The following is a 111732-nucleotide window of genomic DNA, read 5'->3' as shown; positions in this document are numbered from 1 at the left end:
GCGCGGGCCGCGGCCAGGGCGAAGTTGCCGCCGGAGCCGATGGCGATGATGCCACGCTCGGGTTCCACCACGTCGCCGTTGCCGGTGATGATCAGTGAGGCATCCTTGTTGGCGACGGCCAGCAGCGCCTCCAGGCGGCGCAGGGCGCGGTCGGTGCGCCAGTCCTTGGCCAGCTCCACGGCGGCCTTGACCAGATTGCCCTGGTGCTTCTCGAGTTGCGCCTCGAAGCGCTCGAAGAGGGTGAAGGCGTCGGCGGTACCGCCGGCGAAGCCCGCCAGCACCTCGCCGCGGTAGAGGCGTCGTACCTTGCTGGCATTGCCCTTCATCACGGTGTTGCCCAGCGATACCTGGCCGTCGCCGGCCAGTGCGACCTGGTCACCGCGGCGCACGGAAACGATCGTGGTCATGGAGGGGACTCCTTGGGGGAGCGGGTGGCTCCCGATGACTTTCGGCGCTGCGGGGGTGGCCCGGGCGCCGTGACTGAGCTCTCAGGGGAAGTGCGGGCAGAGCGTCCGGAATTCAACCGCCGGGCGACGACGTCGGGCCGGCCGGCTAATTCTGCAGCCTGATGAGGAGCGGCTCTATCCCCTGGGTGATCATCAGGTCCTGGGCGCGATTGAGCTCGCGGCTGTCATCGAAGGGGCCGACCTGCACCCGGTGCCAGGTCTCGCCACCCGAGGCCTGTACCTGGCTGACCTGGGCCACCAGGCTGAGGTTGCGCAGGCGCTGCTGCAGCTGCTGGGCATCGCCGGACTCGCGGAAGGAGGCGGCCTGGAGCATGTAGCGGTTGCCGTTGGCCGGGCGTAGCGCCGGCGCCTCGGGCGCGGTGTCCTGAGGTCGCAGGTTGGCGGCGATCACCCGGGCGATGGGATCGTCATCGAGCGCGACCGCCGCCTCGGCCTCGGCCTCGGTCTCGGCCACTTCGGGGGGCGGCGCCGGTGGCCGGGCGGTGGAGGCGGGCACTTCGCTGCGCGGCGCGACCACCTCGGACTCGGGCAGCAGGGTGTAGAACTCGAAGGTCGGCATGCGCGGCTCCTCCGGCGCGGGGCTGGCCGGGGGGCGTTGCGCGGCCTCGTCGCCGGACGAGGGCGTGCGGGGCATCACCGTGGCCAGCGGGGAGTCGCTCCCCTCCTGCCACGGCGCGGCACCGTGCTGGTGCTGGGAGAGCAGGAAGCCGGCCACGAGGCCGGCGAGGCCCCACAGCCAGCCCGGCACGCCGCGGCTGGTCCGCGGGGCGGCGCGGCGCTTGCTGGTAGTGGCACCGCGCTTCTTGGTGGCGGGACGACGGGCCATGGCTTACATCTCCTCGGGAGCACCGACACCCATCAGGTCGAGGCCGTTGCGCAGCACCTGGCGGGTCGCCAGGCCCAGCGCCAGGCGGGCGTTGCGCAGGGCGTCGTCCTCGACCATCACCTTCACGGCGTTGTAGCAGGTGTGGAACTCGGCGGCGAGGTCGAGCAGGTACTGGGCGATCTGCTGAGGCTCGCGAGACGCGGTGGCGTGCTCGACCACCTCAGGGTAGCGGGAAAGACGGTTCAGCAGGGCCTTTTCCTGATCCTCGGCGAGCAGCGTGAGGCTGTCCAGGGCCAGGTCGATGTCGAAGGCCATGTCGGCGGCCTCGGCGCGGCGCAGCATGCTGCAGACCCGGGCGTGGGCGTACTGGACATAGTAGACCGGGTTGTCGTTGGACTGGGAGCGGGCCAGGTCGATGTCGAAGGTGAGCTGGGAGTCGGCCCGGCGGGCGGCCAGGAAGAAGCGGGTCGCGTCGCGGCCGACCTCGTCGATCAGGTCGCGCACCGTGACATAGCTGCCGGCGCGCTTGGAGAGCTTCACCTCGACTCCCGAGCGGGTGACCATCACCATCTGGTGCAGCACGTAGTCGGGCCAGCCCCGGGGGATGCCGGCCTCCAGGGCCTGCAGGCCGGCGCGCACCCGGGTCACGGTGGAGTGGTGGTCGGCGCCCTGCTCGTTGATCACGGTGGTGAAACCGCGCTGCCACTTGTCGAGGTGGTAGGCGACGTCGGGCAGGAAGTAGGTGTAGCTGCCGTCCGTCTTGCGCATCACCCGGTCCTTGTCGTCGCCGAAATCGGTGGTACGCAGCCACAGGGCGCCGTCCTGCTCATAGGTGTGGCCGCCGGCGATCAGCCGCTCGACGGCCTCCTCGACCTTGCCGTCCTGGTAGAGCGAGGACTCGAGGAAGTAGACGTCGAACTCGACGCCGAAGGCGCGCAGGTCGAGATCCTGCTCGCGGCGCAGGTAGGCCACGGCGAAGTCACGGATGGCGTCGAGGTCATCGGGGTCGCCCTTGGCGGTAACGTGGCGGTCGTCGGCGTGGACCGTCTCGCCGGCCAGGTAGGCGTTGGCCACGTCGATGATGTAGCCGCCGCGGTAACCGTCGGCGGGCCAGCCGTCGTCGTCGGGGTCGATGCCCTTGACCCTGGCCTGCACCGAGAGTGCCAGGTTGCTGATCTGGGCACCGGCATCGTTGTAATAGAACTCGCGGGTCACGTCATGGCCGGTGGCCTCGAGCAGCCGGCAGATGCAGTCGCCGATGGCCGCGCCGCGGCCGTGGCCGACGTGCAGCGGGCCGGTGGGGTTGGCGGAGACGAACTCCACCTGCACCTTGCGGCCCTGGCCGGAGAGGCTGCGCCCGAAGGCGTCCCCCGCCTCGAGCACCTGGCGAACCACCTGGGCGGCAGCATCGGTGGTGGCGAAGAAGTTGACGAAGCCCGGGCCGGCGATCTCCACCTTGCTCACGGCGTCGCTCTCGGGCAAGGCGCCGACCAGCGCCTCGGCGAGCTCACGGGGCTTCTTGCCGGCGGGCTTGGCCAGCATCAGCGCCAGGTTGGTGGCGTAGTCGCCGTGGGCCTTGTCGCGGGTGGGATCGACCTTGATGGTCGGCGAGAGCTCGGCGGGCAGCACGCCCCGCTGCTTGAGAGTATCGAGGGCGCCCTCGAGCAGGGTGATGATGGTGTCTTTCATGAAGCGTCGGATGTCCTGTGGCGCCGGCCGGTGCGAGGTAAAGGGCGATGACGAGGCGCTCGCGGTGGGCTCGGGCGTGGAAATACGGTGCCCGTGGGCGGGCATGGGTGGCCATTATCGGCAATTGTGGCGTGGCTTTAAACCCCAGCCCGGCTTCGGGCTTCGAGTGTAGACTGATCGCTCGTGGCTCGTGGCTCGTGGCTCGTGGCTCGTGGCTCGTGGCTCGTGGCTCGTGGCTCGTGGCTCGTGGCTCGTGGCTCGTGGCTCGTGGCTCGTGGCTCGTGGCTAGGCCAGCGTCTGCGGATCGATATCCAGCGACCAGCGTACCCGGCGAGCCTCGGGCGAGGCCTCGAGCCAGGCGATCAGCCAGGCACCGGCCTCGTGCAGGGCGCTGCGACGCGAGCCGGCGAGCATCAGCTGCAGGTGGTAGCGGTTCTGGCGGCGCTCCATGGGCGCCGGCACCGGGCCGAGGCAGTCCACCTCGAGGCCGCGTTCGTGGATCCGGCCGCGCAGGGCCTCGGCGGCCTGGGCACCGAGGGCGTTCACCGCCGCTTCCCCGGGGCTCTCCAGGCGCAGCAGGGCCAGGAAGCGGAAGGGCGGCAGGCCGGCGGCCCGGCGCTCCGCCAGCAACTGGTCGGCCAGGGCGGCGTAGCCCCGTTCGGCCAGCAGCTTCAGGTGCGGGTCGTCGTGGTGGAGGGTCTGCACCAGCACCCGGCCGGGGTGGGCGGCGCGTCCGGCGCGCCCGGCCACCTGGACCAGTAGCTGGGCGCTCTGCTCCAGGGCGCGGAAGTCGCTGGCGTAGAGGCCGGCGTCGGCGTTGACCACCACCACCAGGGTCACGTGGGGCAGGTGGTGGCCCTTGGCCAGCATCTGGGTGCCGACCAGCAGGCAGGGGCCGCCGCGGCGCACCCCGGCGAGCACGCGCTCGAAGGCGTCGCGGCGTCGGGTGCTGTCGCGGTCGATGCGGTGCACCGGCACCTCCGGGAACAGCGCCGCCAGGGTCTCCTCGGTGCGCTCGGTGCCGCTGCCCAGGGGGCGCAGGTCGACACTGCCACAGCTCGGGCAGGCGTCGGGCAGGGCGCGGCGGCGGTCGCAGTGGTGGCAGGCGAGCAACGCCGGCTGGCGGTGCAGGGTCATGCGGGCGTCGCAGTGGTCGCATTCGGCGAGCCAGCCGCAGGCGTGGCAGGCGAGCGTCGGCGCGAAGCCGCGGCGGTTGATGAATACCAGCACCTGGTGGCCGGCGGCGAGCGTCTCGCGGATGGCGTCGATCGCCGGGGGGATCAGCCCGCCCTGCCGGGGGCGGCCGCGCAGGTCGATCAACTCGAGGCGGGCCGGGGCGTGGCGGCTGGCGCGGCGGGTCAGCGTCAGGTGCCGCCAGTCGCCGCCGCGAGCCCGCGCCAGGCTCTCCAGCGACGGGGTGGCACTGCCCAGCACCACGGGGATGCCGTGGTGATGGGCCCGGGCCACGGCGAGATCGCGAGCGTGGTAGCGCAGGCCGTCCTGCTGCTTGAAGGAGCCGTCGTGCTCCTCATCGACGATGATCGCCCCGGGCCGGGCCAGCGGCGTGAACACCGCCGACCGGGTGCCGATGACGATGGGGGCGCGGCCGCTGGCGGCGGCCTCCCAGGCGTCGAGGCGCTCGTTGTCGGAGAGTCCCGAGTGCAGCGCCACCACCGGTACCCGGAAGCGCTGACGAAATCGAGCCAGGGTCTGGGGGGTGAGGCCGATCTCGGGGACCAGCACCAGGGCCTGACGGCCGCGGCCCACCACCGCCTCGATCAGCTGCAGGTAGACCTCGGTCTTGCCGCTGCCGGTGACCCCCTCGAGCAGGCAGGGGTGATAGGCGTCGAGGCGCTCGTGGAGCACGGCGAGTGCCGCGGCCTGCTCGCCGTTGAGCGGCAGGGACGGCTCGGCGAGCAGGTGGTCTCCTCCGGCCTTCCAGCCCGCGGTGAGTGGCTCCTCGTGCCGGCTGACCAGGCCCTTGTCGGCCAGGGCGCGGAGCTGCTCGCGGGTGAACGACTGGGCGAGAATCGCCTGGGCGCCGAGGCCGTGGGGGTGCTGGCGCAGCATCGCCAGCAGCTCGGCCTGGCGTGGTGCGCGGGCGAGCCCCGGCGGAGCGGGTACCAGGCCGGCGGGGGTGAGCTGCCAGCGTTCGCGGGTCCGGGCCTCCAGGGGGCGGCCCTGGCGAAGCAGCACCGGCAGGGCCTGGTGCAGGGTATCGCCCAGGGCATGCTGGTAGTAGCGGGCGGTGAAACGGCACAGCCACAGCCAGTCGGCGGGCAGGGGAACCGGGTCGAGGCAGGCCTCGACAGGCTTCAGTCGGGACGGAGCCAGTTCGCTCTCGTCGCGACACTCGACCACCACGCCCACCACTTGGCGGCGCCCGAAGGGAACCCGCACGCGCAGCCCCGGCTGCCAGCCGCCGGCCGGGGCCTCGCGGCAGGGACGATAGTCGAACAGGCGGCGGAGTGGCGAGGGAATGGCGATGCCCAGCACGCGGGGCGTGTCCGGGTGAGGAGAATTGGACAATTGGCCTCCGGCCTTGGCTCTGCTAGAATGCCCGGCCGCCATGCACGGGTGTGCGTGGCGGCAAAACCGGTTCGTACGTCGACAGAAACCCGTATGCGGTGCCTGGCAGCGGATCAGGTGGCGGCATACAGCTTCATGAGGCTCAAGATGAAACAAGGTATCCACCCGGATTACAAGACGGTCACCGCGACCTGTTCCTGCGGCGCCACCTTCGAGGTCGGCTCCACCGTGGGTCACGACCTGTCACTGGATGTCTGCTCGCAGTGCCACCCCTTCTATACTGGCAAGCAGAAGCAGGCGACCACCGGCGGGCGTGTCGAGCGCTTCAACAAGCGTTTCGGTGCCGCCATCAAGCGGGGCTGATCGCCGCCCCGTGACGTCGTCGGCCCCCGAGGGCGACCGTCGAAGAGACCCGCCCCGGTGGCGGGTCTTTTTGTGTCCGCGCATGTCGGCGCCTCGCACGTATCGATAAGCGATGCTTTATGGCTGGCCGCATCAGATATAAGTTTCAACAAATGACGGCGAACGGTGTCAAACGAGCGACCAAAAGGTGGGAAAATCCCCTCGGTTGAGGTGTGGAAGATTTTTCTATATTCTGGCGGCCCCTTACGTTACCTGACCGGATCGAGAGCATGACAGACGCAAGAAAGGCGGCGCTGGATTACCACGCGAAACCCATTCCCGGAAAGCTGTCGGTAGAGCTGACCAAGCCCACCGCCACGGCCCGGGATCTGTCCCTGGCCTACAGCCCGGGCGTCGCCGAGCCTGTCCGCGAGATCGCTCGCGATCCGGAGAATGCCTACCTCTACACCGGCAAGGGGAACCTGGTGGCGGTGATTTCCGACGGCAGCGCCATCCTCGGCCTGGGCAACCTGGGTCCGCTGGCGAGCAAGCCGGTGATGGAGGGCAAGGGGGTGCTGTTCAAGCGTTTTGCCGGCATCAACTCGGTGGACGTCGAGGTCAACGCCGAGAGCCCCCAGGCGTTCATCGACACCGTGGCGCGTATCGCTGATACCTGGGGCGGCATCAATCTCGAGGACATCAAGGCGCCGGAGTGCTTCGAGATCGAGCAGGCGCTGATCGAGCAGTGCAACATTCCGGTTTTTCACGACGACCAGCACGGGACCGCCATCGTCACCGCGGCCGGCATGCTCAATGCCCTGGACATCGCCGGCAAGTCGCTGGACGAGGCACGCATCGTCTGCCTGGGTGCCGGTGCGGCGGCGATCGCCTGCATGAAGCTGCTGGTCTCCTGCGGGGCTCACCCCGAGAACATCGTGATGCTCGACCGCAAGGGCGTGATCCATACCGGTCGTGAGGACCTCAACCAGTACAAGGCGATGTTTGCCGTCGACACCGACAAGCGCACCCTGGATGATGCCATCGACGGTGCCGATGTCTTCGTCGGTCTGTCCGGCCCGGGGCTGATGACCGCTGAACATATCCGCAAGATGGCCCCGACTCCGGTGGTCTTCGCCTGCACCAACCCGGATCCCGAGATCGATCCCGAACTGGCCCGCGAGACGCGTCCCGACGTGATCATGGCCACTGGTCGCTCCGACTATCCCAATCAGGTCAACAATGTGTTGGGCTTCCCCTTCATCTTCCGTGGTGCCCTGGACGTGCGGGCGACCCGTATCAACGAGGAGATGAAGGTGGCCGCGGTGCATGCGCTCAAGGACCTGGCCCGTGAGCCGGTGCCCCAGGCGGTGCTCGAGGCGTACGAGAAGGAGAGCATGAGCTTCGGCCCCGACTACATCATCCCCACGCCCGTGGACGTGCGGCTGCTCGAGCGCATCTCGTCGGCGGTGGCCCAGGCGGCGGTGGACTCCGGCGTGGCGCGCAAGCCCTATCCCTCCCACTACCCGCTGGCCACCGTGGATGACGTCTACGGCGACTGATCGATCGCTGCTCGCGGCTTCGCCCCAGATCGACGCCGGCCCATCATCGGGCCGGCGTCGTCGTGTCTGGCCACCGGGGATGCCGGCAGCTACGGGAGCGGGCTACCAGCTGTAGAGCAGCGAGGCGCTGGTGGTGTGGTCGGTGCGGGCCATGGCGACCTCGGGTGGCTGTGAGTTGTGCTTGATCTCGTGGGAGAGCTTCAACGCCAGGCGCGAGTTGAGACGGGCCGTGAGCGACGACAGCGAGCGGGAGGTGGTGTTGTCGTCGGTGGCCTCCACCGAGAGCTCCTGTGTCAGGGCCGAGGTATCGGAGAGGTCGTACTCGTAGGCCAGGGCGCTGTAGGCCACCGCCAGGGTCTCGTTCTCCTCCTCCCGGATGCGGTCGTGGCGAACGCCGGGGCCGGCTTCCAGCGAGAGCAGCTGGCGCTCGGTCTCGAACACATCGCGGCCATAGCCGGCGATGGTGGTGAACTGCTGGTCATAGCCGCTGAAACGGTCCTTCTCCCAGCGGGCAAAGCCGAACAGGTAGTGAGAGCCGTCGAGGTCGTAGCGCTCACGCCCGGCGAGCAGGTATTGCTCGGCGCTGGTGTCGCCGTCGCGGGCGACGTTGCGTGCCTCGCCGCGCAGGGTGTGGGTCCATCTGCCGTTGAGCCAGGTCAGGCGCCCCTTGCCGATCAGGGTCTGGCTATCGGTGTTGCCGGAGAGCCGGGTGTAGCCTAGCTCGGCTTCGCCGCTGAAGGTCTTGGCATCCTCGTCGGGAGGCGGCGGGGCATAGAAGGGGCTGGCCTGTACATTGCCGGCGGCTGCCAGCAGGCCGCACAATGCCCACCAGGACGCCCTGGAGCGGCTTGTCGCGGAACGTGGCATGGGTATCTCCACGGGTTGCCGGTTGTCGGGGGCCGCCGAAGGCGGCGCTCGCGGTTGGCAGATGGGACGGGCGGCATCCCTGCCGCCGGAAGAGCTTGCTCAGAAGATGGCCTCATAGGCCCCGGTTCCCTGCGATCCGCTGCGCTGTTCCACCTCGCGGTCGACGCGGCGTGACTGGTAGTCGGGCATGAAGTCGGGGTGGAAGATCTCCCTGATCCCGCCGGTTTCACCGTCGTGCAGGAGCCGGCCGGACTGGGGGTCCACGCGAGCGGTCACGAGCTCGGCGGGGGGTTCCGGGAATGCCTCGGGGCGTCCGTCGAGGGCGTCGCGCATGAAGTCGATCCAGATCGGCAGGGCGGCGTTGCCGCCGTATTCGGCGATGGTCTCGTTGTCGTCCTTGCCCACCCAGACGGTGGCCACCAGGTCGCTGTTATAGCCGGCGAACCAGGCGTCCCGATAGCCGTTGGTGGTGCCGGTCTTGCCGACCAGATCGTCGCGCCCCAGCTCCAGGGCGGCGCGGCCGGTGCCGCTCTCGATCACGTCGCGCAACATGTCGCGCAGGATGTACACGGCGGTGGGGTCGGCCACGCGGGGCGCCACCGGGTGGCGGCGGCCGTCGATCTCCACCTCGGTCTGGTCGTCGCGGCAGGCACGGCAGGCGACCGTCGGCAATGCCTCGTCGAGCACGTTGCTGTCGTCGCCGCGGGTGATGCGCTCGATGAACCAGGGGGAGACCTGGAAGCCGCCGTTGGCCAGCACCGCATAGGCGTTGGTCATCTCCAGTGGCGTCAGGTCGGCGCTGCCGAGCGCCAGCGACAGCCCGTTGGGCAGGCGCCCCTCGGCGAAGCCGAAGCCCTTGAGGAAGTCGAGGGTGGCTTCCATCCCCACCTGCTGCAATACGCGGATGGTGACCAGGTTGCGCGAGCGGGCCAAGGCCACCCGTAACCGGGTGGGGCCGAGGAAGTCCCGGCTCGAGTTGACCGGGCGCCACAGCTCGTTGCTGCCGTCTTCCAGCACCACCGGGGCGTCGTTGACGACGCTGGCGGCGGTCATCAGGCCGCTGTCCAGAGCGGCCAGGTAGACGAAGGGCTTGAAGATCGAGCCGGACTGGCGCTGTGCCTGGACCGCACGGTTGAACTTGCTGGCGCTGAAGCTGAAGCCGCCCTGGAGGGCGAGGATGGCGCCGGTGTCGGGTTCCATCACCACCAGCGAGCCCTCGGCATCGGGACGCTGGGAGAGGCGATGGCTGCCGTCCTCCCGGGCGAGGATGCGCACCAGGTCGCCGGGTTCGGCGATCTCGGCGGCGGACCCCGGTTCGGGGCCGCGACTCCGGGCGCTGAGATAGGGGCGCGCCCAGTTCAGCCCGTCCCAGCCGATGGTGTGCAGCTCGCCGCCGCGCGCCATGACCCGCATCTCGCGGCCTTCGCTCGACACCACGATGGCCGGCTGCAGCGGGCCGAAGCCGGGGGTGCGCTCGAGCACCTGCAGCCAGTTGCTGACGTCGCCGTCGATGCCCTCGACCTCGGTCTGGCTGCGCTCGGCGGCGCGGCGAGCGGTCTGCATCACCTCGGGGGACTCGGAGAGCTCCTCCTCGAGTCCCTGGCGTTCGGTGCGGTCCTGCGCCTCGACCAGGCTCGGCGGGATGTCGCGCTCCTCGGGGCCGCGCCAGCCGTGGCGGGTATCGTAGGCGATCAGGCCGTCGGCCAGGGCGCGACGGGCATAGGGCTGGAGCTCACTGTCGAGGGTGGTGTGGATGCGATACCCGCCGGTATAGGCCTCCTCGGCGCCGAAACGCTCGACGGCGAACTGGCGGGCCATCTCGGCCACGTAGTCGGCATCGACTTCGGGCCGGGTGATGTGGCGACGGGCGGTGATCGGCGCCTGTACCGCCTCGTCGTAGGCGGCCTGGTCGATATGGCCCAGCTCGCGCATGCGGAACAGGATCCAGTTGCGGCGGATCAGCGAGCGCTCGGGGTTGGCCAGCGGGTTGAAGGAGGAGGGCGCCTTGGGCAGGCCGGCGATCATCGCCTTCTCGGCCAGCGTCAGCTCGTCGAGGGGGCGGTTGTAGTAGGTCTCGGACGCCGCGGCGATGCCGTAGGCACGGTGACCGAGGAAGATCTTGTTGACGTAGAGCTCGAGGATCTCCTCCTTGGAGAGGATCTGCTCCATCTGCAGGGCCAGCAGGATCTCACGGATCTTGCGGGTGAAGGTGCGGTCCAGGGTCAACAGGTAGTTGCGCGCCACCTGCATGGTGATGGTGGAACCGCCGGACTGGATGTCACCGCCGCTGGAAACCAGTTCGAGGGCAGCCCGGGCCAGTCCGCGGGGGTCGACGCCGCGGTGCTCGAAGTAGGCCGAGTCCTCGGCCGCCAGCAGCGCCTGGACCATCTCCGGCGGGATTTCGCCGAACTCCACGGGCATGCGACGCTCGTCGCCGAACTCGCCGATCAGCTTGCCGTCGCGGGTGAAGATGCGCAGCGGGGTATGCAACTCGAAATCCTGCAATTGGCGGACATCGGGCAGGCCCGGGGCGAAATAGAGAGCGGCGCCCACCACGCCCAGGACCGTGGCGGCGGTGAGCGATACCAGCAACCACGCGGCCGAAAAGATCAGGGTTCTGAGAAACTTCATGAAATCGCGGTATCCGTGATGAGAACAGGGGCAGTCAGGCGGCGACAGGGAAGGTTGTCCTTTGCGCCGCCATTATAGGAAGCTGGGCGAGTCGCCACCAGCGTTGACGTTTGGCGACAGGGTTTGCCGTGTTTGATTTGGCAATATCATGTAACCTCTGATTACAGGGGGAGGTATGATTCCCGTGGCCCATTCCTCCTACCGGAGGGGTGAAACATCTTCATGAGCGGCAAGCCGCATGGATCAGCAGGGGCATGACCTAGATGCGACTCAGAGCATCCGGCAAGGGACTGATCGGTGTCGATATCACCTCGGCCACCGTCAAGCTCATCGAACTCAAGCGAACCGGCGCCCACTATCAGGTCGACAGCTACGCCGTTCGACCGCTGCGCGAGGGGGCGGTGGTCGAGCGACGGATCCGTGACATGGGTGAAGTGGTCGACGCCCTCGCGCGCGCGGTCCAGCAGGCTCGGCCGGCTTCCCGCCGGGCCGCGGTGGCGGTGCCGGCCAGTGCGGCGATCACCAAGACCCTTACCCTGCCCGCCTCGCTCAACGACGACGAGATCGAGGCGCGCATCCAACTCGACTCGGACAAGCACATCCCCTTTCCGTTCAGTGAGGTCGCCTTCGATTTTCAGCGCCTGGGCCTCAATGCCCGCTACGGCGACCAGCAGGATGTGCTGCTGGTCGCCTGCCGCCAGCAGGACGTCGGCCAGCTGACCGATGCCCTGCTGCAGGCAGGCCTGATCCCTGCGGCGGTGGACGTGGAGACCTTTGCCATGGAGCGGGCCTTCACCGAGCTCCGCCACCAGCTGCCGACCGTCGGTGGCGAGGAGGATTGCGTGGCTCTGGTGGACATCGGCGCCACCATGAATGCCTTTCACGTGCTGCGCGAAGGGCGCATCGTCTACAGTCGCGATACCGTCTTCGGCGGCCGCCAGCTCACCGAGGAGATCCGCAACCGCTACGGGTTGAGTCTGGAGGAGGCCGGTCTGGCCAAGAAACGCGGAGGATTGCCCGAGGATTACCAGCACAGCGTACTCGACCCCTTCCTCGACACTCTGGTGCAACAGGTCGGGCGCTCCCTGCAACTCTACTACACCGCCGGGCGCAAGCACGAGGTGCGGCGCATGGTGCTGGCCGGTGGCTCCTGCGTGATTCCCGGCCTGGCCGAGCGTCTGGGTCAGGAGAGCGGCATGGAGGTGGTGATCGCCAACCCCCTCCAACGCATGAAGGTCAACACCCGCATCGACGTGCAGACCCTGGCCGGTGATGCGCCGGCCATGCTCACGGCCTGCGGCCTGGCGATGAGGTCCCCTTCATGACCATCGAGATCAATCTACTGCCCTGGCGGGAAGAGGTTCGCGCTCGGCACAGCAAGCGTTTCTTCGTGGCGCTGGGGCTGATGGCGGTGCTGGGGCTTGGTGGGGGCTACGGGATGACCTGGTACTACGAGCAGCAGTTCGAGTCGCAGCAGCAGCGCAACGCCCATATCGAGGCCCAGAGCCGGCAGCTCGATACCGCCATCCGCGAGATCAGCGAGCTGGAGGCGATCCGCGAGCGCATGCTCGAACAGATCCAGGTCTTCACCGACCTGCAGATGGGGCGTACCCAGACCGTCCGTGTGTTTGGCGATCTCGCCACCAGCCTGGTCGATGGTGTGCACTACACCCAGTTCGTGCGCCAGCAGGAGAGCCTGCGCCTGGCGGGCCTGGCCGAGAACAATCGGCAGGTTTCCGACCAGCTGCGCGCCCTGGCGGCGGCCGATTCCTTTTCGGTGCCGGTGCTCTCCGAGGTGGAGGCCGAGGGGGGCGGGGAGCGTCGTCGCTTCAGCCTGAGCATGAATCAGCGCACGCCGGCCGACGATTCGGCCGCGAACGCACAGGAGGTGCCATGAACCTCAAGGGGGAGCTGCGCCGACTCCGCGAGCTGGATTGGCGCGAGTTGGACATCAAGGAGGCGGGTGGCTGGCCCTGGTCGCTGCAGTTGCTCTGTTGCCTGTTGGCCCTGGGGCTGACCTTCGCTGGCATGCACTGGTACCTGGCTGCCCCCAAGGCCGAGGAGCTGGACAGGGTGCGGACCGAGGAGGCGCGACTGCTGCGCGACTACCGCAGCAAGGCCGCCCAGGCGGCCAACCTGCCGCTGATGCGCGAGCAGATGGCGGTCCTCGAGGCGCAGATGGCGACGCTGCGCGAGATGCTGCCGTCCGGTGCCGAGATACCGTCACTGATCGACAGCATCAGCGAGGCGGCCATCGACAACCAGTTGGCCATCGACTTCGTCCGCCTGCGCAGCCCGGTGGCCCAGGAGTATTACACCGAACAGCCCTTCGATATCCAGGTCCAGGGCGATTACCATCGGGTGGCGGCCTTCCTGGCGGCTGTCGCCGGCCTGCCACGCATCGTCACCCAGCACGACTTCACCCTGGCGCCCGTCGAGGGAGGGAGCGGCCAGCGCCTGCGGCTGTCGATGCTGGCCCGGACCTACAGCTATCGGCCGAGCGAGGAGGAGGCGCCATGAGCGGAACACGCAAGGCGCTTGGCTCCGTGCTCGGGGGGCTGGTGCTGCTGGCCGGCTGTGCCGATCCCGAGCTGGGCGACCTCGATCGCGATCTCGCAGCGATTCGCAACGACCCCGGCCCGGTGACTCGGGTGGAGCTGCCCGAGATCCCCGAGTACGAGGCGGTGCCCTATGACGAGGCCGACCGGCGCAGCCCCTTCGTGGCCCGGCTGCCGGAGGCGGAGCAGCCGCCGCGCGGCTCCGCGGACCTGGCGCCGGACCTGGCGCGGCCCCGTGAGCCGCTGGAGGCCTTCGGCCTCGGCGAGCTCGACCTGGTGGGGACCCTGCAGGTGGGCGGGCAACCCTCGGCCCTGGTGCGCGCACCGGACGGCCAGGTGCATCGCCTGCGGGTCGGCAACCACCTGGGCAGCGATTTCGGCCGTATCATCAGCATCACGGACAGCTCGGTGCAGCTGGTCGAGGTGGTGCCCACGGGGCGCGGTGGCTGGATCGAACGCAGCACGCGACTGTCGCTGGATGACTGACGGCGCACGCAGAACCGATAACACGGGTGTCGCCGCGCAGGGGCGGGCGACACTGCAGCGGGGGAAGGGAACGATGACACAGATGATGCGCGGGCTCGCGACACTGATGCTGCTGGCGGTCTCCTCGGTGGCCCTGGCGGCCTCCACCCTGGATGAGTTGGACTTCCGGCAGGGCAGCGGCGGCGAGCTGGAGGTGGACCTGGGGTTCAGCGGGCCGGTGCCCGAGGTGCGGGGCTATCGGCTCGACGATCCCCCCCGGCTGACCATCGACCTGATGGATACCGCGAGCCGGCTCGACCAGCGTCGCTTCGACCTCGGCATCGGCGGGGTCGAGCAGGTCACCGCCCTGGAGGCCGGCTCCCGGACCCGGCTGGTCTTCGACCTGTCGGGCCCGCTGCCCTACAACACCACGCAGCAGGGCGACCGGCTGCGGCTCTCCATCGGGGGTGGGGTCGCCAGCCGGACCACCGAGGTCGCGCCGGCGGCGACGCCGAGCCGTGCGCCGGCCCCGGCCCCGGTCAGTGCCGGTGGCCCCACTGTCGAGAACATCGACTTCCGCCGTGGCGATGGCGGGGCCGGGCGGCTGATCGTCACCTTCGACCGGGCCGGCGTCGATGCCCGGGTGCGGGAGGCCGGCCGCAACCGCATCACCGCCGATCTGCGCGACGTCGCGCTGCCCGATTCGCTGAACCAGGTCTACGATGTCAGCGACTTCGGCACCCCGCTGCGGCGGATCACGCCCCGGGTCGGCCGCGACGGCGTGACCCTGGACATCGAGGGCAGCGGCGAATTCGCCATGCTCTCGACCCAGAGCGGTCGCCAACTGACCATCGAGGCCCAGCCCATCACCCAGGCGGAGCGCGAGCAGCGCGTCCGCGATCAGTTTGCCTACACCGGCGAGCGCATCACCCTGAATTTCCAGGACATCGAGGTGCGCTCGGTCCTGGCGATCATCGCCGACTTCACCGGCCTCAACCTGGTGGCCAGCGACAGCGTCACCGGGCGCGTGACCCTCAACCTCCAGGACGTGCCCTGGGACCAGGCGCTGGACCTGGTGCTCAAGAGCCACGGCCTGGCCAGCCGCCAGGAGGGTAACGTCATCGTGGTGGCGCCGGCGTCTGAGCTCGCCAACATCGAGCGCCAGGAAATCGAGGCGCGCAGCCAGATGGAGACCCTGGCGCCGTTGACCTCGGAGTATGTCCAGGTGCGCTATGCCAAGGCGGACGACCTGGCGCGGCTGCTGCGCGGCGCCGAAGGATTCGGCCTGCTCTCGGAGCGCGGCCGGGTGGCCGTGGACCAGCGCACCAACACCCTGCTGATCCAGGACACCGCCGAGCAGATCGACGAGATCCTGCGTACCCTCGACCAGCTCGACGTGGCGGTGCGCCAGGTGCAGATCGAGGCACGCATCGTCATCGCCCGCGACGGCGTCACCCAGGAGCTGGGGGTCAACTGGGGGCTGTCGCGGGAGGGGAGCCGCTTCCGTTTGGGGGGCGCGGCGCGTGGCGAGAATCCCCAGCAGATCTGGTTCGATCCGGTCGCGGACGAACTGGTCCGGCGGGAGCGGGGCGGCCTGGCGGTGGATCTCGGCGGTGACGGCCGCGACCCGCTCACCTCCTTCGCCTTCGGTTACCTGTCCGGCGATATCCTGCTCGACCTCGAGCTGCGCGCGCTGGAGAGCGAGAACAAGAGCCAGACCATCTCCCAGCCGCGCGTGATCACCGCCAACCAGCGTACCGCGGTGATCAAGCAGGGGCAGGAGATCCCCTATCAGGAGGCGACCTCGAGCGGGGCGACCAACGTGCAGTTCAAGGAGGCGGTGCTGTCGCTGGAGGTGACCCCGCAGATCACCCCGGACAATCGCATCATCATGGACCTGGTGATCAACAACGACACCATCGCCGACCAGGTGTTCGGCGGGGTGCCGGCCATCGACACCAACCAGATCGAGACCCAGGTGCTGGTGAACAACGGCGAGACCGTCGTGTTGGGTGGTATACTCACCACCGAAGAGTTGACCCGGCTGGCCAAGACCCCGTTCTTCGGCGACCTTCCGGTACTGGGGCGGCTTTTCCGGTTCAATGAGAGCAGTAACCAGAAAGTGGAGTTGTTGGTCTTCATCACTCCCAGAATCCTGGAGGACGGCCTGGCCATTCGCTGATGCTGGACTTACCCAACCTGATACTGATTGGCCCCATGGGGGCCGGCAAGAGCACCATTGGCCGCCTGCTGGCGGCCGAACTGTCACGCGAGTTCCTCGACAGCGACCACGAGATCCAGGCGCGCTGCGGTGCGGACATCCCCTGGATCTTCGATGTCGAGGGCGAGGCGGGGTTTCGCGATCGCGAAACCCAGATGATCGACGAGCTGACCCGCCTCGAGGGCGTGGTCATCGCGACCGGCGGCGGGGCGGTGCTGCGCGAGGAGAATCGCCGCGCCCTGCGTGAGCGCGGCACCGTGATCTACCTGTTCACCACCGTCGAGCAGCAGCTCAGGCGTACCGCCAAGGACCGCAACCGGCCGCTGCTGCAGCGCGGCGACCGCGAGGAGGTGCTGCGCGAGATGTTCGCCCTGCGCGATCCGCTCTACCGTGCCACAGCGGACATCATCGTGCGTACCGATCGCCGCGGCCCGCGGGCCGTGGTCAACGAGATCGTGCGGCGCGTCACGCGCCTGGTCGATCCCCTGCAATGCAAGGCCTGATCCCATGAGCGACTCCCAGGACGCCCCGCACACCCTCCAGGTCGCGCTGGGCGAGCGTAGCTACCCCATCCATATCGGCTCCGGCCTGCTCGGTGATCCCCGCTGGCTGGCCCCCTACCTGGCCGGGCGTCAGGTGATGATCGTCACCAACGAGACCGTCGCGCCACTCTATCTCGACCGCTGCCGCGCCGGCCTGCCGGAGGATCTCGAGGTGCGCGAGTTGGTGCTGCCCGACGGCGAGGCGACCAAGACCCTGGCCAGCGTCGAGCGGATCTGGGATGCGCTGCTCGCGGCCGGCTTCAACCGCCGCTGCACGCTCATCGCTCTGGGCGGCGGAGTGATCGGCGACATGGCCGGCTTCGCCGCGGCCTGCTATCAGCGCGGGGTGGCCTTCGTCCAGGTGCCGACCACCCTGCTGGCCCAGGTGGACTCCTCGGTGGGCGGCAAGACCGGGGTGAACCATCCGCGCGGCAAGAACATGGTCGGTGCCTTCTGGCAGCCCCGGGCGGTGCTGATCGACACCGACACCCTGGCCACCCTGCCGCCGCGGGAGCTCTCGGCCGGGCTCGCCGAGGTGATCAAGTACGGCCTGATCCGCGATGCCGATTTCCTGGCCTGGCTCGAGGCGGAGATGGGCGCGCTGCGCGGCCTCGAGGCCGCGGCCCTGGCCCGGGCCATCGAGCACAGCTGTGCGCTCAAGGCCGAGATCGTCGCCGAGGACGAGACCGAGCAGGGGGTGAGGGCGCTGCTCAATCTGGGGCATACCTTCGGTCACGCCATCGAGGCGTACCAGGGCTACGGTAACTGGTTGCACGGCGAGGCCGTGGGGGTCGGGATTCTGATGGCCGCCGAACTGTCACAGCGCCTGGGCTGGCTCACGGAGGCCGAAGTGGAGAGGACGCGGGCCCTTCTCGAGGCCGCGGCCCTGCCATTGGCCGCCCCCGCAGACATGGGCACCCACGACTTCCTCGACCTCATGCGCCTGGACAAGAAGAACCTCGACAGCCGGCTGCGGCTGATCCTGTTGCGTGCGCTGGGGGAGGCTTGCGTGCATGACGAGACGCCTCCCGAGACGCTGGAGGTGCTGCTCGAAGCGTTCCCGCGGCGCTGATCCCGGCGTGACCCTTGCGTTCGACTTTGCCGACGCCCGCCTCGTGCGGGCGTCGGCGTTTTCGATTTCCCGCCCCGTGGGCGTCGATGGGGGAGTCGGGTTGTCAATCCGTATGCCGTATGCCGGATCGGCATGAGGAGGGCGATGCTTTTTAGACCAAAGTCTATGCCCGATGACTGGGCGTTGAAAATTCGTTTTAGGGTTTTGCAAGTCGTTGACTTGTTGGGTTTTTTTGCCCTGGCTGGGACGCAAGTTCCGGATTTGCCGTCGTTTTTCAAGGGGCGGTAAGGGCGCAGTGATTGCGTGAAGGCGGTCAGGCTCGCTATCCTTGTTAGCCTTTTTGCCGCGCAGTCGATGCACTCGATGGCGACGAAAATAACAAGATAACCTGATAGATTACCATGTATCGGCTGTAAAAGAAATATCCTTTATCCGAGGCGCGCCCATGAACAGAGGTCTTCACCAGCCCGGCGAGTTCCGTGACAACTGCGGGTTCGGCCTGATCGCCCATATGGAAGGGCAGGCCAGCCACGATCTTCTCAAGACCGCCATCGAGTCGCTGACCTGCATGACCCATCGCGGCGGTATCGCCGCCGACGGCAAGACCGGCGACGGCTGTGGTCTGTTGCTGAAGATGCCGGATGCCTTCATGCGTGACATCGCCCGGGAGGCGCTGGGCGTCACGCTGGGCGATCGCTATGCCGTGGGCGCGGTCTTCCTGCCCGACGACGATGCCCGCGAGACCCGTGGACGCGAGACCCTGGAGGCCGAGCTCGAGGCCCGCGGCCTGAAGGTGCTGGGGTGGCGCGAGGTGCCGGTGGACCCGAGCGTCTGCGGCCCCATGGCCCTGGACTGCCTGCCGCGCATCCGTCAGCTGTTCGTCGAGCCCGCCGAAGGGGAGGGCAAGCGGTTCGATGTCGACCTGTTCATGGCCCGCCGCCGTGCCGAGCAGGCGCTGCGCGACGACGAGGACTTCTACGTCTGTTCGCTATCGCCGGAAGTGGTCTCCTACAAGGGCCTGGTGATGCCGGTCGACCTGCCGGCCTTCTACCGCGACCTGGGCGATGAGCGTCTGGAGACCGCCATCTGCGTCTTCCATCAGCGCTTCTCCACCAATACCGCGCCGCGCTGGCCGCTGGCGCAGCCGTTCCGCCTGCTGGCCCACAACGGTGAGATCAACACCATCGAGGCCAACCGCGGCTGGGCGAACTCGCGCAAGGAGAACTTCGTCAACGAACGGCTGCCCGACATCGCCGAGCTCGACGAGATCGTCAATACCACCGGGTCCGACTCCTCGAGCATGGACAACATGCTCGAGGTGCTGCTGACCGGCGGCATGGAGCTGCACCGTGCGGTGCGCATGATGGTGCCGCCGGCCTGGCAGAACGTCGAAATCATGGACGGCGACCTGCGCGCCTTCTACGAATACAACTCCATGCACATGGAGCCCTGGGATGGCCCGGCGGGCGTGGTGATGACCGACGGCCGCCAGGCGGTCTGCATGCTCGATCGCAACGGCCTGCGTCCGGCCCGCTGGGTGATCACCCGCAACGGCTACATCACCCTCGCCTCCGAGATCGGCACCTACGGCTACCAGCCCGAGGACGTGGTGGCCAAGGGCCGCGTCGGCCCGGGCCAGATACTGGCCGTGGACACCGAGACCGGCGAGGTGCTGCACACCGGCGACATCGACGAGCGCCTCAAGTCGGCCTACCCCTACAAGCGCTGGCTGAAGCAGGAGGCCAACTACCTGGAGTCGGCACTCACCGAGCTCGCCAGCTTCCAGAACATGGACGCCGACGAGCTGAGCGTGCACCAGAAGATGTTCCAGGTCAGCTTCGAGGAGCGCGACCAGTTGCTGCGCCCGCTGGCCGAGAGCGGCCAGGAGGCGGTCGGCTCCATGGGCGACGACACCCCCATGGCGGTGCTCTCCGGCAAGCAGCGCCTGCTCACCGACTACTTCCGCCAGAAGTTCGCCCAGGTCACCAACCCGGCCATCGACCCGCTGCGCGAAGCGATCGTGATGTCGCTGGAAACCTGCATCGGGGCCGAGCTCAACGTCTTCAAGGCGACTCCCGAGCACGCCCACCGCATCATCCTGACAACGCCGATCCTCTCGCCGCGCAAGTTCTCCGCGCTGGTCGACCAGGACGACCCGGCCTTCGCCAGTCATACCCTGTCGCTGGCCTACGAGCCCGAGCAGGTCGGCCTCAAGGGGGCGATTACTGAGCTCTGCCGCCAGGCCGAGGCCGCGGTGAGTGACGGCAAGGTGATCCTGGTACTGTCGGATGCCGACCTCGCGAAGGGACAGCTGCCGATCCATGCTGCCCTGGCCGTGGGCGCGGTGCACCACCACCTGGGCAAGCTGGCGCTGCGTCCGCGGGTCAACCTGGTGGTGGAGACCGGCTATGCCCGCGATGCCCACCAGATGGCGGTGCTGTTCGGCGTGGGCGCCACCGCGGTCTTCCCGTGGCTGGCCTACCAGGTCATGGCCGACATGCACCGGACCGGCGAACTGGTCGGCAACCCCGCCGACGCCCGCGAGAACTACCGCAAGGGGCTGCAGAAGGGGCTGTTCAAGATCCTCTCCAAGATGGGGATCTCGACGCTCGCCTCCTACCGTGGCTCCCAGCTGTTCGAGGCCGTGGGCCTCTCCTCCGAAGTGATGGAGCTCTGCTTCACCGGTATGGCCTCGCGCATCGAGGGCACCGGCTTCGCCGAGCTGCAGCTGCAGCAGGAGTGGCTCGCCCGCGACGCCTGGATTCCCCGCAAGGGCATCTCCCAGGGCGGTCTGGTCAAGTACGTCCACGGGCACGAGTACCATGCCTACAACCCGGACGTGATCAAGGCGCTGCAGGAGGCGGTGCAGGAGGGCAACTACGGCAAGTGGAAGAAATTCGCGGCGCTGGTCAACGAGCGCTCGCCGGCCACCATCCGTGACCTGCTCAGGCTGAAACCGGCCACCGAGGCGGTTGCGCTTTCGGAGGTCGAGTCGGTCGAGGAGCTGATCCCGCGCTTCGACAGCGCCGGCATGTCACTGGGCGCGCTGTCGCCGGAGGCCCACGAGGCCCTGGCCCAGGCCATGAACGAGGCCGGCGGTCGCTCCAACTCCGGCGAGGGCGGCGAGGATCCGGCGCGCTACGGCACCGTGCGCTCCTCCAAGATCAAGCAGATCGCCTCCGGGCGCTTCGGCGTCACCCCGGCCTACCTGGTCAACGCCGAGGTGCTGCAGATCAAGGTGGCCCAGGGCGCCAAGCCCGGCGAGGGCGGCCAGTTGCCCGGTGGCAAGGTCAACGAGCTGATCGCCCGGCTACGCTACTCGGTGCCCGGCGTGACCCTGATCTCGCCGCCGCCGCACCACGATATCTACTCCATCGAGGACCTGGCGCAACTGATCTTCGACCTCAAGCAGGTCAATCCGGACGCCCAGGTCTCGGTCAAGCTGGTCTCCGAGCCCGGCATCGGCACCATCGCCACCGGCGTGGCCAAGGCCTACGCCGACCTGATCACCGTCTCCGGCTATGACGGCGGTACCGCGGCGAGCCCGCTGACCTCGATCAAGCACGCCGGCTCGCCCTGGGAACTGGGCCTGCCCGAGGTCCACCAGGCGCTGCGCATCAACGGCCTGCGCGACAAGATCCGCCTGCAGACCGATGGCGGCCTGAAGACCGGCCTCGACGTGGTCAAGGCGGCGATCCTCGGCGCCGAGAGCTTCGGCTTCGGGACCGCACCGATGGTGGCGCTGGGCTGCAAGTACCTGCGCATCTGCCACCTCAACAACTGCGCCACCGGGGTGGCCACCCAGCACGACTACCTGCGCGACGAGCACTTCCGCGGCACCGTCGACATGGTCAAGCACTACTTCCGTTTCATCGCCGAGGAGGTGCGCGAACTGATGGCCATGCTGGGGGTGAGAAAGCTCACCGACCTGATCGGCCGCACCGACCTGTTCGAGGTGCTCGAGGGCGTCACGCCGTCGCAGCGCAACCTCGACCTGACGCCGTTGCTCGAGAACGACTTCGTGCCGGCGGATGCGCCGCAGTTCTGCCAGGTGAGTCGCAATGTGCCCCACGATCCGGGCGCCAAGAACCAGGAAGTGCTCGAGGCGCTGCGCGACGCCATCGAGGCGAAATCCGGCGGCGAGTTCGCGTTCGCCATCACCAACTGCGACCGCTCCGTCGCGGCGTTGGCCTCCGGCGCCATCGCCAAGCGCTACGGCGAGCAGGGGCTCGAGGACGCGCCGATCACCGTGCGCTTCAAGGGCGTGGCCGGGCAGAGCTTCGGCGTCTGGAACGCCCGCGGCCTGCACCTCTACCTGGAGGGCGACGCCAACGACTACGTCGGCAAGGGCATGAACGGCGGCAAGGTGGTGATCGTGCCGCCGGCGGGCAGCTCCTTCGAGAGTCACAAGACGGCGATCATCGGTAACACCTGCCTGTACGGTGCCACCGGCGGCAAGCTGTTCGCCGCCGGCACCGCGGGCGAGCGCTTCGGGGTGCGCAACTCCGGCGTCCATGCGGTGATCGAGGGCTCCGGCGACCACTGCTGCGAGTACATGACCGGCGGCCTGATCTGCGTGCTCGGCGAGACCGGGGTCAACTTCGGTGCCGGCATGACCGGTGGCTTCGCCTACGTGCTCGACGAAAACCGCACCTTCGTCGACAAGTACAACCATGAACTGGTGGAGATCCACCGAGTGAACACCGAGGCCATGGAGGCCTACCGGCGTCACCTGCGGGAGGTCATCGAGGAGTTCGTCGCCGAGACCGGCTCTGCCCGGGGCGCGGCGATCCTCGAGGACTTCAGCGACTTCATTCGCCACTTCTGGCTGGTGAAGCCCAAGGCAGCGAGCCTCAACGACCTGCTCGCCCAGTCCCGGCGTCAGCCGGAATGAATGAGTCGTTGGCGTTCCGAGTCAGCCCGCAGAGAGGAGCAGAGACCATGGCAAACCGTCTGAGCAACGATTTCCAGTTCATCGACGTGGGTCGCCAGGACCCGAAGAAGAAGGAGGCGCGCACCCGCTCGCGGGAGTTCGCCGAGATCTACGAGCCCTACAAGCCCCAGGAGGCGGCCAGTCAGGCGCATCGCTGCCTGCACTGCGGCAACCCCTACTGCGAGTGGAAGTGCCCGGTCCACAACTACATCCCCAACTGGCTGCAGCTGGTCAGTGAGGGCAACATCCTCGAGGCGGCGGAGCTGTCCCACAAGACCAATACCCTGCCCGAGGTGTGTGGCCGGGTCTGCCCCCAGGATCGCCTGTGCGAGGGCGACTGCACCCTCAACGACGGCTTCGGCGCGGTGACCATCGGCTCGGTGGAGAAGTACATCACCGATACCGCCTTCGCCATGGGCTGGCGCCCCGACATGTCCAAGGTGACCTGGACCGATCGCAAGGTGGCGGTGATCGGGGCCGGCCCGGCGGGGCTCGGCTGTGCCGACATCCTGGTGCGCAACGGCGTCAAGCCGGTGGTGTTCGACAAGTACCCGGAGATCGGCGGCCTGCTGACCTTCGGCATTCCCGAGTTCAAGCTCGAGAAGAACGTCATGGAGCGTCGCCGGGCGGTGTTCGAGGAGATGGGCGTGGAGTTCTGTCTCGGCGTCGAGATCGGCCGCGACATCGCCTTCGACACCCTGCTCGATGAGTACGACGCGGTCTTCCTCGGCATGGGCACCTACAAGTACATGGAGGGCGGCTTCCCGGGCGAGGACCTGCCCGGGGTGCACAAGGCGCTCGACTTCCTGATCGCCAACGTCAACCACTGCCTCGGCTTCGAGAAGGATCCCCGCGACTACATCTCCTTCAAGGGCCAGCGGGTGGTGGTGCTGGGTGGCGGCGATACCGCCATGGATTGCAACCGCACCTCGATCCGCCAGGGCGCGACGAGCGTGACCTGCGCCTATCGTCGCGACGAGGAGAACATGCCGGGCTCGCGGCGTGAGGTGGCCAACGCCCGCGAGGAGGGCGTCGAGTTCCTGTTCAACCGTCAGCCGGTGGCGGTGATGGGCGAGGGCAAGGTCGAGGGCGTCAAGGTGGTGCGCACCCGCCTCGGCGAGCCCGACGAGAACGGGCGCCAGCGCCCCGAGGTGGTGCCGGGCTCCGAGGAGGTCATTCCCGCCGACGCCGTGGTCATCGCCTTCGGCTTCCAGCCGAACCCGGCACCCTGGTTCGCGACCGTGGGCATCGAGCTCGACGAGCGCGGCCGGGTCAAGGCGCCGGAAGAGGGCGCCTACGCCTTCCAGACCACCAACGAGAAGATCTTCGCCGGTGGCGACATGGTGCGCGGCTCCGACCTGGTGGTCACCGCCATCTACGAGGGCCGCCAGGCTGGCGAGGGCATCCTCGACTACCTGGGCGTGTGACGATTGCGGCCCCGCTGCTGAGTGGTGAGCGGCGCCGGGGACGGGTCGGAGCGGAGGTCCTTTTCCAGGGATGGAAAAGGTAGCGCCCAGGGAGGGTTCACAGCGCCTCCGCGAAGACCTGTCGCCGGAACAGCCGCGGGTGGTGGCCTGGCCGAAATTGAGCCATTGGTCGTATTCTGCTAGTCTGTCGTCCCATCCTGGCGCGGCTTCCTGCCACGCCTCATGATCACGTTTCGACAGGTTCTCCATGACACGATATATCTTCGTGACCGGCGGCGTTGTGTCCTCACTCGGCAAGGGCATCGCGTCGGCCTCGCTGGCGGCGATTCTCGAGGCGCGCGGCCTCAAGGTCACCATGCTCAAGCTGGATCCGTACATCAACGTCGATCCCGGCACCATGAGCCCCTTCCAGCACGGCGAGGTGTTCGTCACCGAGGATGGCGCCGAGACCGACCTCGACCTCGGTCACTACGAGCGCTTCATCCGCACGAAGATGACCCAGGGCAACAACTTCACCACCGGGCGTGTCTACGAGCACGTGCTGCGTCGCGAGCGCCGCGGCGACTACCTGGGCGGCACCGTGCAGGTGATCCCGCACATCACCGACGAGATCAAGCGCCGTGTCTATGCTGGCGGCGAGGGCTTCGACGTGGCGCTGGTCGAGATCGGCGGCACGGTGGGAGACATCGAGTCGCTGCCCTTCCTCGAGTCGATCCGCCAGATCAGGAGCGAGCTGGGCGCGAGCCGGGCGATCTTCATGCACCTGACCCTGGTGCCTTATATCAAGACGGCGGGGGAGACCAAGACCAAGCCGACCCAGCACAGCGTCAAGGAGCTGCGCTCCATCGGTATCCAGCCCGACATCCTGATCTGCCGCAGCGAGGTCGAGCTCGAGGAAGCCGAGCGGCGCAAGATCGCGCTGTTCACCAACGTCGAGGAGCGTGCGGTCATCCCGCTGCAGGACGCCGACACCATCTACCGCATCCCGCTGATGCTCCACGAGTACGGCCTCGACGAGATCGTCTGCGACAAGCTGCGCCTCACCGCCGACGAGGCCGACCTCGGCGAGTGGGTGCACGTGCTCGACGCCAAGCTCAACCCGCTCAAGTCGATCAACATCGCCATGGTCGGCAAGTACATGGAGCTGCTCGACGCCTACAAGTCGCTCAACGAGGCGCTGATCCACGCCGGCATCCAGACCCGGGTGAAGGTCAACGTCGACTACATCGACTCCGAGGACATCGAGCGCCACGGCCCGGAACGACTCTCCGGCAAGGATGCCATCCTGGTACCAGGCGGGTTCGGTGAGCGCGGGGTGGAAGGCAAGATCGAGACGGCCCGCTATGCCCGCGAGAACGACATCCCCTATCTCGGCATCTGCCTCGGCATGCAGGTGGCGGTGATCGAATTCGCTCGCCACGTGGCCGGCTGGGAGGACGCCAACTCCACCGAGTTCACCCACGACACCCAGCACCCGGTAGTGGGCCTGATCACCGAGTGGATCAATGCCGAGGGCAAGATCGAACTGCGCGATGCGGCCTCCGACCTGGGTGGCACCATGCGTCTGGGTGGCCAGATCTGTCACCTCGAGCCCGGCACTCGGGCCCGCGAGGCCTATGGCGCCGACGAGATCGTCGAGCGTCATCGCCATCGCTTCGAGGTCAACAACCAGTTCGTCGAGGCGCTGGAGAAGGCCGGCCTGGTGGTCTCCGGCAGGAGCGTCGACAATTCCCTGGTGGAGATGATCGAGTTGCCGGATCACCCCTGGTTCGTGGCCTGCCAGTTCCACCCGGAGTTCACCTCCACGCCGCGTGACGGCCACCCGCTGTTCACCGGCTTCGTCAATGCGGCGCTGGAGCACAAGGCGGCGCGCACCCGCGCCCAGTCCTCGCACCAGGAGTGAGGCGAACCATGACCACATCCGAACGTCACATCGACTTTGCCGGCCTGAAGGCCGGCAATTCATTGCCGCTCATGCTGTTCGGCGGCATGAACGTGCTCGAGTCCCGGGAACTCGCCCTCGAGGTCGCCGAGGCCTATGTCGAGGCCACGGGCAGGCTCGACATGCCCTACGTGTTCAAGGCCAGCTTCGACAAGGCCAACCGCAGCTCCATCCACTCCTTCCGCGGTCCCGGCCTCGAGAAGGGGCTGGAGATCCTCGCCGAGGTGAAGGCGCACCTCAATGTGCCGATCCTCACCGATGTCCACGAGCCCTGGCAGGCCGCGCCCGTCGCCGAGGTCGCCGACATCATCCAGTTGCCGGCCTTCCTGGCCCGCCAGACCGACCTGGTGGTGGCGATGGCGAAGACCGGCGCGGTGATCAACATCAAGAAACCGCAGTTCCTCGCGCCCCACGAGATGCGTCACATCATCCGCAAGTGCGAGGAGGCCGGCAACGACCGCCTGATCCTCTGCGAGCGTGGCTCCTCCTTCGGCTACAACAACCTGGTGGTCGACATGCTCGGCTTCGGCGAGATGAAGCAGACCGGCTATCCGCTCTTCTTCGACGTGACCCACTCGCTGCAACGCCCCGGCGGGCGGGCCGACAGTGCCGACGGCCGCCGTGCCCAGGTCGCCGAGCTGGCACGGGCGGGGGTTGCCGTGGGCCTGGCCGGGCTCTTCCTGGAGGCCCACCCGGACCCCGACAACGCCAAGTGCGACGGCCCCTGTGCGCTGCCGCTGGACAGGCTCGCGCCCTTCCTGACCCAGCTCAAGGCCCTCGATGACCTGGTGAAGGGGTTCGCGCCGCTCGCGATAACCTGATTCTCCATCACGCTGACACGACAAAAGGAAAACTCCCATGACCAAGATCGTCGACATTCGCGCCCTCGAGGTGCTCGACTCCCGCGGCAACCCCACCGTGCAGGCGGAAGTTCGCCTGGAGAGCGGTGCCATGGGGGTGGCTTGCGCCCCGAGCGGCGCCTCCACCGGCTCCCGCGAGGCGCTGGAACTGCGCGACGGCGACAAGAGCCGCTATCTCGGCAAGGGCGTATTGAAGGCCGTCGAGGCGGTCAACGGCGCGATCCGCAGCCGACTGATCGGCATGGATGCCCGCGACCAGCGTGGTCTCGACAACGCCATGCTCGCCCTCGATGGCACCGACAACAAGGCCAAGCTGGGCGCCAACGCCATCCTGGCCGTGTCGCTGGCCGCCGCCAAGGCCGCCGCCAACGCCAAGGGCATGCCGCTCTACGCCCATATCGCCGAGCTCTACGGCCAACCGGGCCGCTACGGCATGCCGGTACCGATGATGAACATCCTCAATGGCGGCGAGCATGCCGACAACAACGTCGACATCCAGGAGTTCATGGTGCAGCCGGTGGGCGCACCGAACTTCCACGAGGCGCTGCGTATGGGCGCCGAGATCTTCCACGCCCTGAAGAAGGTGCTCGCTGCCCGCGGCCTGGCCACTGCGGTGGGCGACGAGGGTGGCTTCGCGCCGAACCTGGCCTCCAACGCCGAGGCGCTGGCGGTGATCAAGCAGGCGGTCGGCGATGCCGGCTATGAGCTCGACCGCGACGTCACCCTGGCGCTCGACTGCGCCTCCTCCGAGTTCTACCGGGATGGCCAGTACAATCTCTCCGGGGAGGGCAAGTCCTTCGACGCCGCCGGTTTCGTCGACTACCTGGCGGGCCTGTGCGACGACTACCCCATCGTCTCCATCGAGGACGGCATGGACGAGTCCGACTGGGACGGCTGGAAGGCGTTGACCGACAAGCTCGGCGACAAGGTGCAGCTGGTCGGTGACGACCTCTTCGTGACCAACACCAAGATCCTCAAGCGCGGCATCGACGAGCAGATCGGCAACTCCATCCTGATCAAGTTCAACCAGATCGGCTCGCTCTCCGAAACCCTGGAGGCGATCCGCATGGCCCAGGACGCCGGCTTCACCGCGGTGATCTCGCATCGCAGCGGCGAGACCGAGGACACCACCATCGCCGACCTGGCCGTGGGCACCTGCGCCGGCCAGATCAAGACCGGGTCGCTGTGCCGCTCCGATCGGGTCGCCAAGTACAACCGCCTGCTGGTGATCGAGCAGGAGCTGGGCGACCGGGTGAGCTATCCGGGCCGTGGCGCGATCAAGGGGCAGTAAGCGAACGCCGTTGCCTTTTGCGTGTTTTTTTGTAGGAAATTGCCTACATTAGGGCGAAGAAATTCGCTCATCGTGCATGATGAAGACCGACACTTTCGAGTGTCGGTTTTTTTATATCATTGATTTAAATGAGATATTTTCTTGGCCCTCGAGAGTGGCCCAGGCGGGCCCGGTCGCAAGGTGCGACTTGGGGGTGGTTGTGCTGCAGCGCAGGGCTGGCCACAATGGATCACGGGACAAGGGAGAACGGGAAGGTTCTCCCGGCAGGATGCAACGGGATGCAAGATGTGGTGCGCCTGGTGCGACAGGAAGCCGCTTCCGGGCAGGGAAGACGCCACAGGAGTCGGGCGGAGGGAACCGCCCAAGGATTGGCTGGGAGCGGGCGGCCTGCGGGCCGCCTTTTTGCCTGGTGTTCTCCTTCTTCGCTCAGGGCAGAAACGCCGCCGCCGAATGTCGTGAGACATTCGGCGGCGGCGTTTTCGTTCCCCGGGTCGGGCGTCAGCGTTCGAGCTGCTCCAGCTTGCCCGGCTTGCCGTCCCACTCCTCGGCATCGGGCAGCGGGTCCTTCTTCTCGGCGATGTTCGGCCACACCTCGGCCAGCTCGGCGTTGATCTCGATGAACGGCTCCTGTCCCTCGGGCAGTTCATCCTCCGAGAAGATCGCCTCCGCGGGGCATTCGGGTTCGCACAGGGCGCAGTCGATGCACTCGTCGGGGTGGATCACCAGGAAGTTGGGGCCTTCATAGAAGCAGTCCACCGGGCAGACCTCGACACAGTCGGTGTACTTGCACTTGATGCAGTTCTCGGTGACGACGAATGTCATGCCAGTCTCCCTCCCTCGGGCCGGGGTCGCCCGCGGCCGGTAATGAGTAACTCAGGAATGGTTATAAGAAAGGCGTTTCTTATAATCCTGATAATTTGATCGAGCCATTCTAGTCGTGGCGCGGGCTGTCCCGCAAGCGTGCCCCGCTGCCATTGTCGGTCATTCACACCGTCTCCTTCCAGCGATAGAGAAGCTCCAGCGCCTGCCGTGGCGTCAGGTCGTCCACGGCCAGCGAGCCGAGGTCCTCCACCAGCGGATGGGGAGTGCTGGCGAAGAGATCGGTCTGCTGCGGCACGGCCGGCCCGCCCGCCGGAGAGGCGAGCTGGCGGCTGCCCTGGTCGATCTCCTGCTGCTCCAGCTGGGCCAGTTTCTCGCGGGCCCGGGCGATCACCGCCGTGGGCACGCCGGCGAGCTGCGCCACCTGCAGTCCGTAGCTCTGGCTGGCGGGGCCCTCCTCGACCCGGTGCATGAAGACGATGCCATCCTTGTGCTCCGCCGCCGTCAGGTGGACGTTGGCCACGCCTCCGGCCTGGTCGGCCAGCGCCGTCATCTCGAAGTAGTGGGTGGCGAACAGGGTGAAGGCGCGGGTACGGGTCAGGTGCTCGGCGCTGGCCCAGGCCAGCGACAGGCCGTCGAAGGTGCTGGTGCCGCGGCCGATCTCATCCATCAGTACCAGGCTGTGGTCGGTGGCATTGTGCAGGATGCTGGCGGTCTCGGTCATCTCGACCATGAAGGTGGAGCGCCCGCCGGCGAGGTCGTCGGAGGAGCCGATACGGGTGAAGATGCGGTCCACCGGGCCGATCTCCGCCTCGTCCGCCGGCACGAAGCTGCCGGTGTGGGCGAGCAGCACGATCAGCGCCGCCTGGCGCATGTAGGTGGACTTGCCGCCCATGTTGGGGCCCGTAATGACGAGCATCCTTCGCTCATCATTCATGATCAGGTCGTTGGGCACGAAGGGCGTTTCGCTGACCTGCTCGACCACCGGATGGCGACCGCCGCGGATCATGATGCCGGGGAGGGCGGCCAGGCGGGGGCGCACGAAGTCCAGTGCCTGGGCGCGCTCGGCGAAGGCACACAGCACGTCCAGCGCCGCCAGCGCCCGGGCGGTGGCCTGCAGCGTGTCCAATTCGGCGTTGAGGGTGTCGAGCAGGCCGTCGTAGAGCAGCTTCTCCCGGGCCAGGGCGCGGGACTTGGCCGACAGCGCCCTGTCCTCGAACTCCTTGAGCTCGGGGATGATGAAGCGTTCGGCGTTCTTCAGGGTCTGGCGGCGAATGTAATCGGCCGGGGCGTCGCGTGCCTGGGCGCGGGGGATCTCGATGTAGTATCCATGGACCCGGTTGTAGCCGACCTTGAGCCCGGGCAGGCCGGTGCGCTCCCGCTCGCGGGTCTCGAGGCGCACCAGGTAGTCGCCGGCGTGCTCGGCGAGCCCGCGGTGCTCGTCGAGCTCGGCGTCGAAGCCCTCGGCGATCACCCCGCCGTCGCGGATCACCACCGGTGGGTTCTCGACCAGGGCGCGGGTCAGGATATCGGCGAGTTCGGGGTAGGGGCGGATGTGCCGGCGCAGCTCGTCGAGGGCCGAGCCCTCGCTGTAGCCGCCGAGGTCCCGCTCCAGCGCGGGCAGCGCCGCGAGGGCGTCGCGCAGCCGGGCGAGATCCCGCGGGCGGGCGCTGTAGAGCGCGATCCGGGCCAGGATGCGTTCCATGTCGCCGATCGCCCTGAGCGCCTCGCGCAGGGCCGCGTAGCCCTCGTCGTCGAGCAGCAGGGCCACCGCCGACTGCCGGGACGTGACCTGGTCCCGGTCGCGCAGCGGCCGGTTGAGCCAGCGCTTGAGCAGCCGCGAGCCCATCGCCGTGGCGGTGGTGTCGAGCACGCTGGCCAGGGTGTTGTCGGCGGTGCCACCGAGGTTGGTGTCGATCTCCAGGTTGCGGCGGCTGGCGGCGTCGATCACCACGGCGTCGTCGCGGCTCTCGACGCCGATGGCGGTGACATGGGGCAGGGCCGTGCGCTGGGTGTCCCGGGCATAGTCGACCAGCACCCCGGCGGCGGTGATGGCGGCCTCCAGGTGGGCGCAGCCGAAGCCGCGCAGGTCCTGGACGCCGAACTGGTCGCACAGGGTGCGCGTCGCGCCCTCCAGGTCGAACAGCCAGTCGCTCTGGCGGCGCAGGCCGCGACGCCCCTCCAGGGCGGTCGGCAGGGCCAGGCTCTCGGCCACCAGTAGCTCGGCGGGGTCGAGACGCTGCAATTCGGCCAGCATCTCGCTCTCGCCCTCGACCTCGAGCACGTTGAAGCGACCGCTGGAGAGTTCCAGCCAGGCCAGCCCCCAGCGCTCGCCGAGCGGGGCCACGGCGACCAGCAGGTTGTCGCGGCGGGCGTCGAGCAGCGCCTCGTCGTAGAGGGTGCCGGGGGTGACGATGCGCACCACCCGTCGTTCCACCGGCCCCTTGCTGGTGGCGGGGTCGCCGATCTGCTCGCAGATCGCCACCGACTCGCCGGCCTGGACCAGGCGGGCGAGATAGCCCTCGGCGCTGTGGTAGGGCACCCCGGCCATGGGGATCGGCTTGCCCGCCGACTGGCCCCGCTGGGTCAGGGTGATGTCGAGCAGCGCGGCGGCACGCCGGGCGTCGTCGAAGAACAGCTCGTAGAAGTCGCCCATGCGGTAGAAGAGCAGCACCTCGGGGTGCTCGCGCTTGATCTTGAGGTATTGGGCCATCATCGGGGTATGCTGGGCGCTGGCCTGGGACATGGGGTTCCTGTGAGTTTCCGTCGGGTTCCGTGGGGCCGCGGCGGTTCGGCGCACGTCGGCCTGCATGTCGCTGACAAAGGCCGTATTGTACGTAAAAATCCATGCAGATTCCTTCAGGAGCGATGCGATGTCCCCTGGTGCTTCTCACCTGGCCAATCTCGACCTGACGCTGCTCGCCGAACGCCTGGGGCGAGCCTGCCGCGAGCGTGACGTGACGGTGACCGCCGCCGAGTCCTGCACCGGTGGCGGGGTGGCCAGCGCGATCACCGCCGTGGCCGGCAGCTCCGACTGGTTCGAGACCGGCTACGTGACCTACGCCAATGGCGCCAAGACTCGCCTGCTGGGGGTGCCGGAGGCGACTCTCGCGGAGTGCGGTGCGGTCAGTCGCGAGGTGGTCGAGGCCATGGTCGCCGGGGCCTGCCGCGACAGCGGTGCGGATCTCGGGGTGGCGATCAGCGGGGTGGCCGGCCCCGGGGGCGGCAGCCCCGACAAGCCGGTGGGCACCGTCTGGCTGGCCTGGGGCACCGCCGAACGCCAGCGGGCGGCCCGCCACCACTTTCCCGGCGATCGCCGCGCGGTGCGCGAGCAGGCGGTGCGGGAGGCTCTCGTCGGACTGATCCGGGAGCTGGAGCGCGACTGACGCGCCTCCGTCGCCGAGGCTAGCCGAGCGAGGATTTTTTCGCCATACTACTGTGCAGTCATACAGTACCCAATCCACTCCTCTCGTTTCATTCCATTGCCAGGAGACCCGTGATGGCTCAGGACGACAACCGTTCCAAGGCGCTGAATGCCGCGCTTTCCCAGATCGAGCGCCAGTTCGGCAAGGGCACCGTGATGCGTCTCGGCGATACCCCGCGGGTGGTCATGCCGTCGGTGTCCACCGGTTCGCTCGGGCTCGACATCGCGCTCGGCATCGGCGGTCTGCCCTATGGCCGAGTGGTGGAAATCTTCGGCCCGGAGTCCTCGGGCAAGACCACCCTGACCCTGTCGGTGATCGCCCAGGCGCAGCGCCAGGGCAAGACCTGCGCCTTCATCGACGCCGAGCATGCGCTCGACCCGAGCTATGCCGAGAAGCTCGGCGTCAACCTCGACGACCTGCTGGTTTCCCAGCCCGACACCGGCGAGCAGGCACTGGAGATCTGCGACATGCTGGTGCGCTCCGGCGGCGTCGACGTGATCATCATCGACTCGGTGGCCGCACTCACCCCGCGGGCCGAGATCGAGGGCGAGATGGGCGACTCCCACGTCGGCCTGCAGGCGCGCCTGATGTCCCAGGCGCTGCGCAAGATCACCGGTCATATCAAGAACGCCAACTGCATGGTGGTGTTCATCAACCAGATCCGCATGAAGATCGGCGTGATGTTCGGCAGCCCCGAGACCACCACCGGCGGCAACGCGCTGAAGTTCTACGCCAGCGTGCGTCTCGACATCCGCCGCACCGGTTCGGTGAAGCAGGGCGACGAGGTGACCGGCAACGAGACGCGGGTCAAGGTGGTCAAGAACAAGGTGGCACCGCCGTTCCGCCAGGCCGAGTTCCAGATCCTCTACGGCAAGGGCATCTACCACGCCGGCGAGGTGATCGACCTGGGCGTGCAGTGCAAGCTGGTCGACAAGGCCGGCGCCTGGTACAGCTACCAGGGCAACAAGATCGGCCAGGGCAAGGCCAATGCCGCTCAGTTCCTCGAGGACAACCCGGCCATCATGGAGGAGATCGAGAGCCAGATCCGCGCCCAGCTGCTCGCCGCACCGGAGCCGAAGAAGGACGAGGCCGACGAGGAGGCGGTGGCCGGCGCCGAGGTGCGCGAGGACGACCTGCTCTAAGTCATGCGATCCCCCTCTTCTCCCGCCGCGCCCCGGGACGATGCCATTCGCCTGCTGGCGCGGCGCGAGTATTCCCGCGCCGAGCTGCACGAGCGACTGTCGGCCAGGGGCCATGCAGCGGAGGGCATCGAGGCGTGCCTCGATGCCCTGGCCGAGGAGGGACTGCAGTCCGACGCGCGCTTCGCCGAGAGCTTCCTGCGCTCGCGGGTCGCTCGAGGGCAGGGCCCGCTGAAGATCCGCGCCGAGCTGGAGCGGCGCGGCCTCGATCGCGAAGGTATTCGCGCCGCCTTCGCCGAGCTCGAGGGCCAGGGCGAGGCCGACTGGTTCGCCCTGGCCTGCGACACCCTGTCCAGGCGCTTCGTCGGCCCCGGTGACACGCCCCGCGAGCGCGCCCGTCGCGAGCGCTTCCTGGCCGGTCGCGGCTTCGACTTCGACCAGCTGCGCCATGCGCTGGCCCACGCCTGGGACGAGACGCCTGAACAGGGATAGTCTGGCCGAGGGGCGCCGGGGGCAGGCCGGAGAGGAGGTCTTTTGCCAGGGAAGGCAAAAGTAGCGCCCAGGGACGGGTTTACAGCGCCTCCTCGGAGGCCTGCCGCCGGATCAGCCCCGAGTGGCGCGGTCAGCGGCCCCCTTCAGTCGCTTGACAACTGCGGTATAATGGCTCCCTTTGCGAAAGCCCCGGGTGGCGCGAGCAGCGCGCGCCGGCGCGGCGTTTCCGGCTCTCGCCGGACTCCCGCCTGCCCGCCGGGTCATCATGCCATCGCCACGGATACCCCATGAAAAGCGCAGATATCAGACAGGCCTTTCTGAGTTACTTCGAGCAGCACGGCCATACCGTCGTGCCGTCCAGCTCCCTGGTGCCGGGCAACGATCCGACCCTGCTGTTCACCAACGCCGGCATGGTGCCGTTCAAGGACGTCTTCCTCGGCCGCGACCCGCGCCCCTACGTGCGGGCCGCTTCGTCCCAGCGCTGCGTACGCGCCGGCGGCAAGCACAACGACCTCGACAACGTCGGCTATACCGCCCGCCACCACACCTTCTTCGAGATGCTGGGCAACTTCAGCTTCGGCGACTACTTCAAGCGCGACGCCATCCGCTTCGCCTGGGTCTTCCTCACCGAGGTGCTGGGCCTGCCCAAGGAGAAGTTGTGGGTCACGGTCCACGTCAGCGACGACGAGGCCGAGCGCATCTGGAAGGACGAGATGGGCATCGACCCGGCGCGCTTCTCCAAGCTCGACGAGGACAACTTCTGGCAGATGGGCGACACCGGCCCGTGCGGACCGAGCTCGGAGATCTTCTTTGATCACGGCCCCGAGGTCTGGGGTGGGCCTCCCGGCAGCCCCGAGGAGGACGGCGACCGCTACATCGAGATCTGGAACCTGGTGTTCATGCAGTTCGACCGCGACGCGGCCGGCAACCTGAACCCGCTGCCCAAGCCCTCCATCGACACCGGCATGGGGCTGGAGCGCATCGCCGCGGTGATGCAGGGGGTGCACTCCAACTACGAGATCGACCTGTTCCAGCGTCTGCTCGAGGCCGCGGCCCGCGCCACCGGCCACGCCGACACCACCACGCCCTCGCTGCGGGTGATCGCCGACCACATCCGCTCCTGCGCCTTCCTGATCGCCGATGACGTGCTGCCCTCCAACGAGGGGCGCGGCTACGTGCTGCGCCGGATCATCCGCCGCGCCATCCGTCACGGCCACAAGCTGGGCGCCAAGGGCGCCTTCTTCCACAAGCTGGTGGGAGCGCTGGACGCCGAGATGGGCGAGGCCTTCCCGGAGCTGCGGCGGGCGCGTCCCCAGATCGAGCGCATCCTGCTCAAGGAGGAGGAGCAGTTCGCCCGTACCCTGGAGCACGGGATGAGCCTGCTGGAGGAGGCCCTGGGCGGGCTCGACGGCGAGGTGCTGCCCGGCGAGACGGTGTTCAAGCTCTACGACACCTACGGCTTTCCCTATGACCTCACCGCCGACGTCTGCCGCGAGCGCGGCGTGACCCTCGACGAGTCGGGCTTCGAGCGCGAACTCGAGGCCCAGCGTGAGCGAGCGCGTGCCGCCAGCCAGTTCGGTGCCGACTACGGTGCTGCCCTGGATCTCGAGGGCGAGACCGCCTTCACCGGCTACGACCGCCTGGAGGATCGCGCCACCGTCACCGCCATCGTCGACCGCGAGGGCAATGACCTGGTCGGGCTCGAGCCCGAGCAGCATGGCGTCGTGGTGCTCGATCGTACCCCCTTCTACGGCGAGTCGGGCGGTCAGGTGGGCGACACCGGCTACCTCTATGTCGAGGGCGGCCGCTTCCTGGTCACCGACACCCAGAAGCAGGCCGGCCATCACCTGCATCACGGCGTGCTGCTCGAGGGCAGCCTCGCCGTCGGCGCCGAGGTGCGGCCGCAGGTCGATGCCGGCCTGCGCGCGGCCACGGTGCGCAACCACTCGGCTACCCACCTGATGCACAAGGCGCTGCGCCTGGTGCTCGGTGAGCATGTGCAGCAGAAGGGCTCGCTGGTCACCCCCGAACGCCTGCGCTTCGACTTCAGCCACTTCGAGGCGATGACGCCGGAGCAGCTGGCCGAGGTCGAGGCGATCGTCAACGAGCAGATCCTGGCCAATGCCCCGACGCGCATCGAGCACATGAGCCTCGACGCGGCCAAGGCCAAGGGGGCGGCCGCCCTGTTCGAGGCCAAGTACGCCGACGACGTGCGGGTACTGACCATCGGCGCCGACGACTTCTCCATCGAGCTGTGCGGCGGCACCCACGTGGCGCGCAGCGGCGACATCGGCTGCTTCCATATCGTCAGCGAGGCCGGCATCGCCTCCGGGGTGCGTCGCATCGAGGCGATCACCGGCCAGGGAGCGCTGGCCTGGTTCCGCGAGCAGGAGGCCCGCCTCAACCGCATCGGCGAGCGACTCAAGGCCCGGCCGGAGCAGGCGGAAGAGCGGGTGGAATCGCTGCTCGAGCGCAACCGCAGCCTGGAGAAGGAGCTCGAGCGGCTCAAGGCCAAGCTCGCCAGCGCCGCCGGCAGCGACATGCTCGGCCAGGCCCGGGAGGTCAACGGGGTCAAGGTGCTCGCCACCCGCCTCGAGGGGGTCTCCGGCAAGGAGCTGCGGGGCATGCTCGACCAGCTCAAGAACAAGCTGGGATCCGGCATCGTGGTGCTGGGCGTGGCCGACGAGCGCGCCGGCAAGGTCAGCCTGATCGCCGGTGTCACCGACGACCTGACGTCCCGCGTGAAGGCCGGTGAACTGGTCAACCACGTGGCGTCCCAGGTCGGCGGCAAGGGCGGTGGCCGTCCCGACATGGCCCAGGCCGGCGGCAGCGACGTGGCGGCCCTGCCGGGGGCGCTGGCGAGCGTTCCGGGCTGGGTCGAGGCGCGGCTTCAGTAATCCCATTCACCCAGGGCCGGTGGCGGCGATGCTCCGGCCCTGGTCGCATTCATTCACCTTTCACTCATCCGGGCACGACCCGCTCGATACACGAGGGAAAACGGCAGATGGCACTATACGTACAGAAGTTCGGCGGCACCTCGGTGGGTTCCGTGGAGCGCATCAAGGCCGTGGCCGAGAAGGTCAAGGGCTTCCGCGACGACGGCCACCAGGTCGTGGTGGTGGTCTCCGCCATGAGCGGCGAGACCAACCGCCTGATCGGCATGGCCAACGAGATCAACGACGAGCCGACGCCGCGCGAGATGGACATGCTGGTCTCTACCGGCGAGCAGGTCACCATCTCGCTGCTGGCCCTGGCACTGCACAAGCTGGACGTGCCGGCGACCTCCTACACCGGGTCCCAGGTGGGCATCCTCACCGACAGCGCCCACACCAAGGCGCGCATCCAGCGCATCGAGACCGACGAGATGCGCGAGGACCTGGACGACGGCAAGGTGGTGGTGGTCGCCGGCTTCCAGGGCGTCGACGAGGAGGGCAACATCACCACCCTCGGGCGCGGCGGCTCCGACACCACCGGCGTGGCCCTGGCCGCGGCGCTGGGCGCCGACGAGTGCCAGATCTACACCGACGTCGACGGCGTCTACACCACCGACCCGCGGGTCTGCTCCAGGGCCCAGCGCCTGGACACTATCACCGTCGAGGAGATGCTCGAGCTGGCCAGCCTCGGCTCGAAGGTGTTGCAGATCCGCGCCGTCGAGTTCGCCGGCAAGTACAATGTCGCGCTGCGCGTGCTGTCCAGCTTCGAGGACGGCCCCGGCACCCTGATCGTTGCAGACTCCGACCAAGACGAGGACTCCATGGAAGAACCGCTGATCTCCGGCATCGCCTTCACCGCCAACGAAGCCAAGCTGACCCTGCTCAACACCCCTGACGTGCCGGGCGTGGCCTGGCGCATCCTCGGCCCGATCGCCGACGCCAACATCGAGGTCGACATGATCGTGCAGAACGTGGCGCCGGCCGGCGACTATACGGACTTCACCTTCACCGTGGCCAAGGGCGACTACAAGCAGACCCTGAAGATCCTCAAGGAACAGGTGCTGCCCGAACTGGGTGAAGGCGAGGTGAAGGGCGACGACAACATCGCCAAGGTCTCGCTGGTGGGCGTCGGCATGCGTTCCCATGCCGGTGTGGCCTCGAAGATGTTCCGTGTCCTCTCCGAGGAAAACATCAATATCCGCATGGTTTCCACCTCCGAGATCAAGATCTCCGTGGTGGTCGACGAGAAGCACATGGAGCTGGCGGTCAAGGCCCTGCACAAGGCCTTCGGGCTCGACAAGAGCGATATCGAGAGCGAATAAGCGCGTCGCGTGCGGCCGACACCTTCTACGCTTGTAGGGAAGTCCGTGCCCCCCCCGTGACGGCGCTTCCCTTCAACGGGCTGCGCGGGGTGTCATGGAGCCGGCGCCATTGGTCAGGGACGACGCTATGCCACATAATGAGGCGGCGCCGCCCTGTCGGCGAACATCCCGTTGCCAGCAAGTCCGAGAACAAGTCTGAGAAGGAGATCAGCTATGCTCATCCTGACCCGCCGAGTCGGCGAAACCCTGATGATCGGAGACGACATCACCGTCACCGTGCTGGGCGTCAAGGGAAACCAGGTCCGAATCGGCGTCAACGCTCCCAAGGATGTCGCCGTGCATCGTGAGGAGATCTACCAGCGCATACAGCGCGAGAAGTCCGATGCCGAGGATGGCGATCAGGGGAGCTGAGGCATGCCGGGGTGATCGCCGACACTGGCCTGAAAAAACCGCGGAGGTCGCTGGACAATGGCCTTCAGAAACGGTAACATACGCGCCGTGTCGATGAGGGAGAGGTGGCCGAGTGGCTGAAGGCGCTCCCCTGCTAAGGGAGTATGGGGTTTATAGCCCCATCGAGGGTTCGAATCCCTCCCTCTCCGCCACGTTCCTGACTGGTCGCCTCGCTGGAGGTAATCCGCCGGGAGCGAGCTGACACAGCATGAAGATAGAGCGCCCGTAGCTCAGCTGGATAGAGTACCTGACTACGAATCAGGTGGTCGGAGGTTCGAATCCTCCCGGGCGCGCCATCTTCGAGTGGATGTTGCCGATGGCATGCCCGCCTCGTGTCGCATTCCCTGCAGTGACTGCATCGTTGCATTCAGCGCCCGTAGCTCAGCTGGATAGAGTACCTGACTACGAATCAGGTGGTCGGAGGTTCGAATCCTCCCGGGCGCGCCAGATCTCGACCCGTCCTCGCCCACGAGGGCGGGTCTTCTATTTTCCGGATTCGTATCGATCTGCTGGCTGAATCGGCGTCGCCGCTCGTGCGTCGGTTCCGCGATCGTTTGGGGCGCCGTCGCGATGCGACGAGCGCCTCTTTTTTATCCAGTGACTCCAGCTCGCCCGCGGCGTTCCGTCGTCAGGCCGGCTCGGCGCTGGGCGTGCCATGTCTCACCGGGGCGAAAACGCCGGGTTCCGCGGCCTGCAGTCCTGCCATCAGGGTATCCAGGTCGGTGACGCGCTTGAGCGCCTGGAAGCGGCGGGCCGCTTCGGGGTCGCGGGTGCGCATATGGTTCAGCCACTGCTTCACCAGGGAGGTGACAACCCGATCGGGAAGTATGCTACGCTGCAATGCAGCATACTCGGCCAGGAGCCGGCCCCGCTGCGACCAGCGGGTGGTGGGCAGTCGCTCGCCGGTGGTCTGCCAGTGGCGGATGCGCGGAGCGAGCCAGGGGTCGGCCAGGGCGCCGCGGCCCAGCATGACGTCGCGACATCCCGAGAGGGTGCGGGCCTTCCAGTAGTCGTCGAGAGACCAGATGTCGCCGTTGGCCACCACCGGGATGCGTAGCCGCTGGCGAATGCGGCCGACCCACTCCCAGTGGGCGGGCGGACGATACCCTTCGTCGCGGGTACGGGCATGGACCACCAGTTGGCGTGCGCCACCATCCTCGGCGGCGAGGGCGCACTCGAGGGCCCGGCGTCGGTCGGAAAAGCCCAGGCGGATCTTGGCGGTCACGGGGATCGCGTCGCCCACCGCGGCGTGCACGGCGGCCACGGCGGCCCGCACCCGGCGAGGGTCGCGCAGCAGCGAGGCGCCACCGTCATGGCGGTTGACCAGCTTGGCCGGACAGCCGAAATTGAGGTCGAGGCTCACGGCGCCCAGTTCGAGCGCCTGGCGGGCGTTGGCGGCCAGGGCCTGCGGGTCGGCTCCCAGCAGTTGCAGGTGCACCGGTGCGCCGCTGGGCGTGGCGACGCGGGGGGTGGCGAGCTCGGGGCAGTGCCTGAAGAAGACGCGAGGCGGCAGCCGGGCATCGACGACGCGCACGAACTGGGTGACCGTCCAGTCGAAGCCGCCCCGTCGGGTCAGCAGGTCGCGGGTCACGGCATCGATCACGCCCTCCATGGGCGCTAGGCCGATGCGGCCGCTATGTAGTAAATTAACAACGCTGACTTCCACCATGGCGCCATTGCAATCTGCCGGGAGTGTGGCAGGTTATACGATCCAAAAAATTACGCAAGCCAACCCGATCGCGTGAGATCGGCGCTGGCTGGAGACAAGATTCAGGAGAATGCCGCGCATGCAGGACACCGAACTACTACAGGAGGGGCTTGCCCTGATGGGCCTCGGCATGGGGTTCGTTTTTGTTTTTCTTACCGTGCTGGTGATCATCACGACCCTGATGTCCAAGACGATCGGCCGCTTCTTCCCCGAGCCGGCCCCGGCCAACCCCGGCCCGTCCGGCCGTGCGGTGCCCCCGGCCCGCGATGATGCGGAACTGATGGTGGTGATCGGTGCGGCCCTGCATCGCTACCGTCAGCGCCATCGCGGCTGAGGACTCCTCTCCGATTTCCACCCTCCACTCCATCACGACAAGGTCACTCCCATGACTGACAACGCTGCTCGTCCGCTCGGTATCACCGATGTCGTCCTGCGCGATGCCCACCAGTCGCTGTTCGCCACCCGGATGCGTCTGGACGACATGCTGCCCATCGCCGAGAAGCTCGACCGCGTCGGCTTCTGGTCGCTCGAATCCTGGGGTGGCGCCACCTTCGACGCCTGTATCCGCTACCTCGGTGAGGATCCGTGGGAGCGGATACGGGCGTTGAAGGCGGCCATGCCCCACACCCCGCAGCAGATGCTGCTGCGCGGCCAGAACCTGCTCGGTTACCGCCACTACGCCGACGACGTGGTGGACAAGTTCGTCGAGCGCGCCCGGACCAACGGCGTCGACGTGTTCCGGGTGTTCGACGCCATGAACGACCCGCGCAACCTCGAGCGCGCCATCCAGGCGGTGCGCAAGGTCGAGGGCCACGCCCAGGGGACGCTCTCCTACACGGTGAGCCCGGTGCACACCCTGGACGGCTGGGTCGAGCTCGGCAAGACCATCGCCGCCATGGGCGCCGACTCGCTGTGCATCAAGGACATGGCCGGGCTGCTCAAGCCCTACGATGCCTACGAGCTGGTCACCAAGCTCAAGGCCGCGCTGGAGATTCCCATCCACATGCAGTGCCATGCCACCACCGGCATGTCCACCGCCACCGCGATCAAGGCCGCCGAGGCCGGCATCGACAACGTCGACACCGCCATCTCGTCGATGTCCATGACCTACGGCCACAGCCCCACCGAGTCGGTGGTGGCCATCCTGCAGGGCACCGCGCGCGACACCGGCCTCGACCTCGAACTGCTCGAGGAGATCGCCGCCTACTTCCGCGAGGTGCGCAAGAAGTACGCCGCCTTCGAGGGCTCGCTGAAGGGCATCGACTCGCGGATCCTGATCGCCCAGGTGCCGGGCGGCATGCTCACCAACATGGAGGGCCAGCTCAAGGAGCAGGGCGCCGGCGACAAGCTCGACGACGTCCTCCAGGAAATTCCCCGGGTGCGGGAAGACCTGGGCTTCATCCCGCTGGTCACCCCCACGTCGCAGATCGTCGGCACCCAGGCGGTGATGAACGTCATGATGGGCAGCCGCTACCAGTCGATCTCCAAGGAGGTCCAGGCGCTGCTCAAGGGCGAGTACGGCGCCGCGCCTGCCCCCTTCAACCCGGAGCTGCAGGCCCGGGTGCTGGAGGGCGGCGAGCCGATCACCTGCCGCCCCGCCGACCTGCTCGCGCCGGAGATGGACCGACTGGCCGCCGAGCTCAGGGACAAGGCCGGGGTCGAGGGCATCCGCCTGGCCGAGGGCGAGCGCGAGATCGACGATGTGCTGACCTACGCGCTCTTCCCGCAGATCGGCCTGAAGTTCCTCAAGCACCGCGACGACCCCGATGCCTTCGAGCCGGCCCCCCAGGCCCCCGACAACCCCGGCGCCGCCGCGTCGCTGCCGGTCGCCTCGCGGCAGGGCGGCGCCCCCGGCAAGGCGCCGGCCGCCTCCAGTGGCCCCGAGACCTACACCGTCAAGGTCAACGGCAAGGCCTATGTGGTCGAGGTCACCGAGGGCGGCGAGATCGGCCAGGTGGCCGAGCAGGCCGCCGCGGCGCCGGCGGCCGAGAGCGCGCCGGCCCCCCGCGGCGAGGCGATCAGCGCGCCGCTGGCCGGCAACATCTTCAAGGTCAACGTGCGCGAGGGCGACACGGTCAAGGCCGGCGACGTAGTGATCATCCTCGAGGCCATGAAGATGGAGACCGAGGTGCGCGCCGCCAGCGCCGGCACGGTGTCGGCCGTCAGGGTCGGCGAGGGCGACAGCGTCGCCGTCGGTGACGTGCTGATCGAGCTCTGAGGGGATTGTCCATGGATAAGCTGGTAACCCTCTGGTACGGCTCGGGGGCCTACAACCTGGCCCCGGGGCAGGCCGTGATGATCGTCGTCGGCCTGGTACTGCTGTATCTCGCCATCTACAAGCGCTTCGAGCCGCTGCTGTTGGTACCGATCGGCTTCGGCGGCATCCTCGCCAACATCCCCGAGGCGGGGCTGGCGATCTCGGCGCTGGATCAGGCCCTCGAGGTGGCTCGCCCGGCGGTGCTGCAGCAGATCGCCGCGGCGTTCGGCGCGACCCTCGATCCGCTGGCCGGTGAGGAGGCGTGGCGCGCCACGCTCAAGGTGCTGGCTCACGACGGCGCCTCGCCGGACCAACTGCGCGCCGCCCACGACGCGGCGGTCAACGTCGGTTACGGCGACGGCCTGCTCTACGTCTTCTACCAGGTGGCCGTGGCCTCGGGCATCGCCCCGCTGCTGATCTTCATGGGCGTGGGGGCGATGACCGACTTCGGCCCGTTGCTGGCCAACCCGCGCACCCTGTTCCTGGGCGCCGCCGCCCAGTTCGGCATCTTCGCCACCCTGTTCGGGGCGGTGGGCCTGACGGCGCTGGGCTGGATGGACTTCTCGCTCAACCAGGCCGCCGCCATCGGCATCATCGGCGGCGCCGACGGGCCGACCTCGATCTACGTCTCGAGCATCCTGGCCCCGGAACTGCTCGGCGCCATCGCCGTGGCGGCCTACGCCTACATGGCGCTGGTGCCCTTGATCCAGCCGCCGATCATGAAGCTGTTGACCAGCAAGGGCGAGCGCGAGATCGCCATGACCCAGCTGCGGCCGGTATCGAAGCTCGAGAAGGTCGTCTTCCCGCTGTCGCTGCTGATGCTGGTGGCGCTGTTCCTGCCCGATGCCGCGCCGCTGTTGGGGATGTTCTGCTTCGGCAACCTGATGCGCGAGTGCGGGGTGGTCGAGCGCCTCTCCGATACCGCCCAGAATGCGCTGATCAATATCGTCACCATCGTGCTGGGCCTCGCCGTGGGCTCCAAGCTGATGGCCGAGAGCTTTCTGGCGATCGAAACCCTGGGCATCATGGCGCTGGGCATCGTGGCGTTTGCCATCGGCACGGCGGCCGGGGTGCTGATGGCCAAGCTGATGAACGCGGTGAGCAAGATGCCGATCAACCCGCTGATCGGCGCGGCGGGGGTCTCGGCGGTACCGATGGCGGCGCGGGTGGCCAACAAGGTGGGGCTGGAGTCGAACCCGCACAACTTCCTGCTGATGCACGCCATGGGCCCCAACGTGGCGGGGGTGATCGGCTCGGCGGTGGCCGCCGGGGTGATGATCAAGTACCTGGGTTGACGCCTGCCGTCACGCGGTGCCACCCATGCACGAAGCCCATCGGCAAGCGCCGATGGGCTTCGTGCGTCATGGGGACAAGAGAGCTCAGGAGGTCGTGGTGACGGCGTCCGGCCGCGCCGGCCGGGCCGTTTCTCCGGCGCTCTCCTGCGCCAGCTCCAGATCCTCCTCCACCCACAGCTGGCAGGCGAGCCGGTAGCCCTGCTCCAGGCGCGGCCCCAGCATCTTCTTCTCCTTCCAGTTGGGCTCGGGAAGTGCTGCGCCTCCCTGGATCACCTTGCACATGCACTTGGCGCACTTGCCCATGCCGCAGCCGTAGCTCAGGTGGGGGTAGGGAAACTGGCGGATCCCGGCGCGCACGACCAGGTTGGTGTGGGGCTGGACCTCACCTTCGTGGACTTCGCCGTTCTTGTGGATCTTGATCAGGGGCATAGCATTCACCTGGGGTCTTTGTCGTCAGGCGGGGGCTGGAGGTTGTCCGGCACGCCCGCGATGTTCAGGGGAGTCGCTGTTCATGGCATATGGTATACCATGAGCCATCTCGAGGAGTGCGTCAACCCCGCTGCCCTGCCTTGGTCAGGCAAGCCGCCCTGCATGGCCGGCCCCCACGATACCGGGGCGGGCCATGCCGGGCGGGCGGTCTAGAGCATCAGCAGGATGGCCAGGAGGCAGGCGACGACGATGCCGGTGATGACCGGCACGAAGTTGCGCCGTACCAGGGCGGCCGGGCTGACCCCGGCGATGCCGGCATCGGCCGCCACGCCGAAGGCCCAGGCGGCCAGGGTGCCGCCGCCGGCGAAGATCGCCGCCACCTGGCCCAGCGCGGCCAGCACGTTGACGTCGACCCCGGCACCGGTCCCCAGGGCGCCCGACAGCGAGCCCACCAGGGGCAGGCCGGAGAAGCCGGACCCGTCCATGCCGGAGAGCAGGCCGATGAAGGCCATGCCGAAGGTCAGCAGGAAGACGTTGCCGTCGATGTAGTGGCCGATGTTATGGCCGATATCGAACAGGTAGCCGGTCGAACCGGTGCCGATCACTGCCTCGGCGTGCGCCGGGTGGCCCAGGAAGAAGAATCCGGCAATGGGGATGATGGGAGCGAAGATCTTGATGGCGAAGAAGAAGCCTTCGCGGGTATAGCTGCTGATACCGTCCAGGGCGTGATGACCATGCGAGGCGAACGAGGAGAGCACCAGCAGCACGGTGGCCGTCCCCCCCAGCAGCGCTGTGGCGCCGCCACCACGAATCGCCTGGTCGGGCATGAACAGGGCCCGGTAGATCATCAGGGCGGCGATGCCGATCAGGATCACCGGTACCGCGATGGCGAAGAGCCGGGCGTAGGGGCCGGTATCGGGCTCTTCCGTGGCGGTGGTGGTAGTGGGTTGTACCGCGGCGGCTCCCACCGACTTGCGGGAGAAGACCTCGTCGGACTTGGGGGCGGCCAGCACGCCCGAGCGCATGTCGCGGCGCAGGTTGAGGCAGGCGATGGTGATGGCCACGATGCCCACGGTAAGGGAGAACAGCAGGGTGTAGGGGACCAGGGTGGTGGTCTCGATGCCGGCAGCCCCGGCGGTGAGCCGGCTGGCCCCCTGGATGATCGGGTCGGCCGACAGGGCCATGCCGTGGCCGAACAGGTTGACCGCCATGGCGGCGCCGATCGCCGGCAGGCCGACCTGCATGGCCACCGGAATCAGTACCGTGCCGACCAGGGCGACGGCGGGGGTCGGCCAGAAGAAGGCGGCGGCGATATACATGGTGATGCCAAGGGCGAAGAAGGCGGTCCAGGGCCCCACCATCAGCTTCTTCATCGGGGCCACCATGAGCCGGTCGGCCCCCTGGCTCTGCAATGACTTCAGCATGGCCACCATCAGGGCGATGACCAGCATGATGTCGAACAGTTCGGTCCCGGCGTTGAGCAGAGACCGGAACACCACCTGGGTGGCGAAGATCAATTGATTGAGCGCCCCCTCATGGGGGGCATCGGCCAGCAGGCCCAGCATGAAGATGCCGGCCAGGGACGGGATGATGACCCCCTTGCGAAAGCCGATGGAAACGAAGATCGCCAGGATGACCAGCAGGAATACCCAATGCGATGCGGTGAGTGGAATCTGTTCTAGTTGTTCCATGTTGCACCCTCTATCTGTTTGTCAGGCTCGGGAGTTGTCATTGTCGGTTGCCGTCGTGCCACGGTTGCGTGCGGTGCTGCCAAGGAGATAGGGCATCGGTACCCTGGCGCACGGAGGAAGCGTCATCGATGTCTTCGTTGCATGGTGTGTCTCCTGTTCATGACTTGGACCCCATGGAAAGGCCGTTGCCGGTCAGCCCAGCATGACGCCGCCATAGGCCAGGGCGCCGGCTACCACGAGAGCGGGGTGTGCCTTGAAGCGCAGCAGCGCAATGGCTGCCACGGTGGCGAGCAGCAGGGTATGGACGAGCCCGGCCCCGGCCAGACCCTCGTGAAAGAAATTCAGGACCATTGCGGCCATCATCACGGCGATGACCGGGCGCACCCATTGGCTCATGCGCTTGACGCGGGGCGAGTCGCGGTGGCGATACAGAAGGCCCAGGGCTCCCAGCATCAGCAGCAGGGAAGGCACGACGGTGGCGAACACGGCTACCAGGGCGCCGCCCGCACCGGCCACCTCATAGCCCACATAGCCGGCCATCTTGGTGGCGATCGGGCTCGGCAGGGCATTGCCCAGGCCGAGGATCTCGGCGAACTCCTGGGCACTCATCCAGCCATGGTTACCCACGACCTCGGCCTCGATCAGGGGGATGATGGCCGGGCCGCCGCCATAGCCGATGATGTTGGGAATGAAGAACGCCAGGAACAGCTCCAGGTAGATCATCGAATCGCCTCCTCGGCCTTGGTGTCAGCGGTTTTCGTGACCGGCTGCAGCAGTGCCGCGGCCAGCAGCGCCCCGATGACCCAGCCGGGATGGAGGCCTGCCCAGTAGATCAGGCCGCCGGCGGCGCTAGCCATGACCAGGCTGATGCTCCAGCCCAGTGCCAGGCGTGACTTGTTGAGGAAGTCCCAGGCGAGCTGCGCCATCATCACCATCACCACCGGGACCACGCCCTGGCTCATGCCGTGGATCCAGCCCACGTCGCGGTAGCGGCTGAACAGCCCGAGCAGCAGGATCATGGCGACGATCATCGGCAGGATCACGGCCAGCACGGCGGTGGCGCAGCCGGTGGGGCCGCCGATGCGATAGCCGATGTAGCCGGGCATCTTGGTGGCGATCGGGCCCGGCAGGGTATTGGCGATGGCCAGGATGTCGGCAAACTCCTCATCCTCCAGCCAGCCATGCCGCTTGACCACCTCCTGGTGTACCAGAGGGATCATGGAGGGGCCGCCACCGAACCCGAGAAGGCCGATGCGCAGGAAGGAGAAGAAGATCTTGCGCTGTTCCGGTGTGCTCATGAGGCAATGGGTCCTTGAGGGAGGTAAGGGGATGAGGCGAAAGAAAACAGCAAGTTGCCTGCGAACCCTAATATGTTTTTGTGGTAAAAATCGATTATGTGGGCTAGAGTAGGACGCACAGACCGACAGCGTCAAGGGGTCGGTATACCAAATTCCAAAAAAGATAGGGGAGCCACGCCATGGCGAAAAGCGTCAAGGAGGCAGCGACAGGGGCGAGCCGCATCTTCGAGGTCCTGCGTCAGGATCTGCTCAATGGGCGATTCGGCGCGGGTGAGCGCCTGTCGATCACGGCGCTGAGAGAGAGGTATCAAGTGGGGTTGAGCCCGCTGCGTGAGGCGCTCAATCGCCTGGCGGCCTATGGCCTGCTGCGTCAGGAGAATCAGCGGGGCTTCCGCGTGCTGGAGCTTAGCCGGAGCGAGTTGGATGACATCACCGAGATGCGCCGGCGACTCGAAGGCATGGCGCTGGAGCTTGCCATTCAGCACGGTGATGCCGAGTGGGAATCGCAGCTGCTGGCGGCCAACCACCGGCTGATACGCGCTGACGACGGCACGCCCGTCGAGCAATGGGAGCAGCTTCACGCGCACTTCCATAATGCACTGGTGGCTCCCTGTGGCTCCCGGTGGCTACTGCGTTTCATCGCTCAACTGCACGATCAGTTCGACCGCTATCGCCGGGTGGCGCCGCGAGCCCCGGAGCTGCGCGAGCAGCTCGATGCCCAGCACCAGGAGCTGGTCGACCTGGCGCTGTCTCGGGATGCTACCCGCGCCCGGGTGCTGATCGAAGCGCACATTACGCTCTCCAGTGAGGTGGCGCAGCGCAGCTGCGCCTAGACATGATGGATTGACCTGCCCCTCCTCAACGTCGTGGGTTACGTTGAGGTTGAGGCAACAACACAGAGCCTGTCAGGCTTGACGCCGATCTGCCGCGACGCTCGGTCAACCCGCGAGGCTCTGGCTGGACGGCGTGTCCTGCCGGCAGTGGCACCCTGGTATCGGTGGTGGGCTTTACAGGATGAGGGGCATTCGGTTAGGGTTTGTTTTGGTATACCAAATGCCAGTGAACAGACACCCTGACAACACGAGAACCTGTCCCTCACCCGAGGGTGACGAGCACGCAGGCGTCGAAGGAGTAGAGTGGGATGCAATGCTATGACCTGACAGAGATGACCTGGCCCGAGGTCGAGGAAGCCTTGACGACGGTCAGGATGGCCATCGTGCCGGTAGGCGCCCACGAGCAGCACGGGCCGCACATGAACGAGAGTTGTGATGCGGTACTGGCCACCGAGATGGCCAAGCGACTGGCTGCTGTGCTGCATCCCCAGGTGTTGGTAACACCCACGGTCAACATGGGGGTCTCGCCGCATCACCTGAATTTTCCGGGTACTATCAGCCTGCGGCCGGAAACCCTGCTGGCGGTGCTGCGTGACATGGTCACGTCGCTGCAGCGACATGGTATCGACAAGGTGCTGTTCCTCAACAGCCATGGCGGCAACCAGGGCACGCTGGGCCTGGCCTGCGCGAGCTTCGCCCAGGAGCTGGGGGTCGAGTGCTACTACGCCAAGACCACGGCAGCCGCCAAGAACGCCCTGAAGGAGCATATCCACTCGCCCCTCTATGGCCACAGCTGCGAACGCGAGGTCTCCGAGGCCTACTACCTGGCACCCCACCTGGTACGCCCGGAGCGTCTGGTCAAGGGGGACATCGCGGACGGCGGTCGCTGGGAAGGGCTGCGTCCGGGCAGCCCCATCCAGGGCTTCTACCGCTACGAGGAGATGACCCGCAACGGTTGCATCGGCGACGCCACCAAGGCCAGCTACGAGATCGGGGAAGCCATCGTCGAGGAGGCGCTGGCGGGGTTGGCAGCCGGGGTTCGGGCGCTGCTGACCGAGCCGGCTGCGCACCCTGCCGACCGGGCGCTGGCCACTTGAGGGGGCCCGCGAGAGCCCCTGCCGCAGCACAATCCCACACAGCGCAACAAGAGAGAGCCGACATGTACATCATTCTGACGAGCAAGCTGGGCGAGTATGACGCCAGGCCGGGGCAAGGCATCTGGCCCGTCGAGTCCTATGAGTACTTCTTCTACGACAAGAAGAAGGCCGACTTCACCATTGCCGAGGTGAGTGGCGAGCAGGGCAGGGTCAGCATCGTCGAAACCGGCGAGGATGGCAGCACCAACAGCGTGCCACTGAAGTTCTTCGAGCACTTCGATACCGTCGAGGCGGCGCGAGCCGAGCTGGAGCAACTGGTGACATTCGGTTCCATAGAAACCCGGCTCGAAAGGACGTCGCTGCGCTGATTGGCGTCTTTCCCGCTTGCCTTCCCGCCCTGGGCCTTCGTGTACCAGATTCGCCTGTGTGGTAACATTCTGGTTTCCTTCCTTTCGCCTTTTTCACCCGAAGGTACCGCGCATGGCCGAACCCTGGACCCAGGAAGACCTCTCGCCGATCCGTGACAAGGTATACACCTACCTCAAGGACGCCATCCTGCGTGGCGAGTACAAGGCGGGGGATCGGCTGGTCGAGCGGGTGCTCGCCGACAAGCTCAACATCAGTCGCACGCCGATCCGCGAGGCGCTGTTTCGCCTGGAGACCCAGCGCTTCGTGCGTACCGTGCCGCGCAGGGGGGTGGTGGTCAACGAGATCACCCAGGCGGAGATCCTCGAGGTCTTCATGATCCTGGCGTCCCTCGAGTCGCTGGCCGCACGCCTGGCGGCCCAGAAAGTCAATGACGGGATCATCGCCGAGATCGACCAGCTCATGGCCGAGATCGAGCAGGCACTGGAGAACGGCGACGGCGAGGATGCCGTGGAGCTCAACGTCAAGTACAACGAGCTGATCGGGCGGGCCGCCGGCAACCCCAAGCTGCACGAAATGCTCACCGACCTGAAGGATTACGTCCGGGCGTTTTCCAACCTCAGTGCCGGCCTGCCGGGGCGCACCAAGGAGGCACTGCGCGAGCACCGGGACGTGCTGGGGGCCATCCGCAGCGGGGAAGAGGACCTGGCCGAGAGCTTCACCCGCATCCACCTGGAGAAGTCCCGGAAGGCCTATGTCAGCCGCTCCCGGGTCTGATCCGCCAGAGAACGCCACGACAGCGGGCGCCGTCGAATGACGGCGCCCGCTGTCGTTGTGGCGCTTCGGCTAGCCGATCACCAGGGGCGAGGAGAGGTTCTTCAGCGCCCGGGCGACGCTCATGGCGACGATATGGCCGGTCTTGGGGTTGTCGGGGGAGGGGGTGTTTTGCACCTCGATACGGACCTCGCCGAACAGCCCCCGGGCAGTGACCTCGTGGACGTTCTTCTCGATGGTGGGGTCCACCAGCACGCGTACCGCGGTGGCCTCGAAGCCCACCCCCGCCAGGCTCAGGGCCGCCGAGACGTTGACGCTCTCGGGGAAGACCCGCGAGGACTCCCGGGCATTGCCCTCGAAGATCAGGGTGGGCTGGGTGACCCTGTCGAGATCCACCACCTCTTCGGCGAAGGTGCCCCGCCAGGCCTTCACCGGCTTGCGGGTGGTCAGGGTCACGCGCTCCAGGGGGCCCTGGGCGGCGGCGGCGATGCGGTCCAGGCCGGCGATCGCCGCCGAGGGCACGATCAGGCGTCGGCCCCGGCAGCGGGCGGCCTCGGTCACGGCATCGAGCAACGCCGGGTCGCAGAAGGCGCCGACCGAGACGACCATGAAGTCGCTGCCGTGCTCGAGGGCGGTCCTGGCGTAGCGCCGGACCGCCTCGTGGCCCGCCGTCTCCACCACCACGGCGGGGCGGCAGGCGAAGAAGGCCTCCTCGTCGTCGGTGAGGAGGCACCCCGGAAGGTGCGTGTCGGTGTACTTGGTCGCATCGCGGACCAGCACGGCGACGAGCCGGCTGTCGCCCGCCTGGCCGGAGAGTATGGCCTCGGCGACGTCCTTGCCGGCCGTGCCGTAGCCGATGAGTCCAATATCAAGCATAAGTTCTCGCCCTAGTCGTGGGGTCCTGTCGATAAGCGGCCGGCCCGGGCGTGCCGGGCCGGCCGCGGGGTGGTCCGGGAGTCAGGCCTCGGCCGTGGGGCGAACCTGGCGCACGGCGCTTCCGGTGCCCGTCGGACGCTCTTCCCAGGAGACCTTGACGCTGCCGGTCAGGAAGGTCTGGCAGGCCAGGCGGTAGCCCTGACGGATCTCGTCGGCACCGAGCAGCTTCTCCTCCTTCTTCTTGACCGCATCGGTGTTCTCGAGGCCTTCCTCGATCCGGCACTTGCAGGTGCCGCAGAGGCCGCCACCGCACTTGAAGGGAATGCCGCCCTTCTCGCGCAGCGAGACACGCAGCAGGTTGGAGTCCTCGGGGGCGCTGATGACCTTGTGGTCGTTGGTGATGAAGGTGATATCCAGCATGGCAGTAACCTCGTTCATCTCTGCTGCAGCGTTTCCTCAAGCCACGCTGTCGTCGAGTTCGTGGGTGAAGTTGAAGCTGTCGGAGAAGATGCGCTCCACGCTCATCCCGCGCTGGGCGAAGCCGTTCTTGGCGGAGGCGATCATCGGCGGCGGGCCGCACAGGTAGGCATCGAAGCCGCTCAGGTCGGCGTGATCCTGGCACACCGCCTCGTGCACGAAGCCGCGTCGGCCGCCCCACTGGTCGTCGGCCTCGGAGAGCACCGGGACATAGCGGAAGTTGGGCAGGGTGCGGGCCCAGTGATGCAGCCGCTCGTCGAGATAGAGGTCCTCGGCGCTGCGCACGCCCCAGTAGAGGATGATGTTGGGGGCGTCGGGTCTGTCTTGGAGCGACTCGATGATGCTCTTGATGGGCGCCAGTCCCGTGCCGCCCGCCACCATCAGCAGGTCCCGGGGGCTGTCGGCGTCGTGGCGGAAGGTGCCGAGCGGTAGCTCCACGTCCAGCATATCGCCGGGCCGGTAGTGGGTCTCCAGGCGTCCGGTGAAATAGCCGCCGGGGACGCGGCGGATATGGAAGTCGAAGGTCTCGCCCTGCGGCGGCGAGGCCATGGAGAAGCTGCGCGGGCTGCCGTCGTCCAGCATCACGTTGAGGTATTGGCCGGGATGGAAGGCGACCTCGCGGGCACTGGGAATCTTCAGCACCAGGTGGGTCACGTCATGGCTCAGCTTGTCCAGGCGCTCGATGGTGGCCTGGTGGAAATCCGCCGGGATATGGCCGGCCGGCAGCAGCTGGGCGCTGACGGTCAGGTCGCTCTGGGGAAGGGCCTGGCAGGCCAGGGCGTAGCCCTGGTCGCGCTCCTCCTCGGTGAGGCCGAAGGGGGGCTCCTCGTAGTCGACCCGGCCGGACAGCAGCTTGATGCGGCAGGCGCCGCAGCCACCGAAGCGGCAGTCATGGACGAGCGGAAAGCCCGCCCGTTCGGCGGCATCGAGTAGCGGTTCGCCGGGTTGCACCTCGAAGGTGTCGGCGGTGTCCGAGAGAGTGATGCGGTAGGTCATGTCGGCCTCCTCGAGCGCACCCATCGATACGCTACGTCCTTGTCGTTGTATGCCGGGCATTGGCGCTGGGCGTGTCGTCAGGGGGTGTCGGCAAGGCCGTGAGGCCCTGCCGACCGGGGTGTCATTTCTTGATGTCGGCTTCGACGATGACCTCGTGGCCGGCCTCGCGCAGGTGATCCTGCAGGGCCTGCAGGGCCGCCAGGCCGGCCTGGGTGTCCTGCTCGCCGTTGCCGCCGCTGAGGCCCACGCCGCCGATCACCTCGCCATCGACCACGATGGGGAAGCCGCCGACGAAGACGGCGAACTTGCCCTCGAAGCTCCACTGGATGCCGAAGGCCTCGTTGCCGGGCAGGGCGGGGCCGTTGGGGGCGGTGTTGAAGAGGTGGGTCGAGCGCTTGTGGCCGGCCGCGGTGAAGGCCTTGTTCCAGGCAATCTGCGGGCCGGTGACGCGGGCGCCGTTCATGCGCTCGAGTGCCAGCGGGTAGCCGCCGTCATCGACGATGCAGATCGTCTCCAGCACGCCGATCTCCTCGGAGCGTCGCTTGGCGGCCTCCACCATCAGCTTGGCTTCTTCCAGTTCCAGTCGAAATACCTGTTTCATGGGTGTCACCTTCTCGTCAGGGTGGTGATTGTCGAAGTTCCGGTAGCGCGGCGCTCAGCGACCGATGTAGACGGTCTTGGTCTGGGTGAAGAAATCCAGCCCGGCGCGGCCCGACTCGCGGAAGGTCGAGGTGCTCGACTGCTTCAGGCCGCCGAAGGGGGCGTTGACCAGGTTGCCGGTGGTGGTGCGGTTGACCTTGACCGTGCCTGCCTCGACGTCGAGCGGGAAGCGCTGGATATAACGAATGTCGTTGGTCACCAGGCCCGCCGAGAGGCCATAGGGCGTATCGTTGGCCTTGACGATGGCGTCCTCGTAGCCGTCGACCTCGATCACCGCGACGACCGGGCCGAAGATCTCCTCCTGGGCGATGCGCATCTCCTGGGTCACGTCGCTGAAGATCGCCGGGGTCACGTAGAAGCCCTTGTCGTACTCGCCGCCGGTGAGGTGCTCGCCACCGTAGACGTGGGTCGCCTCGCGCTTGCCCAGCGCGATGTAGCCGAGCACGCTGTCGAGTTGCTGGCGGGTGGCCAGCGGGCCGATCTGGGTGCCCTCGCGCATGCCGTTGCCGATCGCCAGCGTCTTGACCTGTGCCACCAGCCGCTCCAGGTACGCCTCCTTGAGGCGGCGGGTGATCAGCACCCGGCTGGTGCCGGTGCAGGCCTGGCCGGTGAGCGAGAAGCCGCCCTTGACGGTCAGGTCCACCGCGGTGTCGATATCGGCATCGTCCAGCACGATCAGCGGGTTCTTGCCGCCGAGCTCCATCTGGGTGCGCGTGGCCATGGCCGCGGCGCGGTGAATGCGCTCGCCGGCGGCGGTCGAACCGGTAAACGAGATGGCCTTCACGGCCGGGTTGGCGGTGAGTTCCTCGCCGATCGCCGAGGCGGCACCGGTGATGAAGTTGAAGACCCCGGCCGGCACGCCGGCGTGGTGCAATGCCTCGGCCAGGCGATAGCCGATCAGCGGCGCGTCGGACGAGGGCTTGAAGACCACGGTATTGCCGGTGATCAGCGCCGGGGCGATCTTGCGCGCCGGGATCGAGATCGGGAAGTTCCAGGGCGTGATGACGGTGGCCACGCCCAGCGGCTCACGCTGGGTATAGACCAGCATCCCCGCGTCGTCCTGGGGGAAGGTCTCGCCGGTGATGGTCTGGCCTTCCACGGCATAGAAGCGCAGGGTCTGGGCCGAGCGGGCGATCTCCCCACGACTGTTGGCGAGCAGCTTGCCCTCCTCACGGGTCAGCTCCTCGGCGAACTGATCGATGTGCGCCTCCAGGTAGTCCGCCGCGCGGTTGAGGATCGCCGCACGCTGCGAGAGCGGCGTCGCGCGCCAGCCGGCAAAGGCGCGGTCGGCGGCCGCGACGGCCCGGCGGGCATCGTCGGTGGTCGAGGCCTGGAAGTGGCCGAGCAGATCAGCCTGATCGGCGGGGTTGCGGTTCTCGAAGGTCTCGCCCGAGTCGCCGGCCAGCCACTGGCCGTCGAGGTAATTGAGAAACTGGGGTGCGTTATCCAAGACGCTCACCTCTTGTGGTTACTGGAGCTCATGGTGATGGGCAGCCCTGCCGGCACGAGACCGGCAGGCGCTGCGCGGCATGGGAGCCGGACGTGTCCGGTGTCGCTCAGGCAGCCATGTCGAGCTCGCTGAGGGGAAGGTCCTGCGACACGTAGTCGTAATAGAGCGCGGTGGTGTAGAGCAGGCGCATCTGGGCGCCGATCTCGCAGATCTTCAGGCAGCGCTGCTGCAGCTCGACGGTGTCGGCGTGCTCGAGCACGATCTGGTAGCCACGCTCACCGTGGATCTCGTCGGAGACGATGTGCAGGTCGAAGAACTCGACCTCCTCATCGGTGAAGCCGTACTTCTCGCGCAGCGTCGGGGTCTGCTTGCGGTAGATCGACGGCACCTGGGACTCCAGGCCCACCACCAGGGCGGCCACCGCCACCACCGGGTGCTCGCGCATGGCCACGGCATAGCACCAGCTCTGCAGGCCGCGGGTGGTGGGCGACATGTTGTCGGGATCCTCGACGCGCTCGCGGGTGGTGCCGCAGGCCTCGGCGAAGCGGATCAGCAGGTCGGTGTGACGGTCGCCGCCGAGTTCCTCCTCGTACATGTTCTGGAGCAGGAAGTCCTTGGCCTCTGTGTAGGTTTCCGGGGTGTTGGCGTAGATGTAGGCCAGGTAGTCGGCGAACGGGCCGACGTAGTGGTAGTGGTTCTCGGCCCACTTGGCCAGATGGGCGCGCGTCAGCTTGCCGCTGGCCCAGGCCACGCTGAACGGCGCCTTGTTGGCGCTCTTGCCCTTGATGGCTTCCTCGAGGGCGGTACGGAACTCATCGCGATTCATCAGCTGTGCCATGGGGAGGTCTCCTTGGGTTGCCTGGGGGACTCGAGCCGCAGGCAACGGTCTGTTTGACTTGTGCTCAAAAAGGTATCGGGAAGCTGCAGGTGGCGATTGGTGTTGTGGTGCCTTCTGCCTTCCGATGGCTCATGGTATACCAAAAGCCATGCGGCAAGCCTAATTTCCCCTCTTCGAAGCTGTCAAGGGTTTTTCTGACCTGGGTCAAAATTTATCGGCTCGGCTGCTGTGATAAGGAGCGGGAGCGACGCCCCGAGGCCTGTCTCGCGGCGCCGTCCGGCCGGGAGGAGGGGGGGCAGATTGAACGCCTTTGATTGTATGTGGTATACCAAGAGTGTTCATGATCACCTGGCCGGGCAGCGTGCTCGCGGAAGATGGCGCAGAACGGGAGAAGCCTGATGGGCTGGTGGAAAAGGACGGGGGCCGGGAGCCTGCTGTCGGCGGGGGGAGGCCGGTGCTGAGACAACTTTTCGAGGAGGCCCCGGGCGACGAGGGGTTGCCCGGTCCGCAGCGGCGACTGGCTGTGCTGGTGGTGGTGCTGGCCACCATGATGGCCGTGCTCGATCTGGGAATCGTCAACCTTGCCTTGCCGACGATGGCGAGGGATCTGGGGGTGCCTGCCTCCCAGGCCGTCTGGGTCGCCACGGTCTATCAGTTGGTCTGTGCCGCGGCGCTGCTGTGCTTCGCGGCACTCGGCCGTCTGCTGGGCCACCGGCGCATCTTCGCCGGGGGAATCCTGTTCTTTTCCCTGGGCTCGCTGGGTGCCGCGGTCTCCCCTGGCCTGGAGGTGTTGCTGCTGTTTCGGGCCGTGCAGGGCCTCGGTGCCGCGGCGATACTCAGCCTGGGGCCTTCCCTCTACCGGGTGATCTTTCCGCGGCGCCTGCTGGGACGTGCCATCGGCCTGAATGCGATGGTCGTCGCGGTGGGGCTGGCGTCGGGGCCGTCCCTGGGCGGTCTCGTCCTCTCCGTCGCCGGTTGGCCCTGGATCTTTGCGCTCAACGTGCCGACGGGAATCGTGGCCCTGTGGCTGGCATGGCGCGCGCTTCCCCGGGAATCGCCGCGCCGCAACCCCTTCGACTGGCCGGGGGCGTTGCTCTCCATGCTGATGATGGGGGGCTTCCTGTTCGCCATGGAGCGCCTGGGGCATGGTGGAAGTCTCGGGATGGTCGCTGGGCTGTCGGTGGCCAGCCTGGTGGCCGCTGGCCTGTTCATTCGGCGGCAGGCACGTGCCCCGTCGCCCCTGGTGCCCCTGTCGCTGTTCCTCGAGCCGCGCTTCGCTTCGGCCACGCTCGTCACCGCCTTGGCGTTCACCGCTCAGGGCGCCGCTTTCGTGGCGCTACCCTTTCTCTATCAGAGTGTCATGGGGGTGACGCCCCTGCAGGCGGCCCTGCTGTTCACGCCCTGGCCGTTGGCGTTGCTGCTGTCGGGGCCGGTGGCAGGCCGCCTGGCGGACAAGCGGGATCCGGCCCTGTTGTCGGCGGGGGGGCTGGCGCTCTTCCTGGTCGGCATGATCGGTCTTGCCTGGCTGAGCGTGATGGAACAGGCCGCCTACCTCATCGTGCCCTCGCTGTTGTGCGGCCTCGGCTACGGCTTCTTCCAAGCGCCCAACAATCGCGAAATCCTGGGCAGTGTCCCCTTGGCGATGAGCGCCAATGCCTCCGGCGTGCTGGCGGCCGTCAGGACATTCGGCCAGTGCCTCGGCACCGCCGTGGTGGCCCTGGTGATGGCATCGCCCTTCGGTACCGTTCAGCTGGCGCTGTGGCTGGCAGTGGCTGTGGCACTGGTCTCCTGGGGGGCAGCGTCCGGCGTCTGTCGCTGCCCAGGCGCGCCATGGCGTAGCCCGCGGCTGGGCGCCAGCGTCAGTCAGGAAGACGGGTCAGCCGCCCGCGCAGCCGGGCCGCCAGCGGGGTCAGGTCGAGCTCGGTGTCACTGGGCCAGCCGACGGTCAGCGCCACACCGTCGGCGTCGTAGGCGACCTGCTCCACGGGGATATCGTGGCCGGCCAGCCAGGCGCGAGCCTCGGCCTCGCCGGCGAAGTCGACCTTCAGTTGCCGCGGGGTGCGTTCGACGACCTCGCGCCGGGGCAGGGCTTCCACCGCCTGGGCGACAGCCTGGGAGTAAGCGCGCGCGAGGCCGCCGGTGCCGAGCTTGGTGCCGCCGAAGTAGCGAGTGACCACGCAACCCACCTGGCCCAGCCCCGAGCCGTGGAGTACCTGGAACATGGGGCGCCCGGCGGTGCCGCCGGGTTCGCCGTCGTCGGAGAAGCCGATGGCGGTCTGCTCGCCGGGCGTGCCGGCGATGAAGGCGCTGCAGTGGTGGCTGGCAGTGGGGTGGGTGCGGCGCGCGGCGGCCAGCAGGGTGTCGAAGGCGGCGATGTCGGGAGCATGGCAGAGCCAGGCGATGAAGCGGCTCTTCTCCACGTCCAGCTCGCTCACGCGCCACTCCCCGGCAGGGAGATCGGGCACCGCATAGCGCATCAGGCGGCCAGCCCCGTCTGGCGCACCACGCCCATCACCAGCCCCAGCACCTGGATGTCGCTGTTCCTGAGGTAGATGGGGGCCATGGTCTCGTTGGCCGGCTGCAGGCGCACGCCCGATTTCTCGATGTAGAGCTTCTTCAGGGTGACCTCCTGGTCGTTGATCATCACCACGGCGGTTTCGCCGTTCTCGGCGCTCTCCTGCCGCTCGATGATGATCACATCCCCGTCGAAGATATTGCAATCGACCATGGAGTCGCCGCGGACCTTGAGGGCATAGGTGTTGCGACGCACCATGCGCGAGGGTACGTGGATGCTGCCGGCATCCACGCAGGCCTCGATGGGCAGTCCCGCCGAGACCCGCCCCAGCAGCGGGACCTCGATCAGTTCGTCGCGGTACAGGTCGTCGTCCTCGATGGTTTCCCAGGCCTCTGCCAGCGGCAGGTTGGGCCGGCGATGCAGGAACTGCGGTGTGGCCTTTGGCATGATGCGTCTCTCCTGTCGGTAGACCGGTGGGCAAACCCCTGTCGATACGTACAGTGAATCTGAAGCATAGCAGGGGGCTGGGATCTGGCAAGGGCCGGCCATCGCCGGTAGCGTTGATGCAGGTCAACTGCGACCGGCTGACGCACGGGCTTCTCTGGTAGCAAAAGCCCTTTCCGTGTAGAGTTTCGGGCGAAATTACCCCATTCCGGGAGAGTGCCTTGCCCCTGCGTCTGCAAGCCCGTGGACTGGCCTGTGAGCGTGACGATCGCTGGCTGTTCGAGGATCTCGAGCTGGACATTCGCGCCGGCGAGATCGTGCGGGTCGAAGGCCCCAACGGCAGCGGCAAGACCACGTTGCTCAAGATCCTGTCCGGACAGCTGGCCGACTACCAGGGCGAGCTCTTCTGGAACGAGGTGCCGATGCGCAGGGTGCGGGACGACTTTCTCGCCCATCTTCTCTACCTGGGGCATGCGCCGGGCATCAAGGCGGCCCTGACGCCGCTGGAGAACCTCGCCTGGTATCAGGCGCTGGCCGGGGAGCCCGGTGACGAGGAGGAGCGCCTGGCGGCGCTGGAAGGCGTCGGGCTTCTCGGCTTCGAGGATGTGCCGACGGGCCAGCTCTCGGCCGGGCAGCAGCGCCGCGTGGCGCTGGCTCGGCTGGACCTGACGCCGCGGCCGCTGTGGGTGCTCGACGAACCCTTCACGGCCATCGACCGTGACGGCGTGGTGGCCCTCGAGGCGCGACTCGTCGCCCATGCCAGGGCCGGGGGCTGCGTGCTGGTCACCACCCACCATGAGCTGCGGGCCACCGATGAGCTGAGGCATATCCGTCTCGGCCGGGGAGGAGGCGATGCCCGGCACTGAGACATCGATCACCGACACCGAGGCGGCCATGCCCTGCCACCGGGAACCTCGCGGCGGCCTGATGGTCGCATTGCGAGCGACCCTGAAACGCGATCTGGTCCTGCTGTTGCGACGGCGCAGCGAGGTGCTCAACCCGCTGGTGTTTTTCGCCCTGGTGATCACCCTGTTCCCGATCGGCATCTCGCCGGATCCGGAACTGCTGGCCACCATCGCCCCGGGACTGCTGTGGGTGGCGGCCCTGCTGGCCGCCCTGCTCTCGCTGGATAGCCTGTTTCGCGGCGACTACGACGACGGCTCCCTCGAGCAGCTGCTGCTCACGCCCCAGCCGTTGGCCGCCCTGGGGTTGGCCAAGGTGGCGGTGCACTGGCTGCTCACCGGCCTGCCGCTGGCGCTGATGGCGCCGCTGCTGGGCATCATGCTGTCGCTGCCGGCCGGCAGCTATGGGGTGCTGGCCCTGTCGCTGGCGTTGGGGAGCGCCAGCCTGAGCCTGATCGGGGCCATCGGGGCGGCGCTGACCGTGGGGCTCGCGCGCGGCGGGGTGCTGCTCTCGCTGCTGGTGCTGCCTCTTTATATCCCGGTGCTGATCTTCGGTGCCGGCGCCGTGCAGGCGGCGATCCTGGGGGATGGCGTTGCGGCACATCTGGCCATACTTGGCGCGCTGCTGGCGGTGACGCTGATGTTCGCCCCCTGGGCGATCGCGGCAGCACTGCGTATCAGCATCAACGGTTGAGGAATTGACGAGGCATGTGGGCCTTCATTCACAAGCTCGGATCACCGAAGTGGTTCTACACCATCAGCACCCGCCTGCAGCCCTGGTTCTGGGCCGCGGCGGCGCTGCTGCTGCTGGTGGGGAGCGTCTGGGGGCTGGCCTTCGCGCCGGCCGACTACCAGCAGGGCAACAGCTTCCGCATCATCTATGTGCATGTGCCGGCGGCCTTCCTGGCCCAGTCGATCTTCGTCTCAATGGCGGTGGCCGGCCTGGTGTTCATGGTCTGGAAGATCAAGGTCGCCGACATGGCGGCCGCGATGATGGCACCGCTGGGCGCGGCCATGACCTTCATCGCGCTGTTCTCCGGTGCGGTCTGGGGCGTACCCACCTGGGGCACCTGGTGGATGTGGGACGCCCGCCTGACCTCGATGCTGATCCTGCTGTTCCTCTATTTCGGCGTCATCGCCCTGCGCGGCGCCTTTGCCAGCCGCGACAGCGCCTCCCGGGCGGCCTCGGTACTGGCCATGGTGGGCGTGATCAACATCCCGATCATCAAGTATTCGGTCGACTGGTGGTACACCCTGCACCAGCCCGCCACCTTCACCATCACCTCACGGCCGGCCATGCCCATGGAGATGTGGCTGCCGCTGCTGATCATGGTGCTGGGCTTCTACTGCTTCTTCATCGCCCTGACGCTGATGCGCACCCGCAGCGAGATCCTGCGCCGCGAGTCGACCAAGCGCTGGGTGCGTGACCTGGCCGGGGAGGAGGGGTGATGGCCTTCGCGACCTTCAACGAGTTTCTTGCCATGGGCGGCCACGGCCCCTACGTCTGGGCTTCCTGGGCCGTCACCGCGGCGCTGCTCGGCGGCATCGTGCTACACGCCCGCAGCGAGCGGCGCCAGTTGCTGCGCAACCTGCAGCGCCGGGTGCGGCGCGAACAGCGCCTCGCCGGCGGTCAGGCACAGGTTTCCCATCAGAGGGGTGGTCGTAACGATGACACCTAAACGCAAGCAGAAGCTGTTCGTGATCCTGGGGCTGGTCTCCCTGGCGGCCATCGCCATCGGCCTGACCCTCTACGCGCTGCGCGCCAACATCAACCTCTTCTTCAGCCCGGTGCAGATCGCCGCCGGGGAGGCGCCCTTCGAGCGCCAGATCCGTGCCGGCGGCATGGTCAAGGAGGGGTCCGTGTCGCGCAATCGAGACAGCCTCGACGTGGAATTCACCGTGACCGACTACGTCGACGACCTGCGCGTGCACTACAGTGGCATCCTGCCCGACCTGTTCCGCGAGGGGCAGGGGGTGGTGGTGGTCGGCGAGCTCCAGCACGACGGCTGGCTCAGGGCCGACCAGGTGCTGGCACGCCACGACGAGAACTACATGCCGCCGGAAGTGGCCCAGGCGCTGGAGGAGGCCGGTTACTCGCCGGCCGACTACCAGGCCAAGGCCGCCGAGGTCGGCAAGCGGCTCGACGCCCAGGGCGACGGCGCCAGCCAGAACTGATCGGGAGTGCCCATGCTGATCCAGATGATCCCCGAAGTCGGCCACTACGCCCTGGTCATCGCCCTGCTGCTGGCGGCGGTCCAGGCGGTGATGCCCCTGGCCGGTGCGGCGACCCGTCGACCCCTGTGGATGGCCTATGCCCGACCCATGGCGGCCGGTCAGTTCCTGTTCGTGGTGATCGCCTATGCCTGCCTGACGGCGAGCTACCTGCTCGACGACTTCAGCGTGGCCAATGTCGCCAACAACTCCAACTCGATGCTGCCCTGGTACTACAAGGCCAGTGCCGTGTGGGGCAACCACGAGGGCTCGGTGCTGCTGTGGAGCCTGATGCTCGCCGGCTGGGGCTACTTCGCCGCGCGCTTCTCCCGCGAGCTGCCGCGTGACATGGTCGCCCGGGTCATCGGCGTGATGGGGCTGGTCTGTGTCGGCTTCCTGCTGTTCATCCTGGTCACCTCCAACCCCTTCGAGCGGCTGCTGCCCAACATGCCCCAGGACGGCGCCGACCTGAACCCGCTGCTGCAGGACTTCGGCCTGATCGTCCATCCGCCGATGCTCTACATGGGGTACGTCGGCTTCTCGGTGGTCTTCGCCTTCGCCATCGCCGCCCTGCTGGGCGGGCGTCTGGACGCCGCCTGGACTCGCTGGGCGCGCCCCTGGGCCAACCTGGCCTGGGCCTTCCTCACCGTGGGCATCGCGCTCGGCAGCTGGTGGGCCTACTACGAGCTCGGCTGGGGCGGCTGGTGGTTCTGGGACCCGGTGGAGAACGCCTCGCTGCTGCCGTGGCTCACCGGCACGGCGCTGATCCACTCGCTGGCGGTCACCGAGAAGCGCGGTGCCTTCAAGAGCTGGACGGTGCTGCTGGCGATCACCACCTTCTCGCTGTCGCTGCTCGGCACCTTCCTGGTGCGCTCCGGGGTGCTCACCTCGGTGCATGCCTTCGCCAACGACCCCGCCCGGGGCTTCTTCATCCTGGTGCTGCTGGGCATCACCGTGGGCCTGTCGCTGCTGCTCTTCGCCCTGCGTGCCCCGCGGGTCAGCCACCGGGTCGGCTTCACCTGGCTCTCCCGCGACGCCCTGCTGCTGATCAACAACATCATGCTGGTGATCATGACCGTCACCGTGCTGATGGGCACCGTCTACCCACTGCTGCTCGATGCGCTGAACCTCGGCAAGATCAGCGTGGGCCCCCCCTACTTCAACGCGCTGTTCGTGCCACTGACCGTGATCATGTGCGTGTTCATGGGGCTCGGGCCGGTATCGCGCTGGAAGCGCATGAACGGCCGCGACCTGTGGCATCGGCTGGGCGGGGCGGCACTCGCCGCGGTGGTGATCGGCGCGGCGATGCCCTTCCTCTATGGCGGCGAGTGGAACGCCTGGGTCGCCATCGGCCTGGTGGCGGCGCTGTGGATCGTGCTGCCGATGCTGCGCGACCTCTACGACAAGGCCCGCAACGCCACCACGCGGCTCGCCGGCCTCAAGCGGTTGTCGCTGGCCTACTGGGGCATGCAGCTCGGCCACCTGGGCGTGGCGGTGACCATCGTCGGCGTGGCCGTGGTGTCCAACTACAATATCGAGCGCAACGTGCGCATGGGGCCCGGCGACAGCGTCCAGGTCGCCGGCTACACCTTCACCATGACCGAACTCACCAGCCGCCGTGGTGCCAACTTCCTGGCCGACCGCGCGGTGATCGAGGTGCAGCGCGGCGAGAGCCGGCGCAGCTTCACCATGACCCCCGAGAAGCGGCTCTACATCGCCCGCGGCATGCCGATGACCCAGGTCGCCCTGCGCCCGGGGTTCTTCCGTGACCTCTACGTGGCCATGGGCGAGGACCTCGACGACGGCACCTGGGCGATGCGCGTGCAGTACAAGCCGTTCGTGCGCTGGCTGTGGCTCGGCGCGCTGCTGATGGCGGCCGGCGGTGTGCTGGCGGTGGCCGACAAGCGCTACCGTCGCCTGGCCACGGCGCGCGACCCCGAGACGCAGGCCGCCGAGACCGGTGGCCGGGAGGCGACCGTATGAAACGACGTCTGCTGCTGCTGTTGCCGCTGCTCGGCTTCCTGGTGTTGTCGGGGTTCCTCTACCAGGGGCTGTCGCTCAATCCCTTCCACCGGGATTCGGCGCTGATGGCGAGGGACTTCCCCGAGTTCGACCTGGCGACCCTGGAGGACGCCGAGCGCCGGGTCGACCGCTCGCTGCTCACCACCGGCGAGCCGACCCTGGTCAACGTCTGGGGCGAATGGTGCCCGGAGTGCAAGCGCGAGATGCCCCAGCTGCTCGACCTCGCCAACCGCGGCATCCGCCTGGTGGGCATCAGCTACAAGGACACCCGCGAGAAGGGGCTCGGTTTCCTCGAGGAGTTCGGCGACCCCTTCGAGACCAATATCTTCGACCCGGACGGCGAGCTGGCCTTCGAGCTCGGCGTCTACGGGGCCCCGGAAACCTTCCTGGTGGATGCCGATGGCGTGATCCGCTATCACCACACCGGCTACATCGCGCCGGGCGAGGTCCGGGAAAAGATCCTGCCGGAGGTGGAGAAATGGCGTTGATGCGATCCTTCCTGGCGGTGCTGTGCCTGGGCCTGCTGGCCGCCGGCCTGGCCCAGGGCGCGGCCATCGAGGTGCGCGAGTTCGACGACCCGGTGCTCGAGCGGCGCTACCAGAGCCTGACCGCCTCGCTGCGCTGCCCGACCTGCGAGAACCAGGCGATCAACGACTCCGCGGCACCGGTCTCGGGTGACATGCGCGAGCGGGTCTACGCGCTGCTGCAGGACGGCAGGTCGGACATGGAGATTCGCGATCACATGGTGCAGCGCTTCGGCGACTATGTGCTCTACAACCCGCGGCTGGAAGGCCGCACCTTCCTGCTGTGGGGACTGCCGGCCGCCCTGGTGGTGCTCGGCGGCGTGCTGGTGATCCTCGTCGTGCGGGCCCGCCGCAACGCCTCGGCCAGCGCCCTCACCCCCGAGGAGCGCGCCCGCCTCGACGCCCTGATCAATCGCGAGAGGACCGAATGACCCTACTCTGGATCGCCTTCGCCGTCCTGCTGCTCCCGGCCCTGTGGTTGCTGGCGGCGCCGCTGCGGCGTGCCCGTGTCGTGCACGACGCCCAGCGCGACTTCGAGGCCAACGACCGCGCCGGCGAGCAGAACGTGGCCATCTTCCAGCGTCGCCTCGCGTCGCTGGAGGCCGCCCTGGAACGGGGCGAGATCGACGAGGCCCGCTTCGAGGAGGACCGCCTCGAACTCGAGCGCAGCCTGCTCGACGACACCGAGCACCTCAAGCGTGCCCCGCTCAGGCCCTCCGCGGCCGGCCGTCTCGCGGTGCCGCTGGTGATGGTCGCCGTGGTGGTGGCCAGCGCGTTCTGGTACCAGCGCGAAGGCGCCGAGGGCGACCTCACCCTGCTGGCGGTTCAGCAGGAAGTGATCGACCATCCCGACGGCTCGCTGGCGATGATGATCGAGCGGCTCGAGGAGCAGGCCGCCCGCCAGCCGAACAACCCCAACGTCTGGATGTCGCTGTTCCCGCTCTACCGCGATGCCGGCCGGGGCGAGCAGGCGATCGACGCCCTGGAGCGGCTCATCGCGATCGAGGGGCGCCGCGCGCCGCTGCTCGGCCAACTGGCCCAGATCAAGTTCTTCGTCGCCGATCGCCAGCTGACCGCCGAGGTGCAGGCGCTGATCGACGAGGCCCTGGCGCTGGACTCCAGCCAGCCCACCGTGCTCGGCATCCTCGGCATCGAGGCCTTCGACCGCGGCGACTACGAACGGGCCATCGAGCAGTGGCGACGCGCCATCGCCGGCATGGACGATGCCGCCTCCGGCGAGGCCCTGCGCGAGGGCATCCGTGTGGCCCAGCAGAGGCTGGGCATCGCGCCGGACGAGCGCGAGCAGGCCGCCGCCGAGGGGCCCGGCATCCATGTGCGGGTGAGCCTCGCCGCCGACCTCGCCGATCGCGTCGACGCCGATGCCGCGGTGTTCGTGGTGGCCAGGGACATGGAGGGCGAACTGCCGCCGCTGGCCGTCGCCCGGCTGAGCCTCGGCGACCTGCCGGCCGACCTGGTGCTCGACGACACCCGCGCCATGTCGCCCGAGGCCAGCCTCTCCCGGGTGAGCCAGGCGCGACTGGTGGTGCGCGTCTCGGCCAGTGGCGAGGCCACCCCCCAGGCCGGTGACCTGTTCGGCGACCGCGAGGGCGTGGCGGTAGGCAGCGTCGACGGCGAGCCCGTCGAGCTCGTGATCGACCGGGTCTTCGAATGACGGCCACAGGCTAGCGGAGGAGTCTGCAGGGATGCGCCTCAAGTCGATTCGCCTGGTAGGGTTCAAGTCCTTCGTCGATCCGGTCACGGTGCCCTTCGACGGCAACATGACCGCGATCGTCGGCCCCAACGGCTGCGGCAAGTCGAACATCATCGACGCCGTGCGCTGGGTGATGGGCGAGTCCTCGGCCAAGACCCTGCGCGGCGAGTCGATGACCGATGTCATCTTCAACGGTTCCACCGGCCGCAAGCCGGTGGGGCAGGCCTCCATCGAACTGCTGTTCGACAACCGCGACGGTGCCATGGGCGGCATCTACGCCCAGTACGCCGAGATCGCCGTCAAGCGCCTGGTCACCCGCGATGGCCAGTCGAACTACTTCTTCAACGGCCAGAAGTGTCGCCGCCGCGACATCGCCGACCTCTTCCTCGGCACCGGCCTCGGCCCGCGCTCCTACGCCATCATCGGCCAGGGCATGATCTCGCGGCTGATCGAGGCGCGTCCCGAGGAGCTGCGCGCCACCCTCGAGGAGGCCGCCGGCATCTCCAAGTACAAGGAGCGCCGCCGCGAGACCGAGAACCGCATGCGCCGCACCCAGGAGAACCTGGATCGCCTGGAGGATATCCGCGAGGAACTCGACAAGCAGCTCGAGCGCCTGAGGCGCCAGGCCGAGGCCGCCCGCCGCTACCAGACCCTCAAGCAGGAGGAGCACCGGGTGAAGGGTGAGCTGGCGTTGCTGCGTGCCCGTGCCCTGCGCGCCAGCCAGCTCGAGGAGGAGAGCCGGGTCCGCGACCTGGAGACCGGTGTCGAGCGCGAGGTGCTGGGGCTGCGCCAGTGCGAGACCCGCCTCGAGGAGGCGCGCGCCGACCACGACCGGCTGGCCGGCGAGCTCGACGCCCAGCAGGCGCGCTTCTACGAGACCACCACCGCCATCGCTCGCCTCGAGCAGGACATCGAACACGCCCGGGCCCGCGACGCCCAGCTCGCCCGCGACCTGGGGAACGCCCGCCGCGAGCTCGTCGAGCTCGACCGCCTGGGCGAGGACGACGGCGACCGCCTGGCGCGGCTCGACGAACGCCTCGAGACCCTCGTGCCCGAGCGCGAGGAGGTCGCCGAGCAGCTCGCCGAGCTCGAGGCCGGCCTCGAGGACGCCGAGCCCCTGGCCGAGGAGGCCGATGCCGCCTGGGAGGCCTTCAACGAGCAGTGGCGAGAGGCGAGCCGCGAGGCGGAGCGCGCCCAGGATCGCCTGCGCGAACTCGAGGGGCAGCTCGAGCGCCTCGACGCCGACGAGCGGCGCCGCCGCCAGCAGCACGAGGAACTGCCCGACATCGCCCTGCTCACCGGGCAGCGCAGCGAGCTGGCCGAGCGGCTGGTCGAGCTCGAGCTGTCCCGCGAAGCGGTGGAGGAGCGCCGCGAGACGCTCCAGGCGAGCCGCGATACCGCCCGGGAGCGGGTGCGCGAGACGGAGCAGGCACGCGAGGCCGATCGCCAGCGACGCAGTACCCTGCAGGGCGAACTGGCCTCGCTGGAGGCGCTGATTCAGGCCGGCCTGGCCGATCACGACGAGGCGCTCGACGCCCACCTGGCCGAACACGGCCTGGCCGAGGCCCCGCGCCTGGGCGAGAGCCTCGAGGTCGAGCCCGGCTGGGAAGAAGTCGTCTCCTGGGTGCTCGCTCCCTGGCTGCGGGCACGCCTGAGCCCCCTCGGCGCGGGGCGTGCCGCCCTCGATGCCGCCCCCGGCGAGCTCGGCCTGCTCGAGGCCGGCGAGCGCTCCGCCCCTGCCGACAGCCTGGCGACGAAGGTACGCGGCGCCGGCGCCGCCGCCCAGTGGCTGGCCGGTATCCGCTGCGCCGACTCCCGCGAGGCGGCCTGGGGGGCGGGCGAGGCGCTCGCTCCCGGCGAGAGCCTGATCACCGCCGACGGCCTCTGGCTGGGCTCGGGCTGGGTACGTCATCGCGGCCGGGGCGAGGGGCTCGACGCCCTGCTGGTCAGTCGCCGCCGCGAGGCGGAGGTGCGGGCCGAGCTCGAGGCCGTGGAGGCGCGCCTGGGCGAGCAGGAGGCGCGGCTCAATGAGGCCGCCGAGCGGGTCGAGCAGGCCGAAGGCGCCCTGGAGGAGACCCGATTGAGGGAGCGGGACCTCGACCGGCAGCGTCAGCAACTGGCGGTGCAGGACAGTGGCCTCGCCAGCCGCCTCGAGCACCTGGAAGGGCGCGCCGCCGAGCTCGGCGAGGAGCTCGCCGGGCTGGCCGAGGCGCGCGAAGAAGCGCAGCTGGCCATCGAGGAGGTCCGCGACCGCTGGCAACAGGCCATGGCGCGCCTCGAGGAGGGCGCCGAGCGCCGCGAGCGGCTCGACCGCGAGCGCCAGCAGGCCCGGGAGCGACTCGCCTCGCTGCGCGCTCGCCAGCGCCCACTGGCCGAGAAGGTCCAGCAGCTCGCCCTGGAGCAGGAGCGTCTGACCACCGAGCGGGCCGGGCTCGCCGAACAGCAGGGCCGCGCCAGCGAGACGCGCGAACGCCTCGAGCAGCGCGCCGCCGAGCTCGAGGAGGAACGCGAGTCGCTGCGTGAGCCCGAGGAGGAGCGTCGCGAGCGCCTCGACGAACTGCTCGACCGCCGCGAGCGCGAGGAGCGCACCCTGAACGAGGTACGTAGCCGGGCCGCCGAGCTGGTCGAGCGACTGCGCGAGGACGAACAGGCGCGGCAGGGGCACGAGCGCCACCTGGAGGGCATCCGCGAGCGGCTGCAGGAAGCGCGGATGCAGGTCCAGGCGCTCAGCCTCAAGGCCGAGACCCAGGACGAGCAGCTCGGGGAGCTGGGCCACGACGCCACCGCCCTGGCCGAGTCGCTGGATCCCAATGCCACCGACTCCGCCTGGCAGACTCGCCTCGAGGAGCTCGGCGAGCGCATCCGCCGGCTCGGCGCCATCAACCTGGCGGCCATCGAGGAGTACGACCAGCAGGCCGAGCGGCGCGACTACCTGGAGGCCCAGCACGCCGAGCTCAGCGAGGCGCTGGCGACCCTCGACCGGGCGATCCGCCGCATCGACCAGGAAACCCGCACCCGTTTCCGCGAGACCTTCGAGCGAGTCAATACCGGCCTGCAGTCGCTTTTCCCGCGAGTCTTCGGTGGCGGAACCGCATGGTTGACCCTGACCGGCGAGGATTTGCTCGAGACGGGCGTGGCGATCATGGCTAGACCGCCAGGCAAGAAGAACAGCACCATTCATCTCCTGTCCGGAGGGGAAAAGGCGCTCACCGCCCTGTCGATGGTCTTCGCCATCTTCCAGCTCAATCCGGCTCCCTTCTGCATGCTCGACGAGGTAGATGCCCCTCTCGATGACGCCAATGTTGGCCGCTACGCGAAGCTGGTGAAGGAGATGTCGGAGACGGTCCAGTTCATCTATATCACTCACAACAAGATCGCCATGGAGGCATCGGAACGACTCATGGGGGTGACCATGCAGGAGCCGGGGGTTTCGCGGCTGGTGGCAGTGGGTGTCGAGGAGGCGGCGGCCTTGGCCGAGGCCTGACGGACTTGATCGTGGGCGGCAAAAGGGGTAACAAGGAAGGCAATGTTGCTGCATTGCATGGATGCACAGGGATTAGGGAAGGGCGATTGCACAGGGCACTGTCGACTCCAGGCAGGAAAATGCCAGGCTTGACAAACAAAAAAAGTGGCCCTTTTTTTGGCAATCGCGCTATGCTGTTGACGGACAACCATCAGGCATGGCGCCTTAGCAAAAGGCATGACGACCCATGGAACTTAGAGAGTGGCTGATCATCCTGGGGTTGGCGCTGGTGACCCTCATCGTCATCGATGGAGTGCGTCGCCTGCAGCGCCAGCGTCGAATCCCTCGCCTCGACGAGGTGGAAGGCGACGCGCGAGGGCAGGACCTCGATCCCGAAGCGGCGGCCCGCGAGGCTGAAATCAACTGGGAGCTGCCCAACGGAGGGGCGCGAGTCGTCAGGCCCGCGGACTACAGCAGCATGCAACCCAAACCCAAGCTCGAGCGCCAGGAGCATCCCGGGCCCTCGCGTGTGCTGGCCGGCTTCAAGGCCGAGGCCGGCCCGTCGGCGAGTGGCGAGTCGGTCCAGCCAAGCGACATCCCGGCTCCGCGGGCCGGGCCGGAAGCCGATGACGTCGCGCCGGCGCGCGAGGCGCGTGTGCAGGAGGCCCCGGGCGCGACGGCACGGAAGGATGAAGCGCCGGAGCGTGCCAAGGCCCGCTCGGCCGAGCCGGCATCCCGTCGTCCCGCCGCCGGCGTGGGGCCGGACGACGACAGTGTCGAGCCCCGGACCAGCGAACCGGCCGCCGGCGAGCGTCGCGAACCGAGCCTCTCGGCGCTGGCAGACGATGCACCCGAGACGGGCGGGGCGGGCGCGGAGCCCCTGGCCGCCGATCCCGAGGATCATCACGACGAGTATCAGGATGCCGAGCGCTACCGCCTGGTTGACCTCGACGGCATGAGCGATTCGATCAAGAGTGGCTCGAAGCGCGTGGGCGTCTCCATGCAACGTTTCGGTACCTCACTGCAGAAGAGCATCGCCGAGCGCCGCGAACGGAAACGGCTGGAGAAGCAGCGCCGCGCGCAGCAGAAGGCCGAGCAAGCCGCACGTGCCGCCGAACAGCGCCGCCAGGCCGAAGAGGAGCGCCGCCGGCTCGAGGCCGAGGCCATCGCCCAGGCCGACGACGATGATCCGTTGTTCGCGCCGCCGCGGCTGCGCGATGCCGAGGCGCTCCCTCTCGAGGCGCATGCCACGAGCGGCACCGACGGCGATGCGTCGGCCCGCGAGCATGAAGCGCCCCGTGACGAGGCTGCGGCGCACGAGGAACCCTTCCGGCAGAGCGATGTGGTGCGCGCCCACCCGGTGCTCGAGAAGGCGCTGCGTCACGACGTCAGTGCCGAGCATGCCCGGCATGCGCTCAGCCACGCCGAGGAGATCATCGTCATCAGCGTGATGTCCCGTGACGAGCAGGGCTTCTCCGGCACCGCGCTGCTCGACCTGATGCTCGCCTGCGGGCTGCGCTACAGCCGCGACATGGGGATCTTCCACCGCTTCGAGACCGAGGACCCGGAGAGTCAACTGCAGTTCTCGATGGTCAACGTGCTCAAACCGGGGACCTTCCCCATCGAGTCCATGGACGACTTCCGCACGCCTGGCGTGACCCTGCTGATGCCTCTGCCGGGGGCCAGCGACACCGCGGCCGCCTTCGAGGCGATGGTCGAGACCGCCATGGTCGTCGTCCGCCACCTGGGTGGCGAGCTGAAGGACGAGAACCTGAGCGTGATGACCGCCCAGACCGTGGGATTCGCCCGCCAGCGGGTCCAGGAGTTCGCACGGCGCAATCGCCTGCACCGCTACCAGGTGAATTAGCTGTAAGCTGTAAGCGGTAAGCTGGAAGACAACCCCCGTGAGGTAGCCCCACGGGGGTTGTTGCTTTGGTAAGCTAGGCCACAATCTGGCTTCGAGCCCTCGCTATAAACCGAGAACCAGGACTCCATGACCCCGCCCGATCAGGACATTCGCGACGAAGCGGCGCGTCTGCGCGCCGAACTCGAAGACGCCAACTACCGCTACTATGTGCTCGACACGCCCAGGCTCACCGATGCCGACTATGACCGCCGGCTGCGCCGGCTGCAGGAGATCGAGGAAGCGTATCCCGACCTGGTGACGCCGGATTCTCCCACCCAGCGGGTCGGCGCGGCACCGGATGCCGGCTTCCCCGAGGTCCGGCATGCCGTCCCGATGCTATCGCTGGACAACGCCTTCGACGAGGCGGAGCTCGCCGCCTTCGTCAAGCGCATCGGCGACCGCCTCGAGGTCGACGGCGAGGCGCTCGCCTTCTGCTGCGAGCCCAAGCTCGATGGTGCCGCGGTATCGCTGGTCTACGAGAACGGCTTGCTGATCAGCGGCGCGACCCGGGGCGACGGCCGCACCGGCGAGGGCATCACCTCCAACCTGCGCACCCTTCGCTCCATCCCGCTCAAGCTGCGTGGCCAGGCGCATCCGACCCTGCTGGAGGTGCGCGGCGAGGTGGTCATGAGTCACGCCGGTTTCGAGGCGCTGAACGACAAGGCGCGCGAGGAGGGCGGCAAGGTCTTCGCCAACCCGCGCAATGCCGCCGCCGGCAGCCTGCGTCAGCTCGACCCCAGGATCACCGCCACCCGACCGCTGGAGTTCAGCGCCTACCAGGTCGCGCGGATCGAGCCGGACCAGGGCGATGCCACCCACAGCGAGCTGATGGCGCGCCTCGGCGCTCTCGGCCTGCGCACCAGCGCCGAGCTCGAGGTGGTCACCGGCAGTCAGGGGCTGATCGACTACTGCCGGCGCCTGGGCGAGAAGCGCGATGGCCTGGGCTACGACATCGATGGCGTGGTGATCAAGGTCGATGACCTGCGCCTGCAGCGCGAGCTCGGCTTCGTCGCCCGCGCACCGCGCTGGGCCATCGCCTTCAAGTTTCCCGCCCAGGAACAGACCACCCGACTCAACGATGTGGAATTCCAGGTCGGGCGCACCGGGGCCATCACCCCGGTGGCGCGGCTCGAGCCGGTCTCGGTGGCCGGCGTCACCGTCTCCAATGCTACCCTGCACAATGCCGACGAGATCGCCCGCCTGGGAGTGATGATCGGCGACACCGTGGCCATCCGCCGCGCCGGCGATGTCATCCCGCAGGTGGTGCGGGTGCTGGCGGAGGAGCGCCCGGCCGACGCCCGGGAAATCGTCTTCCCCGACCGCTGCCCGGTGTGCGACTCCGAGATCGAGCGCATCGAGGGCGAGGTCGTCTCGCGCTGCTCCGGCGGGCTCTTCTGTGCCGCCCAGCGCAAGGAGGCGCTCAAGCACTTCGCCTCGCGTCGCGCGCTCGATATCGACGGCCTCGGCGAGAAGCTGATCGATCAACTGGTCGAGCGCGACTGGGTCACCACCCCGGCGGACCTGTTCCGGCTCGAGGCCGAGCGGCTGGCCGACCTGCCTCGCATGGCGCAGAAGTCCTCCGAGAACCTGGTGGCGGCGCTGGACAAGGCCAAGCAGACGACCCTGCCGCGCTTCATCTACGCCCTGGGCATCCGCGAGGTGGGCGAGGCCACCGCCGCCAACCTGGCGCGCCACTTCGGTACCCTGGAGGCGCTGATGGAGGCGGAGGTCGAGGAGCTCGAGGCCGTCGACGACGTGGGGCCGGTGGTGGCGGCCCATGTGCATACCTTCTTTCGCCAGCCACACAACCTGGACACCATCGAGGACCTCCGTGCCCGCGGGGTGACCTGGGCCGAGGAGGCGATCAGCGAGCGGCCCCAGCCGCTGGCCGGCCAGACCTGGGTGCTCACCGGCACCCTGGAGAGCATGACCCGCGATGAGGGCAAGGCGCGGCTGCAGGCACTGGGCGCCAAGGTCGCCGGCAGCGTGTCGAAGAAGACCGCCGCCGTGGTGGCCGGTGAGGCCGCCGGCAGCAAGCTCGAGAAGGCCATGCAGCTCGGCGTCGAGGTGCTCGACGAGGCGGCCTTCCTCGCCCGGCTCGAGGCCTGGGAGAACGGAGAGGAAGCGCAATGAATGACGGTCGCTTTATCGAGGTACCCCACCGCATGCTGCCCGGCGAGACCCTCGACGCCCTGCTCGAGGCCTTCGTCACCCGCCAGGGCTACGACACCACCGACACCGGCGAGGGCATGCGCGGCTGGGTCGCCGAGCTCAAGCGCCAGCTCGAGCGCGGCGAACTGCTGATCGCCCACGACCTCGAGACCGAGACCACCGAGGTGATGACGCTGGCCCAGTGGCGCGCCTTCGGCCGCGACCTGGCCGACGACGAGGAAGGGTAGGGATCCACGGCAGCAGCCGGCCGGTTGGCTGTGGGAGCGGAGCTCCAGGGCAGGCATCGGCCGATTATCTGTGGGAGCCACGCTTTGCGGGGCGATGGCGGTGCGAAGCGGCGCTGGGCGGTTATCGGCCAGGTTGGCGGCCACCGCCAAGGCGCCTTCGGCGCCAATCGCTCGGCGGAGCCAAGCTCCCACAGGCAGGGAAACTACCCCCCGGCAGAGCCAAGCTCCCACAGGCAGGGAAACTACCCCCCGGCGGAGCCAAGCTTCCACAGGCAGGGAAACTACCACCCGGCAGAGCCAAGCTCCTGGCAGGGAAGCTACCCCCCGGCAGAGCCAAGCCCCACAGAAGGCCTCGAGTCAGGCCTGCTTCCCCCTCACCAGGTCCCTGATGATGCGCCGGCCCGGGTGCAGGTGATCGACCAGCGGCTGCTCCAGCGGCAGCGGCTCGTCGCAGATCATCGAGGCGATGAGTTCCGCGCACAGCGGCGCGCTGGCGAGCCCCCGCGAGCCGTGGGCGGTGCTGATCCACAGCCCGCCATGGTGGCGGCCGGGCGTGGCGGGCACGCGGGTCGCGTCCCTGGCCAGTGCGGCGTAGTCGGCCCGCCAGGCCTCGGCGTCGGGCACCGGGCCCGCGTAGGGCGACTTGTCGGGGCTGGCGGCGCGGATCGCGGCCCGCCCCGCCAGCCGGCTCGGGTCGAGGTCGACCCCCGCCCGGCGCAGGGCCGCCACGAAGGCGGGCAGGGTGCGCGCGAGTTCGGCCAGGTTGGCGGCGTGGTCCGCCTCGCGCAGGTCGGCGACCGCGTCGTTGGGGGCGAAGGTGGCGCCGAAGGTGAGCGCGCCGTCGAGCGCCGGCGACACATAGCCGCCGGCGCAGATCACCCGTTCGGGCCCGGTCACCCCTGCCGGCAGCGCGAGCTGCGATACCTGGCCGCGCACCGGTTGCAGCGGCAGCTGTGCGGTCTGGGCGAAGCGGTTGGCCAGGGCCGCGGTGGCGATTACCACCTGATCGGCGTCGAGTCGCACGCCATCGGCCAGGACCAGTTGCCAGCCGTCTTTCCCCCGCTCGAGCGATGTGACCTCGGCCCGATGGAAGGTCACGCCCGGCGTGTCGGCCAGCCGGGTGCAGAGCGCCGCGGGCCTGACCCAGCCCGCCAGCGGATAGTCCAGGGCGGGGCTACCTATCTCGAGCCCGGCGCGCTCACCGGCGGTTGCGGCATCGAGACCTTCCACCACGCTCGTCGGCAGGGCATGGTTCGCCAGGAAGCGGGCCTGGCGCTCCCGTTCCTTCTCCGATATGGCCAGTTGCAGTACGCCGCTCGGCCGCCAGAGGGTTCGGGCCGGGTCCAGGGTCTCGTTATCCGGCTCCGAATCCAGCCGCGTTAGCCAGCGGCGGCTGTGCAGCAGCCCGGCGAGATAGACCCGGCTCTGCGGGTTGGTCGCCACCGCCAGCTTGACGTAGAGCGCCCCCTGGCGGTTGCCGGAGCCGCCGGCCCCGGGGCCTTCCCGGTCGAGCAGGGTCACCGCGATCCCGCGCCGGGCCAGGGCGTGCGCCACGCTGGCGCCGGCGAGGCCGGCGCCGACGACGGCGACATGCCGCGCCGGTAGCGGGGCCGGCGCGGCGAACCAGGGGGTGCGACGGCGGCGCTCGTCCAGCGGCGGCGCGGCGATCTCGCCGGCGAGCATCTCGCGCTTGCGCCCGAACCCGGGCACCTTGCGCCAGGCGAAGCCGGCGGCCGCCAGGCCGCGCTTGACCACGCCGGCACAGGTGAAGGTGGCCAGGGTCGCCCCGGGCCGCGAGCGTTCGGCCATGGCGAGGAACAGCCCGGGGCGCCACATCTCGGGGTTCTTCGCCGGTGCGAAGCCGTCGAGGAACCAGGCGTCGACCCGACCGTCGAGCCGCGCCAGCCGCTCGGTGGTGTCGCCGAAGTGCAGGTCGAGGACCACCCGCGCGTCGAGCCACAGCCGATGCACCCCGGCCACCGGCTCGGGCCATTGCGCGGCCAGCCGCGCGGCGCGCTCGGCGAGGTCCGGCCAGGCGGCCAGCGCCCGGGCGAGATCCTCCCTGGCGAGCGGGAACTTCTCGGTGGAGACCAGGTGCAGCCGGGCCCCCGCGGGGGCGTGGGCGTCGAAGCAGGCCCAGGCGCAGAGCATGTTGAGGCCGGTGCCGAAGCCGGTCTCGGCGACCACGAAGGGGCGCGTTTCCCGCCACTCGGCGAACCGCCGTGGCAGGTCGTTGCCGGCGATGAAGACATGCTCGGTCTCGGCCCGGCCGTCGTGGCGCGAGAAGTAGACGTCGTCGAAGACCGTCGAGTGGGGGGCGGACTCGCCCGTCTCGTCCTGGCGCCAGTCGAGGCGGGCGATCTCCAGGCCCGCCATCGGGGGCAGGCCGTCAGGGGCGGCGGTCAAGGCGGGGCTCCCGTGGGCAGGCGCTGGTCAGAAAGTGATCGCTGACGCCGTGGCGCCAGCGTGACTGGGTTGTCGCCAGGCGTCCGCGGCGTTTCAACAGCGTTATCCACAGATCCTGTGCAAAACCGTCGGTGGATAAATCAGGGAAAGACCTTCTTGTAGGGCTTGACGGTCACCTTGGCGTAGACCCCGGCGATCATGTAGGGGTCGGCGTCGGCCCAGGCCTGGGCGTCCTGGAGGCTGTCGAACTCGGCCACCACCAGGCTGCCGGAGAAGCCGGCTTCGCCCGGGTCTTCGCTGTCGATAGCCGGATGCGGGCCGGCCAGCACCAGGCGGCCCTCGTCGCGCAGCTTCTCGAGCCGGGCCAGGTGGTCGGGGCGGGCGGCGAGGCGCCGCTCCAGGCTGTTCTTCACATCTTCGCTGATGATCGCATAGAGCATTGCAGTCGCTTCCTCGGTTGCGCGGCACGGGCCGCGGGGTCCGGCAGGGCCCGGCATTGACCGGGGTCGGCCGGGCGAGCACCATGAACGGATATTCTGACAAAGTCACCTGCCGGCGTCATTGCCAATGAACGCACTTCCCGCCCGTTTCGAGGGCGAGAGCTCTCCGCTTTCCATCGACCTGCACATGCACTCCACCGCCTCGGACGGTGCCCTGTCGCCCGAAGCGGTGGTGGCATTGTGCAAGGCGCGTGGCCTGACTCACATGGCGCTGACCGACCATGACACCATGGCCGGTATCGCCGAGGCCAGCGTCGCCGCCGCGCGCGAGGGCATCCGGTTGCTGCCCGGGACCGAGCTCTCCACCCGCTGGGCCGGCGTCAATATCCATGTGGTCGGGCTGTTGCCCGAGGGAGCGCGGGGCGCCCTGGTCGAGGGGCTCGAGGCCCAGGCCGTGGCGCGTGAGGCGCGGGCCGAGCTCATCGCCCGGCGCCTGGAGACGCTGGGGCTCGAGGACGCCCTGGCGCGGGCCCGGGAACAGGCCGGCTCGCTGCGCCCGCTGGGTCGACCCGACTTCGCCCGGGCCCTGGTGGCGGCGGGGCTGGTACCCGATGTCGCCACCGCCTTCAGGAAGCACCTCGGCAACGGCAAGGCCGGCGACGTCAAGGCGCACTGGCCGGAGCTGGCCGACGCCGTGGGCTGGGTGCTCGATGCGGGGGGCGTGGCGGTGCTGGCGCATCCGATGCGCCACGGCCTGACCCGGCGCAAGCGCGGCCTGCTGCTCGATGCCTTCCGCGCCGCCGGCGGCCAGGCCGCCGAGCTGGTCAGCGGCTTCCAGAACCCGGATGCGACCCGTGACCTGGCGCGCCAGCTGCAGGAGCGCGGCCTCTACGCCTCGGTGGGCAGTGACTTCCACTTTCCCGGGGGGCACCTGGCCCCGGGCAGCATGAGCCCGGTACCCCGCACCGCCACGCCACCGGTCTGGACGCATCCGCGCCTGGCCGGCGTCGTCGGGGTGGCGGCGTGAGAGGCGGGCCGCGGTTATAGTGACAGACATCCATCGGCCATCGAACAGGGAGCTCGCATGAGCCAGTTCTTCCAGATCCATCCAGACAATCCCCAGAAACGGCTGATCGACCAGGCGATCCAGATCATTCGCAACGGTGGCGTCATCGCCTATCCCACCGATTCGGGCTACGCCCTGGGCTGCCACCTCGGCGACAAGAAGGCCATCGAGAGGATCAAGTGGCTGCGCTCGCTGGACGACAAGCACAACTTCACCCTGGTCTGTTCGGATCTTTCCGAGATCGGCACCTACGCCAAGGTGGACAATGCCGTCTTCCGTCTGCTCAAGGCCCATACCCCGGGGGCTTACACCTTCATCCTCAATGCCACCACCGAAGTGCCGCGGCTGCTGCTGCATCCCAAGCGCCGCTCCATCGGCATGCGCGTGCCGGACCACAGCATCACGCGGGCGCTGCTCGATGCGCTGGGGGAACCGCTGATGAGCGTGACCCTGATCCCGGAGGGCGAGGAGCTGCCGATGACCGATCCGGATGCGATCCGTGACCGCTACGGCGCCCACCTCGACCTGATCATCGACGGCGGCGCCTGCCACCTCGAGGCGACCAGCGTCATCGACCTGCGCGAGCTGCCGCCGAAGATCGTCCGCGAGGGGCGTGGCGACGTCGAGCCCTTCCGCGAGTGATCCGGGCGAGCCGCCGGCTCAGTGCTCCGGCGGCTCGTCCTCCCTGTCGCCTTTACTTCTCGGCCTCCTTCAGCCGCGGGTCCGGCGTCTCCTCGTCGAGCCAGGTGCCGCACTTCAGGCAGTACTTCGCTCGCTTCTCGTGGCGGTCATGGCCGCAGCCGGGGCAGGCCTCGTCGGAGTAGCGGTCGGCGCGGATCGAGCGGATCACCTCCGCCGAGAACACCCCCGTGGGGACGGCGATGATCGAATAGCCGATCAGCATCACCATCACCGAGATCGCCTGGCCGATGGGGGTGACGGGGACGATATCGCCGTAGCCCACCGTGGTCAGGGTGACGATGGCCCAGTAGACGGCCGTGGGGATGCTGGTGAAGCCGGCCTCGGCGGGCTCGATCAGGTAGATCAGGGCGGCGAAGATGGTCACCAGCATGAAGACGGTGAACAGGAACAGGAAGATCTGGTGGAGGCTGCGCTTGAGGGCATCCAGCAACAGGCGTGCCTCGCCGACGAACTGCATCAGCCGCAACACGCGGAAGATGCGCAGCACCCGCAGCAGGCGCACCACCACCAGCGACTGGGCGCCGGGAACGATCAGCACCAGCCAGGTGGGCAGGATGGCGATCACGTCGACGATGCCGTAGAAGCTGCGCAGGTAGCGCAGGGGCTTGTCGAGACAGTAGAGCCGCATGGCCAGCTCCACCGTGAAGGCGAGGGTGAAGCCCCACTCCAGCCAGTAGAACAGCTCGCCGTGGCCGGCATGCCAGGCTGCCACGCTGTCGAGCATCACCACCAGCACGCTGGCCAGGATCACGCCGATCAGGGCGATATCGAAGCCCTTGGCCAGGGGCGTGTCGGACTCGAAGATGACCTGGAAGACGCGCGTGCGCAGGCCCTCTCCGCCGGGTTTGAAGGGGGTGGTCATAGGGCGCCTCCCTGGCGTCACGAGGAGTGGGTCTCAGAGCGCGGCATCGGTGGGCAGCCGGCGGGCCAGGCGCAGGGCCGTCCGGCCGAAGGCGGGCGTCGGCCAGTCGGGGGCGTCCAGCGCGCTGGCCAGCACCTCGGCCTCGCGTCGGTAGCGGCCTCCCTCGCGCCCGGCGAGGTGGGCGAACGCCTCCCGGGCCCGGTCGCGCCAGGCGGGGGCGCCGGTGTCGTCGAGGGCGTCCAGCGCCACCACGGCGCGGTGCAGCCAGGCGCCGGCGCCGTCGCCCTCGGGCAGGGTCCAGGTGCCGGCCAGCAGAGCGGCGCCGCGGGCGGCCTTGCTGGTATCCGCCGGGCGCAGCGGGACCGACTCGGCCAGCTCCTCGGCCAGGTCCCACAGGGCCGCCGGCGCGCCGGCCTCGAGTTCGAGCTCCAGCTCGCGGATCGCCACCGTACGGCCGGCAGCGCGGATCTCGCCCAGGTCGAGCGCCAGCTCGATGCGGGTGCCGTCGAGCGCGAGCCGCCAGGTCTCGCGACGGAAGTCGGTGGTGAAGCGCGGTGCCAGTCGTGCCAGCAGTGCCTCGCCGTGGTCGGCCATGGGCGGCAGGGCGGCGAGCTTGGCGAGGTCGAGCCCCGGCCCCGGCACCTCCCACTCCCATTCGCCGCGGCGCGAGAGCCCGCCGCCGCCCTGGCCGCGGGTCTTGAGGGTCTGCAGCAGGCGACCATCGATCCGGCGCAGGCGCAGCGCCATGCGGGCGGCCTCCAGGTCCCCCGCGGGGGTGTCGAAGTAGGTGTTGCCGAGGGCGACAGGGCGCGGCGCGTGGCCGGCGAGCCGCGGGTGGCGACGCAGCGCCGCCGGGCCTTCCGGGCCCAGGGCCAGCTTGAGTTCGATCTCGTGACTCATGGTGTCGCCACCTCGGCTTCGTTGACTTAACATGATATTTTCATGACGGAGGCGGCGTCGATCACTATACTGTCGCCGCCAATTCTTCAGCGCACATGGATCCCCATGGTCACACCCAATCCGTTTTCCGCGATGTTCGGCCGGTCGCCATTCCAGCCGCTGCTGGCCCACATCGTCAAGGCCAACGAATGCGCCGACCAGCTGTTGCCGTTCTTCGAGGCGGCGCTCGTCGGTGACTGGGAGGCCGCCGCCGCACATCGCGAGACCGTCACCCGGCTCGAACACGAGGCCGACGAACTCAAGACGCAGTTGCGCCTCAACCTGCCCAACACCATGTTCCTGCCCGTTTCCCGCAGCGACATCCTCGACCTGATCAGCGTCCAGGACAAGATCGCCAACAAGGTGCGGGACATCACCGGCATCATGCTCGGCCGCCGCATGCAGGTGCCGGAGCCCCTGGCCCAGCCGATGCGCGACTACATGCAGACCGCCGTGGCCTGCGTGGCCCAGGCGCGTCATGCCCTGGAGGAGCTCAAGGACCTGCTCGAGTCCGGTTTCGGCCGCAACGTCTCCGACGTGATGCAGAAGCTGATCCGTGAACTGCACGTGCTCGAGCAACAGGCCGACGCCCAGCAGGTGGCCATTCGCCGCCAGCTGTTCGAGCTCGAGAGCCAGCTGCCGCCGGTGGACGTGGTCTTCCTCTACAAGATCATCGACTGGGTCGGCGAACTCTCCGACCGTGCCGAGCGCGTCGGCAGTCGCCTGCAGATCCTCACGGCCCGCTAGGATGCGATTCGTCGCGGCACCGCATGCCCGGGTGCCGAGCGATACCGCCATCACGCCAATCCGCTACTCCCTGACAGCCACATAGGACGACCTCCCCCTATGTCGATCATCGTGCAGCACGGCGAAATCTTCATCATTCTGGCCTGTATCTTCGGCTTCTTCATGGCCTGGGGTGTGGGCGCCAACGACGTCGCCAACGCCATGGGAACCTCGGTCGGGTCCCGCGCCATCACCATCAGGCAGGCGATCGTCATCGCCGTGGTCTTCGAGTTCCTGGGTGCCTGGCTGGCCGGCGGCGAGGTCACCGCGACCATCCGCGGCGGCATCATCGATCCGGGGCTGCTCGCCCGGGATCCGCAGTTCCTGGTCTACGGCATGCTCTCGGCGCTGCTGGCGGCGGCCATCTGGCTACTGATCGCCTCGGCCCGGGGCTGGCCGGTCTCCACCACCCACTCCATCGTCGGCGCCATCGTCGGCTTCGGCGCCGTGGGCCTGGGCATGGAGGCGGTGGCCTGGGGCAAGGTCGGCCAGATCGCCTCGAGCTGGGTGGTCTCGCCACTGCTGGCCGGTACCATCGCCTACCTGCTGTTCAAGTCGGTTCAGCACTTGATCTTCGAGGCCCGCGACCCCTTCACCTCGGCCAAGCGCTATGTGCCGCTCTACGTCTTTCTGGTCGGCTTCATCGTCACCATGGTCACCCTGAACAAGGGCCTCAAGCACGTCGGGCTCGACCTCAGCTTCGGCCAGAGCTTCCTGCTGTCGATCCCGATCGGCCTGGCGATCATGGGCATCGGCGTGCTGATGGAGCGGCGGGTGGTCTACGAGCGCCGTGCCGACGACCACTTCGGCTACGGCAATGTCGAGCGGGTGTTCGGCGTGCTGATGATCTTCACCGCCTGCGCCATGGCCTTCGCCCACGGCTCCAACGACGTGGCCAACGCCGTGGGGCCCCTGGCCGCGGTGATCAGCGTGGTACGCACCGACGGTGTCATCGACGCCGCGGCCCTGGTGCCCTGGTGGGTGCTGGTGCTCGGTGGCGGCGGCATCGTCGTCGGCCTGGTCACCTACGGCCACAAGGTGATCGCCACCGTGGGCACCGGCATCACCGAGCTGACCCCGAGCCGCGGCTTCGCCGCCACCCTGGCCGCCGCCACCACCGTGGTGCTCGCCTCGGGGACTGGCCTGCCGATCTCCACCACCCACACCCTGGTGGGAGCGGTGCTCGGCGTGGGCCTGGCTCGCGGCATGTCGGCGCTGAACCTGCGGGTGATCGGCACCATCATCATGTCGTGGCTGATCACCCTGCCGGCCGGCGCCGGCCTGGCCATCCTGTTCTTCTTCACCTTCAAGGGCATCTTCGGCTGACGGGCGCTTCGCGCCGGCCACGAGCGTCGAGCCTAGGGTCCCGAGCGGTCGGCAGCCGCATGCAGCGGCTGCCGACCTGGAGCGGTGTGCCCACGGCAGTGGTGCCGCCGTTTCACTGGCTCTGATATAGTCGAAGTCGATTTCATCCATCTCTCATCTGCTGCCGGAGTGCGGCCTTGGATACTCGTTTCCCCTTCGTCGACTGGTTTCGCAATTCCTCGCCCTATATCAATGCTCACCGGGGCCGCACCTTCGTCATCCTGATCGAGGGCGAGGCCATGGCGCGAGGCCGAAGCGAGCAGTTGATCCAGGACCTGGCGCTGTTGCATACCCTGGGCGTGCGGTTGGTGGTGGTGTTCGGTATTCGTCCCCAGGTCGAGCTGACCCTGAAGGCGGCCGGCATCACGCCGGACCACCATCAGGGGCGCTGGGTCGCCGATCCGACTATCATGGCGTGCGTCGAGCGCGTGGCCGCCGAGCAGCGGCTGTGGCTCGAGGCGCGGCTCTCCCTGGGATTGCCCAATACCCCGCTGCACGGGGTGGAGCTGACCGCGGTCTCGGGCAACCTGGTGATGGCCAAGCCGCTGGGGGTGCGCGAGGGCATCGACTTCCACCACAGTGGCGAGGTGCGCCGGGTACGGGCGAGTGCCATCGAGGGGCTGCTGGAGAAGCGGGCACTGGTGGTACTGCCGCCGCTGGGCTTCTCCAGCACCGGCGAGGTGTTCGACCTCGACGCCTCCGAGGTGGCCCAGCACGCCGCCATGGCGCTCTCCGCCGACAAGCTGATCCTGCTCGGCGAGGCCAGCGGCCTGTATGACCAGAGCGGCCAGCTGCAGCGCCAGCTGACCCCGGCCGATGCCGAGCCGCTGCTGCGCCGCGCCGACCCCGGCAGCGAGCTGGCCCGCCACCTGGGGGCGGCCTGTGCCGCCGCCCGCCATGGGGTGGCCCGCACCCACCTGATCTCCTGGCACGATCACAATGCCCTGCTCGGCGAGCTGTTCACCCGCGACGGGGTGGGCACCATGATCACCCAGCACCGCTACGAGCAGCTGCGCCCGGCCGAGCTCGGCGACATCGGCGGCCTGCTCGAGCTGCTGGAGCCGCTCGAGCACCGTGGCATGCTGGTGCCACGCTCCCGCGAGCGGCTGGAACACGAGATCGACGACTACCTGGTGATCGAGCGCGACGGTATGGTCATCGGCTGCGGTGCCCTGCATACCTTCCGTGACGCCGACATGGGCGAGCTGGCCTGCGTGGCGGTGCACGACGACTACCGTGGCGGGGCACGGGGCGAGCTGCTGCTGGCGGAGATCGAGCGCCGTGCTCGGCGCCTCGGGCTCACCTCACTGTTCGCGCTGACCACGCATACGACTCACTGGTTCTTCGAGCACGGCTTCCGCCTGGCCGACATCGACGACCTGCCGCCGCTCAAGCGCGATACCTACAACCACGCCCGCAAGTCCAAGATCCTGATCAAGCCGCTCGCCTGAGCGGCTGTCGTCATGCAGGTCGTCCATCCCCTGATGGCAGCTCACCCAATGACAGCATGAAGGATAGTCTGCGCCATGTCTGAGCCCACTTCCCCGATCGGCTGGCAGCGGGCCGGCGGCGACCCCCGGGCGCTGGGCAGGGCGCTGGGCCGGGCGGGCCGCCGGGCCGTGCACGAGCGGCTGTTGCCGAGCCCCCTCTGGGCACGCATCAACGACCCCGGGCATCGCCGTGCCCTGGCCCGCATGGCCGAGACCACCCGGCGCCATTTCCCCCGGGTCTGGGCCGAGATCGAGGGCCTCGCCGAGGGGCTGTCGCTGCCGGTCGAGCCGGTGTTCGCCTGGAACTGCCGCGGGGACCTGCTGGCCAGCGTACCGGATGGCTGCACCACCCTCGTCGTGCCGGGGGCACGCCCCCTGGTGGCCCATAACGAGGATGGCCTGCCGTTCTTTGCCGGCCACTGCTTCATGTTCGAGGCCTTGCCGGACCACGCGCCCGGCTTCACGGCGTTCTGCTACCCGGGCTCCTTGCCGGGCCACACCCTGGCATTCACCGGCCGTGGCATGGTGCAGGCGGTCAACAACCTGCGGTTGACGGGGCTGGCGCCGGAGGTTCCGCGGATGGTGCTGGGGCGTGCCGTGCTCGACCTGGCGGGGGTGGAGGAAGCGCTGGCGCTGCTGCGTCGTCATCCCCGCAGTGGCGGCTTCCACTTCACCCTGGCGGAGGCCGCCGGCGGAGCGATCGTCAGCGTCGAGTTCGGCGGGGGCGAGGTCTCGGTGCAGGAGGTCGTCACGCCACGGGTCCATGCCAACCATGCCCTGCACCATGTACGGGGCCTGGCACACCAGATCATCACCGATTCGTCCCGTGAGCGTCAGCGGCGTGGCGATGAACTGCTCAAGGAAGGGGTGCGCGAACCGCTGGCGCTGCTCCACGATCGGCAGAGCAGCGGGCTGCCCATCCTGCGCCTGGACCCCGACGACCCCGACCACGAGAACACCCTGGCCACGGCGGTAATGCAACCGGGCCCGGATGGGGTAGCATGGTGCGTTTATGATCGACCAGGAGCCGCGCCCGTCTATACCGGACACCTCCCGCATCGCTCGTTCCCCCGAGAGCGTTGAGGCACTGCGGGCCCTCGAGCGGCACTCCTCCATTCGCCCGTCGATCAGCGTCGGCGGTGTGCTGTCGCCTGGTAGCGTCGTGGCTCGAGAGGGTGTCGCCATACAGATACGAACCAAGCTTCTGATTTCCCGCATTTTTTTTTGTTATCCCCGGATGGCGTCGCCATACGGAGACGAAAAGTCGTTGTAAAATCGTCAGCCGCCACGGATTTGGCCTCTTTCTGTCAGCATGCCACCTTTTATATGGTCATAAAATATTGAAAATAATGGAAATTGAGTTTTGTTGGCATGACATTGGCAATAGTCAGGGTGAGCAACGGAAGCGGTTCATTACGGCTCGAGCCGCTTTCCGATCGCCGAAGGGCGCCGGGTCAAACACTGCCCTGTGCGTCCGGCCCCGGAAGCGATCAGCGTCTGCTCCAAGCGATGTGTGACTTTAGGTTGCGATGAGACGGGTACCGCCGAGAGGCACGGAAGTGTACCAGAAGGGCAAGGATGCCCAGGCAAGGACGCCTCATCCCCCTTCCCGGGGGATCGAATCGCGCAGCATCGCCTTCGGCTCAGGCCGCGGCGGTGGTGCCAGGAACGAAGCGAGGGTGGTTCGCCACCCGCATGTGAAGACGGCCCTGGTGAGTAACGGTCTTCATGTGGCTTCGGGGCCGTTGGCCCATGGAAAGCGGGCCGATCGCTCTGACCAGGCAGGCGAGCGGCGTGTTTTCCAGACCCTTCAGTTCCCTGCGTACTTGGGCCGGCTCAGCCGGCCCTTTTTTTCGGCCACTTTTTCGCGGGTGCATGGCGGGCAGTGGAACGCTGTCCAGCAGAACTCTGGTATTCTTTGAGCGTATACGATGGCAATGCCTCTCACTATTCTGCAAAGAGCTCTGGTCATGACCACCCGAGTCTCGCGTCGCTGGCGCCCCCGCTCATTGCTGCAGCTGGTTCTGCTGGCTTTTCTCGTTGTCATGCTGCCCTTGGCCGTGCTGATGCTCCAGGCCGGGCAGGCCCTGTCGGAACTGTCGCGACTGGCCGATGTCAGCGCCCGCCAGGCGGTGGAGGAGACCCGCCGGGCGCGCTCGCTCAGCGCACTGGCGCTGGAGATGGAGCGCGGCGCGCGCCAGTACGCGGTGGTCGAGCAGGAGAGCCTGATGGAGATCTACGCCGAACGGATCGAGGATTACGGCACGCTGCTCGCCAAGCAGCGCGAGCTCCTGCCCGACGACCCCGACGTGGCGGCGCTGGAACAGCAGTTGGCCGAACTCGCCCGGTTGCCCGAGCTGCCGATGGAGGAGTTCGAGGAGCGGCTCGCCGACTTCATTCCCTTCGCCCAGCATACCGAGGCGATGCGGCAGGCCACCAACCGCCAGATCGATACGCGCATCGATGCGATCCGCGAGCGCGCCGAGGCCGTGCAGACCCGGCTGTGGCTGCAGACCGCCGCGCTGGTCTCGGCCAGCCTGGTGCTGATGCTGCTGTTCACCTGGTTGATCATCCGCCCGGTGCGGCAGCTCGAGCGGCGCGTGCTGGGTATCGGCAGCGGCAGCCAGGCCCATGCCGTGCGGCCCATCCAGGGGCCGGCCGAGCTGGTCCAGCTCGACGAGCGACTCGACTGGCTCTCCTCGCGCCTCGAGGAGCTCGAGGCCCAGAAACAGCAGTTCCTGCGCCACATGTCCCACGAACTCAAGACGCCGCTGGCCAGCGTGCGCGAGGGCTCGGCGTTGCTCGCCGACGGGGTGGCCGGTGAGCTCTCGCCGCACCAGCGCGAGATTCTCGAGCTGATCGACGCCAGCGGTGGCGAGCTGCAGCGGCTGATCGAGCAACTGCTCGACTACAACCTGCTGCAGCACAACCGCCAGGTGCAGGCCGAACGGCTCGATGTCGCCACCGTGGTCAAGGAGGTGCTGGCCAAGCACCGCCTGGCGCTGGACAACAAGGGCATGCGGGTCGACTGCTTCGACGGCCCGATGGAGTGGAACGCCGATCGTACCGCGACGACCCGCATCCTCGACAACCTGATCTCCAACGCCATCGCCTACGGTGAAGACGCCGGCGAACTGGCGATCCGTGCCCGCCGCACCCATGACCGCCTGGTGATCGAGGTGGCCAACAGCGGCGAGCCCATCGCCGACGAGGATCGGCCGCGGCTGTTCGAGGCCTTCTACCAGGGCCGCGCCCGCCGCAAGGGGCCCCTCAAGGGCTCCGGCATCGGCCTCTCGGTGGCCGCCGATTGCGCTCGGCTGCAGCACGGCAGCCTGGAGCTGGTGAACGATCCGTATTATGCGGTCTGCTTCCGCCTGACCTTGCCACGTGTCCATGTGGCGGAGCAGATCCCTCATGATCATCTGGCGCTCGTCGGAGAAGCGAGCACCCACGCAAGGAACCGATGACGATGAGATGTCGCTCCCTGCTGGCCTGCCTGGCGGTGACCTGGTTGGCCGGCTGTGAATTGCTACCCGAACAGTCACGCACGACGGCCCAGCCGGCGGCCGAACCGGCGACCAAGGGCTGTCACGCCGTGATTCCCGATTTCGACGACGAAGCCTGCCTGCTGCCCGACTGGGTCGCCTTCGGGCTGGCCTCGCAGCGCGGCGAGCGTGGATGGCGCGACGTCATGCTGGGGCGCCTGGCGGGCTCGGGCGCCGAGCAGCGACTGGCCCGGGCCGTGGTCCTGGCCTGGGGCAACGAGAACCAGTGGGACCGTGCCGCCGAGATCCTCAAGGCCGACCTGCATACCGCGCCGGCCGCCCTGCAGCCGCTGCTGCGCTACTGGCACAACGAGGTGGAGGGGCGCCGTGCCATGGCCGGGCGCCTCGAGAGCATCCGCGCGGAGCGCGTCGCCCTGGAGGAAGAGAACGCCGCCCTGGCCGAGAAGCTGGAGGCGCTCACCGCCATCGAACAGAACATCAACCTGCGACAGCAGACCGACGACTGACAGGGGGATGAAACGTGAAGCACGCCACACGAATGCAAGCCAACAGGGCACCTGGCGCCCGGATGTCCGGCGCCCGTGAACCCAGTGCCCATATCCTGCTGGTCGATGACGACGTCAGCCTGCTCAAGCTGCTGGGCATGCGCCTGGAGAGCCGTGGCTACCGGGTGACCACCGCCGAGAGTGGCCGCCAGGCGCTCAAGGTGCTGGAGACCGACCGCCCCGAGCTGGTGCTCACCGACCTGCGCATGGACGAGATGGATGGCCTGGCACTGTTCCAGGAGGTTCAGCGCCAGGCCCCGGGGCTGCCGGTGATCCTGCTCACCGCCCACGGCTCGATCCCCGACGCCGTCAGTGCCACCCGACAGGGCGTCTTCAGCTTTCTCACCAAGCCGGTCGACCGCGACGAGCTGTTCGCCGCCATCGACGAGGCGCTGAGCCAGACCACCGTCTCCAACAACGACGGAGACGAGGCCTGGCGGGCGGCGATCATCACCCGCAGCCCCGACATGGAGCGCATTCTCGAGCAGGCACGCATGGTGGCGGCCTCCGACGTCAGCGTGCTGATCACTGGCGCTTCCGGCTCGGGCAAGGAACTGCTCGCCAACGCCATCCACAAGGCCAGCTCGCGGGCCGGCAAGCCCTTCGTGGCGATCAACTGCGGCGCGCTGCCCGAGCAGCTGCTCGAGAGCGAGCTGTTCGGCCACGCCCGGGGCGCCTTCACCGGCGCGGTCAGCGAGCACCGCGGCCTGTTCCAGGCCGCCGACGGCGGGACCCTGTTCCTCGACGAGATCGGCGACATGCCGCTGACGCTGCAGGTCAAGCTGCTGCGCGCCCTGCAGGAGCGCCAGATCCGCCCGCTGGGCTCGACCGCCTCGGTGCCCATCGACGTGCGCATCATCTCGGCCACCCACCGCGACCTCGACCGGGCCATGCACGAGGGCGAGTTCCGCGAGGACCTCTACTATCGCCTCAACGTGGTCAACCTCAAGCTGCCGGCGCTCAAGGAGCGGGCCGAGGACGTGCCGCTGCTGGCCAAGCACCTGGTGACCCAGGCCGCCGAGCGCCACAAGCCGTTCGTCAAGGGTTTCTCGCCGGAGGCGCTCAACCTGCTCGCCTCCAGCGCCTGGCCCGGCAACGTGCGCCAGCTGGTCAACGTGGTGGAGCAGTGCGTGGCGCTGACCAGCTCGGCGATGATCCCCGAGGCGCTCGTCGCCCAGGCGCTCGCCGCCGAGGACAACGCCCTGCCGACCTTCAACGACGCCCGCGCCGGCTTCGAGCGCAGCTACCTGATCAAGGTGCTGAAGATCACCGAGGGCAACGTCACCCAGGCGGCGCGCATCGCCGGGCGCAACCGCACCGACTTCTACAAGCTGCTGGCCCGCCACGACCTCGAGCCCGGCACCTTCAAGCCGGCCGCCCGCCACGGCGAGGAGTGAGAAGGCGCAGGAGCGCCGGTCAACCCGGACCGGCCGACCAGCGAGCCGCCAGCTTGCGGCAATTGCCCGTCAGGCGTTGCTGGAGCCGTTCCAGTAGTGTGTGCTCCGTGCCGGGGTGGGTCACCTCGCCGAGGGTCTCGAGTGTCCTGTCGATGGCCGCTGGCATGTGTTCGGCCAGCTCGAGCCCGTGTTGGATGAAGTAACGTGGCTGGAACCTCATCGACCTGGCTAGCGACTCGAGATGCGGCCTCTCGATCCTGCCGGGCCGATCCTCGCCGTCAATACGAAAAGCGAAACGGCGCGAGAGGCCGCTATAGAGCGTCGTGCTCATCAGGTCATAGAACGGCGCCAACCGCGGCCCCTCATCGGCCTGCAGGATCGAGAGGTTCTTGGCATGGCTGTCGTTATTGCCGATCAGCAGGTTGAAGAAGAGCCAACCGATCAACCGCTGCAGGTCCCTGGCCGGTGCACCGGCCTGCTGCAAGAGCTCGCGGCAACGCACCAGGCCGGGACCGCCGTCGCTCTCGTACTTGATGGTCGAGGGAGTACCGTCGAGCTGGCAGAAGTCCAACTGATGCAGGCGTCGCAGCCTGCCTTGCTCATCGGGGGCCCGATCGTAGCGCCGAACGAGGCATGCCCGCGTATCCGGTTGATAGCTGGCCTGTGCGACCTCAAGCCCGAGCTCGGTCGCCAGTTGCATGCAGAAGGCCTCATTGAGTGCCGAGCACCAGACGCCGCTCAGGCCTTGGATGTCCGGCTTGAGGATATGGCTGGAGGGCGCCGCCCCCTCGGGGATGGCAGGGCGGCCGTCGTCCAGCAGCATCAGCAGCAGCTTGTCCTGGGCGCCGGCCAGCGAGATGCGGGCTTCCTCGCCTTGTTGGGAAAGCAGTGGCCCCCGCTCTCGGTGTTGAAGTCGCTCTGCCAGCTCGCCCCAGCCGATGGGGCGGTAGCGAGGCGGTGCCGGTACCTCTCCCCGCGGCAGGAGGGTGAAGCCGCTGGCCGTATCGCCGCCGACGGACTTCAGCAGCCCGAAGACGGTGGTGGTGTGGCGGCTGATCTCCAGGTGGCGGCGCAGGTCACCTTCCGGAAGGAGGTTCTCGAAGTAGGCGAGCACCGCATCGCCGGTGTGGACCCGCTGGGTGAGCGGAAGCGACGGCGAGAGGCTCTCGGCACGCGGGTCCTCCTGCCATGACGGCGCATACTCGAAGCGCAGCGGCTGCTCGTCATGCAGCCTGCCCACCCAGTGATCGCCGTGATAGACATCCAGGACGTCATCATTCGCCATGGCGTCGTCCACCCTTGCGTTGGACGACGACCTCGAGACCCATCAGGTCCAGCACATCCAGGACCTTCTGCAGTTGCAGGGTCGGCTTGCCACGCTCCAGATCCACGATGAAGCGGTTCCCGGTGCCGGCCAGTCCGGCGAGATCGGTCTGCAACAGCTCCTGTTCGGCCCGAACGCGGCGAACCAGCCTGCCGAGGTCCTCGCTGTGGCGAATCCGTTCGACCACCAGGCGAGGCTTGAGTGAGTCGATGTCGGCCATGTGATGCCCTGCCTTGAATTACCGTTCGGTAAGTATAGGGCCGAATCCGTCGACCTGCATCGAGAGAATTACCGGTCGGTAATTACCTGCGGCGGCGAGCGCTTGAAATCGTTGTGAATTACCGATCGGTAATCCCGCCGAGCCCCCGGTCGCGAGCAAGGAGAGCGTCACTTCTTCAGACGCCGCTTCACCTCCACCCTCAGGCGCCCCTCGCCCAGGCGGGCGGTGAGCGCCTGGCCGGGCGCGGTGTCCGCCGCGCGGCGGATCACCTGCCCCGCGTCGTCCTCCAGGATCGCATAGCCACGCCCCAGTACCGCCAGCGGGCTCACCGCCTGCAGCTCGCGGGCCAGGCCGCCGAGCCGCTCGCGCCGGCGGGCGAGCTCGCGCTGCATCGCCGGCAGCAGCCGGCCGCGGGCCCGGGCCAGGCGCTGGCTCGCCTGTTCCAGCTGGCGCCCGGGCGGGTGGGCGGCCAGCCGCTGGGCCAGGTGCGCCTCGCGGCGGCGTTCGGTCGCCAGCCGGCCCTGGATGGCGCGCACCAGGCGGGCCTCGAGCTGGGCCAGGGTCGTGCGCTGGCGCGCCAGCGCCTCGCGGGGGTGGCGCAGTCGGGCGCGCAGGTGGTCGAGGCGCTGGGCCTCGCGCTCCAGCCGGCCGAGCTGGACGCGCTCGAGTCGGCCGGCCAGGGCGACCAGGCGGGCGGCCAGTTCGCGGCGGTCGGGCACCAGCTGTTCGGCCGCGGCGGACGGGGTGGGGGCGCGCACGTCGGCGGCGAAGTCGGCCAGCGTCACGTCCACCTCGTGGCCCACCGCCGACATCACCGGCAGCCGCGAGTGGAAGATCGCGCGGGCCAGGTGCTCGTCGTTGAAGGCCCACAGGTCCTCCAGGCTGCCGCCGCCGCGGGTGATCAGGATGGCGTCGCGGCCCGGGTCCAGCGCCGACTGGCGGTTGAGCAGGCCCAGCGCCGAGATCAGCGCCGGGGCCGCCTCGCGGCCCTGCACCGGCACCGGGATCAGCGTGACCTTGGCCAGCGGCCAGCGCGCGGCGAGCACCGCCAGCACGTCGCGGATCGCCGCCCCGGTGGGCGAGGTGAGCACCAGCAGGTGGCGCGGCGGGTAGGGCAGGGGGCGCGCATTGGCGAACACCCCCTCGGCGGCGAGCCGGGCCTTGAGCCGCTCGAAGGCCGCCAGCAGCTCGCCGATGCCGGCGGCCTGCACCGCCTCGACGATCAACTGGTAATCGCCGCGGGGCTCGAAGATCGACAGCCGCCCGCGGACCTTGACCCGGTCGCCATCGCGCATCGGCGCCGCGACGAAGCGCGCCCGGTTGCGGAACAGCGCGCAGCGCAGCTGGGCCCGGTCGTCCTTGAGGGTGAAGTAGAGATGCCCCGAGCCCGGCCGCGACACCCCCGAGAGCTCGCCCTCGACCCACAGCTCGCCGAAGTCGCGCTCCAGCGTCTGCCGGGCGCGGCGGTTCACCTCGCTGACGGAAAGGGCAGGGGCATCGGGGCGGGACATGGCACTCTCATCCTGACGGGGGCGAGCCGCCACTCTATCATGGCGGCTACCCACCCATGACGCCGAGCCTGGTCGGCTCGGCGTCATGTCATGGTGGTGGGACGATGGCCCGTCGGCGGAGATCAGTCGTCGTCTTCGGGGGCTTCAGCCTCTTCAGGGACTTCAGCCTCTTCGGGCGCTTCAGCCTCTTCGGGGACGTCAGCCTCTTCGGGGACTTCAGCCTCTTCGTCGGGGGTCAGGGCCTCGCGCGTGCGCTGCCAGGCGCTTGCGGCCCCCTCGCGGGTCCTCTCCCAGGTCTCGCGAGCTTGTTCCCTGGCCTGTTCCCACCAGTCACGGTCGTACTCCGGAAACGCTTCCATCTCCTCGGCGGAGGCTTCCACCAGGATGCGGTGCGTGGCAGCGCCAGCCTCGTCCAGCTCGCTTTCGAGCCGGAACTGTCCGGCTTCGACGACCACCCCGCGCCCGCCCAGGCCGAGAACCGCACCACTCTTGACCACGATGGCGGTGACGCGCATGTCGTCATCGAGCAACAGGTTATCCACGTTACCGACGTCTTCCTCGGGGTCGTCGGCCAGAAAGACATCGGAGCCCAGGATGTCATCGGCTGCATAGAGGCCCTGGGGGGCACCGGGCTCCTCGGCCGCCTGGGCAGCGAGGGCGAGGCTTCCCGCCACGGCCGCAATCGCAACGGTCAGTACGTGCTTGTGCATGGCAGTCCTCCTGTGGCCCGTCGATCGAGCCACAGCGCGGGTTAGAGCTTCCTGGCCCATTCATCGGCCTGCTTCTCGGCCTCTTCGCGGGCCAGGCCGTACTTCTGCTGGAGCTTGCCGACCAGCTGGTCGCGCTTGCCTTGGAGCTGATCCAGCTCGTCATCGGTGAGCTTGCCCCAGCTCGAGCGAGCCTTGCCTTTCAGTTCTGTCCACCTGCCTTCGATCTGGTCCCAATTCATGTCGACACCCCTTTCTGGGTGGAGCGTTGTATGAGGGAAGCCTTGAGCGTGCCTATCCATTTTAGTTCACGGCGGCGAACCTGATGGCAATACCAGCTTTTCTCATGGGCCGGCTCGTAGGCGGGCTACGCTTCCGTTGCCTCTCCCCCGTGACGTGACCCACCCTTGGCCGTTATAATGGTTGATTAACTTCTCCACGCCCCCGTCTTCCCATCTGCTCAAAATGGGTGTTGCCGATTATGTTACGTATGGCCCAAGAAGCTCTTACGTTCGATGACGTATTACTCGTACCCGGCTACTCCGAGGTCCTGCCCAAGGACGTCAGCCTGCGGACCCGCCTGACCCGCAACCTCTACCTCAACATCCCGCTCGTTTCGGCCGCCATGGACACCGTGACCGAGGCCCGCCTGGCCATCGCCATGGCCCAGGAAGGCGGCATCGGCATCATCCACAAGAACATGAGCATCGCCCAGCAGGCGGCGGAGGTGCGCAAGGTCAAGAAGCACGAGAGCGTGATCGTCAAGGACCCGGTCACCGTGGGCCCCAAGGCCAAGCTCGAGGACCTGCTGGCCATGGCCTCCGAGCACGGCTTTTCCGGCTTCCCGGTGGTCGAGGGCGAGACCCTGGTGGGCATCGTCACCGAGCGTGACATGCGCTTCCAGCCCAACCACGGCGACAGCGTCTACGACATCATGACCCCCCGCGAGCGCCTGGTCACCGTGCCTGAGGGCACCGCGCTCGACGTGATCAAGGGCAAGATGCAGGAGCACCGCGTCGAGAAGATGCTGGTGGTCAACGAGGCGTTCCACCTGCGCGGCCTGGTCACCTTCAAGGACATCGAGAAGGCGCGCACCTTCCCCCACGCCGCCAAGGACGCCGACGGCCGCCTGCTGGCCGGCGCCGCGGTGGGCACCGGCCCCGAGACGCCCGATCGTATCGCCGCCCTGGCCGAGGCCGGCGTCGACGCGATCATCGTCGACACCGCCCACGGCCACTCCAAGGGCGTGATCGACCGGGTGCGCTGGGTGAAGGAGCACTTCCCGCAGATCCAGGTGATCGGCGGCAATATCGCCACGGCGGAGGCGGCCAAGGCCCTGGCCGAGGCGGGCGCCGACGGCGTCAAGGTCGGCATCGGTCCCGGCTCCATCTGCACCACCCGCGTGGTGGCCGGCGTCGGCGTGCCGCAGATCACCGCGGTCTCCAACGTCGCCGCGGCGCTGGCGCCCTACGACATCCCGCTGATCGCCGACGGTGGCGTGCGCTTCTCCGGCGACCTGGCCAAGGCGATCGCCGCCGGGGCCAGTTGCGTGATGGTCGGTGGCCTGCTGGCCGGCACCGAGGAGGCCCCGGGCGAGGTCGAGCTGTTCCAGGGGCGCACCTACAAGGCCTATCGCGGCATGGGCTCGATGGGCGCCATGGCCCAGAGCCAGGGCAGCGCCGACCGTTACTTCCAGGACAAGGACGCCGGCGCCGAGAAGCTGGTGCCGGAAGGCATCGAGGGCCGCGTGCCCTACAAGGGCGTGATGAGCGCCATCGTCCACCAGCTGATGGGTGGCCTGCGCGCCTCCATGGGCTACACCGGCTGCACCGACATCCAGGAGATGCGCACCAAGCCGCAGTTCGTGCAGATCACCGGCGCCGGTTTCGCCGAGTCCCACGTGCACGACGTGCAGATCACCAAGGAAGCCCCGAACTACCGCGCGGGTTAATCCAAGCTTGAAGCCGGAAGCTTGAAGCTGGAAGTGGCCGCGCCGCTTCCAGCTTTCGTGTTTCCGGGCCGTTTGCCTCTCAAAGGAAAGGCCAGATGACCGACATTCACGCCCACAAGATCCTGATCCTCGACTTCGGCTCCCAGTACACCCAGTTGATCGCCCGCCGCGTGCGCGAGATCGGCGTCTTCTCCGAGATCCGCGCCTTCGACATCACCGAGGCCGAGATCCGCGAGTACAACCCCAACGGCATCATCCTCGCCGGCGGCCCGGAATCGGTCACCGAGCTCGGCTCGCCGCGTGCCCCCCAGTGCGTGTTCGAGATGGGCCTGCCGGTGCTGGGCATCTGCTACGGCATGCAGACCATGGCCGAGCAGCTCGGCGGCGCCGTCGAGGGTTCCCACAAGCGCGAGTTCGGCTACGCCCAGGTGCGCGTCGACGAGGAGACCGCGCTGTTCAAGGACATCAAGGACCACGTCGACCACGAGACCGGCCGCGGCCTGCTCGACGTGTGGATGAGCCACGGTGACAAGGTGGCCCGGGTGCCCGACACCTTCACCGTCACCGCCTCGACCCCGAGCTGCCCCATCGCCGCCATGGCCTGGGAGGCGAAGCGCTTCTACGGGGTGCAGTTCCACCCCGAGGTGACCCACACCTTGCAGGGCCAGCGCATCCTCGAGCACTTCGTGCTGGAGATCTGCGGCAGCGAGCGCAACTGGACCCCTGCGCGGATCATCGAGGACCAGATCGCCCGGGTGCGCGACCAGGTGGGCGACCGCCACGTGCTGCTCGGCCTCTCCGGCGGCGTCGACTCCTCGGTGGTGGCCGCGCTGCTGCACAAGGCGATCGGCGACCAGCTGACCTGCGTGTTCGTCGACAACGGCCTGCTGCGCAAGGCCGAGGGCGACCAGGTGATGGAGACCTTCGCCCAGCACATGGGCGTCAAGGTGATCCGCGTGGGCGCCGAGGCGCTGTTCCTCGGCAAGCTCGAGGGCGAGGCCGACCCCGAGGCCAAGCGCAAGATCATCGGCAACACCTTCATCGAGGTGTTCGACGACGAGGCCAGCAAGATCGAGGGCGTCGACTTCCTGGCCCAGGGCACCATCTACCCCGACGTGATCGAGTCCGCCGCCAGCAAGACCGGCAAGGCCCACGTGATCAAGTCGCACCACAACGTCGGCGGTCTGCCCGAGACCATGAAGCTCAAGCTGGTCGAACCGCTGCGCGAGCTGTTCAAGGACGAGGTGCGCAAGCTCGGCCTGGAGCTCGGCCTGCCCTACGACATGGTCTACCGCCACCCCTTCCCGGGGCCGGGCCTCGGCGTGCGCATCCTCGGCGAGGTGAAGAAGGAGTACGCCGACATCCTGCGCGAGGCCGACGCCATCTTCATCGAGGAGCTGCACAAGGCCGACTGGTACCACAAGACCAGCCAGGCCTTCGCCGTCTTCCTGCCGGTGAAGTCCGTGGGCGTGGTCGGCGACGGCCGCCGCTACGAGTGGGTCATCGCCCTGCGCGCCGTGGAGACCATCGACTTCATGACCGCCCGCTGGGCCCACCTGCCCTATGAGCTGCTGGAGAAGGTCTCCAACCGCATCATCAACGAGCTCAGCGGCGTCTCGCGCGTGACCTACGACGTCTCAAGCAAGCCGCCCGCGACGATCGAGTGGGAGTGAGGCAAGCTAGGCAGAACGCCTTACGCAGCTGAGCTGACCGAGAGCAAGGGCCTACCAAAGGGTAGGCCCTTTTTTTGGTGCGCCAGGCATGGCGCGCAGCGCCTGACTGGCGCTGTTCCCGAGGGTGGTGCCTCGGGATGACTTGGGGGTGAAAGTCCCCTGCACGCCCGGCAAGGGGAAGTGCTAGCCGACGGCAAGGGTGTCTCCCGCGAGGGGGAATCTGAAGGAAGCCCGAGGCAAAACGCTGGCCTGACGGACAGGAAGCGGATACGAGGCGTCATGGCGGGGTGAGGTGGCCAAATTCATCAAAGCCCAGTACTTGCACGGAACGCCATGACGTATATCCGACAGGCATAAGGGGGGGTAATGAGGGACGGGGGTAATGAGGGACAGACCCCCATTATCCATGGAAGTCGGGTAATGAGGGACAGACCCCCATTATCCATGGAAGTCGGAGAAACCCATCTGCCTGGCCAGTGAGATCAGCGGGCCCAAGGTATTGCGATAGGCGCTGTCGAGCCTCGGGCCGTCGAGCAGTGCTTGGCGGGAGAGCTGGAGGTCGCTGACATAGGGCTCGGTGGCCTTGTTCCAGGCGGAGTCCGTCAGATGGCTGCGGCCAATCTTCAAGGCGTGGTACTGAGCTTCGATGAACCTGTCCACATGCGTTTCCAGGGGCAGACGGCTTCCCTTCGAGGAGTTGACGGTACTGGATACCGGGATCAGGTTCCATAGCTGATCGTGGCAGACGAAGGACCAGGGGATGAAGTGGTCAAGCGCGAAGTCATTCGGCTCGATCGGGTCTCCCGTGTAGATGCAGCGTTGCGTGGATTGCGCCATCACCACCTGCCAGAAGCGCGTCTGCCGAGTCAGGGGGGAACGCTGCAGCGGTGGCATGATCTTCTTGATGATCGCGGGCGTGCTGGAGTTGCGGTCCTGCAAGTAACCGATCCAGTTGTGCTTCACCCAGCCATCGATGATGGCGAGTCCCTGGACAAGATAGTCTCGCCAGGCGGGGTGGACCTCGATCGCATGCCCGCCTTCCGTGAAGCGATAGATGGGGGGCGAGTGGCTCGAGAATCGGGCGTTGGCGAGCTCCCTGATTCGCCTGTCCTTCTGGCTGTCCTTGAGGCCCTTCAGCTCGGAGGCGAAGAACGGCGACAGCAGCCGGTAAGGCACGAACCGCAGCAGACTGTCAGCCTGGATCGTATCGTACTGGTCCGCAATGGCCTGCCTTAGTCGACTGTGGGTGTTCGGGTGTGTCAGCGCTCGCTCATCCAGGTTGAAATCCAGCCGGTCGAGTACTCGGCCGGTCTGATCCTGGAGGCCGAATGATAGCCGGAAGAAGTTGTGGGGGTACCAGGCGAGGGCCAGCATCTCGGTCGCCAGCTCTCGTAGTTCGATGAGGAGGTCACGAGCGCCGCTCCTTTCCCTATCCAGCAGGGTGTTGAGCAGGGCCTGGAAGAAGGCCAGCTTGTAGGAGTTGGTCGTGTTGTTGAAGAGCTGGCTGAAGGCGTGGATATCGACCTCGCCGCAAGGAGGGGGCTGCATCGTCATGACCAGTAATCCGCCTTGTCGGGGAATATCCAGCGAACCCCGCCGCGCGGGTCTGGCTGGTCGCCGTGATAGCGTGGAATGACATGTACATGCAGGTGCGGTACTGTCTGGCCGCCTGCCGCTCCCTGGTTGATGCCGATATTGTAGCCATCCGGCCGGTGGCTCGCGTCGAGTAGTCTCTGGGCATCGAGCACCGCCGGGAAAAGCGCCGCCTGCTCATCGGTACTGAGTTCGGCAATCGTCGCGACGTGCCGGTTGGGAATCACCAAGGTATGCCCTGGCGACACGGGGAAGCCATCCTGATACAGCAAGAAATGCGGGTGCCTGAAAATGACCCTGGCACGTTCCGGATGACAGAAGGGGCATTCGGTGCTGGCGCCGCGTTCCATGCAGAAACTCCAGTCGGTGATGGGGCCACGGTAATGCACATTAGCGTACCACTGTCATATCAGCAATGTGAGGCTCCATGATTTGCCAACGTGGTGGATTTGCCGACTGTAGCCAGCTTTATTGATGGCCAGTCACAGCTATCGCATCAACACTTGGTCCACATAGCTTCCATCCTGGAGGCTCTCGATTGTCATCTCGGCCATCTCTGCTTCCATCTCGCCCTTGGCCTTTTCCTGCTCAAGATATGCCTCGGCCAGCTCTGGTGCAGCGTGGCTGTCGGCAAGGATAGCCGCGCCCACCCAGTTAGCAGGGATTTGGCTGTCTTCACGATGCTGCTCGGCGTAACTTTCCTCGACTGCTGAGTAGCAGTTCTTCCCGCTCTCATCCCCTTTGACTTCCTCTATCAGCATGCAGCGAAAAATTGGTAGTGAGTCATTGCTCGGCGCAATGTCGTAAGCACTTTCCACATCGCGTAGTGCGAGTTCGTAGTTCTGCTGGTAGACGGCGATCTGCGCTCTATTGAGTAGCGCTGCATGGTTGTTGGGATCTGCTTTCAGTGACTTCCCTATCAGATACTTTGCCCTGTCAAGTCTGTCGTTGTTTCCTTCCGTTATGCCGAAGGCGACTTCTTCGTTGGCTTGTCTTTGAAGCTCGACAGAATCGCCATGAATCTCATTGCTCATGCCTTCTTGGCAGGCCGAGAGAAGAAAAAACAGCGGAATGATAAAGAATAATTTACGGAGCATGTTGCTTCTCTACTGCCTGAATGGAAATCGTCTTGCTGGTGCTGGGGGGTATTGGCGTTGCCGACCCTGCACTGGTCTGATATTGGAAAGTGCCTTGCAGGTAAAGAGAAAGCGCCTTGCCGGGTTGTGGTGCGGGCAAGGGAAGAGAGGCGTGGCCTATCGGAATGTACTGTGGTTCATCTGGCCAGGCATTGATGCCAGTGTTCTTTAGAACGGCCGTCTCCAGAAGCTGGTCGCCATCCCTTAGCTCGGCACGCATGTTGAGAATAGCAGTGCCTGAACCCGGGGCTTGGGCCGAGGGTGCTCCACCGCGTGACGATATATGAAGGGTATTGTTCCTGATAGTGATATGGTTCCGAAAGATATAGCCACCATTGAGGCCAACACCCTCTACCGGAAGATAGGCTGGTTGGTTCATGATGACTTCGGTTTCTTCGGCAACATACTCGTATACGGCTTCTGTGTTGTTTTCGGAAAACGAGGTCATGAATGCATCATCCATGTGCCTGGGTGCATCAACGGAGGCTGTGTGAGCTTGAGAGACCGCTGCCTTCGTGCCCGCTCTGGTGGGTGAGCCGGTGATCGTAGTAGAAGCCGCTTCGACATATCCACCACATGAGGTCGCGCTGCCATGGATAGCGGCAGGTGAGCCTTCAATCGAATACCAGCTTGCGCCGGTGGTGATGGTGGCACCGCAGGAGCTCTTGTCGCCGACCCTGGCGATGGGAATGCCATCCACCAGGGCCATGGACGCGCCGGAAACGATGCGATGCGGCCCGCCCTTGCAGGAACAGGCCACCTTGTCGCCGATCTTCGCTAGATCCATGGGAGATTCCTTGCTCCATCGCGATGTGGCGAGTTTATGGGCTTTGTCTATGGCCGTGCCACCCATTGGCGCGATCGCCACATATCTCTTACGCGGATGTAAGCGATTGCCCACACTGGCGTGATCTCAGGCGAAGGGCATGAGGGACGGCCCCGATTCCGAGCGCCTCAATGCCATCCGTGGCGGATCGACGTGAACGCACCCTTGGGGGCCCGGCCGACGGATCACCACCCCGCGCCTGCTCATCCGCTTCAACGGCCTGATGGCCGTGTTGCTTTTCCATGTGGCGGCAGTGATCCTTCATGGTCATGTTCATGTGCCGATCGTCACGGCCATGGCCCACTAAGCGTCGCATGAGGAACGCGTTATGCCGTTGGAACTCTGGCTCTCCTTCTGCCTGGCCTCGCTGTTGATCATCGTGTCCCCCGGCCCCGCCGTGGCCCTGCTGGTCGCCACCGGGGTCAACCGTGGGCGGCGGGCCGCCCTGGCCATGTTGCCCGGCTTCTTCGTGGGTGACCTGCTGGCCATGACCCTGTCGTTCGCCGGGGTAGGCGCCCTCCTGATGAGCTCCGCCGAACTGTTCCAGGTACTGAAGTGGGTCGGGGCCGCCTATCTGCTCTACCTGGGCATCAGGATGTGGCGCGAGGCCGGCCGACTGGGCGATCTGGAGCCGTCGGGCACGGACATCCGGGTCGGCACGGCCAAGGCCTTTCTCGTCACCGCGCTGAATCCCAAGAGCCTGGCCTTCTTCATGGCCTTCATGCCCCAGTTCGTGACACCGAACCAGCCCCTGTTGCCGCAGTTGGCCATCCTGTTCTCGACCTTCCTGGTCATCGGCGTGCTCAGCGATCTCGCCTACACCTTCCTGGCCACCACCGGCGGCCAGCTGCTGAGTGCCCGGCTTCGCCGTATCCTGCACCGCACCGGTGCCGGCAGCCTGATCGGGGCAAGCGCCCTGGTCGCCGCCATGCGTCGACCCTGAGGGACAGGGACGATGGATAGCCGCCCCATGTGCCACTTGCTCAACGCCCCGCCCAGCTTACTGGGGGCTCTCCCGTGAAGGCGCCTACCGGGGCTTCCTGCCGCACATCAAGTGGTACTCACGCACAAAGGGCATGCCTTTGAAATGGCGACGAAACGTAGGGCGCTGGACTCCGGCCCCAGGGAGTATCGAGCCTGTGACGCTCTCCAGCAGACGATGAGCAGGTTGTACAGGCAAGCCGGCATCAAGCTCGGATCGAGCCACAGCGGGTGCCGCACGCTGGCGGCAAGGGTGCTGGCAGCCACCGGCGAGGTCGAGACGGTGCAGGCTGTCCTGGGACACCAGGAGCTGGATCACACCAAGCCATACCTGTCGGTAGACCAGGAGACTATCAGGCGGGCTTTTGAAGTGGCGCTACAGGTGGATGACTACTTGCCGTAGTCATCGCATCGCGCTACCTTGGTGACTATACACCATGACTAGGGGATGGCCATGCACTCCGAAGAAGTCTCGAAATCGCAATTCAAGGCGAGGGCACTGGAGTTCTTCCGTCAGGTTGAAGCCTCGGGCGAGGTTGTCATTGTGACTGATAAAGGGCGCCCAGCTATCGAGGTGCGTCGGTATAAAGCAGATCAGCGCTCCCCGCTTGAGCGCCTGCGCGGCAGCGTCATCGAGCTGGCTGATCCATTCGAACCAGTGGGCGAGGAAGACTGGGAGGCGCTGCGTTGATCGTTTTGGATACTCACACCCTGCTGTGGTGGGTCAATGGCGACTCCCAGCTCTCGCAAAGCGCTCTTGAGGCCATCGAGCATGAGATGCAGGCGGATGATGGAGAAATACTGATTTCAGCCATCTCTGCGTGGGAGATTGCGCTTTTGGTAGAGAAGGGCCGCCTCACCCTATCGATGGCCACCGATGACTGGCTGGATACAGTCGAGGAGATCGACGGAGTCCGCTTTGTCGCCGTGGACGCTGCCACGGCGGTTGAGTCAACTCGGCTCCCGGGAGAGTTTCATAAAGACCCGGCAGACCGAATGATCGTGGCACTGGCTCGGCACTTCAACGCTGAGTTGATCACAGCGGACGAAAAGATCACAGCCTATCGACACGTCAGGACTGTCTGGTAATTGGATAAACGAGGAAAAGAGGGACCGAATGCTTGGCGCATACCGCCACGGGTGCGGCAATGTCCCTTAGGTCACCCAAAGGTCCGGTGCTTCCCGCCAGAGGTAAAATGAAGGACAGACCCTCGGGTCCTATAGGTCTGCCAATCAGCCATGCTGAAGGCTGTCGCCTGCCAGGAGTCCAAGCCGTGACGACACCGCATCCTGCCATCCGCCCCGAAACGACCGGCGATGCCGCGGCCATCGAGGCCGTCACCGTGGCGGCCTTCCACGAAGCGCCGCACAGCAGCCATCCGAGCAGCATATCGTGCGGGCGCTGGTACAGGCATGCCTGGCACGATTGCGGGAGCGCGGTGCCCGGGGCTGCGTGGTGCTGGGCGAGCCCGGCTACTACCGGCGCTTCGGCTTTCGGGTGATTCCGGGGCTGGTGTTGCTGGGAGTGCCCCGAGAGGTGTCAAACGCCAGTGATCGGCGCATGTTGCGCCATCAGGTCGGCGATCCAATCGATGAATACGCGCAGCTTGGTGCTGACATGACGGTTTGGAGGATAGGCCAGGTACAACGGCATGGGATCGAGGCGCCACTCATCGAACAGGGGCACCAGCTCCCCGCGCGCCACATGCTCCTTGGCCATGTAGTCCGGCAGCCAAAGCACTCCCAGGCCGGCCAGGCCGGCCGCGAGGTAGGCATTGCCGTCGTCGACGGCAACCTTGTAGCGACCCTGCACAGTGACACTCTCCCCGTTGCGGTGCATGGCATAGGGGACGGCCTTGCCGGTGCGTGCCCACGAGAACCCCACGATGTGATGATGGAGGCCTGCTAACTCCTGCGGGTGTGAGGGCGCGCCGCAGCGCTCCAGGTAGCTGGGTGTTGCATAGACCCTCAACTGCAGGTCGCCCACGCGTCGAGCCATCAGCGATAGGTCGGTGAGCTCGCCGCCGCGCACGACGCAGTCCACACTCTCGTCGATCAGGTCAACCATGCGATCGCTCACGCCCAGATCGAGCTGGATGTCGGGGTATTGAGCATGGAACGCGGGCAATGCCGGTATCAGGATCATGCGCGCCAGCGGGCTGGGCACATCCACCCGCAGCCGTCCTCTGGGGGAGGTCGACGCACTGGACAGGCTGGTCTCGGCGTCCTCCATATCGGCCAGCAGCTTTACCACGCGCGCGTAGTAGGCGGCACCGTCGGCCGTGACATTGACCTTGCGTGTGGTGCGATTGAGCAACCTGACGCGCAGCCGTGCCTCCAGCTGTTGAACAAGCTGCGTCACGCTGGTTTTGCTCATAGGCAGCGTCTCGGCTGCCTTGGTGAAGCTGCCGGTCTCCACTACCCGGGCGAATGCCTGCATCGCGTCGAAGCGGTCCATTGCGACTCCCGATCTTTGGGGAATTGTTTGGATTCTACAAACAGTGATGACCACGGATGCTTGTTTATCCACCCGGGCCTGAACACCTAGAGTCACCTTGTCGTTGACAGCGGGCCGGTCTCGGCCCATCGATGGAGGTCCTCCATGACAAGACGTGACGTTGTTTTTCCCCCTGCCCGCCAGGCGTTGTACGAGCGAAACCGCTACTCTCCGGCGATCCGTTCCAATGGGTTCCTGTTCGTCTCGGGGCAGGTCGGCAGCCGTGAAGACGGCTCACCCGAGCCAGACCTGGAGGCTCAGGTTCGGCTTGGATTCGATAATCTGAACGCGATTCTCGCCGCTGCGGGCTGCACCTTCGACGATGTGATTGACGTCACCGTCTTCATCGTCGATCCGGAATCGACGTTCGAGACGATCTGGAAGGTGGTGCCAGAGTATTGGGGCGACGCGCCTCATCCGACGCTGACGGCTGTCGGGGTGACGTGGCTCTATGGCTTTCAGTTCGAGATCAAGGTCATCGCAAAACTGCCCGCGACCAACGAGTGGGAGTGATCGGCTCGCCGTGCTAGTCTGCAGGAAACCCGCCCGCGTGGCGGGTTTCCTGCTTCTGAACCGACCGATCGCCTGCTGAACGGACACCAGGTCGCAGGCGACACGAACGATCATCCCAGCGATCCCACAGGAAGGATGCCATGAAACTCGATCTCTACCAGGTGGACGCCTTCGCTCGTCGCCCCTTCGAGGGCAATCCCGCGGCGGTATGCCCGCTGACCGAGTGGCTGGACGATGCCACCCTGCAGGCCATTGCGGCGGAGAACAATCTGTCCGAGACCGCCTTCTTCGTGCGCGAGGGGGCGGGGTATCGCCTGCGCTGGTTCACGCCAACGGTCGAGGTCGACCTGTGCGGACACGCCACCCTGGCAAGCGCCTGGGTGATCTTCCACGAGCTGGGCAAAGAGGGCGAAAAGAATGAGAAGGGCGAGACGCTGCGTTTCGCCACCCGCAGCGGCGAGCTACGGGTCAGCCGCATCGAGGAGGGCCTGGCGATGGACTTTCCCGCCAAACGGCCCGAGCCGATGGCCGACCCCGAGACGGTGCTGGCCGCCCTGGGATTGGCGCAAGGCGACGTCGTCATGACCGACGACATTCTCGTCGCGGTGGAGGACGAGGACATCGTCGCGGCGTTGGTGCCGGACATGGCCAAGCTGGCGGCGTTGCCGGGGCGCGGTGTGGTGGTCTCGGCACCGGGTCGGGAATTCGACTTCGTCTCGCGCTGGTTTGGGCCCAAGGTCGGCGTCGAGGAGGACCCGGTGACGGGCTCGGCCCATACCACGCTGGCGCCGTACTGGGCCGGGCGGCTGGGCAAGACAAAAATGACGGCCCGACAGGGGGGCGCCCGCCAGGGGCAATTGACCTGTGAATGTCAGGGCGACCGGGTCATCCTCACCGGACAGGTGGCCCCCTACCTGCGAGGGACGATTCGGCTCTGAGGAAAGAAAGCGCCCCATGACGACACCGCACCCCACCCTCCGCCCCGAAACGCCCGGCGACGTCGATGCCATCGAGGCGGCCTTCGCGGCGACGGCCTGAGCATGTGGGCTGACCGGTGAACCGCCTTGCTCTTGCGGCAACGGATGCCCTATACGAGTGGGAGTCACCACACGAGGTTTGCATGACACACTCCGACCGCACCGCCTGCCCCTGCGGGAGCGGCCGGCCGCTCGCCGGCTGCTGCGGGCGCTATCACGCCGGCGAGCCGGCGCCGACCCCCGAGGCGCTGATGCGCTCGCGCTACAGCGCCTTCGTGCTCGACCTTGTCGACTACCTGCTGGCGACCTGGCACCCGAGCACTCGGCCAGCGAGCCTGGACCCGGACCCCGCGACTACCTGGAAGCGTCTCGAGGTGCTCGACAGCGGCGAGGAGGGCGAGCGGGGATGGGTACATTTCCGCGCCACCTTCCGCGAGGGCCGGCGCTGGTCGGTGCTGGAGGAGTCGTCGCGCTTCGTGCGCGAGGCGGGGCGCTGGTGCTATCTCGATGGCAACCCCGCCGTCCACCGACTCAAGCCCGGCCGCAACACGCCCTGCCCCTGCGGCAGCGGGCGCAAGTTCAAGGCCTGCTGCGGTCAAGAATGAAAGATCAGGACTGCGTCGACCTGCTGCAGTGGGCCCTGCCCCGCCTCGACATGCGCTGGCGGGGGTTTCGCAAGGTCCGTCGCCAGGTGTGCCGGAAGGTGCAGCTGCGCATGGACGCGCTCGGCATCGGGGACGTCGCCCAGTACCGGCACTACCTGGACGCGCACCCGCAGGAGTGGCAGGTGCTCGACGGCTGCCTGCCCATCACCATCTCGCGCTTCTGGCGCGACAGGCGGGTCTTCGAGCTGCTCGAGTGTCGCTTTCTCCCCGAGTTGGCCCAGCGGGCCCGGGAAGAGGGCGCCGCGGCCCTGGCGCTGTGGAGCCTGGGCTGCGGCGCCGGGGAGGAGCCCTACACCTTCTCCATTCTCTGGCGTGAGCGCCTCCAGTCGCGCTTCCCCGGGCTCGGCCTGACGATCCTGGCCTCGGATATCGAGGCGCACCAGCTCGCCCGCGCCGAGCAGGCCTGCTACCCGGCCAGCGCCCTCAAGGACCTTCCCCCGCCGCTGAAAGGCGCCGCCTTCGCGCACCGTGACGCGCACTACCGCCTCAAGCGCGAGTACCGCCGAGGCGTCGAACTGGAGCGACGCGACATTCGCGGGGCGTTTCCCGCGCGGCGCTTCCACCTCATCGCCTGCCGCTACCTGGCGTTCACCTACTTCGACCGGGAGCTGCAGTGCGATATCGCCCGTCGCCTGTATCGTGCCCTGCATCCCGGAGGCCTGGTCGTGCTGGGGAACCAGGAGGCGCTACCGGAGGCGGTAGCGGGGTTCGAGCCCGCCCACGGGCAGGTACCGATCTACCGGCGCCGGGAAGGCGAGGAGTGAGGCCGGCCGAGGCGGAAGTGGAAGCTTCCCTACCCGTGAGATCGGCGCACGGCTCTCACCGTTCCGCTGTTCCCGCCGCCGCAGAAGAAGCGATCGGCGCCATCGGACTCGAGCCCCGACACACCCACGCCGGGCGGCATCTCGAGACTCGCCAGGACCTCTCCCGTGCGCGGGTCGAGGCGCCGCAACTCGCTTGCGTCCTCTTCCCAGGTGCCGTGCCAGAGCTCGCCGTCGACCCAGGTGACCCCGGTGACGAAGCGGTTGGACTCGATGGTGCGAAGGATCTCGCCTGACTGGGGATCGACCTGCTGGATCCGCCGGTCCCGATACTGCCCCACCCAGAGCGACCCCTCGGCCCAGGCGAGTCCCGAGTTGCCTCCATCGGGTGCCGGGATGGTGGTGATGACATGGCCGGTCTGTGGATCGATCTTCTGGATACGATCCTCGGCGATCTGGAACAGGTGCTCCCCGTCGAAGGCGGTGCCGGCGTGGGCGGCGACCTCGAGCGAGCGCCGCGTTTCGCCGCTCGCCGGGTCGAGGGCGGTCAGGGTGTCGCCGGTGGCAAGCCAGACGTGCCGGCCGTCGTAGGTGACGCCATGCACGTTGTCGATGCCGGGAAAGGGGCCGTATTCGCGGAGGATTTCAGCGGTTGAACGGTTCATGGTTCTGTCCTGGTTGCTGGGTTGGTGACTCCAGCCTAGCCACCCGGATAGGGACCGGGGAGTAACAAGGTTGTCGTGAATCCCGGCACGGGCGGGGTCATCCAGCGCCGCGCTCGCCCGCGACCGAACGCCTGCACCTTGCCCGCCTCCGCCAGCGAGTCGAGGGCCCGCTGCACGGTGCGCTGGCTGGTGCCCAGCGCCAGCGCCAGGGCCGAGCTCGACCACGGCTCGCCGTCGTCGAGCAGGGCGAGCAGCGCGGCATGCGGCTCCTCGATCGGCCGCGCCAGCACCACGACCTCGGGGGCGCGGTGCGGCACCAGCGTGAAGCCACGCCGCGTCGCCCACACGTCGGCCAGCGGCTCCAGCGCCGTGCGCAGTCGCCCGACTTCGACGCGCAACCGCGCGCGATGCGAGTCATCGGCATACCGGGTGCGGAAGGCGTGCGCGATGAGCGTGTCCCTCGGCGCGTCGCCGGGCCAGGCTTCGCCCAGCAGGCGGGCGAGCGCGAACAGCACCGGGCGCCTGGCGAGCGAGACCACGGTACGAGTGTCACGCACCACGTGGCGGCAGGCGTCGACGACGAGCGCCTTCGATGCCAGCAACGCTTCGACCTCGTCGAGCCGCAGGAGCCGCGCTTCGCCATGCGCGATCAGGCGTGCCGCTGGCGTGGTCAGCACGCGGGCGGCGCCTTCGACCTCCGCCGACAGCGCCGGGATTCCGGCGAGGCGGGCGGCGCGCTCGGCCCGAGCGAGCGCGGCGCGTGCCGCCGTCGTGCGCAGGCGGCGTATCGCGATCCCCGCCACCACCAGCGCGTGGGCAGTGCTCGAGGCGGGCGGGAGAGGCGTGGGGTCGAGTTCGGCGAGCGCACGCTCCGCCGCGTCCAGGCGCCCGAGCAGCAGCAGGCGCCGCGCCTCGAGGTAGCGCGCCTGGGCGGCGTTCACCCGGTCACCGTGGGCCTCGAGCGTCGCCCGCGCCGCGTCGAGCGCCTTCGCGGGCCAGCCGAGGTCCCGCGAGGCGAGCGCGATCTCGGCCTCGGCGACGACGCACCGCGCGCGGGCCACGGCCTCCTTCGCGCCGAAGGCACGCGCCGCCCGGCGCAGCAGCGCCTTTGCCCGGTCGAGATCGCCGAGCTGCGCCATCGCGATCCCGCGCAGGGCGAGCGCCGGCGCATCGTCACGCAGCGCGACGCGGTTCAAGGCGCCGAGGGGATCACCCGCCGCGAGTGCACTCGCCGCGGCCGTGATCAGTGAGTCCATCGCAATCCCGCCACCCTTGTTACTCCCAGCGTTCGGTCACCTGGCACTCAATGTATCTCATGACCGCAAAGAGCCTGGTCATACCGAGAACGGAACTGACGACGGGAGGCAAGACGATGACCACACACGACCGGCACACGCGACGAGCTGGCTGGCCACGGCCGGCCCCCATGTCACGGCTTCCGGTCTGCCACTCTCTGTGCTCCGCACGGTCCTGGCTGGGTCTCACCAGTGAGTCTGAATCGACTCCTGTGCCATCCGTCGTGGGAGAAGGCGCGGCAAGCGAGCCCGATAAGTTCTTCCGGTCGCCAGTTCAGACGCACGACACCGGCATTCCCGAGGGCGAGCAAGTTCGAGGCGTCCGGCCCGGCGAAATGGAGTGAGCGAAGGCCGTTCACCGGCATGTTGGCCACCAAGGCATGCGTGGTCAGGTCCCAGATCCGAGCTGCATCGCCCGCGATGACCGCAACGAAGCGGCCATCCGCCGAGAAGGAGGCGCCCTTGATCGCTTCGGCCTCGGGCAGGCTCGTCGTCTTACCGGTCTCGAGATCATGCATGACGATATCTGCCTCGGTGACTACGACCAGGCTCCCGCCGCCTTCGGTGAACCCCGGCCAAAGCCGGTTCACTTGCATCGGGATGATGTCGTTCACGATATGAGGCGTTCCGTCCGGCCTCGCCTTATGCGCGGGGCCGAGCGTAAGCGCGACCCGGCCAGTCTCGAGATCCACGACGAGCCCCGAGGCCTTCTCCATCACCGCCAGGAAACGATTGTCCGGCGAGAAGGCGAGCCTGGCGAAGGTGAACTCCGTCGACACTCGAAGCAGCTCCTCGCCGGTCGCGACGTCCCAGACCCGGACCAGCCGGTCACCCAAGATGCGCCGGTTCTCGGAGTTGTCGTCCTGACTACCTTCGGCCGTCGCGAAGAGTCGGCCGTCGGGACTGATCTCGATCCCGGTCACCGGATTGTCGGCCACGAGTGTCTGCGTCTCTCCAGATCGCCAGTTCCACCACACAAGCTGCCACCGAGGATCATCGACGTAGCTATCTCTTAGTTCGGACAACAGGGCCACATCCTTCCCGGCGAGCTTGACGGACCAGAAGTGTCGCTCCCGCGTAAGCCGAGCAACCTCGTTCCCGGTTGCCGTCTCGCGCACGCTCAGAACTCCTGGGGAAGCGTCAGACCAATCCCGCTCCCGCAGCGACAGCAGCGCGTGACGCCCGTCCGAGGAGAGGTCTGCCGCCAGAACGTTGTAGGGCTCGTCGCCCGTCGTCAGGTTCATGATTGGGCCGGCACTGGCGTCGAAAACCTGATCCGCATTCCAATACGAAACCGTGAGAGCGATCGTGGAGTCGGGTGCTGTGGCAACATCGTCAGCGCTTGCTGCAAGCCAGGTGTCCAGCGGATCGCCGGGAAGGCGCATCCGTCTCAGACGGCGATCAACGTCGCGGAAGATAATCTCGGCTGACGCCGGGACGGTTGCGATCCCTGCTCCGGACACGTCGCGGCGTGCAACCTCTCGGCCAGTGGCAACCGCGAACGCCCTGAGACCCCAACGATGATTCTGCATACCGCGGCCGACGTATCTCGCCCTCTCGACAACGAAGAGGAAGGAGCCGTCGCCCGTAAAGCCGACCTGACTGATGTCTCCCGTCGAAAGCGCGCGGACCGTCAGCCGGGTCGCCAGGGTCTCCACATCGGCGATGCGTACCGTGTGCTGCCCCCCTTGGATCGCGAGCCATCGTCCGTTGGGAGAAAAGTCCAGGCCGCGGACATCCTCCGCCGGGATCGTGCGCGCCTGATCCTCGGCGTCGACATCCAGAAGCCTGATGCCGGAGCCGGTCTCGGCACTCTCGAAGGCGTAGGCGACTCGCGCCCCGTCGGGGGAAATCCGTGGATGCCTGATCTTGCCGTCGACCATTGGGGGCGCTATCTCGCCTAGCGCGGCCGTATCCCAAAGGCGAAGAGCGTTTCCCTTCTGGGTGATGGCGCGCTGAGCACGCGTCGCATGAGCGGATGCATCGGCAGTGATCGCCATATCGAAACGTCGCAGCGTTTCGCTACTATCAAGGTCGCGAATTTCCAGAATGGAGGAGGAATATCGAATCGCGACCTGGGCCGAGTCTGGCAGGGTTCTGATGGTCACCGGAGTGTCTATGAGAGGGATGCGTTTGAGTTCCATCCCATCCGCGATGCGGATGACCGAAAGCGCAGCGCCCTCATCGGTTTCAAGCGCGAGCACCACCGACGAGCCGTCACGGGTTACGGCGATGCTCCGGGCCCAAGCTGTCCCTTCGCGGCTCAGAGACTCCCGGCCCGTGTCGAGGCTGAAAATGCGCAGCCTTTGCTTGGGATTCCCATAGCCGCTTTCGGCTACGGCAACACCCGCTCGATTCGGCAGGAATGCGGCTTCGATAGGCACGGACCCGCCGCCAATAAAGCTTCGAGCCCGTCGCCAGATCCGGTTTCCTGACGCAGCATCACGCAGCTCGATGGCCTCGTGATCGTGCAGGAGGGTGACATTCGCCCCCGGGTCTGTCGCGAGATGCTCGAATCGGACGGGGTCCTCACCGGCGGGGCTCCACGGCCCGTCGCCGTCCGCCGGGAAGTAGCGGATCCAAGGCGCGATGTAGCCATCGTCGGCTCCGATGCCTTGGGCCACGAAAAAGCCACCCGGCAGCGCCATGAGCCGCGCTGGCATCGCCCTGGTCCCGAGTTCCTCGGTCCAGATCGCCCGACCTTCCTCGATGTTCCAGAGAACGACTCGCGCACGGTCCCGGGAGGCGCCTTCGTCTTCGCGAACATAGTACGCTGTCAGTATCCGCGCAGCATCGTTCGATAGAACGGCCTCGTCAGGCCGCGGTCCCGGTATTGCGGCGATCTCCATACCAGACGCAGCATCGTAAATAAATAAGGTAATCCCCCGGCTTTGCCGGGGGACTACCCGAGGTTTGACCGTGTGCTGCGGTCAAAGGGAACCTCCAGTCTCCGCCAAGAGATAGGATGTTCCCAATGAGAGAGTACCAGA

At 67.7% G+C, this 111732-nt stretch carries 96 protein-coding genes, 3 tRNA genes and 1 pseudogene (1 of these 100 only partly in view); 62 read left to right on the top strand and 38 right to left on the bottom strand.

The genetic code is table 11. From position 1 onward, the window contains the following. From hslV to AC5W54_RS06535, 4 genes are all read right to left on the bottom strand, one after another. Window positions 1-407 carry the 5' portion of an ATP-dependent protease subunit HslV gene (hslV, locus tag AC5W54_RS06550; RefSeq protein ID WP_495961265.1) on the bottom strand. 127 nt of this gene lie to the left of the window's left edge, so only the first 407 of its 534 coding nucleotides appear in the window; it begins with the start codon at window positions 405-407; the stop codon falls past the left edge of the window. A 145-nt stretch (window positions 408-552) separates the two neighbouring features. Further along, a complete protein-coding gene (locus AC5W54_RS06545; protein ID WP_495961264.1) occupies window positions 553-1293 on the bottom strand; it encodes an SPOR domain-containing protein in 741 nt (246 codons plus the stop codon). A gap of 3 nt (window positions 1294-1296) precedes the next feature. Further along, a complete protein-coding gene (gene argS, locus AC5W54_RS06540; protein WP_495961263.1) occupies window positions 1297-2982 on the bottom strand; it encodes an arginine--tRNA ligase in 1686 nt (561 codons plus the stop codon). Between the two features lie 285 nt (window positions 2983-3267). Then, on the bottom strand, window positions 3268-5553 hold the full coding sequence (locus AC5W54_RS06535; protein WP_495961262.1) for a primosomal protein N': 2286 nt from the start codon (window positions 5551-5553) through the stop codon (window positions 3268-3270). A gap of 105 nt (window positions 5554-5658) precedes the next feature. Here AC5W54_RS06535 and rpmE point away from each other — a divergent pair, with 105 nt between their 5' ends. Beyond that, a complete protein-coding gene (gene rpmE, locus AC5W54_RS06530) occupies window positions 5659-5874 on the top strand; it encodes a 50S ribosomal protein L31 (RefSeq protein WP_110282993.1) in 216 nt (71 codons plus the stop codon). 269 nt (window positions 5875-6143) lie between these two features. Beyond that, a complete protein-coding gene (locus tag AC5W54_RS06525) occupies window positions 6144-7412 on the top strand; it encodes a malic enzyme-like NAD(P)-binding protein (RefSeq protein WP_495961261.1) in 1269 nt (422 codons plus the stop codon). A 102-nt stretch (window positions 7413-7514) separates the two neighbouring features. Here AC5W54_RS06525 and AC5W54_RS06520 read toward each other — a convergent pair whose 3' ends face one another. Further along, complete coding sequence (locus AC5W54_RS06520) at window positions 7515-8279, bottom strand: DUF481 domain-containing protein (RefSeq protein ID WP_495961260.1); 765 nt, start codon at window positions 8277-8279, stop codon at window positions 7515-7517. A gap of 99 nt (window positions 8280-8378) precedes the next feature. Then, window positions 8379-10910: a penicillin-binding protein 1A gene (locus tag AC5W54_RS06515; RefSeq protein ID WP_495961259.1), complete on the bottom strand. Its 2532-nt coding sequence runs from the start codon at window positions 10908-10910 to the stop codon at window positions 8379-8381. Window positions 10911-11173: 263 nt separating this feature from the next. On the opposite strand from AC5W54_RS06515, the gene pilM reads away from it, so the two are divergent. The 12 genes from pilM (at window position 11174) to eno (ending at window position 28221) form a co-directional block, all read left to right on the top strand. Next, a complete protein-coding gene (gene pilM / locus AC5W54_RS06510; RefSeq protein ID WP_495961258.1) occupies window positions 11174-12235 on the top strand; it encodes a type IV pilus assembly protein PilM in 1062 nt (353 codons plus the stop codon). Continuing rightward, complete coding sequence (locus AC5W54_RS06505) at window positions 12232-12807, top strand: PilN domain-containing protein (protein ID WP_495961257.1); 576 nt, start codon at window positions 12232-12234, stop codon at window positions 12805-12807. Before pilM ends, AC5W54_RS06505 begins: the two co-directional genes overlap by 4 nt. Continuing rightward, a complete protein-coding gene (locus AC5W54_RS06500; RefSeq protein WP_495961256.1) occupies window positions 12804-13430 on the top strand; it encodes a type IV pilus inner membrane component PilO in 627 nt (208 codons plus the stop codon). The genes AC5W54_RS06505 and AC5W54_RS06500 overlap by 4 nt, the downstream gene beginning before the upstream one ends. Beyond that, window positions 13427-13954 carry a pilus assembly protein PilP gene (locus tag AC5W54_RS06495; RefSeq protein WP_495961255.1) on the top strand — a complete coding sequence of 176 codons (528 nt, stop codon included), beginning with the start codon at window positions 13427-13429 and terminating at the stop codon, window positions 13952-13954. Before AC5W54_RS06500 ends, AC5W54_RS06495 begins: the two co-directional genes overlap by 4 nt. 73 nt (window positions 13955-14027) lie before the next feature. Beyond that, window positions 14028-16115, top strand: a complete 2088-nt coding sequence (locus AC5W54_RS06490; protein ID WP_495961254.1) for a type IV pilus secretin PilQ — start codon at window positions 14028-14030, stop codon at window positions 16113-16115. Further along, entirely contained in the window at window positions 16115-16657 is a 543-nt protein-coding gene (gene aroK, locus AC5W54_RS06485; RefSeq protein ID WP_495961253.1) for a shikimate kinase AroK, read from the top strand. Before AC5W54_RS06490 ends, aroK begins: the two co-directional genes overlap by 1 nt. Window positions 16658-16661: 4 nt before the next feature. Then, window positions 16662-17768: a 3-dehydroquinate synthase gene (gene aroB, locus AC5W54_RS06480; RefSeq protein WP_495961252.1), complete on the top strand. Its 1107-nt coding sequence runs from the start codon at window positions 16662-16664 to the stop codon at window positions 17766-17768. 445 nt (window positions 17769-18213) lie between these two features. After that, on the top strand, window positions 18214-22662 hold the full coding sequence (gene gltB, locus AC5W54_RS06475) for a glutamate synthase large subunit (RefSeq protein ID WP_495961251.1): 4449 nt from the start codon (window positions 18214-18216) through the stop codon (window positions 22660-22662). A 47-nt stretch (window positions 22663-22709) separates the two neighbouring features. After that, window positions 22710-24128 carry an FAD-dependent oxidoreductase gene (locus AC5W54_RS06470; RefSeq protein ID WP_495961250.1) on the top strand — a complete coding sequence of 473 codons (1419 nt, stop codon included), beginning with the start codon at window positions 22710-22712 and terminating at the stop codon, window positions 24126-24128. 247 nt (window positions 24129-24375) lie between these two features. Next, window positions 24376-26031: a CTP synthase gene (pyrG, locus tag AC5W54_RS06465; RefSeq protein ID WP_495961249.1), complete on the top strand. Its 1656-nt coding sequence runs from the start codon at window positions 24376-24378 to the stop codon at window positions 26029-26031. A gap of 8 nt (window positions 26032-26039) precedes the next feature. After that, complete coding sequence (kdsA, locus tag AC5W54_RS06460) at window positions 26040-26891, top strand: 3-deoxy-8-phosphooctulonate synthase (protein ID WP_495961248.1); 852 nt, start codon at window positions 26040-26042, stop codon at window positions 26889-26891. A gap of 37 nt (window positions 26892-26928) precedes the next feature. Then, complete coding sequence (gene eno, locus AC5W54_RS06455) at window positions 26929-28221, top strand: phosphopyruvate hydratase (protein ID WP_495961247.1); 1293 nt, start codon at window positions 26929-26931, stop codon at window positions 28219-28221. Window positions 28222-28719: 498 nt separating this feature from the next. Here the strand turns inward: eno and fdxA are convergent, their stop codons facing one another. Both fdxA and mutS read right to left on the bottom strand, forming a co-directional pair. Continuing rightward, the gene (gene fdxA, locus AC5W54_RS06450) at window positions 28720-29043 is read right to left on the bottom strand and encodes a ferredoxin FdxA (protein ID WP_495961246.1); all 324 of its coding nucleotides are present in this window, start codon (window positions 29041-29043) and stop codon (window positions 28720-28722) included. A 163-nt stretch (window positions 29044-29206) separates the two neighbouring features. Further along, entirely contained in the window at window positions 29207-31786 is a 2580-nt protein-coding gene (mutS, locus tag AC5W54_RS06445; protein ID WP_495961245.1) for a DNA mismatch repair protein MutS, read from the bottom strand. Between the two features lie 127 nt (window positions 31787-31913). Between mutS and AC5W54_RS06440 the strand changes: the two genes are divergently transcribed. The 9 genes from AC5W54_RS06440 to AC5W54_RS06400 all read left to right on the top strand — a co-directional run bounded on the left by AC5W54_RS06440 (window position 31914) and on the right by AC5W54_RS06400 (window position 39248). Then, a complete protein-coding gene (locus tag AC5W54_RS06440) occupies window positions 31914-32426 on the top strand; it encodes a CinA family protein (protein WP_495961244.1) in 513 nt (170 codons plus the stop codon). Between the two features lie 113 nt (window positions 32427-32539). Beyond that, window positions 32540-33607, top strand: coding sequence for a recombinase RecA (recA, locus tag AC5W54_RS06435; protein ID WP_495961243.1), 1068 nt, complete (start codon window positions 32540-32542; stop codon window positions 33605-33607). Between the two features lie 3 nt (window positions 33608-33610). Next, window positions 33611-34096: a regulatory protein RecX gene (locus tag AC5W54_RS06430; RefSeq protein ID WP_495961242.1), complete on the top strand. Its 486-nt coding sequence runs from the start codon at window positions 33611-33613 to the stop codon at window positions 34094-34096. A gap of 287 nt (window positions 34097-34383) precedes the next feature. Then, a complete protein-coding gene (alaS, locus tag AC5W54_RS06425; RefSeq protein WP_495961241.1) occupies window positions 34384-36993 on the top strand; it encodes an alanine--tRNA ligase in 2610 nt (869 codons plus the stop codon). A 107-nt stretch (window positions 36994-37100) separates the two neighbouring features. After that, complete coding sequence (locus AC5W54_RS06420; RefSeq protein ID WP_495961240.1) at window positions 37101-38351, top strand: aspartate kinase; 1251 nt, start codon at window positions 37101-37103, stop codon at window positions 38349-38351. 213 nt (window positions 38352-38564) lie between these two features. Further along, the gene (csrA, locus tag AC5W54_RS06415) at window positions 38565-38762 is read left to right on the top strand and encodes a carbon storage regulator CsrA (protein WP_495961239.1); all 198 of its coding nucleotides are present in this window, start codon (window positions 38565-38567) and stop codon (window positions 38760-38762) included. Window positions 38763-38860: 98 nt separating this feature from the next. Beyond that, window positions 38861-38953, top strand: a tRNA-Ser gene (locus AC5W54_RS06410). Between the two features lie 67 nt (window positions 38954-39020). Next, a tRNA-Arg gene (locus AC5W54_RS06405) sits at window positions 39021-39097 on the top strand. A gap of 74 nt (window positions 39098-39171) precedes the next feature. Further along, window positions 39172-39248 (top strand) — tRNA-Arg (locus AC5W54_RS06400). Window positions 39249-39429: 181 nt separating this feature from the next. Here AC5W54_RS06400 and AC5W54_RS06395 read toward each other — a convergent pair. Further along, entirely contained in the window at window positions 39430-40413 is a 984-nt protein-coding gene (locus tag AC5W54_RS06395; protein ID WP_495961397.1) for a tRNA dihydrouridine synthase, read from the bottom strand. Between the two features lie 175 nt (window positions 40414-40588). On the opposite strand from AC5W54_RS06395, the gene AC5W54_RS06390 reads away from it, so the two are divergent. From AC5W54_RS06390 to AC5W54_RS06380, 3 genes are read left to right on the top strand one after another with little or no spacing between them, the layout of a single operon-like run. After that, window positions 40589-40843 (top strand): OadG family protein, encoded by a 255-nt coding sequence (locus AC5W54_RS06390; protein WP_495961238.1) that lies wholly within the window; start codon window positions 40589-40591, stop codon window positions 40841-40843. 51 nt (window positions 40844-40894) lie between these two features. Next, entirely contained in the window at window positions 40895-42727 is a 1833-nt protein-coding gene (gene oadA, locus AC5W54_RS06385; RefSeq protein ID WP_495961237.1) for a sodium-extruding oxaloacetate decarboxylase subunit alpha, read from the top strand. Window positions 42728-42738: 11 nt separating this feature from the next. Beyond that, entirely contained in the window at window positions 42739-44061 is a 1323-nt protein-coding gene (locus tag AC5W54_RS06380) for a sodium ion-translocating decarboxylase subunit beta (protein ID WP_495961236.1), read from the top strand. 84 nt (window positions 44062-44145) lie between these two features. On the opposite strand, the gene AC5W54_RS06375 is transcribed toward AC5W54_RS06380, so the two are convergent. The 4 genes from AC5W54_RS06375 to AC5W54_RS06360 all read right to left on the bottom strand — a co-directional run bounded on the left by AC5W54_RS06375 (window position 44146) and on the right by AC5W54_RS06360 (window position 47479). After that, entirely contained in the window at window positions 44146-44490 is a 345-nt protein-coding gene (locus AC5W54_RS06375; protein ID WP_495961235.1) for a 2Fe-2S iron-sulfur cluster-binding protein, read from the bottom strand. Between the two features lie 209 nt (window positions 44491-44699). After that, window positions 44700-46181, bottom strand: coding sequence for a hypothetical protein (locus AC5W54_RS06370; RefSeq protein ID WP_495961234.1), 1482 nt, complete (start codon window positions 46179-46181; stop codon window positions 44700-44702). Window positions 46182-46373: 192 nt separating this feature from the next. Further along, window positions 46374-46904, bottom strand: coding sequence for a chromate transporter (locus AC5W54_RS06365; RefSeq protein ID WP_495961233.1), 531 nt, complete (start codon window positions 46902-46904; stop codon window positions 46374-46376). Continuing rightward, window positions 46901-47479 (bottom strand): chromate transporter, encoded by a 579-nt coding sequence (locus tag AC5W54_RS06360; RefSeq protein WP_495961232.1) that lies wholly within the window; start codon window positions 47477-47479, stop codon window positions 46901-46903. The genes AC5W54_RS06365 and AC5W54_RS06360 overlap by 4 nt, the downstream gene beginning before the upstream one ends. A 179-nt stretch (window positions 47480-47658) precedes the next feature. Between AC5W54_RS06360 and AC5W54_RS06355 the strand changes: the two genes are divergently transcribed. The 4 genes from AC5W54_RS06355 (at window position 47659) to AC5W54_RS06340 (ending at window position 50552) form a co-directional block, all read left to right on the top strand. Then, the gene (locus AC5W54_RS06355) at window positions 47659-48312 is read left to right on the top strand and encodes a GntR family transcriptional regulator (RefSeq protein WP_495961231.1); all 654 of its coding nucleotides are present in this window, start codon (window positions 47659-47661) and stop codon (window positions 48310-48312) included. 308 nt (window positions 48313-48620) lie between these two features. Next, window positions 48621-49409 (top strand): creatininase family protein, encoded by a 789-nt coding sequence (locus AC5W54_RS06350; RefSeq protein ID WP_495961230.1) that lies wholly within the window; start codon window positions 48621-48623, stop codon window positions 49407-49409. A 62-nt stretch (window positions 49410-49471) separates the two neighbouring features. Beyond that, window positions 49472-49777 carry a hypothetical protein gene (locus AC5W54_RS06345; RefSeq protein ID WP_495961229.1) on the top strand — a complete coding sequence of 102 codons (306 nt, stop codon included), beginning with the start codon at window positions 49472-49474 and terminating at the stop codon, window positions 49775-49777. Between the two features lie 112 nt (window positions 49778-49889). Further along, the gene (locus tag AC5W54_RS06340) at window positions 49890-50552 is read left to right on the top strand and encodes a GntR family transcriptional regulator (RefSeq protein ID WP_495961228.1); all 663 of its coding nucleotides are present in this window, start codon (window positions 49890-49892) and stop codon (window positions 50550-50552) included. Window positions 50553-50621: 69 nt separating this feature from the next. On the opposite strand, the gene AC5W54_RS06335 is transcribed toward AC5W54_RS06340, so the two are convergent. The 6 genes from AC5W54_RS06335 to AC5W54_RS06310 all read right to left on the bottom strand — a co-directional run bounded on the left by AC5W54_RS06335 (window position 50622) and on the right by AC5W54_RS06310 (window position 55846). Beyond that, window positions 50622-51425 (bottom strand): aspartate dehydrogenase, encoded by an 804-nt coding sequence (locus tag AC5W54_RS06335; RefSeq protein ID WP_495961227.1) that lies wholly within the window; start codon window positions 51423-51425, stop codon window positions 50622-50624. 81 nt (window positions 51426-51506) lie between these two features. After that, window positions 51507-51863 (bottom strand): 2Fe-2S iron-sulfur cluster-binding protein, encoded by a 357-nt coding sequence (locus AC5W54_RS06330; protein ID WP_495961226.1) that lies wholly within the window; start codon window positions 51861-51863, stop codon window positions 51507-51509. An 18-nt stretch (window positions 51864-51881) separates the two neighbouring features. Beyond that, the gene (locus AC5W54_RS06325) at window positions 51882-52898 is read right to left on the bottom strand and encodes a 2Fe-2S iron-sulfur cluster-binding protein (RefSeq protein WP_495961225.1); all 1017 of its coding nucleotides are present in this window, start codon (window positions 52896-52898) and stop codon (window positions 51882-51884) included. Between the two features lie 121 nt (window positions 52899-53019). Next, window positions 53020-53499 (bottom strand): GlcG/HbpS family heme-binding protein, encoded by a 480-nt coding sequence (locus tag AC5W54_RS06320; protein ID WP_495961224.1) that lies wholly within the window; start codon window positions 53497-53499, stop codon window positions 53020-53022. 54 nt (window positions 53500-53553) lie between these two features. Continuing rightward, complete coding sequence (locus tag AC5W54_RS06315) at window positions 53554-55017, bottom strand: aldehyde dehydrogenase family protein (RefSeq protein WP_495961223.1); 1464 nt, start codon at window positions 55015-55017, stop codon at window positions 53554-53556. Between the two features lie 97 nt (window positions 55018-55114). Further along, complete coding sequence (locus AC5W54_RS06310) at window positions 55115-55846, bottom strand: iron-containing redox enzyme family protein (RefSeq protein WP_495961222.1); 732 nt, start codon at window positions 55844-55846, stop codon at window positions 55115-55117. Between the two features lie 340 nt (window positions 55847-56186). Here AC5W54_RS06310 and AC5W54_RS06305 point away from each other — a divergent pair. Continuing rightward, window positions 56187-57491, top strand: a pseudogene (locus AC5W54_RS06305) (MFS transporter); the annotation flags it as partial. Between the two features lie 214 nt (window positions 57492-57705). Here the strand turns inward: AC5W54_RS06305 and AC5W54_RS06300 are convergent. Together AC5W54_RS06300 and lexA are read right to left on the bottom strand one after the other, a co-directional pair. Beyond that, entirely contained in the window at window positions 57706-58323 is a 618-nt protein-coding gene (locus AC5W54_RS06300) for an IMPACT family protein (RefSeq protein WP_495961221.1), read from the bottom strand. After that, the gene (gene lexA, locus AC5W54_RS06295; RefSeq protein ID WP_495961220.1) at window positions 58323-58808 is read right to left on the bottom strand and encodes a transcriptional repressor LexA; all 486 of its coding nucleotides are present in this window, start codon (window positions 58806-58808) and stop codon (window positions 58323-58325) included. The genes AC5W54_RS06300 and lexA overlap by 1 nt, the downstream gene beginning before the upstream one ends. Before the next feature lie 218 nt (window positions 58809-59026). Here lexA and ccmA point away from each other — a divergent pair, with 218 nt between their 5' ends. From ccmA to AC5W54_RS06230, 13 genes are all read left to right on the top strand, one after another. Beyond that, the gene (gene ccmA / locus AC5W54_RS06290) at window positions 59027-59671 is read left to right on the top strand and encodes a cytochrome c biogenesis heme-transporting ATPase CcmA (RefSeq protein ID WP_495961219.1); all 645 of its coding nucleotides are present in this window, start codon (window positions 59027-59029) and stop codon (window positions 59669-59671) included. Window positions 59672-59699: 28 nt separating this feature from the next. After that, a complete protein-coding gene (gene ccmB, locus AC5W54_RS06285) occupies window positions 59700-60401 on the top strand; it encodes a heme exporter protein CcmB (RefSeq protein ID WP_495961396.1) in 702 nt (233 codons plus the stop codon). Between the two features lie 14 nt (window positions 60402-60415). Continuing rightward, on the top strand, window positions 60416-61156 hold the full coding sequence (locus AC5W54_RS06280; RefSeq protein ID WP_495961218.1) for a heme ABC transporter permease: 741 nt from the start codon (window positions 60416-60418) through the stop codon (window positions 61154-61156). Beyond that, window positions 61156-61386 carry a heme exporter protein CcmD gene (gene ccmD / locus AC5W54_RS06275; RefSeq protein ID WP_495961217.1) on the top strand — a complete coding sequence of 77 codons (231 nt, stop codon included), beginning with the start codon at window positions 61156-61158 and terminating at the stop codon, window positions 61384-61386. Before AC5W54_RS06280 ends, ccmD begins: the two co-directional genes overlap by 1 nt. Further along, window positions 61376-61882 carry a cytochrome c maturation protein CcmE gene (gene ccmE, locus AC5W54_RS06270; RefSeq protein WP_495961216.1) on the top strand — a complete coding sequence of 169 codons (507 nt, stop codon included), beginning with the start codon at window positions 61376-61378 and terminating at the stop codon, window positions 61880-61882. Before ccmD ends, ccmE begins: the two co-directional genes overlap by 11 nt. A gap of 12 nt (window positions 61883-61894) precedes the next feature. Then, on the top strand, window positions 61895-63901 hold the full coding sequence (locus AC5W54_RS06265) for a heme lyase CcmF/NrfE family subunit (RefSeq protein ID WP_495961215.1): 2007 nt from the start codon (window positions 61895-61897) through the stop codon (window positions 63899-63901). Next, window positions 63898-64428: a DsbE family thiol:disulfide interchange protein gene (locus AC5W54_RS06260; RefSeq protein ID WP_495961214.1), complete on the top strand. Its 531-nt coding sequence runs from the start codon at window positions 63898-63900 to the stop codon at window positions 64426-64428. The genes AC5W54_RS06265 and AC5W54_RS06260 overlap by 4 nt, the downstream gene beginning before the upstream one ends. Next, entirely contained in the window at window positions 64419-64895 is a 477-nt protein-coding gene (locus tag AC5W54_RS06255) for a cytochrome c-type biogenesis protein (protein ID WP_495961213.1), read from the top strand. Before AC5W54_RS06260 ends, AC5W54_RS06255 begins: the two co-directional genes overlap by 10 nt. Further along, entirely contained in the window at window positions 64892-66136 is a 1245-nt protein-coding gene (ccmI, locus tag AC5W54_RS06250) for a c-type cytochrome biogenesis protein CcmI (protein ID WP_495961212.1), read from the top strand. Before AC5W54_RS06255 ends, ccmI begins: the two co-directional genes overlap by 4 nt. Window positions 66137-66167: 31 nt before the next feature. Next, entirely contained in the window at window positions 66168-69659 is a 3492-nt protein-coding gene (gene smc / locus AC5W54_RS06245) for a chromosome segregation protein SMC (protein ID WP_495961211.1), read from the top strand. A 226-nt stretch (window positions 69660-69885) separates the two neighbouring features. Further along, window positions 69886-71505, top strand: coding sequence for a cell division protein ZipA (zipA, locus tag AC5W54_RS06240; RefSeq protein ID WP_495961210.1), 1620 nt, complete (start codon window positions 69886-69888; stop codon window positions 71503-71505). 126 nt (window positions 71506-71631) lie between these two features. Next, the gene (gene ligA, locus AC5W54_RS06235; protein WP_495961209.1) at window positions 71632-73677 is read left to right on the top strand and encodes an NAD-dependent DNA ligase LigA; all 2046 of its coding nucleotides are present in this window, start codon (window positions 71632-71634) and stop codon (window positions 73675-73677) included. Continuing rightward, complete coding sequence (locus AC5W54_RS06230; RefSeq protein ID WP_495961208.1) at window positions 73674-73943, top strand: YheU family protein; 270 nt, start codon at window positions 73674-73676, stop codon at window positions 73941-73943. The genes ligA and AC5W54_RS06230 overlap by 4 nt, the downstream gene beginning before the upstream one ends. A gap of 357 nt (window positions 73944-74300) precedes the next feature. On the opposite strand, the gene mnmC is transcribed toward AC5W54_RS06230, so the two are convergent. Both mnmC and AC5W54_RS06220 read right to left on the bottom strand, forming a co-directional pair. After that, window positions 74301-76349: a bifunctional tRNA (5-methylaminomethyl-2-thiouridine)(34)-methyltransferase MnmC2/FAD-dependent 5-carboxymethylaminomethyl-2-thiouridine(34) oxidoreductase MnmC1 gene (mnmC, locus tag AC5W54_RS06225; RefSeq protein WP_495961207.1), complete on the bottom strand. Its 2049-nt coding sequence runs from the start codon at window positions 76347-76349 to the stop codon at window positions 74301-74303. Window positions 76350-76489: 140 nt separating this feature from the next. Beyond that, complete coding sequence (locus tag AC5W54_RS06220) at window positions 76490-76789, bottom strand: YciI family protein (protein WP_495961206.1); 300 nt, start codon at window positions 76787-76789, stop codon at window positions 76490-76492. Between the two features lie 127 nt (window positions 76790-76916). Here AC5W54_RS06220 and AC5W54_RS06215 point away from each other — a divergent pair, with 127 nt between their 5' ends. Then, the gene (locus AC5W54_RS06215; RefSeq protein WP_495961205.1) at window positions 76917-77816 is read left to right on the top strand and encodes a PHP domain-containing protein; all 900 of its coding nucleotides are present in this window, start codon (window positions 76917-76919) and stop codon (window positions 77814-77816) included. A gap of 57 nt (window positions 77817-77873) precedes the next feature. Then, window positions 77874-78497: an L-threonylcarbamoyladenylate synthase gene (locus AC5W54_RS06210; protein WP_495961204.1), complete on the top strand. Its 624-nt coding sequence runs from the start codon at window positions 77874-77876 to the stop codon at window positions 78495-78497. Between the two features lie 52 nt (window positions 78498-78549). Here the strand turns inward: AC5W54_RS06210 and AC5W54_RS06205 are convergent, their stop codons facing one another. Then, the gene (locus AC5W54_RS06205) at window positions 78550-79419 is read right to left on the bottom strand and encodes an ion transporter (protein ID WP_495961203.1); all 870 of its coding nucleotides are present in this window, start codon (window positions 79417-79419) and stop codon (window positions 78550-78552) included. 33 nt (window positions 79420-79452) lie between these two features. Beyond that, window positions 79453-80319, bottom strand: coding sequence for a CYTH domain-containing protein (locus tag AC5W54_RS06200; RefSeq protein ID WP_495961202.1), 867 nt, complete (start codon window positions 80317-80319; stop codon window positions 79453-79455). A gap of 105 nt (window positions 80320-80424) precedes the next feature. Between AC5W54_RS06200 and AC5W54_RS06195 the strand changes: the two genes are divergently transcribed. From AC5W54_RS06195 to glrR, 7 genes are all read left to right on the top strand, one after another. Continuing rightward, window positions 80425-81105 carry a TIGR00153 family protein gene (locus AC5W54_RS06195; RefSeq protein ID WP_495961201.1) on the top strand — a complete coding sequence of 227 codons (681 nt, stop codon included), beginning with the start codon at window positions 80425-80427 and terminating at the stop codon, window positions 81103-81105. Window positions 81106-81204: 99 nt separating this feature from the next. Next, a complete protein-coding gene (locus AC5W54_RS06190) occupies window positions 81205-82470 on the top strand; it encodes an inorganic phosphate transporter (RefSeq protein WP_495961200.1) in 1266 nt (421 codons plus the stop codon). Window positions 82471-82646: 176 nt separating this feature from the next. Further along, window positions 82647-83960 carry an amino-acid N-acetyltransferase gene (argA, locus tag AC5W54_RS06185; protein ID WP_495961199.1) on the top strand — a complete coding sequence of 438 codons (1314 nt, stop codon included), beginning with the start codon at window positions 82647-82649 and terminating at the stop codon, window positions 83958-83960. Between the two features lie 75 nt (window positions 83961-84035). Continuing rightward, window positions 84036-85082, top strand: a complete 1047-nt coding sequence (locus tag AC5W54_RS06180; protein ID WP_495961198.1) for a C45 family autoproteolytic acyltransferase/hydrolase — start codon at window positions 84036-84038, stop codon at window positions 85080-85082. Window positions 85083-85969: 887 nt separating this feature from the next. Continuing rightward, window positions 85970-87466 carry a sensor histidine kinase gene (locus tag AC5W54_RS06175; RefSeq protein ID WP_495961197.1) on the top strand — a complete coding sequence of 499 codons (1497 nt, stop codon included), beginning with the start codon at window positions 85970-85972 and terminating at the stop codon, window positions 87464-87466. A 2-nt stretch (window positions 87467-87468) separates the two neighbouring features. After that, complete coding sequence (locus tag AC5W54_RS06170; protein WP_495961196.1) at window positions 87469-88011, top strand: hypothetical protein; 543 nt, start codon at window positions 87469-87471, stop codon at window positions 88009-88011. Between the two features lie 62 nt (window positions 88012-88073). Continuing rightward, window positions 88074-89447 (top strand): two-component system response regulator GlrR, encoded by a 1374-nt coding sequence (gene glrR / locus AC5W54_RS06165; RefSeq protein WP_495961195.1) that lies wholly within the window; start codon window positions 88074-88076, stop codon window positions 89445-89447. Between the two features lie 19 nt (window positions 89448-89466). On the opposite strand, the gene AC5W54_RS06160 is transcribed toward glrR, so the two are convergent. From AC5W54_RS06160 to AC5W54_RS06140, 5 genes are all read right to left on the bottom strand, one after another. Next, entirely contained in the window at window positions 89467-90732 is a 1266-nt protein-coding gene (locus tag AC5W54_RS06160) for a type II toxin-antitoxin system HipA family toxin (RefSeq protein ID WP_495961194.1), read from the bottom strand. After that, window positions 90722-90991, bottom strand: a complete 270-nt coding sequence (locus AC5W54_RS06155; protein WP_495961193.1) for a type II toxin-antitoxin system Y4mF family antitoxin — start codon at window positions 90989-90991, stop codon at window positions 90722-90724. The genes AC5W54_RS06160 and AC5W54_RS06155 overlap by 11 nt, the downstream gene beginning before the upstream one ends. Before the next feature lie 167 nt (window positions 90992-91158). Next, the gene (xseA, locus tag AC5W54_RS06150) at window positions 91159-92502 is read right to left on the bottom strand and encodes an exodeoxyribonuclease VII large subunit (protein ID WP_495961192.1); all 1344 of its coding nucleotides are present in this window, start codon (window positions 92500-92502) and stop codon (window positions 91159-91161) included. Window positions 92503-92624: 122 nt separating this feature from the next. Continuing rightward, window positions 92625-93212, bottom strand: coding sequence for a PRC-barrel domain-containing protein (locus AC5W54_RS06145; RefSeq protein WP_495961191.1), 588 nt, complete (start codon window positions 93210-93212; stop codon window positions 92625-92627). A gap of 41 nt (window positions 93213-93253) precedes the next feature. Further along, window positions 93254-93451, bottom strand: coding sequence for a CsbD family protein (locus AC5W54_RS06140; RefSeq protein ID WP_495961190.1), 198 nt, complete (start codon window positions 93449-93451; stop codon window positions 93254-93256). A gap of 239 nt (window positions 93452-93690) precedes the next feature. On the opposite strand from AC5W54_RS06140, the gene guaB reads away from it, so the two are divergent. Beyond that, window positions 93691-95160 carry an IMP dehydrogenase gene (gene guaB, locus AC5W54_RS06135; RefSeq protein WP_495961189.1) on the top strand — a complete coding sequence of 490 codons (1470 nt, stop codon included), beginning with the start codon at window positions 93691-93693 and terminating at the stop codon, window positions 95158-95160. A gap of 95 nt (window positions 95161-95255) precedes the next feature. Then, entirely contained in the window at window positions 95256-96833 is a 1578-nt protein-coding gene (gene guaA, locus AC5W54_RS06130; RefSeq protein ID WP_495961188.1) for a glutamine-hydrolyzing GMP synthase, read from the top strand. A 438-nt stretch (window positions 96834-97271) separates the two neighbouring features. Here guaA and AC5W54_RS06125 read toward each other — a convergent pair whose 3' ends face one another. The 4 genes from AC5W54_RS06125 to AC5W54_RS06110 all read right to left on the bottom strand — a co-directional run bounded on the left by AC5W54_RS06125 (window position 97272) and on the right by AC5W54_RS06110 (window position 100349). After that, a complete protein-coding gene (locus AC5W54_RS06125; RefSeq protein WP_495961187.1) occupies window positions 97272-98387 on the bottom strand; it encodes an HNH endonuclease signature motif containing protein in 1116 nt (371 codons plus the stop codon). Further along, window positions 98384-98776, bottom strand: coding sequence for an HIT family protein (locus AC5W54_RS06120; RefSeq protein ID WP_495961186.1), 393 nt, complete (start codon window positions 98774-98776; stop codon window positions 98384-98386). Before AC5W54_RS06120 ends, AC5W54_RS06125 begins: the two co-directional genes overlap by 4 nt. Window positions 98777-98914: 138 nt before the next feature. Continuing rightward, the gene (locus AC5W54_RS06115; protein WP_495961185.1) at window positions 98915-99523 is read right to left on the bottom strand and encodes a hypothetical protein; all 609 of its coding nucleotides are present in this window, start codon (window positions 99521-99523) and stop codon (window positions 98915-98917) included. Beyond that, window positions 99513-100349 (bottom strand): PAAR domain-containing protein, encoded by an 837-nt coding sequence (locus tag AC5W54_RS06110; RefSeq protein ID WP_495961184.1) that lies wholly within the window; start codon window positions 100347-100349, stop codon window positions 99513-99515. Before AC5W54_RS06110 ends, AC5W54_RS06115 begins: the two co-directional genes overlap by 11 nt. A 367-nt stretch (window positions 100350-100716) precedes the next feature. Here AC5W54_RS06110 and AC5W54_RS06105 point away from each other — a divergent pair, with 367 nt between their 5' ends. The 3 genes from AC5W54_RS06105 to AC5W54_RS06095 all read left to right on the top strand — a co-directional run bounded on the left by AC5W54_RS06105 (window position 100717) and on the right by AC5W54_RS06095 (window position 102458). Beyond that, window positions 100717-101331 (top strand): LysE family translocator, encoded by a 615-nt coding sequence (locus AC5W54_RS06105; protein ID WP_495961183.1) that lies wholly within the window; start codon window positions 100717-100719, stop codon window positions 101329-101331. A 492-nt stretch (window positions 101332-101823) separates the two neighbouring features. After that, window positions 101824-102060 carry a type II toxin-antitoxin system Phd/YefM family antitoxin gene (locus AC5W54_RS06100; protein ID WP_495961182.1) on the top strand — a complete coding sequence of 79 codons (237 nt, stop codon included), beginning with the start codon at window positions 101824-101826 and terminating at the stop codon, window positions 102058-102060. Then, a complete protein-coding gene (locus tag AC5W54_RS06095) occupies window positions 102057-102458 on the top strand; it encodes a type II toxin-antitoxin system VapC family toxin (RefSeq protein ID WP_495961181.1) in 402 nt (133 codons plus the stop codon). The genes AC5W54_RS06100 and AC5W54_RS06095 overlap by 4 nt, the downstream gene beginning before the upstream one ends. A 451-nt stretch (window positions 102459-102909) precedes the next feature. Here AC5W54_RS06095 and AC5W54_RS06090 read toward each other — a convergent pair whose 3' ends face one another. Beyond that, entirely contained in the window at window positions 102910-103827 is a 918-nt protein-coding gene (locus tag AC5W54_RS06090) for a LysR family transcriptional regulator (RefSeq protein ID WP_495961180.1), read from the bottom strand. A 144-nt stretch (window positions 103828-103971) separates the two neighbouring features. On the opposite strand from AC5W54_RS06090, the gene AC5W54_RS06085 reads away from it, so the two are divergent. The 4 genes from AC5W54_RS06085 to AC5W54_RS06070 all read left to right on the top strand — a co-directional run bounded on the left by AC5W54_RS06085 (window position 103972) and on the right by AC5W54_RS06070 (window position 106785). After that, window positions 103972-104379, top strand: coding sequence for a RidA family protein (locus AC5W54_RS06085; RefSeq protein WP_495961179.1), 408 nt, complete (start codon window positions 103972-103974; stop codon window positions 104377-104379). A gap of 140 nt (window positions 104380-104519) precedes the next feature. After that, a complete protein-coding gene (locus AC5W54_RS06080; protein ID WP_495961178.1) occupies window positions 104520-105317 on the top strand; it encodes a PhzF family phenazine biosynthesis protein in 798 nt (265 codons plus the stop codon). Window positions 105318-105499: 182 nt separating this feature from the next. Beyond that, window positions 105500-105961, top strand: coding sequence for a YchJ family protein (locus tag AC5W54_RS06075; protein ID WP_495961177.1), 462 nt, complete (start codon window positions 105500-105502; stop codon window positions 105959-105961). Further along, entirely contained in the window at window positions 105958-106785 is an 828-nt protein-coding gene (locus AC5W54_RS06070; RefSeq protein WP_495961176.1) for a CheR family methyltransferase, read from the top strand. The genes AC5W54_RS06075 and AC5W54_RS06070 overlap by 4 nt, the downstream gene beginning before the upstream one ends. A 29-nt stretch (window positions 106786-106814) precedes the next feature. Here the strand turns inward: AC5W54_RS06070 and AC5W54_RS06065 are convergent, their stop codons facing one another. The 3 genes from AC5W54_RS06065 to AC5W54_RS06055 all read right to left on the bottom strand — a co-directional run bounded on the left by AC5W54_RS06065 (window position 106815) and on the right by AC5W54_RS06055 (window position 111591). After that, the gene (locus AC5W54_RS06065; protein WP_495961175.1) at window positions 106815-107447 is read right to left on the bottom strand and encodes a Vgb family protein; all 633 of its coding nucleotides are present in this window, start codon (window positions 107445-107447) and stop codon (window positions 106815-106817) included. Window positions 107448-107482: 35 nt separating this feature from the next. Further along, window positions 107483-108703 carry a helix-turn-helix domain-containing protein gene (locus AC5W54_RS06060; RefSeq protein WP_495961174.1) on the bottom strand — a complete coding sequence of 407 codons (1221 nt, stop codon included), beginning with the start codon at window positions 108701-108703 and terminating at the stop codon, window positions 107483-107485. 173 nt (window positions 108704-108876) lie between these two features. Next, complete coding sequence (locus tag AC5W54_RS06055) at window positions 108877-111591, bottom strand: WD40 repeat domain-containing protein (RefSeq protein WP_495961173.1); 2715 nt, start codon at window positions 111589-111591, stop codon at window positions 108877-108879. Window positions 111592-111732 lie beyond the last annotated feature (141 nt).

The organism is Halomonas sp. LMYGS-3 (assembly GCF_059509875.1).
The sequence above is the reverse complement of the archived record's forward strand: the minus strand, read 5'-3'. Positions and strand labels throughout refer to the sequence as shown.

What these genes read in the sequence shown, in the direction of transcription:
- AC5W54_RS06545 (WP_495961264.1), bottom strand. Translation starts at nt 1,293, where the DNA reads ATGGCCCGTCGTCCCGCCACCAAGAAGCGCGGTGCCACTACCAGCAAG.
- argS (WP_495961263.1), bottom strand. Translation starts at nt 2,982, where the DNA reads ATGAAAGACACCATCATCACCCTGCTCGAGGGCGCCCTCGATACTCTC.
- AC5W54_RS06535 (WP_495961262.1), bottom strand. Translation starts at nt 5,553, where the DNA reads ATGGCGGCCGGGCATTCTAGCAGAGCCAAGGCCGGAGGCCAATTGTCC.
- rpmE (WP_110282993.1), top strand. Translation starts at nt 5,659, where the DNA reads ATGAAACAAGGTATCCACCCGGATTACAAGACGGTCACCGCGACCTGT.
- AC5W54_RS06525 (WP_495961261.1), top strand. Translation starts at nt 6,144, where the DNA reads ATGACAGACGCAAGAAAGGCGGCGCTGGATTACCACGCGAAACCCATT.
- AC5W54_RS06520 (WP_495961260.1), bottom strand. Translation starts at nt 8,279, where the DNA reads ATGCCACGTTCCGCGACAAGCCGCTCCAGGGCGTCCTGGTGGGCATTG.
- AC5W54_RS06515 (WP_495961259.1), bottom strand. Translation starts at nt 10,910, where the DNA reads ATGAAGTTTCTCAGAACCCTGATCTTTTCGGCCGCGTGGTTGCTGGTA.
- pilM (WP_495961258.1), top strand. Translation starts at nt 11,174, where the DNA reads ATGCGACTCAGAGCATCCGGCAAGGGACTGATCGGTGTCGATATCACC.
- AC5W54_RS06505 (WP_495961257.1), top strand. Translation starts at nt 12,232, where the DNA reads ATGACCATCGAGATCAATCTACTGCCCTGGCGGGAAGAGGTTCGCGCT.
- AC5W54_RS06500 (WP_495961256.1), top strand. Translation starts at nt 12,804, where the DNA reads ATGAACCTCAAGGGGGAGCTGCGCCGACTCCGCGAGCTGGATTGGCGC.
- AC5W54_RS06495 (WP_495961255.1), top strand. Translation starts at nt 13,427, where the DNA reads ATGAGCGGAACACGCAAGGCGCTTGGCTCCGTGCTCGGGGGGCTGGTG.
- AC5W54_RS06490 (WP_495961254.1), top strand. Translation starts at nt 14,028, where the DNA reads ATGACACAGATGATGCGCGGGCTCGCGACACTGATGCTGCTGGCGGTC.
- aroK (WP_495961253.1), top strand. Translation starts at nt 16,115, where the DNA reads ATGCTGGACTTACCCAACCTGATACTGATTGGCCCCATGGGGGCCGGC.
- aroB (WP_495961252.1), top strand. Translation starts at nt 16,662, where the DNA reads ATGAGCGACTCCCAGGACGCCCCGCACACCCTCCAGGTCGCGCTGGGC.
- gltB (WP_495961251.1), top strand. Translation starts at nt 18,214, where the DNA reads ATGAACAGAGGTCTTCACCAGCCCGGCGAGTTCCGTGACAACTGCGGG.
- AC5W54_RS06470 (WP_495961250.1), top strand. Translation starts at nt 22,710, where the DNA reads ATGGCAAACCGTCTGAGCAACGATTTCCAGTTCATCGACGTGGGTCGC.
- pyrG (WP_495961249.1), top strand. Translation starts at nt 24,376, where the DNA reads ATGACACGATATATCTTCGTGACCGGCGGCGTTGTGTCCTCACTCGGC.
- kdsA (WP_495961248.1), top strand. Translation starts at nt 26,040, where the DNA reads ATGACCACATCCGAACGTCACATCGACTTTGCCGGCCTGAAGGCCGGC.
- eno (WP_495961247.1), top strand. Translation starts at nt 26,929, where the DNA reads ATGACCAAGATCGTCGACATTCGCGCCCTCGAGGTGCTCGACTCCCGC.
- fdxA (WP_495961246.1), bottom strand. Translation starts at nt 29,043, where the DNA reads ATGACATTCGTCGTCACCGAGAACTGCATCAAGTGCAAGTACACCGAC.
- mutS (WP_495961245.1), bottom strand. Translation starts at nt 31,786, where the DNA reads ATGTCCCAGGCCAGCGCCCAGCATACCCCGATGATGGCCCAATACCTC.
- AC5W54_RS06440 (WP_495961244.1), top strand. Translation starts at nt 31,914, where the DNA reads ATGTCCCCTGGTGCTTCTCACCTGGCCAATCTCGACCTGACGCTGCTC.
- recA (WP_495961243.1), top strand. Translation starts at nt 32,540, where the DNA reads ATGGCTCAGGACGACAACCGTTCCAAGGCGCTGAATGCCGCGCTTTCC.
- AC5W54_RS06430 (WP_495961242.1), top strand. Translation starts at nt 33,611, where the DNA reads ATGCGATCCCCCTCTTCTCCCGCCGCGCCCCGGGACGATGCCATTCGC.
- alaS (WP_495961241.1), top strand. Translation starts at nt 34,384, where the DNA reads ATGAAAAGCGCAGATATCAGACAGGCCTTTCTGAGTTACTTCGAGCAG.
- AC5W54_RS06420 (WP_495961240.1), top strand. Translation starts at nt 37,101, where the DNA reads ATGGCACTATACGTACAGAAGTTCGGCGGCACCTCGGTGGGTTCCGTG.
- csrA (WP_495961239.1), top strand. Translation starts at nt 38,565, where the DNA reads ATGCTCATCCTGACCCGCCGAGTCGGCGAAACCCTGATGATCGGAGAC.
- AC5W54_RS06395 (WP_495961397.1), bottom strand. Translation starts at nt 40,413, where the DNA reads ATGGAGGGCGTGATCGATGCCGTGACCCGCGACCTGCTGACCCGACGG.
- AC5W54_RS06390 (WP_495961238.1), top strand. Translation starts at nt 40,589, where the DNA reads ATGCAGGACACCGAACTACTACAGGAGGGGCTTGCCCTGATGGGCCTC.
- oadA (WP_495961237.1), top strand. Translation starts at nt 40,895, where the DNA reads ATGACTGACAACGCTGCTCGTCCGCTCGGTATCACCGATGTCGTCCTG.
- AC5W54_RS06380 (WP_495961236.1), top strand. Translation starts at nt 42,739, where the DNA reads ATGGATAAGCTGGTAACCCTCTGGTACGGCTCGGGGGCCTACAACCTG.
- AC5W54_RS06375 (WP_495961235.1), bottom strand. Translation starts at nt 44,490, where the DNA reads ATGCCCCTGATCAAGATCCACAAGAACGGCGAAGTCCACGAAGGTGAG.
- AC5W54_RS06370 (WP_495961234.1), bottom strand. Translation starts at nt 46,181, where the DNA reads ATGGAACAACTAGAACAGATTCCACTCACCGCATCGCATTGGGTATTC.
- AC5W54_RS06365 (WP_495961233.1), bottom strand. Translation starts at nt 46,904, where the DNA reads ATGATCTACCTGGAGCTGTTCCTGGCGTTCTTCATTCCCAACATCATC.
- AC5W54_RS06360 (WP_495961232.1), bottom strand. Translation starts at nt 47,479, where the DNA reads ATGAGCACACCGGAACAGCGCAAGATCTTCTTCTCCTTCCTGCGCATC.
- AC5W54_RS06355 (WP_495961231.1), top strand. Translation starts at nt 47,659, where the DNA reads ATGGCGAAAAGCGTCAAGGAGGCAGCGACAGGGGCGAGCCGCATCTTC.
- AC5W54_RS06350 (WP_495961230.1), top strand. Translation starts at nt 48,621, where the DNA reads ATGCAATGCTATGACCTGACAGAGATGACCTGGCCCGAGGTCGAGGAA.
- AC5W54_RS06345 (WP_495961229.1), top strand. Translation starts at nt 49,472, where the DNA reads ATGTACATCATTCTGACGAGCAAGCTGGGCGAGTATGACGCCAGGCCG.
- AC5W54_RS06340 (WP_495961228.1), top strand. Translation starts at nt 49,890, where the DNA reads ATGGCCGAACCCTGGACCCAGGAAGACCTCTCGCCGATCCGTGACAAG.
- AC5W54_RS06335 (WP_495961227.1), bottom strand. Translation starts at nt 51,425, where the DNA reads ATGCTTGATATTGGACTCATCGGCTACGGCACGGCCGGCAAGGACGTC.
- AC5W54_RS06330 (WP_495961226.1), bottom strand. Translation starts at nt 51,863, where the DNA reads ATGAACGAGGTTACTGCCATGCTGGATATCACCTTCATCACCAACGAC.
- AC5W54_RS06325 (WP_495961225.1), bottom strand. Translation starts at nt 52,898, where the DNA reads ATGACCTACCGCATCACTCTCTCGGACACCGCCGACACCTTCGAGGTG.
- AC5W54_RS06320 (WP_495961224.1), bottom strand. Translation starts at nt 53,499, where the DNA reads ATGAAACAGGTATTTCGACTGGAACTGGAAGAAGCCAAGCTGATGGTG.
- AC5W54_RS06310 (WP_495961222.1), bottom strand. Translation starts at nt 55,846, where the DNA reads ATGGCACAGCTGATGAATCGCGATGAGTTCCGTACCGCCCTCGAGGAA.
- AC5W54_RS06300 (WP_495961221.1), bottom strand. Translation starts at nt 58,323, where the DNA reads ATGCGCTATGCGGTGCCCGATCTCCCTGCCGGGGAGTGGCGCGTGAGC.
- lexA (WP_495961220.1), bottom strand. Translation starts at nt 58,808, where the DNA reads ATGCCAAAGGCCACACCGCAGTTCCTGCATCGCCGGCCCAACCTGCCG.
- ccmB (WP_495961396.1), top strand. Translation starts at nt 59,700, where the DNA reads ATGCCCTGCCACCGGGAACCTCGCGGCGGCCTGATGGTCGCATTGCGA.
- AC5W54_RS06280 (WP_495961218.1), top strand. Translation starts at nt 60,416, where the DNA reads ATGTGGGCCTTCATTCACAAGCTCGGATCACCGAAGTGGTTCTACACC.
- ccmD (WP_495961217.1), top strand. Translation starts at nt 61,156, where the DNA reads ATGGCCTTCGCGACCTTCAACGAGTTTCTTGCCATGGGCGGCCACGGC.
- ccmE (WP_495961216.1), top strand. Translation starts at nt 61,376, where the DNA reads ATGACACCTAAACGCAAGCAGAAGCTGTTCGTGATCCTGGGGCTGGTC.
- AC5W54_RS06265 (WP_495961215.1), top strand. Translation starts at nt 61,895, where the DNA reads ATGCTGATCCAGATGATCCCCGAAGTCGGCCACTACGCCCTGGTCATC.
- AC5W54_RS06260 (WP_495961214.1), top strand. Translation starts at nt 63,898, where the DNA reads ATGAAACGACGTCTGCTGCTGCTGTTGCCGCTGCTCGGCTTCCTGGTG.
- AC5W54_RS06255 (WP_495961213.1), top strand. Translation starts at nt 64,419, where the DNA reads ATGGCGTTGATGCGATCCTTCCTGGCGGTGCTGTGCCTGGGCCTGCTG.
- ccmI (WP_495961212.1), top strand. Translation starts at nt 64,892, where the DNA reads ATGACCCTACTCTGGATCGCCTTCGCCGTCCTGCTGCTCCCGGCCCTG.
- smc (WP_495961211.1), top strand. Translation starts at nt 66,168, where the DNA reads ATGCGCCTCAAGTCGATTCGCCTGGTAGGGTTCAAGTCCTTCGTCGAT.
- zipA (WP_495961210.1), top strand. Translation starts at nt 69,886, where the DNA reads ATGGAACTTAGAGAGTGGCTGATCATCCTGGGGTTGGCGCTGGTGACC.
- ligA (WP_495961209.1), top strand. Translation starts at nt 71,632, where the DNA reads ATGACCCCGCCCGATCAGGACATTCGCGACGAAGCGGCGCGTCTGCGC.
- AC5W54_RS06230 (WP_495961208.1), top strand. Translation starts at nt 73,674, where the DNA reads ATGAATGACGGTCGCTTTATCGAGGTACCCCACCGCATGCTGCCCGGC.
- AC5W54_RS06220 (WP_495961206.1), bottom strand. Translation starts at nt 76,789, where the DNA reads ATGCTCTATGCGATCATCAGCGAAGATGTGAAGAACAGCCTGGAGCGG.
- AC5W54_RS06215 (WP_495961205.1), top strand. Translation starts at nt 76,917, where the DNA reads ATGAACGCACTTCCCGCCCGTTTCGAGGGCGAGAGCTCTCCGCTTTCC.
- AC5W54_RS06210 (WP_495961204.1), top strand. Translation starts at nt 77,874, where the DNA reads ATGAGCCAGTTCTTCCAGATCCATCCAGACAATCCCCAGAAACGGCTG.
- AC5W54_RS06205 (WP_495961203.1), bottom strand. Translation starts at nt 79,419, where the DNA reads ATGACCACCCCCTTCAAACCCGGCGGAGAGGGCCTGCGCACGCGCGTC.
- AC5W54_RS06200 (WP_495961202.1), bottom strand. Translation starts at nt 80,319, where the DNA reads ATGAGTCACGAGATCGAACTCAAGCTGGCCCTGGGCCCGGAAGGCCCG.
- AC5W54_RS06195 (WP_495961201.1), top strand. Translation starts at nt 80,425, where the DNA reads ATGGTCACACCCAATCCGTTTTCCGCGATGTTCGGCCGGTCGCCATTC.
- AC5W54_RS06190 (WP_495961200.1), top strand. Translation starts at nt 81,205, where the DNA reads ATGTCGATCATCGTGCAGCACGGCGAAATCTTCATCATTCTGGCCTGT.
- AC5W54_RS06180 (WP_495961198.1), top strand. Translation starts at nt 84,036, where the DNA reads ATGTCTGAGCCCACTTCCCCGATCGGCTGGCAGCGGGCCGGCGGCGAC.
- AC5W54_RS06175 (WP_495961197.1), top strand. Translation starts at nt 85,970, where the DNA reads ATGACCACCCGAGTCTCGCGTCGCTGGCGCCCCCGCTCATTGCTGCAG.
- AC5W54_RS06170 (WP_495961196.1), top strand. Translation starts at nt 87,469, where the DNA reads ATGAGATGTCGCTCCCTGCTGGCCTGCCTGGCGGTGACCTGGTTGGCC.
- glrR (WP_495961195.1), top strand. Translation starts at nt 88,074, where the DNA reads ATGTCCGGCGCCCGTGAACCCAGTGCCCATATCCTGCTGGTCGATGAC.
- AC5W54_RS06160 (WP_495961194.1), bottom strand. Translation starts at nt 90,732, where the DNA reads ATGGCGAATGATGACGTCCTGGATGTCTATCACGGCGATCACTGGGTG.
- AC5W54_RS06155 (WP_495961193.1), bottom strand. Translation starts at nt 90,991, where the DNA reads ATGGCCGACATCGACTCACTCAAGCCTCGCCTGGTGGTCGAACGGATT.
- xseA (WP_495961192.1), bottom strand. Translation starts at nt 92,502, where the DNA reads ATGTCCCGCCCCGATGCCCCTGCCCTTTCCGTCAGCGAGGTGAACCGC.
- AC5W54_RS06145 (WP_495961191.1), bottom strand. Translation starts at nt 93,212, where the DNA reads ATGCACAAGCACGTACTGACCGTTGCGATTGCGGCCGTGGCGGGAAGC.
- AC5W54_RS06140 (WP_495961190.1), bottom strand. Translation starts at nt 93,451, where the DNA reads ATGAATTGGGACCAGATCGAAGGCAGGTGGACAGAACTGAAAGGCAAG.
- guaB (WP_495961189.1), top strand. Translation starts at nt 93,691, where the DNA reads ATGTTACGTATGGCCCAAGAAGCTCTTACGTTCGATGACGTATTACTC.
- guaA (WP_495961188.1), top strand. Translation starts at nt 95,256, where the DNA reads ATGACCGACATTCACGCCCACAAGATCCTGATCCTCGACTTCGGCTCC.
- AC5W54_RS06125 (WP_495961187.1), bottom strand. Translation starts at nt 98,387, where the DNA reads ATGACGATGCAGCCCCCTCCTTGCGGCGAGGTCGATATCCACGCCTTC.
- AC5W54_RS06120 (WP_495961186.1), bottom strand. Translation starts at nt 98,776, where the DNA reads ATGGAACGCGGCGCCAGCACCGAATGCCCCTTCTGTCATCCGGAACGT.
- AC5W54_RS06115 (WP_495961185.1), bottom strand. Translation starts at nt 99,523, where the DNA reads ATGCTCCGTAAATTATTCTTTATCATTCCGCTGTTTTTTCTTCTCTCG.
- AC5W54_RS06110 (WP_495961184.1), bottom strand. Translation starts at nt 100,349, where the DNA reads ATGGATCTAGCGAAGATCGGCGACAAGGTGGCCTGTTCCTGCAAGGGC.
- AC5W54_RS06105 (WP_495961183.1), top strand. Translation starts at nt 100,717, where the DNA reads ATGCCGTTGGAACTCTGGCTCTCCTTCTGCCTGGCCTCGCTGTTGATC.
- AC5W54_RS06100 (WP_495961182.1), top strand. Translation starts at nt 101,824, where the DNA reads ATGCACTCCGAAGAAGTCTCGAAATCGCAATTCAAGGCGAGGGCACTG.
- AC5W54_RS06090 (WP_495961180.1), bottom strand. Translation starts at nt 103,827, where the DNA reads ATGGACCGCTTCGACGCGATGCAGGCATTCGCCCGGGTAGTGGAGACC.
- AC5W54_RS06085 (WP_495961179.1), top strand. Translation starts at nt 103,972, where the DNA reads ATGACAAGACGTGACGTTGTTTTTCCCCCTGCCCGCCAGGCGTTGTAC.
- AC5W54_RS06080 (WP_495961178.1), top strand. Translation starts at nt 104,520, where the DNA reads ATGAAACTCGATCTCTACCAGGTGGACGCCTTCGCTCGTCGCCCCTTC.
- AC5W54_RS06075 (WP_495961177.1), top strand. Translation starts at nt 105,500, where the DNA reads ATGACACACTCCGACCGCACCGCCTGCCCCTGCGGGAGCGGCCGGCCG.
- AC5W54_RS06070 (WP_495961176.1), top strand. Translation starts at nt 105,958, where the DNA reads ATGAAAGATCAGGACTGCGTCGACCTGCTGCAGTGGGCCCTGCCCCGC.
- AC5W54_RS06065 (WP_495961175.1), bottom strand. Translation starts at nt 107,447, where the DNA reads ATGAACCGTTCAACCGCTGAAATCCTCCGCGAATACGGCCCCTTTCCC.
- AC5W54_RS06060 (WP_495961174.1), bottom strand. Translation starts at nt 108,703, where the DNA reads ATGGACTCACTGATCACGGCCGCGGCGAGTGCACTCGCGGCGGGTGAT.
- AC5W54_RS06055 (WP_495961173.1), bottom strand. Translation starts at nt 111,591, where the DNA reads ATGGAGATCGCCGCAATACCGGGACCGCGGCCTGACGAGGCCGTTCTA.